At 63.7% G+C, this 110,453-nt stretch carries 127 protein-coding genes, 1 tRNA gene and 1 pseudogene (2 of these 129 only partly in view); 53 read left to right on the top strand and 76 right to left on the bottom strand.

The genetic code is table 11. The features are described from left to right. Positions 1–388, bottom strand: the 5' portion of a protein-coding gene (locus tag BJP62_RS14920) for a DUF4188 domain-containing protein (RefSeq protein ID WP_070530852.1). The gene continues 89 nt to the left of window position 1, outside the view; 388 of the gene's 477 nt are visible here — the first part of the coding sequence; the start codon lies at positions 386–388; the stop codon falls past the left edge of the window. A gap of 178 nt (positions 389–566) precedes the next feature. Continuing rightward, on the bottom strand, positions 567–2,288 hold the full coding sequence (argS, locus tag BJP62_RS14915; protein ID WP_070530850.1) for an arginine--tRNA ligase: 1,722 nt from the start codon (positions 2,286–2,288) through the stop codon (positions 567–569). A gap of 166 nt (positions 2,289–2,454) precedes the next feature. On the opposite strand from argS, the gene recQ reads away from it, so the two are divergent. The 5 genes from recQ to BJP62_RS14890 all read left to right on the top strand — a co-directional run bounded on the left by recQ (position 2,455) and on the right by BJP62_RS14890 (position 9,037). Beyond that, entirely contained in the window at positions 2,455–4,239 is a 1,785-nt protein-coding gene (recQ, locus tag BJP62_RS14910) for a DNA helicase RecQ (RefSeq protein WP_070530848.1), read from the top strand. A gap of 269 nt (positions 4,240–4,508) precedes the next feature. Continuing rightward, positions 4,509–5,702, top strand: a complete 1,194-nt coding sequence (locus BJP62_RS14905) for a DUF3300 domain-containing protein (protein ID WP_070530847.1) — start codon at positions 4,509–4,511, stop codon at positions 5,700–5,702. Positions 5,703–5,718: 16 nt separating this feature from the next. Further along, positions 5,719–6,645 carry a DUF2950 domain-containing protein gene (locus BJP62_RS14900; RefSeq protein ID WP_070530845.1) on the top strand — a complete coding sequence of 309 codons (927 nt, stop codon included), beginning with the start codon at positions 5,719–5,721 and terminating at the stop codon, positions 6,643–6,645. 331 nt (positions 6,646–6,976) lie between these two features. Beyond that, positions 6,977–7,933, top strand: a complete 957-nt coding sequence (locus BJP62_RS14895; RefSeq protein WP_070530843.1) for a GMP reductase — start codon at positions 6,977–6,979, stop codon at positions 7,931–7,933. Positions 7,934–8,182: 249 nt separating this feature from the next. Beyond that, positions 8,183–9,037, top strand: a complete 855-nt coding sequence (locus BJP62_RS14890) for an endonuclease (RefSeq protein WP_083300948.1) — start codon at positions 8,183–8,185, stop codon at positions 9,035–9,037. An 8-nt stretch (positions 9,038–9,045) separates the two neighbouring features. On the opposite strand, the gene BJP62_RS14885 is transcribed toward BJP62_RS14890, so the two are convergent. Beyond that, a complete protein-coding gene (locus BJP62_RS14885) occupies positions 9,046–10,041 on the bottom strand; it encodes an integron integrase (protein WP_205701030.1) in 996 nt (331 codons plus the stop codon). Positions 10,042–10,212: 171 nt separating this feature from the next. Between BJP62_RS14885 and BJP62_RS18525 the strand changes: the two genes are divergently transcribed. The 3 genes from BJP62_RS18525 (at position 10,213) to BJP62_RS14880 (ending at position 11,559) form a co-directional block, all read left to right on the top strand. Next, entirely contained in the window at positions 10,213–10,713 is a 501-nt protein-coding gene (locus BJP62_RS18525; RefSeq protein ID WP_145927220.1) for a hypothetical protein, read from the top strand. Positions 10,714–10,791: 78 nt separating this feature from the next. Then, complete coding sequence (locus BJP62_RS18520; protein WP_145927219.1) at positions 10,792–11,166, top strand: hypothetical protein; 375 nt, start codon at positions 10,792–10,794, stop codon at positions 11,164–11,166. 69 nt (positions 11,167–11,235) lie between these two features. Then, positions 11,236–11,559, top strand: a complete 324-nt coding sequence (locus BJP62_RS14880) for a hypothetical protein (RefSeq protein WP_070530839.1) — start codon at positions 11,236–11,238, stop codon at positions 11,557–11,559. 3 nt (positions 11,560–11,562) lie between these two features. On the opposite strand, the gene BJP62_RS18150 is transcribed toward BJP62_RS14880, so the two are convergent. After that, positions 11,563–12,725 (bottom strand): IS3 family transposase gene (locus tag BJP62_RS18150; RefSeq protein WP_145927081.1). Its coding sequence is split into 2 segments (ribosomal slippage): positions 11,563–12,470 and positions 12,470–12,725, totalling 1,164 coding nucleotides; the frame shifts between segments, so codons are not numbered across the junction. 13 nt (positions 12,726–12,738) lie between these two features. Here BJP62_RS18150 and BJP62_RS14865 point away from each other — a divergent pair. From BJP62_RS14865 to BJP62_RS14855, 3 genes are all read left to right on the top strand, one after another. Beyond that, a complete protein-coding gene (locus tag BJP62_RS14865; protein WP_070530837.1) occupies positions 12,739–12,987 on the top strand; it encodes a hypothetical protein in 249 nt (82 codons plus the stop codon). A 123-nt stretch (positions 12,988–13,110) separates the two neighbouring features. Continuing rightward, positions 13,111–13,506, top strand: a complete 396-nt coding sequence (locus BJP62_RS14860; protein ID WP_070530836.1) for a VOC family protein — start codon at positions 13,111–13,113, stop codon at positions 13,504–13,506. 3 nt (positions 13,507–13,509) lie between these two features. Beyond that, on the top strand, positions 13,510–13,977 hold the full coding sequence (locus BJP62_RS14855; protein WP_070530834.1) for a GNAT family N-acetyltransferase: 468 nt from the start codon (positions 13,510–13,512) through the stop codon (positions 13,975–13,977). 46 nt (positions 13,978–14,023) lie between these two features. Here the strand turns inward: BJP62_RS14855 and BJP62_RS14850 are convergent, their stop codons facing one another. Together BJP62_RS14850 and BJP62_RS14845 are read right to left on the bottom strand one after the other, a co-directional pair. After that, the gene (locus BJP62_RS14850) at positions 14,024–16,474 is read right to left on the bottom strand and encodes an ABC transporter permease (protein WP_070530832.1); all 2,451 of its coding nucleotides are present in this window, start codon (positions 16,472–16,474) and stop codon (positions 14,024–14,026) included. Further along, the gene (locus BJP62_RS14845; protein ID WP_070530830.1) at positions 16,471–17,166 is read right to left on the bottom strand and encodes an ABC transporter ATP-binding protein; all 696 of its coding nucleotides are present in this window, start codon (positions 17,164–17,166) and stop codon (positions 16,471–16,473) included. Before BJP62_RS14845 ends, BJP62_RS14850 begins: the two co-directional genes overlap by 4 nt. Between BJP62_RS14845 and BJP62_RS14840 the strand changes: the two genes are divergently transcribed. Further along, positions 17,165–17,794, top strand: a complete 630-nt coding sequence (locus BJP62_RS14840; RefSeq protein ID WP_083300947.1) for an arylesterase — start codon at positions 17,165–17,167, stop codon at positions 17,792–17,794. The genes BJP62_RS14845 and BJP62_RS14840 overlap by 2 nt on opposite strands. Positions 17,795–17,859: 65 nt before the next feature. Here the strand turns inward: BJP62_RS14840 and BJP62_RS14835 are convergent, their stop codons facing one another. Genes BJP62_RS14835 through BJP62_RS14815 form a run of 5 tightly spaced genes read right to left on the bottom strand, consistent with a single transcriptional unit; the run spans position 17,860 to position 21,499 of the window. Then, positions 17,860–18,624, bottom strand: coding sequence for a BON domain-containing protein (locus tag BJP62_RS14835; protein ID WP_070530825.1), 765 nt, complete (start codon positions 18,622–18,624; stop codon positions 17,860–17,862). Positions 18,625–18,669: 45 nt separating this feature from the next. Then, positions 18,670–19,275, bottom strand: coding sequence for a BON domain-containing protein (locus tag BJP62_RS14830; RefSeq protein ID WP_070530823.1), 606 nt, complete (start codon positions 19,273–19,275; stop codon positions 18,670–18,672). Further along, complete coding sequence (locus tag BJP62_RS14825) at positions 19,276–19,866, bottom strand: phosphoheptose isomerase (RefSeq protein WP_070530817.1); 591 nt, start codon at positions 19,864–19,866, stop codon at positions 19,276–19,278. 33 nt (positions 19,867–19,899) lie between these two features. Next, on the bottom strand, positions 19,900–20,256 hold the full coding sequence (locus tag BJP62_RS14820) for a YraN family protein (protein ID WP_070530816.1): 357 nt from the start codon (positions 20,254–20,256) through the stop codon (positions 19,900–19,902). After that, positions 20,240–21,499 carry a penicillin-binding protein activator gene (locus tag BJP62_RS14815; RefSeq protein ID WP_083300946.1) on the bottom strand — a complete coding sequence of 420 codons (1,260 nt, stop codon included), beginning with the start codon at positions 21,497–21,499 and terminating at the stop codon, positions 20,240–20,242. Before BJP62_RS14815 ends, BJP62_RS14820 begins: the two co-directional genes overlap by 17 nt. Positions 21,500–21,535: 36 nt before the next feature. On the opposite strand from BJP62_RS14815, the gene rsmI reads away from it, so the two are divergent. From rsmI to BJP62_RS18145, 3 genes are all read left to right on the top strand, one after another. Further along, complete coding sequence (gene rsmI, locus BJP62_RS14810) at positions 21,536–22,360, top strand: 16S rRNA (cytidine(1402)-2'-O)-methyltransferase (protein WP_070530812.1); 825 nt, start codon at positions 21,536–21,538, stop codon at positions 22,358–22,360. A 44-nt stretch (positions 22,361–22,404) separates the two neighbouring features. Beyond that, positions 22,405–22,488: transfer RNA gene (locus tag BJP62_RS14805), tRNA-Leu, on the top strand. A 162-nt stretch (positions 22,489–22,650) separates the two neighbouring features. Continuing rightward, positions 22,651–23,085 (top strand): integrase arm-type DNA-binding domain-containing protein, encoded by a 435-nt coding sequence (locus BJP62_RS18145; protein ID WP_083300945.1) that lies wholly within the window; start codon positions 22,651–22,653, stop codon positions 23,083–23,085. On the opposite strand, the gene BJP62_RS14800 is transcribed toward BJP62_RS18145, so the two are convergent. Further along, the gene (locus BJP62_RS14800; RefSeq protein ID WP_070529791.1) at positions 23,047–23,997 is read right to left on the bottom strand and encodes an IS481 family transposase; all 951 of its coding nucleotides are present in this window, start codon (positions 23,995–23,997) and stop codon (positions 23,047–23,049) included. The two genes, BJP62_RS18145 and BJP62_RS14800, sit on opposite strands and share 39 nt — an antisense overlap. On the opposite strand from BJP62_RS14800, the gene BJP62_RS14795 reads away from it, so the two are divergent. Continuing rightward, on the top strand, positions 23,988–25,010 hold the full coding sequence (locus BJP62_RS14795) for a tyrosine-type recombinase/integrase (RefSeq protein WP_083300944.1): 1,023 nt from the start codon (positions 23,988–23,990) through the stop codon (positions 25,008–25,010). The genes BJP62_RS14800 and BJP62_RS14795 overlap by 10 nt on opposite strands. Positions 25,011–25,566: 556 nt before the next feature. Here BJP62_RS14795 and BJP62_RS18515 read toward each other — a convergent pair. The 4 genes from BJP62_RS18515 to BJP62_RS18510 all read right to left on the bottom strand — a co-directional run bounded on the left by BJP62_RS18515 (position 25,567) and on the right by BJP62_RS18510 (position 28,981). Beyond that, positions 25,567–26,337 (bottom strand): hypothetical protein, encoded by a 771-nt coding sequence (locus BJP62_RS18515; RefSeq protein WP_145927218.1) that lies wholly within the window; start codon positions 26,335–26,337, stop codon positions 25,567–25,569. Between the two features lie 2 nt (positions 26,338–26,339). Further along, the gene (locus BJP62_RS14785; protein ID WP_070530809.1) at positions 26,340–27,443 is read right to left on the bottom strand and encodes an AAA family ATPase; all 1,104 of its coding nucleotides are present in this window, start codon (positions 27,441–27,443) and stop codon (positions 26,340–26,342) included. A gap of 146 nt (positions 27,444–27,589) precedes the next feature. Beyond that, complete coding sequence (locus tag BJP62_RS18140; protein ID WP_083300943.1) at positions 27,590–28,159, bottom strand: hypothetical protein; 570 nt, start codon at positions 28,157–28,159, stop codon at positions 27,590–27,592. Further along, positions 28,160–28,981 (bottom strand): hypothetical protein, encoded by an 822-nt coding sequence (locus tag BJP62_RS18510; protein WP_145927217.1) that lies wholly within the window; start codon positions 28,979–28,981, stop codon positions 28,160–28,162. An 878-nt stretch (positions 28,982–29,859) separates the two neighbouring features. Here BJP62_RS18510 and BJP62_RS14775 point away from each other — a divergent pair. From BJP62_RS14775 to BJP62_RS14740, 10 genes are all read left to right on the top strand, one after another. Further along, positions 29,860–30,678, top strand: coding sequence for a hypothetical protein (locus BJP62_RS14775; RefSeq protein ID WP_070530805.1), 819 nt, complete (start codon positions 29,860–29,862; stop codon positions 30,676–30,678). A 155-nt stretch (positions 30,679–30,833) separates the two neighbouring features. Then, positions 30,834–31,037 (top strand): helix-turn-helix domain-containing protein, encoded by a 204-nt coding sequence (locus BJP62_RS18135; RefSeq protein ID WP_083300942.1) that lies wholly within the window; start codon positions 30,834–30,836, stop codon positions 31,035–31,037. Further along, positions 31,034–31,303, top strand: coding sequence for an AlpA family transcriptional regulator (locus BJP62_RS14770; protein WP_070530804.1), 270 nt, complete (start codon positions 31,034–31,036; stop codon positions 31,301–31,303). Before BJP62_RS18135 ends, BJP62_RS14770 begins: the two co-directional genes overlap by 4 nt. Next, positions 31,290–31,502, top strand: coding sequence for a hypothetical protein (locus BJP62_RS14765; protein ID WP_070530802.1), 213 nt, complete (start codon positions 31,290–31,292; stop codon positions 31,500–31,502). Before BJP62_RS14770 ends, BJP62_RS14765 begins: the two co-directional genes overlap by 14 nt. Before the next feature lie 459 nt (positions 31,503–31,961). Continuing rightward, positions 31,962–32,672 carry a hypothetical protein gene (locus tag BJP62_RS18505; RefSeq protein WP_070530800.1) on the top strand — a complete coding sequence of 237 codons (711 nt, stop codon included), beginning with the start codon at positions 31,962–31,964 and terminating at the stop codon, positions 32,670–32,672. Beyond that, positions 32,665–32,808 (top strand): hypothetical protein, encoded by a 144-nt coding sequence (locus tag BJP62_RS18735; RefSeq protein ID WP_168163842.1) that lies wholly within the window; start codon positions 32,665–32,667, stop codon positions 32,806–32,808. Before BJP62_RS18505 ends, BJP62_RS18735 begins: the two co-directional genes overlap by 8 nt. Before the next feature lie 74 nt (positions 32,809–32,882). After that, positions 32,883–33,881: a toprim domain-containing protein gene (locus tag BJP62_RS14755; protein WP_070532790.1), complete on the top strand. Its 999-nt coding sequence runs from the start codon at positions 32,883–32,885 to the stop codon at positions 33,879–33,881. Next, on the top strand, positions 33,878–35,716 hold the full coding sequence (locus BJP62_RS14750; RefSeq protein ID WP_070530798.1) for a DUF927 domain-containing protein: 1,839 nt from the start codon (positions 33,878–33,880) through the stop codon (positions 35,714–35,716). Before BJP62_RS14755 ends, BJP62_RS14750 begins: the two co-directional genes overlap by 4 nt. Then, positions 35,706–36,269: a hypothetical protein gene (locus BJP62_RS14745; protein ID WP_145927111.1), complete on the top strand. Its 564-nt coding sequence runs from the start codon at positions 35,706–35,708 to the stop codon at positions 36,267–36,269. The genes BJP62_RS14750 and BJP62_RS14745 overlap by 11 nt, the downstream gene beginning before the upstream one ends. Before the next feature lie 1,108 nt (positions 36,270–37,377). Then, positions 37,378–38,832 carry a hypothetical protein gene (locus BJP62_RS14740; RefSeq protein WP_070530796.1) on the top strand — a complete coding sequence of 485 codons (1,455 nt, stop codon included), beginning with the start codon at positions 37,378–37,380 and terminating at the stop codon, positions 38,830–38,832. Positions 38,833–38,907: 75 nt separating this feature from the next. On the opposite strand, the gene speG is transcribed toward BJP62_RS14740, so the two are convergent. The 3 genes and pseudogenes from speG to BJP62_RS14725 form a co-directional block, all read right to left on the bottom strand. Beyond that, the gene (gene speG / locus BJP62_RS14735; protein ID WP_205700910.1) at positions 38,908–39,438 is read right to left on the bottom strand and encodes a spermidine N1-acetyltransferase; all 531 of its coding nucleotides are present in this window, start codon (positions 39,436–39,438) and stop codon (positions 38,908–38,910) included. Positions 39,439–39,449: 11 nt separating this feature from the next. Next, the gene (locus BJP62_RS14730) at positions 39,450–39,890 is read right to left on the bottom strand and encodes a PACE efflux transporter (RefSeq protein WP_070530793.1); all 441 of its coding nucleotides are present in this window, start codon (positions 39,888–39,890) and stop codon (positions 39,450–39,452) included. Between the two features lie 205 nt (positions 39,891–40,095). Further along, positions 40,096–41,229, bottom strand: a pseudogene (locus BJP62_RS14725) (DUF3999 family protein); the annotation flags it as partial. A gap of 106 nt (positions 41,230–41,335) precedes the next feature. Between BJP62_RS14725 and BJP62_RS14720 the strand changes: the two are divergent. Further along, a complete protein-coding gene (locus tag BJP62_RS14720) occupies positions 41,336–42,286 on the top strand; it encodes an IS481 family transposase (protein WP_070530788.1) in 951 nt (316 codons plus the stop codon). A gap of 167 nt (positions 42,287–42,453) precedes the next feature. On the opposite strand, the gene BJP62_RS14715 is transcribed toward BJP62_RS14720, so the two are convergent. Continuing rightward, entirely contained in the window at positions 42,454–46,131 is a 3,678-nt protein-coding gene (locus tag BJP62_RS14715) for a DUF2339 domain-containing protein (RefSeq protein ID WP_168163841.1), read from the bottom strand. A 247-nt stretch (positions 46,132–46,378) separates the two neighbouring features. After that, positions 46,379–46,765, bottom strand: a complete 387-nt coding sequence (locus BJP62_RS14710; RefSeq protein WP_070530783.1) for a hypothetical protein — start codon at positions 46,763–46,765, stop codon at positions 46,379–46,381. Between the two features lie 117 nt (positions 46,766–46,882). Here BJP62_RS14710 and mutL point away from each other — a divergent pair, with 117 nt between their 5' ends. From mutL to BJP62_RS14670, 8 genes are all read left to right on the top strand, one after another. Beyond that, the gene (mutL, locus tag BJP62_RS14705) at positions 46,883–48,802 is read left to right on the top strand and encodes a DNA mismatch repair endonuclease MutL (protein WP_070530781.1); all 1,920 of its coding nucleotides are present in this window, start codon (positions 46,883–46,885) and stop codon (positions 48,800–48,802) included. Further along, positions 48,802–49,575: a hypothetical protein gene (locus tag BJP62_RS14700; protein WP_070530779.1), complete on the top strand. Its 774-nt coding sequence runs from the start codon at positions 48,802–48,804 to the stop codon at positions 49,573–49,575. The genes mutL and BJP62_RS14700 overlap by 1 nt, the downstream gene beginning before the upstream one ends. Further along, entirely contained in the window at positions 49,572–50,504 is a 933-nt protein-coding gene (gene miaA, locus BJP62_RS14695; RefSeq protein ID WP_070530777.1) for a tRNA (adenosine(37)-N6)-dimethylallyltransferase MiaA, read from the top strand. Before BJP62_RS14700 ends, miaA begins: the two co-directional genes overlap by 4 nt. Positions 50,505–50,547: 43 nt before the next feature. Next, positions 50,548–51,978 (top strand): sigma-54-dependent Fis family transcriptional regulator, encoded by a 1,431-nt coding sequence (locus BJP62_RS14690; protein WP_083300936.1) that lies wholly within the window; start codon positions 50,548–50,550, stop codon positions 51,976–51,978. A gap of 354 nt (positions 51,979–52,332) precedes the next feature. Continuing rightward, positions 52,333–53,724 carry a GntP family permease gene (locus BJP62_RS14685; protein WP_070530776.1) on the top strand — a complete coding sequence of 464 codons (1,392 nt, stop codon included), beginning with the start codon at positions 52,333–52,335 and terminating at the stop codon, positions 53,722–53,724. Between the two features lie 187 nt (positions 53,725–53,911). Continuing rightward, positions 53,912–54,688 (top strand): 3-hydroxybutyrate dehydrogenase, encoded by a 777-nt coding sequence (locus BJP62_RS14680; protein ID WP_070530774.1) that lies wholly within the window; start codon positions 53,912–53,914, stop codon positions 54,686–54,688. A 233-nt stretch (positions 54,689–54,921) separates the two neighbouring features. After that, on the top strand, positions 54,922–55,623 hold the full coding sequence (locus tag BJP62_RS14675) for a CoA transferase subunit A (RefSeq protein WP_070530772.1): 702 nt from the start codon (positions 54,922–54,924) through the stop codon (positions 55,621–55,623). A gap of 1 nt (position 55,624) precedes the next feature. Then, complete coding sequence (locus BJP62_RS14670; protein WP_070530770.1) at positions 55,625–56,281, top strand: 3-oxoacid CoA-transferase subunit B; 657 nt, start codon at positions 55,625–55,627, stop codon at positions 56,279–56,281. A 42-nt stretch (positions 56,282–56,323) separates the two neighbouring features. Here BJP62_RS14670 and BJP62_RS14665 read toward each other — a convergent pair whose 3' ends face one another. The 10 genes from BJP62_RS14665 to BJP62_RS14620 all read right to left on the bottom strand — a co-directional run bounded on the left by BJP62_RS14665 (position 56,324) and on the right by BJP62_RS14620 (position 64,269). Then, positions 56,324–57,001: a MarC family NAAT transporter gene (locus tag BJP62_RS14665; protein WP_070530769.1), complete on the bottom strand. Its 678-nt coding sequence runs from the start codon at positions 56,999–57,001 to the stop codon at positions 56,324–56,326. Positions 57,002–57,016: 15 nt separating this feature from the next. After that, positions 57,017–58,264: a 6-phosphofructokinase gene (locus tag BJP62_RS14660; protein ID WP_070530767.1), complete on the bottom strand. Its 1,248-nt coding sequence runs from the start codon at positions 58,262–58,264 to the stop codon at positions 57,017–57,019. A 298-nt stretch (positions 58,265–58,562) separates the two neighbouring features. After that, positions 58,563–58,946: a hypothetical protein gene (locus BJP62_RS14655; RefSeq protein ID WP_145927216.1), complete on the bottom strand. Its 384-nt coding sequence runs from the start codon at positions 58,944–58,946 to the stop codon at positions 58,563–58,565. Between the two features lie 89 nt (positions 58,947–59,035). After that, positions 59,036–60,013 carry a glycosyltransferase family A protein gene (locus BJP62_RS14650; RefSeq protein ID WP_070530763.1) on the bottom strand — a complete coding sequence of 326 codons (978 nt, stop codon included), beginning with the start codon at positions 60,011–60,013 and terminating at the stop codon, positions 59,036–59,038. Between the two features lie 336 nt (positions 60,014–60,349). Next, positions 60,350–61,003 carry an adenylate kinase gene (gene adk / locus BJP62_RS14645; protein WP_070530762.1) on the bottom strand — a complete coding sequence of 218 codons (654 nt, stop codon included), beginning with the start codon at positions 61,001–61,003 and terminating at the stop codon, positions 60,350–60,352. Positions 61,004–61,023: 20 nt separating this feature from the next. Then, positions 61,024–61,791, bottom strand: coding sequence for a 3-deoxy-manno-octulosonate cytidylyltransferase (gene kdsB, locus BJP62_RS14640; RefSeq protein WP_070530760.1), 768 nt, complete (start codon positions 61,789–61,791; stop codon positions 61,024–61,026). Positions 61,792–61,798: 7 nt separating this feature from the next. Continuing rightward, a complete protein-coding gene (locus BJP62_RS14635) occupies positions 61,799–61,984 on the bottom strand; it encodes a Trm112 family protein (protein WP_070530757.1) in 186 nt (61 codons plus the stop codon). Next, positions 61,965–62,981 (bottom strand): tetraacyldisaccharide 4'-kinase, encoded by a 1,017-nt coding sequence (lpxK, locus tag BJP62_RS14630; RefSeq protein ID WP_070530755.1) that lies wholly within the window; start codon positions 62,979–62,981, stop codon positions 61,965–61,967. Before lpxK ends, BJP62_RS14635 begins: the two co-directional genes overlap by 20 nt. A gap of 252 nt (positions 62,982–63,233) precedes the next feature. Then, complete coding sequence (locus tag BJP62_RS14625) at positions 63,234–63,650, bottom strand: biopolymer transporter ExbD (protein ID WP_070530753.1); 417 nt, start codon at positions 63,648–63,650, stop codon at positions 63,234–63,236. 10 nt (positions 63,651–63,660) lie between these two features. Beyond that, the gene (locus BJP62_RS14620; RefSeq protein WP_070530750.1) at positions 63,661–64,269 is read right to left on the bottom strand and encodes a MotA/TolQ/ExbB proton channel family protein; all 609 of its coding nucleotides are present in this window, start codon (positions 64,267–64,269) and stop codon (positions 63,661–63,663) included. 378 nt (positions 64,270–64,647) lie between these two features. On the opposite strand from BJP62_RS14620, the gene xseA reads away from it, so the two are divergent. Both xseA and BJP62_RS14610 read left to right on the top strand, forming a co-directional pair. Beyond that, a complete protein-coding gene (gene xseA, locus BJP62_RS14615; protein ID WP_070530748.1) occupies positions 64,648–66,000 on the top strand; it encodes an exodeoxyribonuclease VII large subunit in 1,353 nt (450 codons plus the stop codon). A 53-nt stretch (positions 66,001–66,053) separates the two neighbouring features. Then, positions 66,054–66,473, top strand: coding sequence for a VOC family protein (locus BJP62_RS14610; protein WP_070530746.1), 420 nt, complete (start codon positions 66,054–66,056; stop codon positions 66,471–66,473). 190 nt (positions 66,474–66,663) lie between these two features. Here the strand turns inward: BJP62_RS14610 and BJP62_RS14605 are convergent, their stop codons facing one another. After that, a complete protein-coding gene (locus BJP62_RS14605) occupies positions 66,664–67,527 on the bottom strand; it encodes a 2OG-Fe(II) oxygenase (protein ID WP_145927215.1) in 864 nt (287 codons plus the stop codon). A 264-nt stretch (positions 67,528–67,791) separates the two neighbouring features. Here BJP62_RS14605 and purB point away from each other — a divergent pair, with 264 nt between their 5' ends. From purB to BJP62_RS14590, 3 genes are all read left to right on the top strand, one after another. Beyond that, positions 67,792–69,162, top strand: a complete 1,371-nt coding sequence (gene purB / locus BJP62_RS14600; RefSeq protein ID WP_070530740.1) for an adenylosuccinate lyase — start codon at positions 67,792–67,794, stop codon at positions 69,160–69,162. An 83-nt stretch (positions 69,163–69,245) separates the two neighbouring features. Further along, on the top strand, positions 69,246–70,700 hold the full coding sequence (locus BJP62_RS14595; protein WP_070530738.1) for a YdgA family protein: 1,455 nt from the start codon (positions 69,246–69,248) through the stop codon (positions 70,698–70,700). Between the two features lie 163 nt (positions 70,701–70,863). Next, on the top strand, positions 70,864–71,805 hold the full coding sequence (locus BJP62_RS14590; RefSeq protein WP_070530737.1) for a DegV family protein: 942 nt from the start codon (positions 70,864–70,866) through the stop codon (positions 71,803–71,805). Positions 71,806–71,936: 131 nt separating this feature from the next. Here BJP62_RS14590 and mnmA read toward each other — a convergent pair whose 3' ends face one another. Genes mnmA through BJP62_RS14575 form a run of 3 tightly spaced genes read right to left on the bottom strand, consistent with a single transcriptional unit; the run spans position 71,937 to position 74,156 of the window. Further along, positions 71,937–73,007: a tRNA 2-thiouridine(34) synthase MnmA gene (mnmA, locus tag BJP62_RS14585; RefSeq protein WP_070530735.1), complete on the bottom strand. Its 1,071-nt coding sequence runs from the start codon at positions 73,005–73,007 to the stop codon at positions 71,937–71,939. Next, complete coding sequence (locus tag BJP62_RS14580; RefSeq protein WP_070530733.1) at positions 73,004–73,483, bottom strand: NUDIX hydrolase; 480 nt, start codon at positions 73,481–73,483, stop codon at positions 73,004–73,006. The genes mnmA and BJP62_RS14580 overlap by 4 nt, the downstream gene beginning before the upstream one ends. 49 nt (positions 73,484–73,532) lie before the next feature. Continuing rightward, on the bottom strand, positions 73,533–74,156 hold the full coding sequence (locus BJP62_RS14575) for a pseudouridine synthase (RefSeq protein ID WP_070530731.1): 624 nt from the start codon (positions 74,154–74,156) through the stop codon (positions 73,533–73,535). Between the two features lie 122 nt (positions 74,157–74,278). Here BJP62_RS14575 and icd point away from each other — a divergent pair, with 122 nt between their 5' ends. Further along, positions 74,279–75,502: an NADP-dependent isocitrate dehydrogenase gene (icd, locus tag BJP62_RS14570; protein WP_070530730.1), complete on the top strand. Its 1,224-nt coding sequence runs from the start codon at positions 74,279–74,281 to the stop codon at positions 75,500–75,502. Between the two features lie 109 nt (positions 75,503–75,611). Here the strand turns inward: icd and BJP62_RS14565 are convergent, their stop codons facing one another. Further along, complete coding sequence (locus BJP62_RS14565) at positions 75,612–75,815, bottom strand: cold-shock protein (RefSeq protein ID WP_070530728.1); 204 nt, start codon at positions 75,813–75,815, stop codon at positions 75,612–75,614. A 254-nt stretch (positions 75,816–76,069) separates the two neighbouring features. Between BJP62_RS14565 and clpS the strand changes: the two genes are divergently transcribed. Beyond that, positions 76,070–76,381 (top strand): ATP-dependent Clp protease adapter ClpS, encoded by a 312-nt coding sequence (gene clpS, locus BJP62_RS14560; protein WP_070530726.1) that lies wholly within the window; start codon positions 76,070–76,072, stop codon positions 76,379–76,381. After that, the gene (clpA, locus tag BJP62_RS14555) at positions 76,378–78,645 is read left to right on the top strand and encodes an ATP-dependent Clp protease ATP-binding subunit ClpA (RefSeq protein ID WP_070530724.1); all 2,268 of its coding nucleotides are present in this window, start codon (positions 76,378–76,380) and stop codon (positions 78,643–78,645) included. The genes clpS and clpA overlap by 4 nt, the downstream gene beginning before the upstream one ends. Before the next feature lie 60 nt (positions 78,646–78,705). Here the strand turns inward: clpA and BJP62_RS14550 are convergent, their stop codons facing one another. The 8 genes from BJP62_RS14550 to ffh all read right to left on the bottom strand — a co-directional run bounded on the left by BJP62_RS14550 (position 78,706) and on the right by ffh (position 84,531). Then, positions 78,706–79,548: a mechanosensitive ion channel family protein gene (locus tag BJP62_RS14550; RefSeq protein ID WP_070530722.1), complete on the bottom strand. Its 843-nt coding sequence runs from the start codon at positions 79,546–79,548 to the stop codon at positions 78,706–78,708. A gap of 67 nt (positions 79,549–79,615) precedes the next feature. Further along, on the bottom strand, positions 79,616–80,521 hold the full coding sequence (xerD, locus tag BJP62_RS14545) for a site-specific tyrosine recombinase XerD (RefSeq protein WP_070530720.1): 906 nt from the start codon (positions 80,519–80,521) through the stop codon (positions 79,616–79,618). Beyond that, entirely contained in the window at positions 80,518–81,009 is a 492-nt protein-coding gene (locus BJP62_RS14540; protein ID WP_070530718.1) for a methylated-DNA--[protein]-cysteine S-methyltransferase, read from the bottom strand. Before BJP62_RS14540 ends, xerD begins: the two co-directional genes overlap by 4 nt. A gap of 94 nt (positions 81,010–81,103) precedes the next feature. After that, positions 81,104–81,484 carry a 50S ribosomal protein L19 gene (gene rplS, locus BJP62_RS14535; RefSeq protein WP_070530717.1) on the bottom strand — a complete coding sequence of 127 codons (381 nt, stop codon included), beginning with the start codon at positions 81,482–81,484 and terminating at the stop codon, positions 81,104–81,106. A gap of 29 nt (positions 81,485–81,513) precedes the next feature. Then, positions 81,514–82,284 (bottom strand): tRNA (guanosine(37)-N1)-methyltransferase TrmD, encoded by a 771-nt coding sequence (trmD, locus tag BJP62_RS14530; RefSeq protein WP_070530715.1) that lies wholly within the window; start codon positions 82,282–82,284, stop codon positions 81,514–81,516. A 5-nt stretch (positions 82,285–82,289) separates the two neighbouring features. Beyond that, positions 82,290–82,772 (bottom strand): ribosome maturation factor RimM, encoded by a 483-nt coding sequence (gene rimM, locus BJP62_RS14525; RefSeq protein WP_070530713.1) that lies wholly within the window; start codon positions 82,770–82,772, stop codon positions 82,290–82,292. A 58-nt stretch (positions 82,773–82,830) separates the two neighbouring features. Then, a complete protein-coding gene (gene rpsP, locus BJP62_RS14520; RefSeq protein ID WP_070530711.1) occupies positions 82,831–83,082 on the bottom strand; it encodes a 30S ribosomal protein S16 in 252 nt (83 codons plus the stop codon). A gap of 99 nt (positions 83,083–83,181) precedes the next feature. Then, entirely contained in the window at positions 83,182–84,531 is a 1,350-nt protein-coding gene (gene ffh, locus BJP62_RS14515; RefSeq protein ID WP_070530709.1) for a signal recognition particle protein, read from the bottom strand. A gap of 81 nt (positions 84,532–84,612) precedes the next feature. On the opposite strand from ffh, the gene BJP62_RS14510 reads away from it, so the two are divergent. The 10 genes from BJP62_RS14510 to BJP62_RS14465 all read left to right on the top strand — a co-directional run bounded on the left by BJP62_RS14510 (position 84,613) and on the right by BJP62_RS14465 (position 94,007). Beyond that, entirely contained in the window at positions 84,613–85,419 is an 807-nt protein-coding gene (locus tag BJP62_RS14510) for an inner membrane protein YpjD (RefSeq protein ID WP_070530707.1), read from the top strand. Between the two features lie 41 nt (positions 85,420–85,460). After that, the gene (locus tag BJP62_RS14505; protein WP_070530706.1) at positions 85,461–86,717 is read left to right on the top strand and encodes an HlyC/CorC family transporter; all 1,257 of its coding nucleotides are present in this window, start codon (positions 85,461–85,463) and stop codon (positions 86,715–86,717) included. Between the two features lie 115 nt (positions 86,718–86,832). Beyond that, the gene (gene pilB, locus BJP62_RS14500) at positions 86,833–88,539 is read left to right on the top strand and encodes a type IV-A pilus assembly ATPase PilB (RefSeq protein WP_070530704.1); all 1,707 of its coding nucleotides are present in this window, start codon (positions 86,833–86,835) and stop codon (positions 88,537–88,539) included. A gap of 28 nt (positions 88,540–88,567) precedes the next feature. Next, positions 88,568–89,791: a type II secretion system F family protein gene (locus BJP62_RS14495; protein ID WP_070530702.1), complete on the top strand. Its 1,224-nt coding sequence runs from the start codon at positions 88,568–88,570 to the stop codon at positions 89,789–89,791. Between the two features lie 5 nt (positions 89,792–89,796). After that, positions 89,797–90,663 (top strand): A24 family peptidase, encoded by an 867-nt coding sequence (locus BJP62_RS14490; RefSeq protein ID WP_070532784.1) that lies wholly within the window; start codon positions 89,797–89,799, stop codon positions 90,661–90,663. A 2-nt stretch (positions 90,664–90,665) separates the two neighbouring features. Further along, a complete protein-coding gene (gene coaE, locus BJP62_RS14485; protein ID WP_070530700.1) occupies positions 90,666–91,280 on the top strand; it encodes a dephospho-CoA kinase in 615 nt (204 codons plus the stop codon). A 66-nt stretch (positions 91,281–91,346) separates the two neighbouring features. After that, on the top strand, positions 91,347–92,105 hold the full coding sequence (gene zapD / locus BJP62_RS14480) for a cell division protein ZapD (protein WP_070530698.1): 759 nt from the start codon (positions 91,347–91,349) through the stop codon (positions 92,103–92,105). Continuing rightward, positions 92,102–92,287, top strand: a complete 186-nt coding sequence (locus BJP62_RS14475) for a DNA gyrase inhibitor YacG (RefSeq protein ID WP_145927214.1) — start codon at positions 92,102–92,104, stop codon at positions 92,285–92,287. The genes zapD and BJP62_RS14475 overlap by 4 nt, the downstream gene beginning before the upstream one ends. Positions 92,288–92,371: 84 nt before the next feature. Next, positions 92,372–93,124 (top strand): GNAT family N-acetyltransferase, encoded by a 753-nt coding sequence (locus tag BJP62_RS14470; RefSeq protein ID WP_070530697.1) that lies wholly within the window; start codon positions 92,372–92,374, stop codon positions 93,122–93,124. Positions 93,125–93,284: 160 nt separating this feature from the next. Next, positions 93,285–94,007: a 1-acyl-sn-glycerol-3-phosphate acyltransferase gene (locus tag BJP62_RS14465; protein WP_168163840.1), complete on the top strand. Its 723-nt coding sequence runs from the start codon at positions 93,285–93,287 to the stop codon at positions 94,005–94,007. On the opposite strand, the gene BJP62_RS14460 is transcribed toward BJP62_RS14465, so the two are convergent. From BJP62_RS14460 to fusA, 32 genes are all read right to left on the bottom strand, one after another. After that, complete coding sequence (locus tag BJP62_RS14460; protein ID WP_070530693.1) at positions 94,004–94,828, bottom strand: symmetrical bis(5'-nucleosyl)-tetraphosphatase; 825 nt, start codon at positions 94,826–94,828, stop codon at positions 94,004–94,006. The two genes, BJP62_RS14465 and BJP62_RS14460, sit on opposite strands and share 4 nt — an antisense overlap. 125 nt (positions 94,829–94,953) lie before the next feature. Then, positions 94,954–95,343 carry a 50S ribosomal protein L17 gene (gene rplQ / locus BJP62_RS14455; protein ID WP_070530691.1) on the bottom strand — a complete coding sequence of 130 codons (390 nt, stop codon included), beginning with the start codon at positions 95,341–95,343 and terminating at the stop codon, positions 94,954–94,956. 24 nt (positions 95,344–95,367) lie between these two features. Next, positions 95,368–96,351: a DNA-directed RNA polymerase subunit alpha gene (locus BJP62_RS14450; protein ID WP_070530689.1), complete on the bottom strand. Its 984-nt coding sequence runs from the start codon at positions 96,349–96,351 to the stop codon at positions 95,368–95,370. Between the two features lie 36 nt (positions 96,352–96,387). After that, complete coding sequence (gene rpsD / locus BJP62_RS14445) at positions 96,388–97,014, bottom strand: 30S ribosomal protein S4 (protein WP_070530688.1); 627 nt, start codon at positions 97,012–97,014, stop codon at positions 96,388–96,390. A gap of 14 nt (positions 97,015–97,028) precedes the next feature. Then, complete coding sequence (gene rpsK, locus BJP62_RS14440) at positions 97,029–97,421, bottom strand: 30S ribosomal protein S11 (protein WP_018748522.1); 393 nt, start codon at positions 97,419–97,421, stop codon at positions 97,029–97,031. A 17-nt stretch (positions 97,422–97,438) separates the two neighbouring features. Next, positions 97,439–97,801, bottom strand: a complete 363-nt coding sequence (gene rpsM / locus BJP62_RS14435; protein WP_070530686.1) for a 30S ribosomal protein S13 — start codon at positions 97,799–97,801, stop codon at positions 97,439–97,441. 62 nt (positions 97,802–97,863) lie between these two features. Further along, positions 97,864–97,977, bottom strand: a complete 114-nt coding sequence (rpmJ, locus tag BJP62_RS14430; RefSeq protein WP_018748524.1) for a 50S ribosomal protein L36 — start codon at positions 97,975–97,977, stop codon at positions 97,864–97,866. Between the two features lie 37 nt (positions 97,978–98,014). Continuing rightward, on the bottom strand, positions 98,015–98,233 hold the full coding sequence (gene infA, locus BJP62_RS14425; protein WP_070530685.1) for a translation initiation factor IF-1: 219 nt from the start codon (positions 98,231–98,233) through the stop codon (positions 98,015–98,017). A gap of 24 nt (positions 98,234–98,257) precedes the next feature. Beyond that, a complete protein-coding gene (gene secY, locus BJP62_RS14420; RefSeq protein ID WP_070530683.1) occupies positions 98,258–99,562 on the bottom strand; it encodes a preprotein translocase subunit SecY in 1,305 nt (434 codons plus the stop codon). Positions 99,563–99,587: 25 nt separating this feature from the next. Next, the gene (gene rplO, locus BJP62_RS14415; RefSeq protein WP_070530681.1) at positions 99,588–100,022 is read right to left on the bottom strand and encodes a 50S ribosomal protein L15; all 435 of its coding nucleotides are present in this window, start codon (positions 100,020–100,022) and stop codon (positions 99,588–99,590) included. Next, positions 100,023–100,208 (bottom strand): 50S ribosomal protein L30, encoded by a 186-nt coding sequence (rpmD, locus tag BJP62_RS14410; RefSeq protein ID WP_070530679.1) that lies wholly within the window; start codon positions 100,206–100,208, stop codon positions 100,023–100,025. Then, positions 100,208–100,720 (bottom strand): 30S ribosomal protein S5, encoded by a 513-nt coding sequence (gene rpsE / locus BJP62_RS14405; protein ID WP_070530677.1) that lies wholly within the window; start codon positions 100,718–100,720, stop codon positions 100,208–100,210. Before rpsE ends, rpmD begins: the two co-directional genes overlap by 1 nt. A 13-nt stretch (positions 100,721–100,733) precedes the next feature. Further along, positions 100,734–101,087, bottom strand: coding sequence for a 50S ribosomal protein L18 (gene rplR / locus BJP62_RS14400; RefSeq protein ID WP_070530676.1), 354 nt, complete (start codon positions 101,085–101,087; stop codon positions 100,734–100,736). Between the two features lie 13 nt (positions 101,088–101,100). Continuing rightward, complete coding sequence (gene rplF, locus BJP62_RS14395) at positions 101,101–101,634, bottom strand: 50S ribosomal protein L6 (RefSeq protein ID WP_070530674.1); 534 nt, start codon at positions 101,632–101,634, stop codon at positions 101,101–101,103. Positions 101,635–101,646: 12 nt separating this feature from the next. After that, positions 101,647–102,039: a 30S ribosomal protein S8 gene (gene rpsH, locus BJP62_RS14390; protein WP_070530673.1), complete on the bottom strand. Its 393-nt coding sequence runs from the start codon at positions 102,037–102,039 to the stop codon at positions 101,647–101,649. Positions 102,040–102,054: 15 nt separating this feature from the next. After that, the gene (gene rpsN / locus BJP62_RS14385; RefSeq protein WP_070530671.1) at positions 102,055–102,360 is read right to left on the bottom strand and encodes a 30S ribosomal protein S14; all 306 of its coding nucleotides are present in this window, start codon (positions 102,358–102,360) and stop codon (positions 102,055–102,057) included. A 7-nt stretch (positions 102,361–102,367) separates the two neighbouring features. Continuing rightward, the gene (gene rplE, locus BJP62_RS14380; RefSeq protein ID WP_070530669.1) at positions 102,368–102,907 is read right to left on the bottom strand and encodes a 50S ribosomal protein L5; all 540 of its coding nucleotides are present in this window, start codon (positions 102,905–102,907) and stop codon (positions 102,368–102,370) included. 10 nt (positions 102,908–102,917) lie between these two features. Further along, a complete protein-coding gene (rplX, locus tag BJP62_RS14375) occupies positions 102,918–103,238 on the bottom strand; it encodes a 50S ribosomal protein L24 (RefSeq protein ID WP_070530667.1) in 321 nt (106 codons plus the stop codon). 11 nt (positions 103,239–103,249) lie between these two features. Then, positions 103,250–103,618: a 50S ribosomal protein L14 gene (rplN, locus tag BJP62_RS14370; protein WP_070530665.1), complete on the bottom strand. Its 369-nt coding sequence runs from the start codon at positions 103,616–103,618 to the stop codon at positions 103,250–103,252. A 203-nt stretch (positions 103,619–103,821) separates the two neighbouring features. After that, complete coding sequence (gene rpsQ / locus BJP62_RS14365) at positions 103,822–104,085, bottom strand: 30S ribosomal protein S17 (protein WP_070530664.1); 264 nt, start codon at positions 104,083–104,085, stop codon at positions 103,822–103,824. 1 nt (position 104,086) lies between these two features. Beyond that, entirely contained in the window at positions 104,087–104,275 is a 189-nt protein-coding gene (rpmC, locus tag BJP62_RS14360; RefSeq protein WP_070532778.1) for a 50S ribosomal protein L29, read from the bottom strand. After that, positions 104,275–104,691 carry a 50S ribosomal protein L16 gene (rplP, locus tag BJP62_RS14355; RefSeq protein ID WP_070530662.1) on the bottom strand — a complete coding sequence of 139 codons (417 nt, stop codon included), beginning with the start codon at positions 104,689–104,691 and terminating at the stop codon, positions 104,275–104,277. The genes rpmC and rplP overlap by 1 nt, the downstream gene beginning before the upstream one ends. After that, a complete protein-coding gene (gene rpsC / locus BJP62_RS14350) occupies positions 104,675–105,379 on the bottom strand; it encodes a 30S ribosomal protein S3 (protein WP_070530660.1) in 705 nt (234 codons plus the stop codon). Before rpsC ends, rplP begins: the two co-directional genes overlap by 17 nt. A gap of 9 nt (positions 105,380–105,388) precedes the next feature. Beyond that, on the bottom strand, positions 105,389–105,718 hold the full coding sequence (gene rplV / locus BJP62_RS14345) for a 50S ribosomal protein L22 (RefSeq protein ID WP_070530658.1): 330 nt from the start codon (positions 105,716–105,718) through the stop codon (positions 105,389–105,391). Between the two features lie 9 nt (positions 105,719–105,727). Next, entirely contained in the window at positions 105,728–106,003 is a 276-nt protein-coding gene (gene rpsS, locus BJP62_RS14340; protein WP_070532776.1) for a 30S ribosomal protein S19, read from the bottom strand. Positions 106,004–106,009: 6 nt separating this feature from the next. Then, positions 106,010–106,843, bottom strand: a complete 834-nt coding sequence (gene rplB, locus BJP62_RS14335; protein WP_070530656.1) for a 50S ribosomal protein L2 — start codon at positions 106,841–106,843, stop codon at positions 106,010–106,012. Positions 106,844–106,854: 11 nt separating this feature from the next. After that, entirely contained in the window at positions 106,855–107,160 is a 306-nt protein-coding gene (rplW, locus tag BJP62_RS14330) for a 50S ribosomal protein L23 (protein ID WP_070530654.1), read from the bottom strand. Beyond that, positions 107,157–107,777, bottom strand: coding sequence for a 50S ribosomal protein L4 (rplD, locus tag BJP62_RS14325; protein ID WP_070530652.1), 621 nt, complete (start codon positions 107,775–107,777; stop codon positions 107,157–107,159). Before rplD ends, rplW begins: the two co-directional genes overlap by 4 nt. Beyond that, positions 107,777–108,421: a 50S ribosomal protein L3 gene (rplC, locus tag BJP62_RS14320; RefSeq protein ID WP_070530650.1), complete on the bottom strand. Its 645-nt coding sequence runs from the start codon at positions 108,419–108,421 to the stop codon at positions 107,777–107,779. Before rplC ends, rplD begins: the two co-directional genes overlap by 1 nt. 154 nt (positions 108,422–108,575) lie before the next feature. Next, positions 108,576–108,887: a 30S ribosomal protein S10 gene (rpsJ, locus tag BJP62_RS14315; RefSeq protein WP_070530648.1), complete on the bottom strand. Its 312-nt coding sequence runs from the start codon at positions 108,885–108,887 to the stop codon at positions 108,576–108,578. Between the two features lie 11 nt (positions 108,888–108,898). Then, complete coding sequence (gene tuf / locus BJP62_RS14310; protein ID WP_070530623.1) at positions 108,899–110,089, bottom strand: elongation factor Tu; 1,191 nt, start codon at positions 110,087–110,089, stop codon at positions 108,899–108,901. Between the two features lie 59 nt (positions 110,090–110,148). Next, positions 110,149–110,453 carry the 3' end of an elongation factor G gene (fusA, locus tag BJP62_RS14305; RefSeq protein WP_070530646.1) on the bottom strand. The gene runs 1,795 nt beyond the window's last position, so 305 of the gene's 2,100 nt are visible here — the last part of the coding sequence; its start codon lies beyond the right edge, outside the window; its stop codon occupies positions 110,149–110,151.

Below are 110,453 nucleotides of genomic sequence, written 5' to 3'. Positions count from 1 at the left end.
ACGCGGGCATGTTGCCGTAGATGTTCTCGTAGCTTCCCTGCTCGACCTTGTACGTTTCGTGCCAGATGCCGACGTCGCCGGACTGGCCGACTGCCTGATTGAACGCACGCCATGCGGGCAGATGCGCGGCGTCGCGGTTTCTGGCGTAGTGCATCAGTTGCTCGAGCGAGCGCCAGTACTGGACCATGATCGTCGTACGGCCGAACCACGACTCGGCATGCAGGAAGCCAAGATGGGGCTGCCGGTACAGTTCCTTGATCATCCGTGGCATCGCCGTCGCAACCGGCCACCACTTGTGCACTTTCCAGGGAGCGTTGATCCGCATCCCGATCAGAAAGACGACGAACTCGCCATCGAGCGTTGCGGTCATCCGTTGGCGGTGAATCATGTGCAAGGCTCCCGCACGTCCGGCGCCACCGCCTGCGGGACGCCCAACGCAAACAGTCAAAGCAAGAAAACGACAAGCTAACGCAATGAACAGCAAAATTCCATCATCATTAACAGGCGGCTGACTGGCAAACAAAAACCCCGGCATCGGCCGGGGTTTTTGCTGGGAGCAGAACGACTCACATCGCTTCGAGCACGTCGATCCCGAGCAGCCCGAGACCGGTCGACAACGTCTTGCTGGTCGCCGCGCACAGCGCGAGCCGGCTGGCGCGCACGTCGCCTTCGGACTTGAGCACAGGGCAGGCTTCGTAGAAGCGGCTGAACTTCGTTGCCAGCTGGTACAGGTAGGCACAGAGGAAGTGCGGGCAGGTGTCGGCGGCAACCTGTTGCAGCAGCTCGGGGAACTGCGCCAGCTGCAGCGCGAGCTGGTGTTCGGCCGGCTCGGTGATCTGGATTGCCGCATGCGCGTCGAACTCGCCGGCCTGGCGGAAGATGCTGGCGATCCGCGTGTAAGCGTACTGCAGGTACGGTGCGGTGTTGCCCTCGAAACTCAGCATCGTGTTCCAGTCGAACACGTAATCGCTGGTGCGGTGCTTCGAGAGGTCGGCGTACTTGACCGCGCCGATGCCGACGACGCGGGCGATCTGCCTGCGGGTCGCTTCATCGAGGTCGGGGTTCTTGCTGCTCACGAGGTCGAACGCGCGCTGCTCGGCCTCGGCCAGCAGCTCGGCGAGTTTGACGACGCCGCCGGAGCGGGTTTTGAACGGCTTGCCGTCGTCGCCCATCATCGTGCCGAAGGCGACGTGCTCGAGCTGCATGCTCGCCGGCACGAAGCCGGCCTTGCGCGCAACGGTGAACATCTGCTGGAAGTGCAGACCCTGACGTGCGTCGACGACGTAGAGCGCACGGTCGGCCTTGAGCTTGCCGGCGCGGTAGCGCGCTGCGGCGAGGTCCGACGTCGAGTACAGGAAGCCGCCGTCCTGCTTCTGCACGATGTAGGCCTGCGGCTCGCCGTCCTTGTTCTTGAATTCGTCGAGGAAGACGACCTGCGCGCCTTCGGACTCGGTGACGAGGCCAAGCTTTTTCAGGTCGGCGACGACCGGCGCCAGATCGTCGTTGTAGGCCGATTCGCCCATCACATCGTCGCGGGTCAGCTGCACGCCCAGCGTCGCGTAGACGGCTTCGCAGTGCGTCAGCGAGATGTCGAGGAAGCGCTCCCACAGCGCACGCACGCGCACGTCGCCGCTCTGCAGCTTGACCACGTAGTCGCGCGCGCGGGTGGCGAAGGCTTCGTCTTCGTCGAAGCGCACCTTGGCGGCGCGGTAGAAACCCTCGAGGTCGTCGAGCGCCAGCGTGTCGTCGCTGCCGTCTTCCTCGCGTTCGACCAGGTAGGCGGTCAGCATGCCGAACTGCGTGCCCCAGTCGCCGACGTGGTTCTGGCGGATCACCTCGTGGCCCTGGAAAGCCAGCACGCGGGCGAGCGCGTCGCCGATGATGGTCGAGCGCAGGTGGCCGACGTGCATTTCCTTGGCAAGGTTCGGCGACGAGTAGTCGATCACGACCTTTTGCGGCGCGACGGCACCGGTGCCAAGGCGCACGTCGCCGTGCTGGCGCGCGACCTGCGCGGCGAGGAAGCCGTCGTCGAGGGTGATGTTGATGAAGCCCGGGCCGGCGATCTCGATCTTGCTGGCAATACCGGCCAGATCGAGTGCATCGATGACCTTGCCGGCCAGCTCGCGCGGGTTTTGCTTGAGCTTCTTGGCCGCCCCCATCACACCGTTGGCCTGATAGTCGCCGAACTCGGGTCGCGATGCGGGCGCCACGGCGGCGGGTGCATCGGGCACGCCCACGGCGGCCAGCGCGGCGGCAACACGGGTCGAGATCAGTTCATGCAGGGTCATCGGGCTTCTCTGGTTCAATTCGGATCAATCCGCCATTTTACCCGATATCCCCGTGCCGCTCCGCCGTCGCACATCGGGGTGAATATCGGCGCCGCTCGCGCCACCGCAGCCGCGCAATACCCGGGCAGGCGTACAATGGCGCCCTTCCCGCGCACCCAGCTCCCCGATGTCCGCCACCCCGCTCTCCGTCCTCGAACACGTTTTCGGTTATCACGCCTTCCGCGGCCAGCAGGGCGAGATCGTCGAGCACGTCGCCGCCGGTGGCGATGCGCTGGTGCTGATGCCGACCGGTGGCGGCAAGTCGCTGTGCTATCAGGTGCCGGCGCTCTTGCGCGACGGTTGCGCGGTGGTCGTCTCGCCGCTGATCGCGCTGATGCAGGATCAGGTCGATACGCTGAAGGAGCTCGGCGTCGCCGCGGCTTTCCTCAATTCGACCGTCGACCTCGACACCGCACGCGAAATCGAGCGCGATTTCCTCTCCGGCAAGCTCAAGCTGCTCTACGTCGCGCCCGAGCGGCTGATGACGCCGCGCTTCATGGGGCTGATCAAGAGCGGCTCGGTGTCGCTGTTCGCGATTGACGAGGCGCACTGCGTCTCGCAATGGGGCCATGATTTCCGCCCCGAATACCTGCAGTTGTCGGTCCTCGCCGACGACTTCCCCGGCGTGCCGCGCATCGCGCTGACCGCGACGGCCGACCACGCGACGCGCGAGGAAATGGCCGAACGGCTGCGGCTCAAGGACGCGCGCCAGTTCGTCTCGTCGTTCGACCGCCCCAACCTGCGCTACACCATCGTCGAAAAGCAGAACGGCCGCGACCAGCTCTTGAGCTTCATCCGCCGCGAGCACGAAGGCGAATCGGGCATCGTCTATTGTCTGTCGCGCAAGAAGGTCGAAGACACCGCGGCCTGGCTGCGCGAGAAGCAGATCCGTGCCTACCCCTACCACGCCGGGCTCGATGCCAGCACCCGCGCCAATCACCAGAAGATCTTCCTGCGCGACGAAGGCGTGGTGATGGTCGCGACCATCGCCTTCGGCATGGGCATCGACAAGCCCGACGTGCGCTTCGTCGCCCACCTCGACCTGCCCAAGAGCATCGAGAACTACTATCAGGAAACCGGCCGCGCCGGCCGCGACGGCCTGCCGGCGAACGCCTGGCTGACCTACGGCCTGAACGACCTGATGCTGCTGACGCAGATGATCGAGGGCTCGAACGCACCCGACGAACAGAAGATGGTCGAGCGCCGCAAGCTCGACGCGATGCTCGGCTTCGTCGAGGCCACCGACTGCCGCCGCCAGACCTTGCTCGGCTACTTCGGCGAGGCGACGCAAGCGTGCGGCAACTGCGACAACTGCCTGAATCCGCCCAAGCTCGTCGACGTGTCCGAAGCGGCACGCAAGGCGCTGTCTTGCGTGTTCCGCACCGGCAACCGCTTCGGCGTCGGCCATCTGGTCGATGTGCTGCTCGGCAAGGACAACGCCAAGGTGCGCGAGCACTGCCACCAGGTGGTATCGACCTATGGCATCGGCAAGGACACGCCCGAAGCCACCTGGCGGGCGATCTTCCGCCAGTTGGTCGCGCGCGGCGCACTGCAGCTCTCGCCCGAGAGCCGGGGCGGGCTGGCGCTCGGCGACGCGGCGCGGCCGATCCTCAAGGGCGAGGCCGACGTCTTCCTGCGCGCGCGCAGCGAGAAGTTCACCGCCAAGAGCCGCAACGCCGGCTTCGACAGTCCGGCCGACGATGCTTTGTGGCAGGCACTGCGGCGCAAGCGCAAGGCGCTGGCCGACGAGCAGAACGTGCCGGCCTACGTGATCTTCGGCGACGCCACGCTGAAGGAAATGGTCCGTCTGCGCCCGGCCGACCATTACGAACTCGGCCGCGTCACCGGCGTTGGCGACCGCAAGCTCGACAAGTACGGCGACGCGTTCCTCGCGGTCATCGCCGCGCACTAAGAGCGGCTAATGCCCCAAGGGCACTTCCTGCGGGGCGCAAATCCTGCTGGCTGCGTTGTGCTCGCTTGCCGTACTTGTTTGTACTGTCTGCGCTTCGCACGCCTTGCCAGCGCCGTTGCACTGGATTTTACTAGCCGCTCTAAGCCGACCCGCACGCCGGACGCGCGTGTCGGCCGTCGCCCCGGTGCGGCGTTCGCGTTGTAGTGATCACGACCAGCAACTAAGGTAAGGCATCTCCCCCGCGTTTCGTCCGCCTCGAAGGAGGAACGATGCAAGCACTGATGCGTGCATTGCTGTTCGTCGTGCTGCTCGTCTTCGGCGGTCAGGCGAATGCCGCCGACGGCCAGACCGCGCCGGCGCCGTTCAAGCCGGAAGAACTCGAACAGCTCGTTGCCCCGATCGCGCTCTACCCCGATTCGCTGCTGGCCCAGGTATTGATGGCATCGACGTATCCGCTCGAGGTCGTCGAAGCGCAGCGCTGGCGCCAGGCCAACCCGAACCTCAAGGACAAGGCGCTCGAAGATGCGCTGCAGAAGCAGGGCTGGGATGCCAGCGTCAAATCGCTGACCGCGTTCCCGCAGGTGCTGCAGATGATGAACGACAAGCTCGACTGGACGCAGAAGCTCGGCGATGCCTTCCTCGCCCAGCAGAAGGACGTGCTCGACGCTGCGCAGCGGCTGCGCACCAAGGCACAGGCGCAGGGCAACCTGAAGTCGGGCAAGGAACAGACCGTCAGCACCGACTCGAGCGGCAGCACCACGGTGATCAAGATCGAGCCGGCGCAGCCCGAAGTCGTCTACGTCCCGACCTACAACCCGACCGTGGTCTACGGGCCGTGGCCGTATCCGGCCTACACGCCGTATTACTGGTACCCGCCCGGCTACGTCGCCGGCGCGGCATTCTTCTCGTTCACCGCCGGCGTCGTTGTCGGCGCGGCACTGTGGGGCGGCTGCAACTGGGGCCGCGGCGACGTGAACATCAACGTCAACCGCTACAACAACTTCAACCGTACCAACATCAGCAACAGCAACTGGAACCACAACGTCGACCACCGTCGCGGCGTGCAGTACCGCGACAACGCCACCCAGCAGCGCTACCGCGGCAACCGCACCGGCGCCGACAGCCGCGAAGCGTTCCGCGGCCGCGCCGACCAGGAGCGCGGCCAGCTCGGCAACGTCGACAAGGGATCGCTGCGCGAGCGCCCCGGTACCGGGCAGAACCGGCAGCACTCGACCGGGACGCGTGACGCACGGACCTCGTCTCAGGGCGGCTTCGAGCGCGGCGCGGCGGACCGGCGGACGTCGACCGACCGCAGCCCCAGTCGCGATTTCGCCGGCCAGCGCGACCACTCGTTCAACCAGATGGATCGCGGCGGCATGGCACGCCAGGACAGCCTGCGCGGTGCCTCGAGCCGCGGCCAGATCAGCCGCCCGGTCCCAGGCCGTGGCGGCGGACGCCGCTAACCGGAGAGCCGCACCCATGCCTGCCAAACACTTCCTGAAATTGCGGCCGGCGTCCTGGCTGGCAGCCGCGACCCTGCTCGCCGTACCGCTGATCGCCGGTGCAACCGGCCGCTACGCCACGCCCGACGCCGCCGCCGCGGCGCTGCAGGCCGCGGTCCAGTCGGGCAAGCAGGCGGCGATGCTGCAGGTGCTCGGCAGCAAGGCCGGGCCGCTGATCGACTCCGGCGATCCGGTCGCCGACCGGTACAACCGGGAGCAGTTCGCCACCGCCTACCAGGCACATCACGAAATCGAAATCGGCGCCGACAACCGTGCGACGCTGGTGGTCGGCGACAAGCGCTGGCCCTTCCCGATTCCGCTGAGCAAGCTCAAGGGCCAATGGCAGTTCGACGTGGCCGCGGGGCGCGAAGAACTGATCAACCGCCGGATCGGCCGGAACGAGAACGCCACCATCCAGGCCGCACTCGCCTATGTCGATGCGCAGCAGGAATACTTCCGCCGTGACCCGGACCGGGCCGGCCTGCTGCACTACGCCCGGCGCATCGTCAGTACCGAGGGCGAGCGCGACGGCCTGTACTGGCCCGCCGGCGAAACCGGCGAAGCCAGCCCGCTCGGCCCGCTGTTCGCCGATGCGGCACGGCATGGCTACGGCAAGACGGCGAAGCAGGCCGGCGCGCCCTACCACGGTTACTACTACAGGGTCCTGTCGGCCCAGGGGCCGAATGCCAAGGGCGGCGCATACGACTACATGGCCCAGGGCAAAATGCTCGGCGGCTTCGCACTTGTCGCCTGGCCGGCAAAGTACGGCGTTTCCGGCGTGATGACCTTCATCGTCAACCAAGACGGAACCGTCTTCGAGAAAAACCTCGGGTCAAGCACGGCCAGCGTTGCCGAACGGATGGCGCGCTTCGACCCGGACGGCAGCTGGAAGGCGGTGCCCTAGCCGCGACGACCATTCCGGCAGGTATCCGTTCAGCCCGCGCGGCCCGCAGTCCGCAGGCCTTGATCTGGGTCAGCGACGTGCATGGCCCACACCGAACAGGGTTGACTTCGGCGCCGATGCGGCCTAGATTTGAACCGTTGTGCTCAGCCCCTAAGTGGCTGATGGCGCAAGGATTTCTGCAAGTTTTTTATGAAAAACGGGAGCGGCACGCCGCTCCCGTTTTTATTGGGGCCCCCGTTTTTTTCAACACGCAGTCTGCGCGCTCGAACTTCGTTTCGGCGTGCGGGGCCGGCGCACACCCGGCACATGCCAACGGAGAGGAATACACCCGATGTCCATCGTCACCATCACCCCCGAACTGAACTACGGCGACGTCTACCTCGTGCCGCAGAAAACCGTCGTCGACAGCCGCAAGGAGTGCGATACCTCGGTCCAGTTCGGCCCGCGCCGCTTCACGATGCCGGTCTACGCATCGAACATGAAGAGCGTGATCAACGAGGCAACCTGCCGCCATTTCGCCAGCCGCGGCTGGTTCTACACGATGCACCGCTTCAACGTCGACCCGGTGGCGTTCTGCCGCCGCATGCACGACGAAGGGCTGTTCGCGTCGATCTCGATCGGCGTCAACGACGACACCTACGCCCAGCTCGACGAGCTGCGCGCCGCCAGCGTCAAGCCCGAGTACATCACGCTCGACATCGCCAATGCCTGGTGCGTGAAGGCCGAGCGGATGATCGGCCACGTGAAGAAGCTGTTTCCGGACAGCTTCCTGATCGGCGGCAACATCGCCACGCCGGAAGCCGCGCGTGATCTGGAAAGCTGGGGCTGCGACGCGATCAAGGCCGGCATCGCCGGCGGCCGCGTCTGCATCACCAAGAACAAGACCGGCTTCCACCGGCCGATGGTGTCGACGACGCTCGACTGCGCCGCCGCGGTCAAGGTGCCGGTGATTGCCGACGGCGGCATCAGCGAGCACGGCGACATCGCCAAGGCGCTCGCCTGCGGTGCGGCAATGGTGATGGCCGGCTCGCTGTTCGCCGGCTACGACGAATCGGCCGGCGGGCTGATCGAGATCGACGGCAAGCATTACAAGGAATACTTCGGCAGCGCGTCCGAGCACAACAAGGGCGCGTACGTGAACGTCGAAGGCAAGAAGATCCTCGTGCCGTACAAGGGCAGCATCGAAAAGCTGCTGGTCGAGCTGCAGGAAGACCTGCAGTCGTCGATCAGCTACGCCGGCGGCCGCGACGTCTCCGCGCTGAAGGGCACGCCGATGGTCCGCGTCTAATCGCAGCCAGCAAAACCCTGCCGGCTGCGTTGTACTCACTGGCCGTACGACTCGTACTGTTGCGACCGCAGGGAGCCCCCGTGGGACGTTTCATACGCCTTGCCGGCACCGCTGCACAGGATTCGCACCCGGCAGCCCTTGAGGCGTTAACCGCCCCAGGCCCTGCCGTGCCGCGGAGCAAAGGCCCCGCCGGCTGACAAGGGCTTATTCACATGGCAAGCCGGCGCATCGGCGGCAAGAATGCCGCCGATGCGTTACCTGCTCCCAGCCCTGCTCGCCGTCGGCCTTACCGGCTGCGGCGACGACCTTCCCAAAGACATCCAGCAAGAGCTGCAGAAAATCGCCCGCCACGAGGTGACCAAGGCGCTCGCCCAGCTCGGCGACCGGCTGCTGCAATCGCCACCGGCCGATTCGTCCGATACCGGCGCGATGCCGCTGGTCACGCGGCCAAGCGATGTCGGCCACCGAGATTTCGCCAACGCCAAGCGCGTGCTGCCGCGCATCTTCACCGGCGAGCTGCGCGAGGAGTTCTACTGCGGCTGCGATTACGCCGGCAAGCAGGTCGACTGGGCCTCGTGCGGCTTCAAACCGCGCAAGAACCCGGAACGCGCGGCACGGATCGAGTGGGAGCACATCGTTCCGGCGTGGAACCTCGGCCACCAGCGCCAGTGCTGGCAGCAGGGTGGCCGCAAGCAGTGCGCCGGCAGCGATCCGGTGTTCCAGACCGCCGAGGGTGATCTCGTCAACCTGGTGCCCTCGGTCGGCGAGGTCAATGGCGACCGCAGCAACTTCGGCTACGGCGCGTGGACGCGCAATCCGGTAGCGATGTACGGCCAGTGCCAGACCATCGTCGACTTCCAGCAGCGCCGCGCCCAGCCGCGCGAGGAAGTCCGCGGCCGCATCGGACGCACCTACCTGTACATGTACGAGCGCTACGGCCTGACGATGAGCCGGCAAGAGAAACAGCTGATGTGCGCCTGGGCCAGGGCCTATGCCGTCGACGGCTGGGAAACCGCCCGCGACCGGCGCATTGCCGCGATCCAGGGCAACGGCAACCGCTTCGTCACCGATCCGAAAGCCGTCGAAGCGGCCTGCGCCGGCTGAGCGCCGCGTCACCCGTGCTGCGGTAGCCGATCCAGCGGACTGACCGCGCCCACCCCGCCCCGGTCCAGCACATGCGTGTAGATCTGCGTGGTCGAGACATCCTTGTGGCCCAGCAACTCTTGCACGGTGCGGATATCGCCGCCCGACTGCAACAGATGCGTGGCGAACGAATGGCGCAGCGTGTGTGGCGAAACCGGCTTGACCAGCGCAACGGCCTGCGCCGCCTTGCGGATGGCCCGCTGCAATTGCTTCGGATCGAGATGATGCCGACGCACCGCCCCGGACAAGGGGTCGACCGAAAAACCGGCGGCGGGAAACACGTACTGCCACCCCCACTGCCGTTCTGCCGCAGGATACTTGCGCGCCAAGGCATGCGGCAGCGCCACGCCGGCCCGCCCGGTCGCCAGATCGGCCTGAAACTGCGCCTGAACCGCAAGCAGATGGGCCTTCAGCGGCGCCTCCAGACACCGGGGCAGCATGGTCACCCGGTCCTTGTTGCCTTTGCCATCGCGCACCACCACCAGCCCGCGCTCGAAATCCACATCCTTGACACGCAAACGCAAGGCCTCCAGCACCCGCATCCCGGTGCCATAGAGCAGGCGCGCCACCAGCGCCGTCGTGCCCTGCATCTGCGCCAGCAAGCGCTCCACCTCGGCCACGCCCAGTACCGTCGGCAAGTGCGCCGGCCGTTTCGGCCTCTCAAAGCCTTCAAGCCAAGGCAGATCGACTTCCAGAACCGTCTTGTACAGAAACAGCAAAGCCGACAGCGCCTGGTTTTGCGTCGACGCCGACACGTCGCGCTCCACGGCCAAGTGAGTCAGAAAACACACCAGCTCCTGTCGCCCCATTTCCTGCGGATGGCGTAACCCGCTAAACCTGATAAAGTATTTTATCCAGTAGATGTAAGCTTTCTCGGTTCGCAGACTGTAATGACGGTAGCGCAGGCAATCCCTCACCTGCACGAGCAAGCGCGGTCGCGGTGTGTTTGCAGAGTTATCCGACATGTCCAAATACATGGCCAATCTCCCGACAGAGCGTATCCTTGCTGGAAGATATAGAACATTCGTTCTTCAAAAGCACCAGAGATGCCGACTGTCGGCTGTGTTATCCGACAGTTGTCGCGATATTTTTTTATGCACCATGGTGCATACACCACGTTAGGTTTTTTGGAAGCCATGTCGCGCCAAAAGAACGTGCTCCTTACTTACCAGATTCTATATGTCTCACAGCAGGACTTAAGTCAGGCGGCATTCTTTGCACAGCATCTACTAGACAAAGCCTTACATTTTGAGCCATGGGAAGCTCGCTGGCAAAGCTACCTGCATCAAGGCGCGTATATGACAGCTATGGTTGTGGCGTATGGTCGACCATTCACAGAAAGCAGGGGATATCCTAGGTTTCCAGCAAAACTCCTACAAAATCTGACGCCTGAAGAAAAGGATCTTCACTCATCGCTGCTCTCTCTAAGAAACAAAATCTATGCACACACCGACCTCATCGAGAGAAAAGTTAGGCCAATATTTTTTAATGACAAACCCAGCGCAATTGAAGCACTGCCACCTATGCGCATGTCAGCTTCCGAGCTTAAGAGTGTTCGCCTCCCAATTAGCAAAATCAGCCACTCAATTAATGCAAAGCTCCACGAGCTAGTACCTGAGGTCCGGGAGGAAACCTAACAAATGGTTCAAGTCGTTCGCTTCGCTCACTCGGGACCGGCTAAAGCCGGCCCCTTAACCAAACGTTAGGATCAACGCATGCGTTGGCTCATAGCCTTTGCGGTATGTGCAGTAGCTATTTTTATCGCTGTCTGGTTCAGCCCTATGAACCCTTGGCAAGAACCTCCGGGAGAAGGAGAAGCTTCTTTGAAAGCGTTCAAAAATCTCCCCGTCCTGATTCAAGCACTTGAGAAATTTCACGCAGATAATGGCTCATATCCAACCGACTTAGAAGCTCTTATTCCACGATACCTTGCGAAACTACCAGATATTTCGAGCGAAAAACACAACACCTCCCTTAAGTACTTCTCAAAAGGAAAGGTTTATGAACTATCTTTCAAATATTACAGGCCCGGCATTAATTCTTGCACTTATACATTTCCGCAAGGTTGGGGTTGCATGGGCTACTTTTGATCCTAACACTTCATTCAACCGGGACGGGCTAACGCCCGCCCGTTAATTCAAACGTTAGGCATAGCCCGTATGAATGCTGAGCAAGCTCTCGCAAACTTCCAACAAAACGGCGTTACGCTTACCTCTGAGATCAAGGCCGTCCTTGGCATGCCAGAAGGCAGACAAGTCTTCTACAAAATTCTCTTAGAGCAACGTGGTTTGCCGTTTTGCGAAATCATCAGGGAATCTTTTCTGAGGGAAATCGAGTTTCGAAATGCTCTCTGGGACGGAAAGGCGACCGACGACGGCACCTTCTCTGAAGGTATCTTTCAGTGTGCGTTTCTGATCTACCGCATGGGAAGGACCGAAGACTTGCCCCTTCTGTGCCAAGCGGATCATCTAAACATGGTGTAGTGGTCAACTCATTCCGGACACTGCGTTAAGCTTTTCTTCCGCCACGGCCGGCGCCAGTCCGTCATTGAACTGATGCGGCCGCAGCCAGTTGTACCGATGCATCAGGTAATGACTGATGTCCCGGCGCGCTTCCTGCGCCGTCATGTAACCCACATGTGGCACCCACTCCGTCTTCAAGCTGCGGAACAGCCGCTCCATCGGCGCGTTATCCCAACAGTTTCCGCGTCGGCTCATGCTCTGCCCAATCCGGTAGCGCCACAGCCGCTGGCGGAACTTGCGACTGGCGTACTGGCCACCCTGGTCGGAGTGAAACAGCAGACCTTGCGGCCGGCCACGTTGTTCGTAGGCCATCTCGAGCGCTTGCACCACCAACTCTGCGTCCGGCCGAGATGAGAACGCCCAACCGACCACACGGCGCGTAAACAGGTCCAGCACCGCCGCTAGGTAATGCCAGCCACCTTGCACCCAGACATAAGTAATATCGCCGCACCAGACCTGATTCGGCCCGTCCACCACGAAACGCCGGTCCAGGCGGTTCGGAATGTCGATCCGCTCCACCGTGGCCCGCTTGTAGGCATGCGCACCCGGTTGCTTGCAGATCAGTCCCAGCTCCGCCATCAAGCGGCTGATCTTGAACCGTCCCAGCGTCATGCCTTGCTCGCGCAGCATGCCCATGATGCTGCGGCTGCCCGCTGAACTGCGGCTCTCGACAAACAGTTCATGCACCCGGCGACGTTGCGCGTGGCGTTCGGTATCTACGCGTTGGCAGCGTGCTCGATAAGCATACAGGCAGGATCTCGGCAGCTCGAACAGCGTACAGAGCAAGGCTAGCGGTTCATCCCGGCCGATCTGCTCGATCAGCGCGTACGTTCGATCCCTTCCGACATCAAGAGCGCGGTAGCCTTTTTTAAAATGGCCTTCTCGCGCTCAAGGCGATCGATACGTGCCTCCAGCGCCTGGATGTGCTGCTGCTCCGTCGTCATGGCCTTGCTCTGAGGCGTGATGCCCTGACGTTCCTGTTGCAGCTGCTGAACCCAGCGACGCAGCACCGATTCGGCGACGCCGACCGAGCGGCAGGCCTCGACGTGGCTGTACCCTTGGTCGAGCACCAGAGCCGCGGCCTTGCGCTTGAAGTCGGGGGAAAACGAACGGCGTTGTTTGGTCATCAGGCACCTCTTCATGGCGAGCATTCTCGCCTTAAATGGGTGTCCGGGTTTAGTAGACCACTACATGGATATTGGTGAGCTAGAACCCATGTTCTTCGTTGGTCCTGGCGTGGCAGAAGCAATTTCTTTCTTTGAGGCTTCAGATATTGAAGATGGCGAGACATACGCCACCTCAATCAGGGACTTTTTTGCGAACCCCAAAGCTATGGTGTGGCTGAAAGACTGGGAAGACTCAATGCTGTCGAGCATCCGAAATGCCTAACAATTCCGTCAAGAGGGACGTCCCAAAGCTGCGCTTTGGGTTCCCTCCGCCTTCGGCTCCGGCCGCCCCTCACGTCAAACGTTCAGACATTCCCGCGCCCCTTGCCTCCAAGGGAAGCAGAAAATGATCGATCACGTCGGCATTACCGTCAGCAATTTCGAGCAAAGCAAATCGTTCTATGCCAGCGCACTGTCGCCGATCGGCTATGTGCTGTTGATGGACCTCCCCAAGGCGGTGAGCGGCAGCAAGGATTTTGCGGGGTTTGGCGCGCTGCCCAAGCCGGATTTCTGGATTGGTGGCAATGCGGCCGATATCCAGCCGGTGCATGTCGCTTTCAGCGCGCCGGACCGGGCACAGGTGCGGGCGTTTTATGCCGCGGCCATCGCCGCTGGCGGTCGCGACAACGGCGCGCCGGGCATTCGCGCGCACTACCACCCGGATTACTACTCGGCCTTCGTGCTCGATCCCGACGGCCACAATGTCGAAGTGGTCTGCCATGCGCCGGCCGCGTCGGACTGAGCCGTGAGCGTTCCCGCACCGGTGCTGCGCCCCGCCACCCCGGACGATGCCGACGCCGTTGCCGGGGTTTACCTCGCGTCACGCAAGGCCTTTCTGGCCTACGCACCGCTGGCGCATCCGGACGAAGCCGTCCGGGCGTGGCTGCGGCATGTGTTGTTGCCGGCCGGCGGCACCACGGTGGCCGAGGTCGACGGCGAGATTTGCGGCTTCGTCAGTGTCTCCACGGCCGACGGCGTGTTCTGGATCGACCAGCTGTACGTTCGGCCGGCGTCGGTGGGACGGGCGATCGGCTCGGCGCTGCTGAACCGGATTCTGGACGGCGCAAGCGGCCCGGTGCGGCTGCATACCTTCCAGGCCAACCACGGTGCAAGGCGGTTTTACGAGCGCTTCGGCTTTGTGGCGATCGCTGAGTCCGATGGCAGCGGCAACGAGGAGGGCTGCCCGGACGTGCTGTACGAGCGCAATCGCTGATCCGGTGGTTCGATACGCCGTCGAATCACCGGCGCAGCCCGCCATCTCACCCGGGATCGCGCAGCAGCCGCAGCGCCGACGCGCGCGACAGCTGGCGCCGCTCCCACGCGGTGATCAGCGCTGCCAGCAGCAGGCCGGTGCCGAGACTCAGCAGCGGCAGTTGCCAGTTCCACGGCACGTTCAGCTCGAGCACTTCGCGCGCCAGCAGCCAGCCCGAGACGCTGGCGGCGACGCCGGCAACCAGCCCGGCGGTGGCGCCGATCGCCGCACCTTCGATCCATTGCACTTTGGTGATCTGCGCCCGGCTGGCGCCGAGCGCGCGCATCACCGCGGCCTCGCGCCGGCGCTCGGGTGCGGTGGTTTCGAGTGCGGCGAGCAGCACGGTCAGCCCGGCGGCGAGGCAGAAGCCGAACACCAGCCGCAGGGCGCTCGACGCCAGTTCGAGCACGCGCCGGACCTCGCCGAGCACTTCGCCGACGTCGATGAAGGTCACGTTCGGGAACTGTGCCGACCAGCGTGCAACGACGTCGCGCCGCGCCGCGGGCAGGTGGAAGCTGGTGATCAGGCTGGCCGGCTGTTCGGCGAACAGCGCACGGGTGCCGACGACGAAGAAATTGACCCGGAACGAATCCCAGTCGACGGTGCGCAGGTTGACCACCGGCGCGCTCACCCGGGTGCCGGCGACGTCGAAACTCAGCGTGTCGCCGAGCCGGATGCCGAGCGTCTTCGCCAGTCCGGCCTCGACCGAGTAACCCGGCTTCGCGTCGTCGAGCGGCATGCCGGCATCGAGCCGGTTGTCGGCGCGCAGCGTTTCGCCCCACGACAGGTTGAACTCGCGTTCGGCCAGCCGTTGCGCCCGGTCGTCGGCGTAGCGTTTCGGATCGACCGGCTTGCCGTTCTGCGCGCTCCAGCGGCCGCGGATCATCGGCTGCAGTGTCGGCGCGGCAAGGCCAGCGTCGACGAAGGCCTGGTCGAACGATGCCGCCTGATGCGGCTGGATGTTGAACGCGAACTGGTTCGGCGCATTGGCCGGTACCCGCCTCTCCCACGCCGAGAGCAGGTCGCGTTCGACCACGGTCAGCAGCCACAGCCCGAGCAGGCCGACCGCCAGCGCGCCGAGTTGCGCCGCGGCCAGCCAGCGCCGGCGGGTCAACTGGCGCACGGCGATCCGTGCGGCAAAGCCCTGGGCGAAACGGCCGAACAGCCGCAGCAGCAGCCAGCCGAGCATGCCGGCAACGAGCAGCGCACCGGCGATGCCGGCGCCGACGATGGCCGCGAGCGTGGCATTGCCGGCCACGCCGACGAACAGTGCTGCCGTGGCGATGCCGGTCAGCGCCAGCGTCAGCCACAGCCGGTGCGGTGCGGTGGCTTCGCGCCGCAGCACGCGGACCGGCGGTGTTGCCGCCAGCCGCAGCAGCGCCGGCCCGGCGACGCCGACCAGCAGCACGAAGCCGAAGCCGCAGGCTGCAAGCCACGGCCAGACCGAGCCCGGCGGCAACGGTGCCGGCAGCCGGTCGCGCACCGCCCAGCCGAGCACTTCCTGGGCAAACCAGCCGAACAGCCCGCCGGCGAGCGCGCCGAAGACGAACAGCAGCAACAGCTCGCCGAGCAGGATGCCCCGGATCTGCGACCGCGTTGCGCCAAGCGTCACGTACAGCGCAACGGCGTCGGCACGACGCGCGGCAAAGCGCCGTGCCGCCAGCAGCACCGCCGCGCCGGACAGCGTTGCCGCGAGCAGCGTCACCAGCCGCAGGAAGGTTTCGGCGCGTTCGAGCGCGGTCTTGACCTCGGGCCGCGCCTCGCGCACATCCTCGAGCCGTTCGCCGCGCGCCAGTGCACTGCGGGCCTGCTGCTGCCAGGCGGCGACCGCCTGCGGCGGGCCCGCGACCAGCAACCGGTATTTGATCCGGCTGCCGAAACCGACCAGCCCGGTGGCGCCAAGGTCGGCGGCATTCATCATCAGCCGCGGCTGCAGGCTGGCAAAATCGAGCGCACCATCGGGCTCGCGCTCGATCAGCGCGGCAACGCTGAACTGTTTGCTGCCGAGGCGCAGCGTGTCGCCGACGTTCAGCTTGAGCCGGTCGGCCAGGCGCGGATCGAGCCAGATCGACCCTGCCGGCGGTGCGCCGACCGTCGATGCGTCCCGCCCGGCCAGCCACAGCTTGCCGCGCAGCGGGTATGCGCCTTCGATGACCTTGACGCTGGTCAGCACCGCCGCATCGCCCTTGGCCGCCATGCTCGGAAATGCCAGCGTCTGCGCGACGGTCAGCCCGCCCGCCCGCGCCGATTCGGCAAAGCGCGGCGGGATCGGGTGATCGGCGGTCAGCACCGCGTCGGCGGCGAGCAGATTGTTCGCTTCGGTATTGAGCAGCCCGGCCATCCGCCCGGCGAACAGGCCGACAGCGGTCAGCGCGGCGATCGTGACGACCAGCGCGGCGATCAGCGTCCGGTAGTCGCCGGCGGAAAGACCCCGGCGAAACTGGCGCAGCGCGATCATGCGGCAAATCCGGTCTGTTCAACCGCCCGGCCTGCGGCGAGCCTCAGCCTGGCGCCACAGCGCGCCGCCAGCGTTTCGTCGTGCGTGACCAGCACCAGCGTCGCGCCGGTTTCGCGGTTCAGCTCGAACAGCAGCTCGGCAATGCGCTCGCCGGTATGCGTATCGAGGCTGCCGGTCGGCTCGTCGGCGTACAGGATGCGCGGGGAAGTCGCAAACGCCCGCGCCAGCGCAACGCGCTGCTGCTCGCCGCCCGACAAGGTGCGCGGCGTGTGCGCCAGCCGCTTGCCGAGGCCGACACGTTCGAGCCAGGCCGCGGCGATGTCGCGCGCCCCCTTGCGGGATGCCAGTTCGAGCGGCAGCATGACGTTCTCGAGCGCGGTCAGTTCGGGCAGCAGCTGGAACGACTGGAACACGAAGCCGGCCAGCCGGCCGCGCAAGCGGGCCCGGCCGTCCTCGTCGAGCGACGCCAGATCGGTGCCGGCCAGCGCCACGCTGCCGCTCGTGGGCAGGTCGAGGCCGGCGAGCAGCGCGAGCAAGGTCGATTTGCCCGAGCCGGATGCGCCGACGATGGCCAGACTGTCGCCCTCGGGCAGCGCGAACGAAATCTCGCTCAGGAGGTCAAGTGGACCATCGGCCAGCGCCACGCGCTTGCCGAGTTGAATGCATTCAAGAACCGATTGGGGAGCAGGCATGAGGGACCAGATGGGCAAGGTGTGGCGGGCAGTGCTCCAGCTTACGGTGTTCTGCAGCATTGCGCTGCAGGCCAGCGCAGCGGCACCGGTGCTGCTGGTGTTCGGCGACAGTCTGTCGGCCGGCTACGGCATCGCCGCCAGCCAGGCGTGGCCGGTCAGGCTCGAGGCCGATCTGGCACGCCAGGGCAAGCCGTACACCGTCGTCAACGCCAGCGTATCAGGAGAAACGACCGACGGCGGCCTCACCCGGTTCCCGCAGGCGCTGAAAATCCACAAGCCCAAGCTCGTGATCATCGAACTCGGCGCCAACGACGGGCTGCGCGGGCTGCCGGTCGCCAAGTCCAAAAGCAATCTCGGCGCGATGATCGCCGCTGCGCAGAAGGCCGGCGCCCGGGTCCATCTGGTCGGCATGCAGATGCCGCCGAACTACGGCCCCGACTACACGCGTGCTTTCGCCGCAATGTATCCGGCGCTGGCGAAACAGTACCGTGCCGGGCTGACGCCTTTCCTGCTGGCGCCGGTGATCAACCGGCCGGACTGGTTCCAGCCCGACCAGTTGCACCCGGTCGCCGCGGCGCAACCGGCGATTGCGGCGATGATCGCCAGGGATATCGCGCCGCTGCTCTAAAACGCGCCCGACAAAAACCTGCCGGCGCCGTTGTACTCGATGCCGTACGCCTGCCTGCGCTTCATCTACCTTGCCCGCACCGTTGCGCCACTTTGCCTCCGGCAGGAAGTGCCCCCGGGGCACTGGCCGCGCCCAGCAGCCGGGCCATCGTCAGGCACGGCCCCGAACGCCGGTATCGGAAGGTGATGCACAGGCGATAAACCCACCGGCGTATCGGGCGGTTCGGGTGGGTCCGGCGACGCCGGTGCCGCGGGCGCTTCCGGCCGGACGCCGGTATCGACCAGCAGCACGACGCGCTCGACGCCGCCGACGAGTTTCGCGGCAATTTCCGCATGCGCGGCATACGCCGGCCGGGTACGGCCGAGCAGATAGACGACGCGACGCTCGGTCACGACCATCAGGTGCAGCGCATCGAGGCTGTCGCTGGCGTAGGCGATGATGCTGGCCTTGACCTGTGCGGTCAGCCGGACATCGGTGGCGCGTTCGGCCGGGCTCGACGGCGGCGCGATCACGGTTTCGTCGTGGAGCCGGCGCACCCCCGGGTCGGCGGCGGCCAGTGCCAGCAGCCGCTGCCGCGCGGCCGCGTCGGGCACCTCGCCGCTGAGCAGCACCACGCCGCCGAAGGCGTTGACGCTGACATGGGCCGTGTCGGCAAACTCGGCATCGACCGCCCTGCCGAGCCGGCTGCGCAGCTCGAGGTCGGACCCGATCACCGCAAGCGGGCGCGGATCGGTGCCGACGACGACACCGACCTCAAGCAGCTTGACCGCCAGCATCAGCGGCACGCAGCCGATGAGTAAAGCGGCCAGCAGCGCGAGGACACCCTTCATCACCGTTCCTCCTGCGAACGGGATCGGCGGCGCCCCCGGCGGGACTTACTTGCGCAAGGCCTCGTCGGCCGGGCCGACCGGGTTCGATTCGACCAGCTTCACCACCTGCGCGACGCCGTCGACCATGCTCGCGGCACGCGCGGCCTGGTCGGCGATGTCGGCGCGGGAAATCCCCATCAGGTAGACGACCTTGCGCTCGGTCACGACCATCAGGTGCAGCGCACCGCTGTCGCCGGCATTGGTCAGGATCGACGTCTTCACCCGGGCGGTCAGCTGGGTGTCGTTGAGCCGGTCGGTGCTGCCCGACACCGGCGCCACCACGGTTTCATTGTAGAGCTTGCGCAGCCCCGGCTCGGTGCGCGCCAGTTCGGTCAGCTTCTGCTGCGCCGCCGCGTCGGGCACCTCGCCCGACAGCAGCACGATGCCGTTGTAGGTGTTGACGTTGACGTGCGCCCTGTCCTTGTACGCGTCGAGGATCTTGGCGCTGATGCGGGCACCGAGGTCGAAGTCGGTCTTGATCGTCTCGGCGCGGCGCGGGTCCGATCCGACCATCGCGCCGACCGCGACTGCACCGGCCACGACGATCGGCACGCAGGCCGACAACGACAGCGACGCGACCAGCGCCGCGGCTACGATACGGGACTTCTTCATTTACTCGCCTCCCAACAACATGTAATCGATCGTGTCGCACAGTGCGTGCACGAGGGTGATGTGCGCTTCGAGAATCCGCGCGGTGCGTTCGGCCGGCACGCACAGGTGCAAGTCGTCGCCGACCAGCAAGTCTCCGATCTGGCCGCCGTCGTTGCCAGTGAGCGCGATCACACTCATCTGCCGCTCGTGCGCGGCGTTGATCGCCGCGACGACGTTGGCCGAATTGCCCGAGGCCGAGATCGCCAGCAGCACGTCGCCGGCGCGGCCGATCGCGTGCACCTGCTTCGAAAACACCAGATCGTAGTCGTAGTCGTTGGCGATCGCCGACAGCACCGACGAATCGGTCGTCAGCGCCACCGCCGACAGCCCCGGGCGTTCGCGCTCGAAGCGCCCGACCATCGCCGAGGCGAAATGCTGCGCCACCGCAGCCGAGCCGCCATTGCCGCACGCCAGCACCTTGCCGTCCGAAATCAGCGTCTGCACGACCTTTTCGGCCGCGAGCCCGACGCTGGGGCCCAGAATCTCCATCACCATCTGCTGCGTGGTGACGCTTTCCTCGAAGTGCTTGCGCACCCTTTGCAGTAAATCCATTTGCTTGCCTTTGTTACAGCGGGCCCGACTGCGTCAGGCCTCGATACAGTGCTTGAGCCAGGAAATGGCGTTGCCGTCGATGCACACCGCGTCGAAGCGGCACGGCGGAACGGGCGAAACGCCGAGAAGATAGGACTGCGCCGCGGCGACCAGTTTCGCCTGCTTGGCCGGGGTGATGCTGGCCGCGGCGCCGCCGAAGCGGCCGGAAACACGCTGTCTGACCTCGACGAACACCAGCGTGTTCCCGTCATGGCAGATCAGGTCTATTTCGCCGCGACGGCAACGCCAGTTGCGCGCCACGACGGCGAGCCCGCGCTCGCGCAGGTAGTCGGCGGCCCGTGCTTCGGCCGCGGCCCCGCGCTCGCCGGGCGGGCTAGAGGATCGGGGCACCGTCGTCCGGGGTCGTGCCCTCGCTCGCCGACGGAACGGCGTCGCCTTCACCGAAGCGTTCGGGCAGCAGGCGGCGCTCGATCACGCCGTCGGTCCGCTGCTTCAGCCGGCCGGTGATGCCGTCGAACGACACCGGCTGCCCCGGCGCGTGGATCAGCGTGGCGGCGATCCGCCATGCGTCGACGCCGAGCGCGAACATGCGCTCGTAGTCGTTCGAATTGCTCCGCGCCCGTGCGAACAGCGCGTAATACGGATCGTCGGCGTTGACCAGCCACGGCATGTCGAGGAAGCGCACGCCGTTCAGATCGGCGATCGCGGTCGCCGGCAGCGGCCCCGGGTTGATCTGCGACGTTGCATACACCGGCAGATCGTTGCCGATGAAGGGCCTCACCTTGCGGCCCAGCTTGAAGCCGGTGGCGAGGAACACCGCGTCGGCGCCCTTGGCATTGATCTGCGCGCGCAGCCCGGCCAGCCCCTGCGTGGCATTGCCGGCATCGACCACCTGCGGCGCCGGGTTGCCGAGCGCCTGCCAGGCCGCGGCGAAGCCCTGGCTCATCCGCTGGCTCAGGGGGTTGGCGGCGATCAGGATCAGCGGATTGCGCACGCCGTTCTCGTTCATCAGCCGCGCGACCTCGCTGGCCTCCTGCTCGACCGACAGGCTGAAGCTGTACAGGTTGGGGCGGCGCAGCGTGCGGCCGTCGAAGCTGTTGAGCGCGATCACCGGCACCGGGAAACGGCCGTTGTCGGCCAGATAGTTGACGGCGCTGCGTGTCAGCGGGCCGATCACCGCGGCGGCACCGCCGTCGATCGCCTTGTTGTACTGCGCCAGCACGTCATCGTCCTGGTCGGTGGTCTCGAACACGCGCAGCGGCGGCTCGTTGCCGTGGCCGAACACGCGCGCGCCCTTGATCACGCCGTCCATGATCTGGTCGACCGCGGGCTTGAGCGCCTTGCTCGACGTTGCCGCCGGCAGCAGCACCGCGATGTAGGCATCGTGGCTCGCGGGCGCCTCGGCCACCGGCTCCTGCGGCAGCGGCGTGATTTCTACCGGCGCCGGCTGCGGCGGCGCCGGACGCGCCACCACGGCGGGCGCGGGCGTCGGTTGCGAGGCGACCGGCGCGGGTCTGGTCGCGCAGCCGGTACTGACACCGGCCAGCAGCGCGCCGTATAGTAGCGCCCGCAATCCACGGCCGCCGCCGTGCCCAATCCGGCGCAAAACGCGCCATGGAGCCTGAATGTGCATCACGATCCTTACCAGGTAGCCCGGGCTACATTATATGTGGTGGCCACGCCCATCGGAAATCTGCGGGACATCAGCCAGCGCGCGCTCGACGTGCTCGCCGGCGTCGACGTGGTCGCCGCCGAGGATACCCGGGTCTCGGGCCAGTTGCTGCGGCATTTCGGCATCCAGAAATCGCTGGTCAGCCTGCGCGAACACAACGAACGCGCCATGGCCGAACGCATCATCGCCCGGCTGGCCGCCGGCGAATCGGTCGCACAGATCTCCGACGCCGGCACCCCCGGCATCTCCGACCCCGGCGCGGTGCTCGCCGCCGCGGTGCACAAGGCCGGCTACCCGGTGGTGCCGGTGCCCGGCGCCAGCGCGCTGACCGCCGCCGTGTCGGCCGCCGGTTTCGATTGCCCGCATGCGCTGTTCTACGGCTTCCTGCCGCCCAAACCGAAACAGCGCCGCGACGCGCTCGCGCCGCTGGCCGGCCTGCCCTACCTGACCGTGTATTACGAAGCGCCGCACCGTATCGTCGACTGCCTGGATGACCTGGTCGCCGTGTTCGGTGACGATCGCCAGGTGGTGATGGCGCGCGAGCTGACCAAGACCTTCGAGACCATCCGCCGCAGCACGCTCGGCGAACTGGCCGAATGGGTCAAGCAGGACACCAACCAGCAACGCGGCGAATTCGTCCTCGTCGTCGATGCCGCCGTGCCGGTCGAAAACACCGACGACACCGCGCATGACACGGTGCTCGCCCCGCTGGTCGCCGAGCTGCCGCTCAAGCAGGCCGTCGCGCTGGCGCAGGCGATCACCGGCGCCCCGCGCAACCGGCTGTACGAGCGCGCGCTGGCGCTGAAGAACGCCGCGGATTGAACTTGCCGTCGGTCGACGCTTCGGCGATAATCCCGCCCTTGCCTGCCCGGGTGGCGAAATGGTAGACGCAGGGGACTCAAAATCCCCCGCAGCAATGCGTGTCGGTTCGAGTCCGACCCCGGGCACCAGTCATCCTTCCTAGGGCGTCCTAGGAAGTCCAGAGAACCCCCGAAAAGCCTAGCTTTCGGGGGTTTTTTGCGTCCAAGGGAATCCAACTAAGTCCGTTCACATCCAGCATCTTTAGGTATACGTTTAGGGATACGCTGATTCGATTTGAAAATCGTATACCTATGGCACGCACAACCAAGCCCCTGACCGATGCCGATTGCCGCAACGCCAAGCCACGCGACAAGGATTTTTCCCTATTCGATGGAGGTGGCTTGTTTCTGCTCATGAAGGCCAACGGCACCAAATCATGGCGCTTCAAGTTCAGCAAGCCCAGTGGCAAACCGGGCCTGACCGCTTTCGGCGACTACCCGGCATTGTCACTATCAGAGGCTCGCGCCAAACGCGACGAGGCCCGCTCCCTCCTCGCAACAGGTATTGACCCGGTTGAACACAAGCGCCAAGCCAAACAGGCTGAGGCGAACTCGACCTTAAACAACTTTGAATCCATCGCCCGTGACTGGCACACCAAGAACGCCGGCAAGTGGACGCCTGACCACGCACGCAGAATCTTGGGCCGACTAGATGTGAAGAGTCAAGACGTTGTTTTTCGTTGCTGAGAGACGGGACATGGGCACGTGGCAGCCGATGCCGTGATGCGGACGGTGCCAGTTGTAATAATGATTCCAATACCTCAGGACTGCGCCGCGCTCATCCGAGTGTTGATAGGTTTGGCCGTAGGCCCATTCGCGCAGCGCGGACTGGATGAAGCGCTCGGCCTTGCCGTTGGTTTGCGGTCGGTAGGCGCGGGTGAACCTCTGCTTAATGCCCAGTTCAACGCAAACGCGGCCGAAGTCATGGGAGCGGAAGGCGGGCCCGTTATCGGTGATCAGGCGCTGGAGCGGTACGCCCAGCGTTTTGAAGTAGTCGTTGGCCGCACGCAGGAAGTCGATGGCGCTGGCGCGGCGCTCGTCGGGGTAGAGTCGGGTGAAGGCGATGCGACTATGGTCGTCGATCGCCACGAACAGATATTCCCAGCCGCTGTTTCGGCTGTTCTGGCGACGATCGCCGGTGATGCGATGGCCGACCTGCTCGAAGCGGGCGAGCTTCTTGATGTCGACGTGCAGCAGTTCGCCGGGCGTTTCGCGCTCGTAGCGCTGCACAGGCTCTGCGGGCTGCAGGTCGCTTAACCGCGATAGCCCTGCGTGTCGCAGCACGCGACTGACGGTTGCTTTGGACACGCCGATATAGCTTGCGATGCGAGCCTGCAGGAACAGCTTGCGACGCAATTCGATGATCGTCAGGGCAACGCTGGGCGCAATGGCACGTGGCGAGCGCTCGGGACGCGAGGATTTGTCGAGCAAGGCAGCCGCGCCGCCGACCAGATAGCGGCCCAGCCACTTGCGGGTGGTGACCGCGCTTACGCCATGGCGTGCCGCCGCCGCCGCGGTCGACAAACCATGCTCGGTGATGTCCTGAACCATTTCCAGGCGACGCAGATACGTCAGTCGGGCATTCTTATGTGTGTTCATCCGGTGTCTTGTTCTGTGACTGGGGGGTTGGCGATTTCCAGTCTCGCAGAACTTCTCCGGGTGAACACCCGAAACAACCTATTGAACCTTCACAACTAGAAGCGGATATTTTTCCTACCATCGGCAACCGGGCCATTGCCGACCTGAACACTCGCGACTTGCTTGCCCCCCTGCGCAAGGTGGAAGAACGCGGTGCGCTCGATCTGGCCAGCCGGCTACGCCAGCACATCGACGGCATCATGCGCTATGCAGTCCAGACCTGCCTGATCGATACCAACCCGGCCCGTGATATGACCGGCGCACTCGCGGTCCGCAAAGCCACTCACCGCCCTGCCCTTGCTCTGGAGCGCATCCCCGAGCTGTTGCAGCGCGTCGAGAACGATGGCGGGCGCATCCTCACTAAGCACGCACTACGCTTTACCCTGCTGACTTTCGTCCGCTCCAGTGAGCTGCGCTTCATGCGCTGGGACGAGATCGACACCAACCGGGCCATCTGGACAATACCGGCCAGCCGCACCGAAATCGAAGGAGTAAAACACTCACACCGCGGCGCCAAGATGCGCGAGCCGCACATGGTGCCGCTATCGCACCAGGCATTGGCCGTACTAGAGGCCATTCGCCCTTTGACCGGTCGCTTCGATCTGGTCTTTGCCGGCGACCACGACGCATCCAAACCGATGAGCGAGAACACGGTGAACCAGGCGCTGCGCCGTATGGGCTTCGACACCAAGACCGAAGTCTGCGGCCACGGCTTCCGGGCGATGGCGTGCAGCGCCTTGCTGGAGTCCGGCCTGTGGAGTGAAGACGCCATCGAACGACAGATGAGTCACAAAGAGCGCAATGGTGTGCGTGCCGCCTACACCCACAAGGCCGAGTTTCTGGCACAACGTCGATTGATGGTTCAGTGGTGGGCCGACTGGCTCGACGCCAACCGAACGCAGTTCATTCCCCCGCATGACTTCGCCGGACAGGGTGGCAAAGTCATCCTGCTGCGCAAGGACAAGGCAGCCTGATCAGCGTGCCGGGTGACACGTGCGACACCTCTACGGGACATAGGCGTATCCGAAAACGAAATACGCAATACCAGTCCCTAACTCGGTTAGCAGCACCGCCGAGGAAAACCGAAGGACTTTAATACCACTTGGTCCCTGCGTGCCCTCCTCCCACTCGCCCACCTGTTTTTCGCGGTGTCACACGTGTCACAGGTGTCACACCATTGATTTGAAACAGGTTTATCCGTGACACGCGCAACGCCTTGCGTGTCACAGGTGTCACGCGCTCGAAGCGATACAGCCGCAGCAACCCGCTGAATTGCTCATTTCATGCCCCAAGCATCACCCGTCGGATAGCCAAAAAATGCACGCGAGGCGTAATTCCCCTGCCCAAACGAACGGAGTACCTTGTCAGGGCTTTAATACCAATAATGCGAAAGGGAAACATGCACCGGCTCCACCAATTCGCGTATGCCCCCGAAACAGGTGGCGCACAATCACGACAGCTATTACTTGTTGCGAGATGCGGTGGCCGGCTTGCTAAGGCCCCCTCTCGATGGAAAGGTTAGGCATTGTGTCATTCGGGTTGGTGCAAAAGTGGTGCGAGAGCGGCCACAACTTCATCACTCAACCTAGTCAATAGCTCCCCCGGGCGAGCAGCAACGATCTCCAACAACGCCTTGTCCGTGTGTTTCGGTTGGCCGATGCGAGTATTAGTGTTGCGAACCAGAAGCGACAACAACGATTTCCCCCGAACAAGCATGCCGTACTCAGAAGACAGGGAGGCTCTAAGGGGGGCTGGGTACGTTTCCCCGGCACGAAGCTCCATAAGGGAAGGCCTCTCTGCGAGGCTCAGCACGCGCTCGGGATGTAGTGCGATGGGATTAGATTGATCCGCCAAATGGCGATCAAGTGCTAGCGCATACCAGTCGAGAAAGTCGTTAAGCTCCGCTTTGTATCTTGCCACCTCAGGGCCAACTAAAAGCCCTTCAAGCGCCCCGTCAGCAATGACGTCATTCTCGATAGAATACCCCGAGGTGAGACAGAGCACTGGGGTCTTATATGCATCAGGAACCGCAGTATTAATCCATGTATCCCGATCAGCAATGAATGCAAGCCGTACAGAGGACGGAATTTCACTGCGCCTGTCGAATATTTGAAGCACATTCTTTCTACCCCCCGCAGGCAGGACCGAGACACCAATGTGACTCAGGCGCTCTTCGAGGCGTCGGTAGACAATGAGATCATCAGAGCCTTCACATACGACAGTAGGTAGGTCAGTCTTCTTCAAAAGAGCGACCATCTCATCTACTGTTGGCTGTGCTTTTGAAATTTGTCGAATGGCCACGATTATAAATCCTCATCGCCACGCGAGGCATCTATCAGAAGCTCCTTATCGGGATACTTGCTGTAGATAAAGGGAGAATGAGTGGCTATTACAAATTGATTGCTGGTCTGCTGGCTCATTAAGATCGAAAACAGCTGGCGCTGCCAATCGACATGAAGACTGAGCTCTGGTTCGTCAATAAGGAAAACCGCATCGCGATAGAAGGCGTTGTACGCAATAAAACTAAGCATCTGCTTTTCGCCGGCCGACAGCGCATCAGAATTAACTGCGCTTGCTGCATCACCAAAACTTAGACGGCCAAGCTTGATGCCGGAATGGCGAAACAGGCGCATCGCCAACCCTCGGACCGCTTCCAGAGGGCGCATGATCTCCTCGCGGGAGCCTTCCATGCCTTCAATCTCGGTGCGAATGTCATCCAAGAGCTGGTTCGCACTATCTAGCTTGTCGGTATCTCCTGCTTCACGCTTGTATGCCTTTATCTTGTTAATCACATCTTGAGAGGTTGTTTGCTGAAGCTTGTTGTACTCCTCCGAAAGATCGGTGTATTGCCGAACTAAGAGATTGACGACATCAACAGTGCTCAATGCAGCCACGAAAACATGACTATCGTTCGTTAGTCGCTTGGACAATGCGATTAGAGATTCCTCAATGTCATTCTTGGCTCGTGATAGTGCATTGCTTCGATCGCTCAGCGTAAACCCACCCTCGATTCGGCGGAAGGTTGGAAGAAATACAGATGAGCCGATCGACATAAGCCGATGGATTGCTTGGTCTTCCGCGTTGGAAACTATGTCGCCGACTTCATCTACGACATCTTCAAATGTTCTTACCCCCTCCGAGTCTCGCCAATCGATACGGCATGTCATTCTAGATAAGCGATAGACCGTACAACTGTAGTCAGACGTCTCAAGCGTAGCCTTTTTGAAGTCAACCTCTTTAAGTGCCTGTAAAATATTGCCACTCATTATGTACCAAGCTAGCTTGAGAACACTCGTTTTCCCAGCTCCATTCCTACCCGTGACAATGTTTAGGTCTCGATTGAAATCGAGTCGGACTGGCTCTTCGCGCCCAAAAAGGCCGATTACTTCGAAGCTTTTTATATACATATTGTCTTTCCTTATTTGACTGGCACTCAAAATGCTAAGTATATACAAGCATCCACTTTAAACCCTTAACACTCCTGCGCCTTATAAGCAGCGAGCAGCAAAACCATCAAGCCAGCCATGTAACACATAGCCATACACGCCGCAAATCACAGAAACATATCATCCGAAGGGCCATCTACATTTTCATTTAGAAAAATCTGCGCACCATCTGAAAACTCATAAAACAACGCCCAATGCTCTCTTGAAGGATTAATCCCCCTTGAGAAATTACTTCCGTATCTAGCACATAGAGAGTAGTAGCCAAACATATAGAAGGCCACATTCTTTTCGATTTGATTACTCCTAACAAGAAGAGCTATTTCCTCAAAAAAAACAAGCAACTTTCTTTTCTTGTCCCACATTTTTTTATTGGCTAGACGTGCATTATCACCATCAATGAGACACAAGACTTCAAATAAATCTTTGTCGTCAAATAATCGACGATGTTGCGACAGAAAGAACTCGGTTCGCTTGAGGCGTGCGGCTGTTTCCTTGTCACTGGCATCTTTTTCTCGTTGTTCGTTAAGTCGGCGAAGCTCATGATAGATCTTGTAAAGACCAAACGAACCAAAAACAATTGCAGCAACAACCCCAACCGCTTGCCAGTAAACAGCCCATTCCTGCATGGTGCGGCACACGCGTAATACAGGAGTGCAATACTGTTCGGGAAGCGACATTTAGTTGTTTTCTAAAATATCGTGAACGATGTAGCGCTTAACCACCCCCTGAGCGCTAACTATCTTCGTTACCTTGAGGTGCATTTTTCCGGTCTCACCCTCGTTGTGCTCTTGCATAGACTTGAGGGCCAGTCCTCTCACACGCTTGTCGTCAGGATTGGCTAGCTCAAACGAAATTACGCGTCCCTCTTCGTCAGAAAAAAGCCGACCAAATTGACTAAGAACATTTACTCTGGTGATGTTGCCGAGCATGTACTCATGCTGCGTTTGCTCTTCTCGAATACTCACATAATCCAATGTACCAGAGGTCAGCTCCAGAGCATCACCAACTCGCGGACGGTAAAGAAAAGCCTTGATTGTATTGTCGTATGAAATAGCCCTGTGAATTAATTGCATCGGCCCCTCTAGCGCATCTGCTATTTCATAAATAAACAGATCATTACTTTCCGCAATCCTTATTACTTGTGCCGTTTTTGGCTCATAAGAAAACCCAACCGACGCATGCCATGTCCAATTCAGATAATCCCAAAAAGTATTAGCCAGCACTGAATGGCCAATTTTCTGAACTACTTTCTTATCAAACCTAATATCAACTTGCTCTTCAAAACATCCCTTTTTTGACGAGTGAATGAACGCTTTTGCCCCCTGAGCACTTTGGTTCTTCTTTCTAACTTCTTCGTCGTTCGCAAATGAATGGGACACGAGATTTACTGCTCGAGCCAACCCGTAAATAGTATTTGCTGCATCATATACATCAAGTAGTCCATCGTCGGCAATTCCGCCTTCGAGCCGAAGAACTAGACTAACTTCCTTATCGCTCATCCTGGGCAACCCTCAAGTACTAGAGATGTAAAACGTCATAATCATGCCGGACCACGAAGCGGTTTCGACTTAAATAAATCGTTAGATCACCTTGGAAATCAATTCAAACCCAAAGAATTGTGCTGCACAAGAAAAGAAAATGGAGTGCCACGATAAATATATCTTCGCCTTTTGCTTGCCACAGGATAATCGTAATAAACCAGAGAGCCTTTGCAGCCCTTAAGCTTGCTCTCAATTTTTCGCATAAGCCCCCCAATCTCCTCCGAATGGCCAAAGACTCTGCTACCAAGGTGAAAGCCAAACCCAATCAGATCCAAGGCGCGCCACATCCTACCGTCAAATATGGTTGCGTCTATATACGGCGACCTGCCAGAGCCCGGGTGAATTGCTACATCACCAACGACTGCGAATGGGGTCTTATTCGGATGAACAGCACCAGACAGCGTAAGTTGCAAAGGAGGCGACATCGGTAGAGCGTCCTTATTTAGTTGGGGGCTAACATTTACTAGGTTGTCCCACGAACCAATACATAAAATAATGGCGCGAACATCCAGAATGCATTTTAGGTAACTGATCGTATGAACCTTCCTCTCAATCCTTTCCGTCCATTCGCACCAATAATACTGACGCGAGAAACCTTACGCAGCATTCACAAACTGTCAGCTTTTTCATGTTGCGAAGGGGTTACGTTTTGGATGCTTCCGGGCCACGCCATGCCCCTTCTGCTGCACGCTAGGTCGTAGTACATTGGTTTCGCCAAGCCACTTAATCCCCTTTTTCATCAGGCTGCTTTTGCAAACAATCGGCATCCTCCGGCCTTTTCAAACCTGTGCGCCCCTGCGCTTGGCCGGGTGCGTTCGGGGTCAAGGAATCACTGGATGTGGTGCAGCTATGCCGAGGCCATTGCGGCGATGCGACTCCGTTTCTCCCCGGCTCATTACAGTCGGTGGATAGACCAAGGGTTCGAGTGCGGTCTGGCCCCGCTCGGTGCCAAGCTCAAGCGGGCATTGGTCGAGTCCACCGGTGTGCCGCTGGACGCGCATCGGCAGCCGGTGGATCCGCTGGCGTTCGAGCCCGTCTGGGCGGCGAGCTGGGATTCGTTGCAGCAGTTGGCTGCGGAAGTCGACGCCGCTTGGGCTGCGCACAGGGCGGCGTGCGAGCGGGAAGACCGGGAGGACCTGCTCGATTTTGATGAACAGGATCCCGACGGCCGGATGATGCTAGTGGACTACCTGCATATGCGGGCGGCATCAGGGAGCCGCTTGGCACAGTTGACCGCAGCCGAGTTTTATCTGCTCGTACTGGCCTGCCTGTTGCACGATACCGAGCATTGGCGGGCCTGCGTTGAAATCGATGCGGCACTGGCCCACATTGCGCTGGCTGCACGGATGGTCGAATCCAGCGGGGCTGTGACGCTGGTCGAGGAGGCCCGTCTCAGTGCCGCCCGTGCCGGCGGTGCAAAACGGCATGATGCGGCCCGTCCGCTGACCGACTGGTTGCGCGAGACCGTCCACAGCCGGCATGCCCAGACGCCCTATGTCACGCAGGTGGAAGCGGCCAAGGATCTGGAACCGGATGCCGTCGCCAAAGCCCGGGAACTCGGTCTGGGGCCCGGCCATTTCAGTTACCACGACAGCCTCGGCTGGGTAACGCGGGCACTGGCCCGTCTCGGTTTCAGCCCCCGGCGCAGGGCGTAGATCCTTCGCCGGCGCAAGCCGGTTTGCTCATCCAGCCGGCTGCCTTACCAATCCAGCCGGCTGCCTTCCTCATCCAGCCGGCTGGCTGCTTTTGGGCCTTGTAGCCAACTTCTATCATCCGCTCCCCACTTAGCCGAGTCCGGAGTGTGCCCCTGATGTCCATCCCCTTCCAACCAGTTGAAGTACCGCCGGCTCACGCAGCACCGCTGCTGCGTGTGACCGAAACCACGCTGGCCACGTGGCGTTGCCGTGGCGGCGGTCCGGCCTACATCAAGCGCGGTGGCCGGGTGTTGTACCGCCTTGCCGATCTGCAGGCCTTCATGGCGACGCGCAGCAACCAACCGGGAGGTCAAGCATGACGACTTGTGCATCCTTTCCGGCCGTGGCGACCGTCACGCCGGCCAAGACGGCTACGCCCGTCGATTACCTGCTGCGGCTGCAGGCGCTGCGTCAACAGGTCGGGCTGTCGCGCAGTTCGATCTACGCCGCCATTGCTGCCGGCACCTTCCCGAAGCCGGTCCGGCTCGGTGGCAACAGTGTTGCCTGGCTGCAGAGTGAAGTGTCGGCATGGGTCTCCGAACGCATTGCGGAACGCGATCAGGAGGTGACCCGTGAACGTGCATGAACTGAAGTCGCGACTGTCACCCGCGGCGTGTCCGGACATTGCTACGCTCGAAACACTGGTCCGGACGGAATACGCCTTCCGGGCGGCGCGGCTGTTGACCAAGGGCGATGACATGCGGGCGATGTGGATGGTGTCGCTCTGTTCGATTCTCCGTCAGCGCGACTCGGCCGGATCGGCCGGCCGTGGGGGGCAGTCATGAACCATGTTCGACGAATTACCGATCGCGCCACCCTTGCCGGCGGCGCAGTGCCGGCGCACAATGACTGGGTCGTGTTCAATAGCGCGGCCGGGATTGGCGTCCCGAATGCACAGGCGGATATCCGCCGGAATCTAGGCGGCTTTTTTACGTCCGTACACCGCTACCGGTGCGTCCAGTTTATGGCGGGCCGTAGTGGGGGAGCCGCAAGGCTCACCGGTTCCCTGTGCACCGGCACGCCAACCCCGCTACTGGCCTGCCACCCTCAATTGGCGTTGAGCGGCAGGCTTCAATTAGCACAGGAGTCTTGCCCGATGGCCTCATCCGCCCTTCGTGCGTTCACCACGCACGCCTTTACCGCGCTCACCGCTGTTCTTGTTTACGCCCGTTGCCCCGTGTTGGCCTCACTTGCCTGCATTGCCGGCCTGCTTTGTTACGGCATTGCTCATCGTGGAGGTGTCCATGACTGAACGGCACAATCCCGCATCGCTGGCACAGCTGCGTGCCTTCACCGACGTGTCCGAGCTGGCGAGGGAGACGATGGATCAACTGGTCGAGTTGTTACTCGCCCTCGAAGCACTGCCTGACCAAGCGGGCCGGCAGATGCGCAGCATTGCGCGTTCGGCTCGCTGCGAACTGCAGCTGATGCACGCTGAGGTGGATGGAGTGCTGGGGACGCAGGGCACAAACTCAGCCGGGCCAAGTGGTATCGCCTTGGCCCTGCGAACCGAGCAGGATGTATTGCAGCGGTTGCCGATGGTCACATTGGGTGAGCTGCACAACCCGCTGTACCGCCACTTTGCCGAATGGCAGGCGCAGCAGTGGGAGGTGACTGGCGAGCATGCGTCAGTCCGGCTGCTGGCGTCGGTGCTGCAGGCACTGGAGCGCTTCCGTTCGGGTCAGGGGCTGCATTCGAGCGCCATTCCGCTGGCCGCGCTGACCGATCTGTCGTCACAGGCCGGCGAGGCGCTGGACGAGTTGCAGGGCGTGCTCAATGTGTTTGAGCTGTTGCCAGATACGGCCGGTGAACAGATGCAGGTACTGGCCCGGCTGGCGAGCCGGCAGACCGGAAGCCGGATCGATCAGCTCGATTGCGAGTACCACGCCGTGGTCGATCTGGCGCAACTGGCCGAGCGTCGTATTCCGCACGCGCAGGCGGTGCTCCATGCGTAAACCGACCCGCAACACCGCACTGCTGAGCCGCGCCACCCGTGACCGGATTGCCGCCGCGCTGGCCGGCCTGAAACAGGCCCGCCCGGCCCGACCGCAACGCGCCGGTGCGCGTTCGTCCCGCCCTTCCCGCTTCTAAGTCCTTCAGGAATCCTTCTCATGACAACGACCTCGATCGAGGCCGGCAGGCCCGGCTACGCCCAAAATACCCGTTTGGACCTTCAACACCTCAAATCACTGGCCCGGGATCGCTGGCCGGCGCTGCTGCAGGCGGCCGGGATCGATGCGGCCTTTCTGCGCAAGAAACATGGGCCCTGCCCGGTTTGCGGCGGCAAGGACCGCTTCCGGTTTACCGACCGCGACGGGCGCGGCTGCTTCGTCTGCAACCACCACCGTCCCGATGGTGGCGACGGTTTCCAGCTGCTGGCCGACTGGCTGCGTTGCGACTTCCTTGGTGCGGCGCGCTGGGTGGCCGATCATTTCGGCGGTAATACGGTGGCCGCAGCAGTCGATCCGGCCGAGCTGGCCCGGCGTGCTGAGCGGGAACAGGCCGAACAACAACGGCTGTGGGCCAAGGCCCGGGCCCGCAATGCCGCCTTGTGGCAGGAGGCGCAGCCGGTCGATGCCGATTCGCCGGCCGGCTTGTATCTGGCAGGACGGGGACTGGTGCTTGATCACTATCCCAAGGCACTGCGGTTTCACCCGGCCTTGCCGTACTGGCATCAGGAAAATGGCGAGCCGGTACTGTTGGGTTACTTCCCAGCGCTGCTCGCGGCGGTGCAGGCCGCCGACGGCACACCGGTCGCCTTGCACAAGACCTATCTCGATGCCGACGGCCACAAGGCAGACGTGCCGAGCGTGAAGAAGTGGAGCAGTCCGAGCGGGACTACCCGGGGTGCGACGGTGCGGCTGTATCCGGCCGGGCCGCAACTGGCGATCACCGAAGGGATCGAGACGGCACTGGCCGTGCATTGCGCCAACGGCCTGCCGGTGTGGGCCGGGCTGTCAGCGTACGGCATGGCGCAGGCGGTGCTGCCGGCCGACGCGGTCGAGGTGTTCGTCTTCGCCGACCATGACGACAACGGCACCGGTCAGCAGGCGGCCGATACCCTCGCCGGCAGGCTGTTGGCCGAGGGCCGTACGGTGCGGGTGCTGCTGCCATCGTCACCCGGGCGGGACTGGCTCGACGTGCTGGAGGGAGGTCGGGCATGAGTGACGATCTGGCAGTACTGATGGATCCGGCTGCAATCGTCCCGCTGGGAAGCACAGCAAACGACAAACCCAAGGCCAAGACGAAATCCAAATCCGCCGCCGGTTTCGAACGCTTCCGCAGCAAGACCGATGGCGTCTGGTACCGGCCCGATGAAGATACCGAGCCGCGCAAGCTGTGCGGGCCGTTGCAGATCGTCGCGCAGGTGCGGCATCTGGACGGCAGTGGCTGGGCGGTGCTGGTGCAGCTGGCCGATCTGGACGGCACATCCAAGGCGCACCTGATCCCCCGAGCGAAGCTGTTGTCGGACCAGTCAACCAAGGTGCTGGAAGAACTGGCCGAGAAGGGACTGTGGTTCTCGTATGCGGCCGATCTGAAGAAACTGATGTTGCAGTACCTGCAGACCGGCATCGATGCGCCCCGGGCACGACTGGTGCCGCGCACCGGCTGGCAGGGTCCGGCCTTCGTGTTGCCGGAGCGGGTGATCGGTGACGGCGGCGAGCTGCTGGTCTATCACGGCGGCGCCTGTGCCGAGCTGGTCTCTGCCGGGACGCTGGAAGGTTGGCAGGACGGGGTTGGTCGTTTCGCGGTCGGCAATCCCTTACTGGCGTTGACGTTATCGGCTGCACTGGCCGGACCGTTGATGGCCTTCTTCGGCATGGACTCGGGCGGTTTCCATCTGGCCGGGCCGTCGAAGAACGGCAAGAGCGTGGCCTGCCGCGCGGCGGCGTCGGTGTTCGGTGCGCCACCGCGTTACGAGAAGTCGTGGCAGACCACGGCGTCGGGGGCCGAAGCGCAGCTCGAAGCCCACAACGATCTGCCGCTGATCCTCGACGAGATCGGCCGGGCCAAGGCGTCGGATGTGGCGGCGGTGGTGTACATGCTGAGCCAGGGTCAGGGCAAAAGCCGCAGTCGCGCCGATGGCGGTTTACGGGCGATGACACGCTGGCGCTGTTTCGTGCTCTCGAACGGTGAACACTCGGTCGCCGACTACCTGAAGATGCACGGGGTACCGGTGAATGCCGGCCAGTTGGCGCGCTTGCTGCACGTGAGTGCCGAACGCTCACACGGGGCCTTTGATGATCTGCACGGCTTTGCCGATCACCCGGCACTGTGCTCGGCGATCGCCAAGGCCGCCGACCAGCATCATGGCGTGGTCGGGCTGGCGTGGCTGGAACAACTGGCCGGTCTCGATCACGACCTGTTGCGGCAGCAGCTGGCCAAGGCCCAGAGTGCGTTTGCTGCTTCGTTCGTGCCTTCCGGAGCCTCGGGTCAGGCGAGGCATGCAGCGAACTACTTCGCCCTCGCCGCCTTTGCCGGTGAAACCGCGACGGCAGCCGGGCTGACCGGCTGGCCGGCGCAGACCGCGTGGCAAGCGGCCGGGCTGTTGTATACGGCTTGGCTAAAGCAGCGCGGTGGTGCCGGCAACGAGGAAGACCGGCAGATCCTGCGGCAGGTGCGGCTGTTCTTCGAACAGCACGGCGAAGCACGCTTCACCCGCTGGGACCGGGAGGACGCGGTCATCGACGAGCACGGTCCGAAGACACTGGCGCGTTGCGGCTTCCGCAAGACCGAACTGATCTGTGAATCCGGCAAGGCCAGTGGCAGCCAGCACAGCGAGACCACCTACTACGTGCTGCCCAATTCCTGGGCCAGCGAAGTGCTCAAGGGGCTGGATCTGAAACGCGCGAACCGGCTGTTGCTCGCACTGGGCGTGCTGTTGCCGGGCAACGGCAACAAGGCCTCGAAGACCGAACGACTGCCCGGCATGGGCTCGCCAAGGGTCTACGTCGTGCTGCCGACACTGTGGCAGACCGGGGGCGATGATGACATCTGAACAAGGTAGTTTCTTCAACTGGATCAAAGGGTTGGATTCGATTACACCCTTGCCCGGCCCTGGTGAAGGCGTGACACCTGTGACACGTGCCGACACCCCCGGTGTCACGACAAAAACCCTTATGAATCAACGTTGTGACACCTGTGACACGTGTGACACCACGAAATCGACGGAGTCGGGGGAAGGCCTGCTGAGGACAGGCTCGCAGAACACCCTTCGCGCCGCCGATTTGACGAAAGAGGACTGGGGTTTGTGGCGGGAGATCACCGGACAGGTCGCCGACCATTACGATGCCACCGACACCGAAACAGCGGGCCTGATGCAGCAACTGGCAGGACAGGATCCGGACTTCCTGACCCTGTTGCTGGACGAAGCCCGACGTCATGCCCTGCCGGTGACCGCGCGCTTCGAGTTCTGGCAACTGGCCTGCCCCGGCCACGCTCTCCTGCGCGTCGTCACGCCGACGCACAGCGGCTTCATCGCCCTCCCCGCCGACTGCCCCGGCGCCCTCCTCTACCATCAGGCCACCGCCACCCTGTCCCCGATGCCTTGAGGGACGTGGGTCCTTCCGGATGGGGTGGCCCTCACGGGTAACGTGGCCTCGCAGGTCTGCGGCCTTCCGGTTGCCGGACATTGCTTAACAGTTAACAGACTTAACAGGGTTAACCGATAGGTTCGGGCAATGGTCTGACCATCACCGGATCAGGGGGGCCATAAAAGGTTGGACCGCTTCCCCCTAGACCGAGTAGTCAGTCGTTTCTGCGGCACACCTGAAAAAACATAGGGGGGGGTCTGAACAGGACCGGAGACCGAAAAAACGGCAGGTGGATGACGTTCGAGTCCTGCAATCCATCGGTCGCAGCCTGTCGGTCCTGCCTGCCGCCGGCGTGCGGTGACTCGACCAGTAAGCCGGAACACTGGCCTAAGCGGTTTCGCAATACCCCCACTTCCGGACACGCAAGCCACCATTCATACACCATATGAATATTGGATACGCCTTAGTCCCGTAGAGGTGTAACGGGTGTCACCTCCTCCCCTTTCGGCTACCCCTGTTCAGCCTCAACAGGAGGGGTACTGAATACTTTTAGGTATACGTTTAGGGATACGGATGAAAATCTAGAAACAACAAATACAGCATTTATGCGGGCTAAGCGTCCCATAGTCGAGTCCGACCCCGGCACCAAGCACAAAAGCTGAAACGCGATCCAAGGATCGCGTTTTTTGCGTTCTGGCCCTCGTGGATCAAGGTACGTTGCCGGCGCAAGCCAACCTCGTGGTTGGCCGAAACAATCGCAAACCCGTTTTGCCGGCAACGCACAGGCAAGAGTGCAAGATGCTTACGCAGTTCACGCTCGACGAAGCGTGCGCTGCATATGGTGAAGACACTGCAGACTCACCACCGAAAAGCATGGTGGCAAAGAGCACGGACTGGCGATCTGCCTGATTTGTCGGCCCAGCCGTGGCTGCGGAAAATTGGCCGTCGGCTTCGACAGGGATGGCCTCTCGAGACCGATGCCGGCTCGTTCAACAAAGCCCCTTCTGATCAAGCCTCGTGTTGTACGGCTGAGACCGGTCATCTCACACCGGCTTAGAGGCCAGACTTGCGGCTTCCCTGACGTCACACGGGCTTTTATCAAATGAAAGTTTGATAAAATCTCCCAATGAAAAATCAGATCAATATCTTTACTTTTTTCCTTGCCTCGGCTTTTTCGGCCGCTGCATTGGCCGATGCCCCGTCGCTTGCCAGCCACGATGCGGTATTCCGTCTCGGTTACGAAACGGTCACGCTGCCGGGCGATGAGCACATGGGGATGGTCGGCGGCACGTATCTGATCGAAACCATCCCCGGCCTGTATGTCGGCCCGGCCGCCTACGGTGCGGTATCGGGGCAGCGTGGCGGTTTTTTCACCGGTGGCTGGGAAACAGCTTGGCGCCAGCCCATTTACGGCCGCTGGCTACTGGAGGCCGGCGTCTATGTCGGCGGTGGTGGCGGCGCAGCGGCGCCGGTGGGTGGCGGGCTGATGCTCCGGCCGCACCTTGACCTGACCTGGGCGTGGGGACGGCAGCGCGCCGGCTTGTCGCTCTCGCAGGTGTATTTTCCGAACGGCGACATCCGCAGCAATCAGCTCGGCGTGGTCTGGTCGCTCGATGATCCGTTCAATTTCACCGCTGCCGCCAATGTCGGCAAATCGTTGATGACCGATCGGCGTGGCGGCGTCGGGTTCGACCGGATCGGCGTGCGGGTGGGCGGGTACCGGCCCAGCGATGGCGACAGGAATATCGGCTTTGCTGGCGTCGATATGCAGCAAGTGCTCGGCCACGGCTGGTTGTGGGGCATCGAGGCCGCCGGCGCAGCCTCGGGCGGCGCGGACGGCTATGCCGAAGTGCTCGGCTATCTCGGCTGGGAAACCCCGGTCGTTGGCAACGCGGTACATCTGGGCGGCAAGCTGGCGCTGGGTGCCGGCGGCGGCGGCGCCATCGACACCGATGGCGGTGTGCTGGCCAAGGCCGCGCTGTTCGGCCGCGTGGCGCTTAGCCGCGACGTCAGCCTGCTGCTGGAAACCGGGCTGGCCGATGCCCCGCAAGGCAGCTTCCGGGCCTACTACGGCAGCGCACAACTGCAACTGGCACTGGACCACCCGGAAACCGGCCGTGCGACGGCCAACCTCGATGGTTGGCGCTGGGGTGCCAGCTTCCAGCGCTATCACGCGGCGCAGCGCCGCACCGGCGAGGCCGAAGCGCTGGATACCATCGGCTTGAGAATCGAGCGCGACCTGGCGCAAGGCCTCTACCTCACCGGCCAGGCGCATAGCGCATTTGCCGGCGATGCCGGAGCCTATTCGGTCGGCCTGTTTGGCGCCGGCTGGCAGCACACATTTGCGTCGAACAAGCTCGTGGCCGGCGCCGAGCTCACCGTCGGCGCTGCCGGCGGCGGCGGGGTCGCCAGCGAGGGCGGCGGCATCACCCAGCCCATGGCATTTCTGGGCTACAACCTCACCCCGGGCTGGCAACTGCGCGCCAGTGCCGGGCGCATCGTCTCGTTCAAGGGCGAGCTGAACTCAACGGTGTACGACCTCAGCCTGATATACCAGTTCGGTTTGCCCAAACGGCCATGACACCTTTGGCCACGCCATGACGCGCCAGTCGGAGGACGCCGCGGCCAAATGCACCGCTGTCGGTATTCAACGGCGTCACGCCTGACAGGCCTTCATGGCGAGGAACTGCGACTGCATCAGGTACATCCGGTACACGTTGTGATAGCGGCCGTTGCTGAAGAACTCCTCGACCAGCTCGGCCTCCTTGATGAAGCCGCACTTTTCATAGATGTGGATCGCCGCCCGGTTCGACACGTCGACGACCAGATACAGCTTGCGCAGGTTGAGCACCGAGAACGCGTAGTTGACCGCCAGCCGGGTCGCGCCGGTCGCGTAACCGCGGCCCTGCGCGCCCGGCGCGATGATGATCAGGAACTCGCCGCGGCGGTGGATGTAGTCGAGCTCGATCAGCTCGACCAGACCGACCGATTCCCCGCTGTCATCGACGGCCACAAAGCGCCGCTCGCGCTGGTCGTGGACGTGCCGGTCATAAAGCTGCGAGAGTTCAGCAAAGGTTTCGTACGGTTCCTCGAACCAGTAACGCATGATCTTGGCGTCGTTGTTCAGCGCATGAACGAAACGCAGGTCGTCGCGTTCGAGCGGGCGCAATCGCAATGTATTCGGCATGGTCATCTCCGTCAGGCCGCCTCGACAGCAGGCGGTGCCGGCTCGGCGACCGGGAACGCCCAGTCGTAAGCCCAGTTGAACACGAAGGCGTAGACGAGATAGAACACGACAATGGCCAGATCCATCACCAGCGCCTGCCACAGGCTGATCTGCAGGTAGAGCGCCATCGCCGGCAGCAGGATCAGCAGCAGGCCGCCTTCGAACAGCAGCGCATGCACGATGCGCAGCCGCAGCGTTTTCCGCGTTGTGCCGGCGTGGCGCAGCATCAGGCGGTCGAAACCGAGGTTGTAGATGTAGTTCCACACCGTGGCGACCAGCGCACTGGCCACGCCGATCACGCCCATCTTGGCGGGCGGCAGATCGAACAGCAGAAAGCCGTAGGGAATCACCAGCAGCACACCAAACACCTCGAACATCAGGGCATGGCGGATGCGGTCGGCGACGTTGCGCACAGTGGTCTCCTTCGTGAAAGAAGGCTCCAGTCTATCCGCTGAAAAATATTGATCCAGTCAGAAACCATCGATTATTCAGATTGGCTCCGGGCACGGTCCGCCTCCGGGCAGAATCGTCCGTCGCCGTGCGGCACCATCGGCAGGCGCAGCAAATGGGCATCACCGATGTGGTCGCCCCCTGCGATGCGCTAACGATGCACTCGGCTCAGTTGCGGACATCGCCATCGGGCAGCGGCGGCTCGCGCAGCAGTTTCCACGCCATGGCGCCAAGCAAAAGCACGGCCAGCAATAGACTGGCCCATAAGCCGACCTTGCGCCAACGATCTGAGTCCGTGACGACACGCGTGACTGAAGCCCGTGCCTGCAGCGGCAAGGCTGCCGCGAGGGTGGCCGAGGCGATCTGCACCGTGCTGCCATCGAGCAGCTCGCCCAACGTCTGCGGCGCAGCACCGGCCTTTTCATAGCCGTAGGCTAGCCAGAAAGGGCCGCCACCACGGGCGACGAAGGTGATCTGTTCGGGTTGCCAGGCTGCGCGCAATTCAGGCATTCCTTTCCCCAGCCCGCCCTGCCGGGTATCGACCACCAGCCGCCAGTAGCGTTTGGGCACACTGCCAAAGCCCTCCACCCGCAAGGACGCTTGCCCGAGCTGACTCAGCTTGCCCTGTGCCAGCGCTTGCCACGGGACCTGTGCCGAATCGCGGCTATACCAGTGTGCAAGTACGACAGTGTTGACTTGGGGAAGGCGGATTTCCAGTCGCTCGAAAGGCGCGCGCTGACCGAGATCGAACAGATATTCGCCGGATTGCCGGCCGGGTGTGGCCCGCTGCCAGTTGCTCCAGCGCAGTGCGGCGTCGGCGTGCCGGAGTTCGCGCCAATGCAGGCTTGCCCGCTGCAGGTGAAAAGGCTTGTCCAGCCAATCCAGTCTCAGATAGCGGGCGCGCTGCCCGGCCAGATTGAGCGTGGTCTGGCCGGGGCCGCTGGCAAGTTTCAGCAGTTCGTGCTGGCCGCCTGCGCGCCAGTCCTGCAGATCGTCGCTCAGCAGCCACTGTACCCGACCGCGATAGCTGTCGTCGCTCAGCTGCAAATGCAGCGCCTGCCACTGCCCGGCCGGCAGCTGGCTGGTGTCGAAGAGCAGTCCAATCGGCTTGTCGGGGACCATTTTCTGCAGTTGCAACCGCCCATCGGCGTCCTGCGTCACCTGCTCCGTCGTCAATGCAGGTACCGCGAAGAACGCCAGCTTCTGCTCGTGTTCCCGGTTGGCAGCCGGTGCAACGCCCGAGACCGCGAACGGCACCGGTTCGCCTGCGGCGTTGAAAACACCGAGATCGCGCAGGCCAGCTTGACGACTAACTGTGAAGGTTCAATAGGTTGTTTCGGGTGTTCACCCGGAGAAGTTCTGCGAGACTGGAAATCGCCAAACCCCCAGTCACAGAACAAGACACCGGATGAACACACATAAGAATGCCCGACTGACGTATCTGCGTCGCCTGGAAATGGTTCAGGACATCACCGAGCATGGTTTGTCGACCGCGGCGGCGGCGGCACGCCATGGCGTAAGCGCGGTCACCACCCGCAAGTGGCTGGGCCGCTATCTGGTCGGCGGCGCGGCTGCCTTGCTCGACAAATCCTCGCGTCCCGAGCGCTCGCCACGTGCCATTGCGCCCAGCGTTGCCCTGACGATCATCGAATTGCGTCGCAAGCTGTTCCTGCAGGCTCGCATCGCAAGCTATATCGGCGTGTCCAAAGCAACCGTCAGTCGCGTGCTGCGACACGCAGGGCTATCGCGGTTAAGCGACCTGCAGCCCGCAGAGCCTGTGCAGCGCTACGAGCGCGAAACGCCCGGCGAACTGCTGCACGTCGACATCAAGAAGCTCGCCCGCTTCGAGCAGGTCGGCCATCGCATCACCGGCGATCGTCGCCAGAACAGCCGAAACAGCGGCTGGGAATATCTGTTCGTGGCGATCGACGACCATAGTCGCATCGCCTTCACCCGACTCTACCCCGACGAGCGCCGCGCCAGCGCCATCGACTTCCTGCGTGCGGCCAACGACTACTTCAAAACGCTGGGCGTACCGCTCCAGCGCCTGATCACCGATAACGGGCCCGCCTTCCGCTCCCATGACTTCGGCCGCGTTTGCGTTGAACTGGGCATTAAGCAGAGGTTCACCCGCGCCTACCGACCGCAAACCAACGGCAAGGCCGAGCGCTTCATCCAGTCCGCGCTGCGCGAATGGGCCTACGGCCAAACCTATCAACACTCGGATGAGCGCGGCGCAGTCCTGAGGTATTGGAATCATTATTACAACTGGCACCGTCCGCATCACGGCATCGGCTGCCACGTGCCCATGTCCCGTCTCTCAGCAACGAAAAACAACGTCTTGACTCTTCACAACTAACTACATAGACACTGGCCGGCACTTCGAAACGGTAGGCCGGCGCATTGCCCTGCAGCACGATGGGCTGGCGCACGGCGTAGCTGTCAGGCGTGGACGCCGGGGCTTGCGGTTGCGCCGCAAGCAGCGTCATTGGCAGCAGCCACCCCAGTCCCGCCCACCCCCATGCCTTATGCACCGGCCTGCTCCGGGGTTTCCTGAGTTTTCATAGCCGGCGGCAGCGGCGCCAGATAGCCGATCAGCAGCAACAACACGCCGACGCCGATAAAGCTGACGATGCGGGCGATGCCGGCAACCTGCGAGAGATCGAGCATGAAGAGTTTGGCCACCACCAGCACCAGCAGCAGGCCACCGGCAATCCAGATCGCACGGTCCTTACGCCGCGTCGCCAGCACCATCAACAGGAGCGCCAGCAGCGTCCAGAACAGCGACAGTGCTGTCTGAACGACCATCGATTGCATCAGTTCGTGCCAGACATAGGGAAGCCCCGTCCAGTGATGGATGGTGCGCAGCAGCACGGCGTTCAGCCAGACAAAGCCGGTCAGGCCAAAGAAGACGCGCAGGGCGTTCTCCGGTAACAGCGGCTCGCCGTTCCGCCGGGCCATCAGCCAGAACCACGCGCCCAACAGCGTGAGAATCAGCGCCTGCAGCAGATCAAGCGGATTCAAGAGCGGTACAACCGCCATGCGCCCGCCCGCATCGGCCACGTTGGCGTGGAAGGTCCACAGCCAAAGAGCCAGCAGCAATCCACCCGCCACCGGCAGCAGGCGCAGTTCGCGTCCGCGCCAGGCGAGCCACATGCCGAAACCGGCCGCCAGCGCCCACAGAAGAGCAAAGAGCTGCTGCAATCCCAGCGAGTTAGCAATGCCAAACAGCGAATAATCCGCCTGCCAGCCGCCGTGCGCCGCGCGCAGCAGCGCGGCATTCAGCAACAGGAAGATCGCCGCGCTGCCACCGTAGAGCAGCCAGCCCGGCTTGTTGGGCAGCGACTCGTCCTGCCTGCGGCGCTGCTGCCACCAGACATACACCGCGCCGATGGCGGCCAGTTGCGCCAGTTCCAGCAAATTGAGGAAAGGAATATAGGTGAAAGACAGCAGTTGCCCGTCGCTGAGGTTGGCCAGCAGTGTCCAAGCCCCCATCAACGTCAGCATGCCGAACGAGAGCCGCTGCACCACCTGCCGTGCGGGGTCACTACGCAGTTTTCTGGCGAGCAGCACCACCAGCACCGACCAGAACAGCACCAGCACAGACTGCACTTTCAGCGAGGTCAGCAGCGTGGTCATTCCGTAGCCCATGTCGTTCCAGTGATGGAAGAGGCGCAGGATGTCGGCAGTCAGCCAAGGCAGCAAGCTGCCGCACACCAGCCAGGCCGGCAATGGCGCCGGCGGTGTCCACAGCGCTTCGCGCGTCAGCATGCGCAGCCAGGCCAGCACCGACAGCAAGGTCAGGCCGACGACGACATCCAGCGGGTTCAGCAGCGGCAAATAGGCGAGTGGCGCAGGATCGCCATTGCTGGCCAGCGCAACGACAAACCACACGGCCTGTGCGAACAGCAGCGGGAGCGGCGCGACCAGCAGATAGCTGCGGCGATGCAGCTGCACCGGCCACTCCCACTTCGGTGCAAACGAAGAGACCAGCAGCAGTATCGCGCTGCAGCCTAGCGGAATCGCCGTATGGAACCAGATACCCTCGGAAATCAATTCGAGAAGCTGCCAGCCGGCCTCCCGCACCAGCAAGGCGCTCAGGCTCCAGACCAGCAACAGGTGCAGAACCGCCCCGCCCTGCAGACCATTTTCATGGTGTTTCAGCACCAGCCAGCCAGCCGAAAAAGCCAGCGGCAACACCAGCCAACCCAGGTTTTCCGACGGATGCTGCGAAACACCCAGCAGATAAAGCGACCAGCAGGCCAGCACTGCCGGCAGAGCCAGCGCCGGCCAGCGCATCTGCGACCAGCAGAGCCGCCGTGACAGCACGCCTGCCAGCACCAGGCTCAACGTCGTGAAGAGCAGCGAGGACAGGTTTGCCTCTGGGACAAGGCGGTGAATTTCGCGCATCCCGCCCAGGAACCACCACACACCGCCCAGTGCGGCGTACACCGCAGCCAGCGGGCGGCACAATGACAGCCACTCGCACGCGGCGTCGCGTTGCAACAGGTAGCCGGTGATGAGCGCCGACAGGGCCAGCAACAGCAAGGCCATGAACGCGCTATTGAAGATCACAACGGCATCGCCGGCTGCCGGCACCCAGTGCGTGAGCACGGCACCGGTGGCGAGCAGTTGCAGCAGCAGCGCAAAACCGAGCGCAATACGACGCCGCTGACGCAGGCTGATCCAGACAATCGCCGCACCTTCCACCGCCCACATCGCCGCCGTGGCCTGACCATCAAAGGCCAGCGGAATCGCCAGCGTGGCGAAGATCACCCCCAACGCGAGGAAGGATTCGGCGAGCAGATGCATGCGCTTGGGATAGGCCCGTTTAAGCCAGTACGTTAGCGCGAGGTACAGCGCCGCCAGTACGACCGCCCCCCAGGCCAGGCCAAACGGCACGCCCTGCATCAGCTTTGCCAGCAGGCCGAAGCCCACCAGTGGCGTGCCGAACACCAGCGTGCCGTCGACGTAATCGCGCACCTTCAGCTCGCGGTGCAGCGCATACAGGATCGCGATCACCAGATAGAAGGCAAAGAACAGCACCAGGAAGGGCAAGGTCGATGCGCGCAACGCCGGCTCGTAGCGCAAAACACCCCACAGCGTCGCCACGCCAAAGGTGAACGCAAAACCCAGCACATTCAGCGGCCGCCAGGACTTGAACCACGCCATGCCGAAAATGCCGGCATTCAGCAGCGCGTAGTAGCTGAACAGCATGATGTGACTGCCACCGCCGGTACTGGTCAGCAGCGGTGCCAGAAAGCCCCCGGTGATGCCCATCACGGCAAGCGAACGTGCGTCCTGGCGAATGGCCAGCAGTGCGGAAAGAATGGCGAGGACAACAAGGAAAGCCAGCACCACGCCGGCCGGCAGCAGGTTGAAGAGCTTCAGCGTCACAAAGGCGGTGATGTACAGCATCCCCACCCCGCCGCCCTGCAGGATCAGCCCGTAAGCACGCCGTTTCTCGCGCAGGCGCCAGCCGGTGAAGAGCAACCCGCAAGCACCGAGCGCTACACCGGCCAGACGCAATTCGATCGGCAGCAGGTTGCTGTCGGCAGCGTACTTCAGTAGGAACGCCACGCCGAAGAAGAGAATCAGCACACCGACGCGCACCACGGTATTGCCGCCCAGCAGCCAGTCGCGAGCGTATTGCCAGGCCTTCTGGAACAGATTAGGCCCGGTCGGCGTCTGCGCGATGAGTGCTGCCGCCCGCTCCGATGGCTCCGCTGTCGGCTCACTGACGAGTGGCGCAATGGCAGCCGGCTCGGCAAGCGGAACCTCGACCGATACCTCGGGAACGGGTTCGCGGAGAACATCCTTCGAAGCGTACCCAGATTCAACTACAGGCAAAATCTGCTGTACGACTGGCGTTGCAGGAGCGGCAGATTCGGCAGCCGTACGGACGGAAGCCACGGCCTCGGGCAGCGAATCCGGCAGCGGAGGCAAATCCAGCCGCTGGCGCAACAAAGCAACTTCGCTTTCCAGCAACGCGACCCGGGCAGCCAGCACATCAAACTCGGTCGTCCCGGTTGTCACTGGCGCTGTTTGGCCTTGCATTCCGAAGGCAATCGGCGCAGGGCGTACCAGTGCGGCTGGCTTGTCCGAACTGGAAGAACCTGCGGACTGCGCGTCGTTCGTGCCGGAGAACGACAGGAGCAGATTGGCGCCGTAAGCACAGAACGCCAAGACCAGTCCAGCCTCCATGCCAGAGCCGAGGGCTCCAACCACGAATGCGATTACGGCAAACAACAAACCACGCATACCACTCACCGGCGACAACAATCGGCATAGTGTAACGTCACCGCCCAAAACAAAACAAAAAAAGAAATTATTTTGTAAGAAATTTCTTATATTAATAAGCTTAACTAGAAAGAAAATTCTGTTTGCGCACAAGGATTGATTGGCCGCCGGACGAAGCCCGAAATCCGATCAACGGATGGCTATTTCCCGATCAGGCCGTATCGCCCCCTACCGGCAGTTGTAACAGCCGTGGATCGCCGACGCGCATCGTCGTCTGGTTCATCAGCCAGCGCGTCAGCGCTTCGCGCTTGTAGTTCAGCTCGTCGACGCCGAAGCCGGCAAGGTCGACGACCCTTGCGGCCGCGCCGGTCACGACCTCGCCGTCGTGCGTCGGCGCGCACGCCAGATGGCAAAAGCCATCCTGCTCGGTCAGCCAGTACACCTCGTCGCCGTCGTCGACCAGCGCCAGCGTGCCGGGGCGCTGCACCGCCAGTTCGGTTGCGACCAGTTGGCAGACGGCGTGGAACCACTGCCACGCCTGTTCGGTGTCGTCGTCGGCGCCGTAGCGGGGGATGTCGGTGGAGAGCGGCAAGGTCATGGATGAATGGCTCGATGGCTTAGGGTATGAATTGTGCCAGACCGCAGGTCTGCGGCAGCCGCCGAGAATCGAATCGGCAACTGTTATCATGTCGATTTGCCCGCTGCCGTCCCCGCCATGCCCCGCATCCAGGTCCTGTCCGATACCCTCGTCAACCAGATCGCCGCCGGCGAGGTAGTCGAGCGGCCGGCGAATGCACTGAAGGAGCTGCTCGAGAACAGCATCGACGCCGGCGCCGACAACCTGAACGTCGAACTGATGGCGGGCGGGACCAAGCTGATCAAGGTGATCGACGACGGCATCGGCATCGGCCGCGACGATCTCGGGCTGGCGCTGCACCGGCACGCGACGAGCAAGATCCGCGATTTCGACGACCTGCAGCGCGTGGCAACGCTGGGTTTCCGCGGTGAAGGGCTGGCGTCGATCGCGTCGGTATCGCGGCTGGTGCTGACCAGCCGGGAGCGGGACGGCTCGCACGCGTGGCGGGTCGAGGCCGACCACGGCCGGCTCACCGAGCCCGAGCCGGCGGCACTGTCGGTCGGCACGACGATCGAGGTCCATGACCTGTATTACCAGTTGCCCGCACGGCGCAAGTTCCTCAAGTCCGACTCGACCGAATACGCGCACTGCGCCGACATGGTGCAGCGCCTCGCGCTGGCCAACCCGGACAAGCAGTTCACGCTGAGCCACAACGGCCGTGCCCAGCAGCGCTATCTGGCCGGCGATCTGGCCAAGCGCGCCGCGGCGATCCTCGGCGACGAGTTCGCCGCCAGCGCGATCGCGATCGACGAGGCTGCCGGACCGTTGCGCATCCACGGCCTGACCGGCAGCCCGACGCTCGGCAAGGCCAGTCGCGACGCGCAGTATTTCTTCGTCAACGGCCGCTTCGTGCGCGACAAGGTGATCCAGCACGCGCTGCGCGAGGCGTACCGCGACGTGCTGCACCACGACCGCCACGCCGCCTACTGCCTGTTTCTCGACCTCGAGCCCGAGGGCGTCGACGTCAACGTCCATCCGACCAAGATCGAGGTGCGCTTCCGCGAATCGCAGGCGGTCTACCGCTTCCTGCTGCACTCGCTGAAAAAGGCGCTGGCCGATACCAAGGCCGGCATGGCGCCCGGCGAATCGGCACCGGCGCACATTGATCCGGAAACCGGCGAGGTGCTGGCACCCGCATCCGGCCACGCGCAGCAGCCGGTGCTGCGGCCGCAGACCTACGCCGACTTCGCCGCACGCGGCGCCTACAGCCAGCAGCCGATGCCCTTGCCGGTAGCCAACGAGCCGCTGGCGCTGTACGAGAAGATGTTCGGCGACCTGCGCGCAAGCAATACGCCTCAATCCGCCCTCGGAATCGGCCGCGATCACGAAGGCCAGCCGCAGGACAGGTACATCGTGGCACAACAGCCAACGGCCAGCGCACAAGCGCCCTTCCCCGCCCACAACGACGCCGGCATTCCGCCGCTTGGTTTTGCCTTGGCGCAATTGCACGGCGTCTACGTGCTGTCGCAGACCTTTGATGGGCTGATCGTCGTCGACATGCACGCGGCGCACGAACGCGTCGTCTACGAGAAGCTCAAGAACGCACTCGACCTTGAACGGCTGCCGACCCAGCCGCTGCTGATCCCGCACGTGTTCCCGGCCGACCGGCTCGACGTCGCGACGGTCGAGGACCACGGCGACGCGCTGGCGCAGCTCGGCTTCGATCTGTCGGTGCAGTCGCCGACGCATCTGGCGATCCGCGGCGTGCCGCTGCTGCTCAAGGATGCCGACGCGGTCGAGCTGGCCAAGTCGGTGCTGGCCGACATCCGCGACGTCGGCGCCAGCCAGGTGCTGACCGGCCGGCGCAACGAGATCCTCGCAACGATGGCCTGCCACGGCTCGGTGCGCGCCAACCGCGCGCTGACGATTCCCGAGATGAACGCGCTGCTGCGCGAGATGGAAGTCACCGAGCGCAGCGGCCAGTGCAACCACGGCCGGCCGACGTGGTTCCGGCTGACGATGAACGACCTCGACAAACTGTTCATGCGCGGCCAGTGATGGACAGCGTGATCGCGGTCAAGCTGTTTGCCGGCCCACTGGTGATCGGGCTGGCCAGCCTTGCCGGCAAGCGCTGGGGGCCGGCCGCCGCCGGCCTGCTCGGCGGCATGCCGCTGATCGCGGCCTGCGTCGTCACCGCCTTGTGGCTCGAACACGGCCGCGACTACGCGCTCGCCGCCGCCAGCGCCGCACCGGCCGGGCTGTGGGCCAATATCGTCTACATGCTCGCGCTCGGCTTTGCCAGCCGGCGCTTTGGCTGGTTCGGCATGCTGGTCTGCGGCTGGATCGCGTATCTGCTGGTCGCCATCGGTTTGGCGTACGGCGGACTCGCGCACAGCGTGCCGCTCGGCATCGCCGCGCTGGCCGGGCTGCTGATCGCCGCCGGCCTGCTGCTGCCCAAACCATCGGCGCCACCGCGCATCGTGCCGCTGCCGAAGATCGAACTCGCCACCCGGATGCTTGCCGCTTTCGTGCTGGTCGCCGGCCTGACCGCAGTGACGCTGCCGCTCGGCCCGGCGCTGACCGGCGTGCTGTCGGCCGGGCCGGTTGCGGCCACGGTGATCCCGGCGTTCACGCTCGCCAACGCCGGCCGCGACGCCGTACTGGTGCAGCTGCGCGGCTTTCTCACCGGCCTGGTCGGCACCGGCGCGAGCTTCCTGTGCCTCGCACCGCTCGCCGCCCACCTTGGCGCCTGGGCCGCGCTGCCGGCTGCGGCCATCGCGCTCGGTGCCGGCTATGGCGCCAACCTGCTGATGCAAAGACTGCAACGATGAAGCCTGCGATTTTCCTGATGGGCCCGACCGCGTCGGGCAAGACCGCCAGCGCGATCGCGCTGGTCGAAGCCGGCCTGCCGGTCGAGCTGATCTCGGTCGATTCGGCGCTGGTGTTCCGCGACATGGATGTCGGCACAGCCAAGCCGGACGCCGCCGAACTGGCGCGCGCGCCGCACCATCTGATCGACATCATCAGCCCCGAGCAGTCGTACTCGGCCGCACAGTTCCGCAGCGACGCGCTGGCACTGATGGCCGACATCACCGCGCGCGGCAAGGTGCCGGTGCTGGTCGGCGGCACGATGATGTATTACAACGCGCTGCAATACGGGCTGCACGATCTGCCGCAGGCCGACGCCGCGTTGCGCTTGCAGATCGAGGCCGACGCACAGGAGATCGGCTGGCCCGGCATGCATGCGCGCCTCGCCGGCCTCGATCCGGTCACCGCCGCAAGGCTGGCGCCGAACGACTCGCAGCGGGTCGGCCGCGCGCTGGAAATCTGCATCCTCGCCGGCAAGCCGATGGCCGAACTGCTCGCCGCGCCGACCGCCGAGCCGCTGCCGTACGCGCTGCACAAGCTCGCGCTGGTGCCGAACGACCGCGCCTGGCTGCACGCGCGGATCGCACTGCGCTTCGACCTGATGCTGCAAGGCGGGCTGCTAGCCGAAGTGGCGATGCTGCGGCAGAAGTACGCGCTGTCGCTCGAGCTGCCGAGCATGCGCTGCGTCGGCTACCGCCAGGCGTGGGAGCACCTCGATGGCGACTACGGCGCACAGGCGCTGCGCGACAAGGGCATCGCCGCAACGCGCCAGCTCGCCAAGCGCCAGCTGACGTGGCTGCGCGGCATGGACGATGTGACGACGGTCGACAGCCAGAAGCCCGGCCTCGCCGATGCCGTCACCGCGCAGATCGCCGCCTGGATCACCCCTTAGGGATCACCCCCGAGGGATCAAGCCCTAGTCAACGGAGCCGCCGATGAGCGACCTGCCCCCCGCCACCCCGCTCGGCGCGCACCTCGCCGATTACGAACAGACGCGCGACTGGGCGATCGCCTCGCTGTTCCGCTCGTTCGAGACCTTCTGCGAAGGCACGGTCATCGTCGACGCCGACAGCCGAATCGTCTGGATCAACACGCGCTACGCCGACCGCTTCGGCTTCAAGGACCCGGCCGATGCGCTCGGCCGCGACGTCGAGGCCGTGATTCCGTCGAGCCTGCTGCGCGAGGTCGTCCGCACCGGCAAGCCGATGCTGCTCGACCTGATGCCGACGCGCAGCGGCTCGCTCGTCGTCACCCGGCTGCCGCTGCGCGACGAGGCCGGCCGCATCGTCGGCGCGATCGGCTTTGCGCTGTACGACGAGGTCCGCTCGCTATCACCGCTGATCGCCAAGGTCGGCAAGCTCAACGACGAACTCGCCGCCGCGCGCGAATCGCTGGCGCAGACGCGCCGGGCCAAGTATTCGTTCGACAGCTTTGTCGGCAGCGCGCCGGCCAGCGAAGAGGTCAAGCGCCAGGCGCAGCGCGCCGCAACGATGGATTCGCCGGTGCTGCTGCTCGGCGAAACCGGCACCGGCAAGGAAGTGCTCGCGCACGCGATCCACAGCGCATCGCGCCGCGCGCACAAGCCGCTGGTGACGCTGAACATGGCGGCGATCCCCGAAGCGCTGCTCGAGGCCGAGCTGTTCGGCGCCGCCGCCGGCGCCTACACCGGTGCCAAGGGGCGGACCGGCAAGTTCCAGCTTGCCGACGGCGGCACGCTGTTCCTCGACGAGATCGGCGACCTGCCGCTGGCCTTGCAGGCCAAGCTGCTGCGCGTGCTGCAGGACAAGGAATTCGAGGCGCTCGGCTCGAACCTGGTCGTCCGCTCGGACGTGCGCATCATCGCGGCGACGTCGGCCCGGCTGTTGCAGCAGGTCGAAACCGGCGCCTTCCGTGCCGACCTCTTCTACCGGCTCAACGTGCTGTCGATCAGCCTGCCGCCGCTGCGCGAACGCAGCTCGGACATCGCCGCGCTGTGCGCAACGATCTTCGCCGAACTCGCGGCCACCGAAGGCGGTGCGGTACGGCGGATCGACGCCGGCGGCATCGCCCTGCTGCAGGGCTACGACTGGCCCGGCAACGTGCGCGAGCTGCGCAACGTGCTCGAACGCGCAACGATGCTCAGCGACCACCCGCTGCTCGGTGCCGCCGAGCTGCTGCCGCTGCTGCGCCCCGGCCTGCCTTCCCCCCAAAGGGCGACCGCGCCGAATTACGCCGACGCGATGGCCGGCTTCGAGAAACAGCTGCTCGAAGACGCGCTCGCCGCATGCGGCGGCCGCGTCATCGACGCCGCCGCGCGGCTCGGCATCGGCCGCGCCACCTTCTACAAGAAGATGGCGCTGCACGGGCTTCGCGCCGACCAGCCGTAGGCCCAAGCGCCGCGCTACGCACCTCCCACGGTGACCGCATCCTGTCTCTATTCGGAGACTCTCGTCTCCGTTTCGAGACATATGCAAATACCCCACCCAAGCTACTGATCCGTCGTCTCTTTTTCGTGCAACAAAGCCGTCGCCATCGTCCACGTTTGGAGACAAACGCAGCAAGGCCGGAATGGCGGAACCGAGCAATGGTGCGGTTTTCGTAGTCGAAAACAAACTGGTACGAAATTTGCTCCCATACTGGCAGCGCACCAAGGCGGGGCTCATCCCGCCGGGTGCCGGCGCGACGCGTGGTGGCAGGGGCATGATCACCGCCGTTAGCACTCATCCACTGGAGGAGCATTCATGGCTTTCGTCATTGCACTTGCCGCACTCGTCTTCCTGATGTTCGTCGCCTACCGCGGCTACAGCGTCATCCTGATGGCGCCGATCGCCGCGCTCGGCGCGGTACTGCTGACCGATCCGTCGCTGGTCGCGCCGGTGTTTTCCGGCGTGTTCATGGACAAGATGGTCGGCTTCATCAAGCTCTACTTTCCGGTCTTCCTGCTCGGGTCGGTCTTCGGCAAGCTCGTCGAGCTGTCGGGCTTCTCCAAGGCCATCGTCGCCGCGGTGATCCGCTGGATCGGCGCCAGCCGCGCCATCACCGTCATCGTGGCCGTCTGTGCGCTGCTGACCTACGGCGGCGTATCGCTGTTCGTCGTCGTCTTCGCCGTCTACCCGTTCGCGGCCGAGCTGTTCCGCCAGAGCCAGATCCCGAAGCGGCTGATTCCCGGCGTGATCGCGCTCGGCGCGTTCTCGTTCACGATGGATGCACTGCCGGGCACGCCGCAGATCCAGAACATCATCCCGACGACGTTCTTCAAGACCACGACGTGGGCGGCGCCGGTGCTCGGCGTCGTCGGCGCGATCTTCATCACCGTGGTCGGCATCGCCTACCTCGACTGGCGCCGCCGCTCGCTGCAGGCCAAGGGCGAAGGCTACGGCAGCAGCCTTGTCAACGAGCCCGAACCGGTCGACACCAGCCGTCTGCCGTCGCCGTGGCTCGCCGTCGCGCCGCTGTTCCTGATCGGCGTCGCCAACTACGCGTTCACTAAGGCGATCCCGCTCTGGTACGGCAAGGAGCACGTGCTGGCGCTGCCGGGCATGGCCAAGCCGGTGACGACGGCGATCCCGACGATCACCGCGATCTGGGCGGTCGAGGCCGCGCTGCTGCTCGGCATCGTCTTCGTGCTGGTCACCGCCTTCGGCACGGTGAAGCAAAGGATCGCCGAGGGGACCAAGACCGCGATCGGCGGCGCCATGCTCGCGGCGATGAACACCGCGTCCGAATACGGCTTCGGCGCGGTGATCGCGGCGCTGCCGGGCTTCATCGTCATCCGCGAGGCGCTGCAGAGCATCCCGAACCCGCTGGTCAACGCCGCGGTCACCGTCAGCTCGCTCGCCGGCATCACCGGCTCGGCGTCGGGCGGGATGAGCATCGCGCTCGCGGCGATGTCCGAGCATTTCATCGCGGCCTGCCAGGCCGCCGGGATTCCGCTCGAGGTGCTGCACCGCGTGGTCGCGATGGCCAGCGGCGGCATGGACACGCTTCCGCACAACGGCGCGGTGATCACCGTGCTCGCGGTCACCGGCCTCACCCACCGCGAGTCCTACCGCGACATCTTCGCCGTCACCGTGATCAAGACGCTCGCCGTCTTCGTCGTCATTGCCACCTACTACCTGACCGGCCTGGTCTAACAACCAATCCCCATTAGGCGGCTGCGCCTGCGCATTTTGCCGTCGTCCGATGCTCGGAACCCCGCAAGGGGGCTACCTTCGGGTCGTCCTCATGGACCACATGTCCATTCCGGTTCCTGCGCTTCGGGCGACACCAAACTGCCTTGGCTCGCTCCCCTACTGGCGATCGCTTACTAGGAAGCCCTGCATGACCACACTGAAAGGCAAGACCGCCCTCGTCACCGGCTCGACCAGCGGCATCGGTCTGGGCATCGCCCGCACGCTGGCGCAAAACGGCGCCGACATCGTGCTCAACGGTTTCGGCGACGTCGAGGCGGCGATCGGCCAGATCGAGCGTCTGGGCGTCAAGGTCCGCCACCACGGCGCCGACATGAGCCGGCCCGAGGAGATCGAAGCGCTGATGCGCTTTGCCGACGCCGAGTTCGGCGGCGCCGACATCGTCGTCAACAACGCCGGCATCCAGCACGTGGCGCCGGTCGACGATTTCGCGCCCGAGAAGTGGGACGCGGTCCTCGCGATCAACCTGTCGTCGGCATTCCACACGACGCGGCTGGCGATTCCGGGCATGAAGGCGCGCGGCTGGGGCCGCATCGTCAACATCGCCTCGGTGCACGGCCTGGTCGCATCGGCCAACAAGTCGGCCTACGTCGCCGCCAAGCATGGCCTCGTCGGGCTGACCAAGGCGGTCGCGCTCGAAACGGCCGGCACCGCGATCACCTGCAACGCGCTGTGCCCGGGCTGGGTGCTGACGCCGCTGGTGCGCCAGCAGATCGACGCCCGCGCCGGCCAGAGCGGTCGCGACTTCGCCGCCGAACAGAAAGCGCTGCTGCTCGAGAAGCAGCCTTCGGCCGAGTTCGTCACGCCCGAGCAGCTCGGCGCGCTGGCCTTGTTCCTGTGCAGCGACGCGGCGGCACAGGTGCGCGGGGCGGCGTGGAACATCGACGGCGGCTGGGCCGCCCAATGAAGCCAACCTCATCGGGCGGCTGCGCCTGCGCATTTCGTCCCCGTCCGGTGCTCGGAACCCCGCAAGGGGACTACCTTCGGGTCGTCCTCATGGACATCGAGTCCATTGCGGTTCCTGTGCTCCGGGCGGAAACGAACTGCTTTGGCTCGCTCGCCCGCTGAGGCTGGCTTGCGCTGACCACCGGTCACCGAACATCGAAGAAACGCCAGCCCCCGCTTTTAAGGAGGAACACCATGAACAAGCTCTACCCCGATGCCGCCAGCGCGCTGGCCGACATCGTCCGTGACGGCCAGACCGTCGCCGTCGGCGGCTTCGGCCTCTGCGGCATTCCCGAGGCGCTGATCGCGGCGCTGCGCGACAGCGGCGTACGCAATCTGACGGCGATCTCGAACAACGCCGGCGTCGACGGCTTCGGCCTCGGCCAGCTGCTCGAATCGCGGCAGATCAGCAAGATGATTTCGTCCTACGTCGGCGAGAACAAGGAGTTCGAGCGCCAGTACCTCGCCGGCGAGCTCGAGCTCGAATTCACGCCGCAGGGCACGCTGGCCGAGAAGCTGCGCGCCGGCGGCGCCGGCATCCCGGCGTTCTTCACCCGCACCGGCTACGGCACGCTGGTGGCCGAGGGCAAGGAGGTGCGCGAGTTCGACGGCGTGCCGCACATCCTCGAGCACGCGCTCGTCGCCGACGTATCGCTGGTCAAGGCGTGGAAGGCCGATACCGCCGGCAATCTCGTCTACCGGCGCACCGCGCGCAACTTCAACCCGAACGTCGCCACCGCCGGGCGGATCACCGTCGCCGAGGCCGAGATCATCGTCGCGGCCGGCGAACTCGATCCGGACGAGATCCACACGCCGGGCATCTTCGTCCACCGGCTGGTGCACAACGCCCGCCCGGAAAAACGCATCGAACAGCGCACCACGCGCCAAGGAGACTGACATGGCCTGGACCCGTGAACAGATGGCCGCGCGCGCGGCGCAGGAGCTGCAGGACGGCTATTACGTGAACCTCGGCATCGGCCTGCCGACCTTGGTCGCCAACCACATCCCCGCCGGGGTCGAAGTGTGGCTGCAGTCGGAGAACGGCCTGCTCGGCATCGGCCCCTTCCCGACCGAGACGCAGATCGACGCCGACCTGATCAACGCCGGCAAGCAGACGATCACCGCCCTGCCCGGCTCGGCGACGTTCAGCTCGGCCGACTCGTTCGGGATGATCCGCGGCGGCAAGATCAACCTCGCCATCCTCGGCGCGATGCAGGTCAGCGAATCGGGCGACCTGGCCAACTGGATGATCCCGGGCAAGATGGTCAAGGGCATGGGCGGCGCGATGGACCTCGTCGCCGGCGTCAAACGGGTGATCGTGCTGATGGAACACGTCGCGAAGAAAAAGGACGGCAGCGAGGACATCAAGATCCTGCCGCAGTGCACGCTGCCGCTGACCGGCGTGGGCGTGGTCGACCTGATCATCACCGATCTGGGCGTGCTGCAGCTCGGGCCGGGCGGCATCGAGGTGATCGAACTCGCCCCCGGCGTCAGCCGCCACGACATCGCCGAGCGCACCGGCGTGCCGTTGGGCTTTGCCAGGCTGCCGCAATGAAAGAACCGGCCTCGGGGCCGGTTTTTTCATTGCACGCGCCGGTCAGCCTGCGGCCGCCCCCGGCCAGAACGACGGATCGCGCAGCAGGCCGGCAATGCCGTCGATGAAGAACTGGATACCGATGCAGATCAGGAAGAAGCCCATCAGCCGGGCGATGGCGTTGAGGCCGGTTTCGCCGAGCTTCCAGTACAGCTTGAACGCGACGCGCAGCAGCAGCCAGTTGATCAGCGCGGTCAGCATGATGCCGATGCAGACCGACGCGTAGCCGAGCCACAAGGGCAGCACCGTGCTGTTGTGGATCGTCGACGACAGCGAGATCACCGCGGCGATCGACCCCGGCCCGGCCAGCGACGGCATCGCCAGCGGCGTGAACGAGACGTCCTGCTTGCGCTTGGCCTCCTGCTTGGCGGCGTTCGGCAGCGGGCCGTTCTCGGGCGGGAACAGCATCCGGAAGCCGAGGTAGCTGATGATCAGCCCGCCGGCGATCCGCAGCCCCGGAATCGAGATGCTGAAGAAGTCCATGATCAGCGCCCCGACCAGCAGGAACACGATCAGGATCTCGGCCATGTAGATGCAGGCGCGCTTGAGCTGCCGCTGCCGCTCCTCGTCGGAGAGGTCGGCGGTGATCGACAGCACCAGCGGCGCCGCCGACAGCGGATTGGTGATCGGCAGCAGCGCCAGCAAGGCAGCGAGGATGTAGGAGAGGATCGCGGCGGTCATCCCTCCACCCTAAATTCAGCCGCGTTCGAACGGAATCAGTTTTTTCGGCAGGTGGGAAAATTGCCAGCGCGGATAAGCCGGCAGCCCGTCGACGAACGGCGGCGGCGCCTCGCCGACGATCAGCGGGGCAAAGTACGCGCGGCCCTCGGCCGAGAGGCGCCAGCCGTCGGCATCGAGGTATTCGCGCGGCAGCGGCTTCTCGCGGTTGGCGACGTCGGCCAGCGGCACGGCGTCGATGCGCCAGCGGTATGGTTCGCTGTCCTCGCGGATGATCGCCGGCATCACACTGCGCTGGCCCTTGACCGCGAATTCGACCGCGGCTTCGCCGACGGCGATCGCCTGCGCGAGGTCGGTCGCCGAGGCGATGTGCCGCGCGGCGCGCTGCAGGTAGTCGGCAACGGCCCAGTGGCACTTGTGGCCGAGCTCGTCCTTGATCAGCTTGGCGAGAATCGGTGCGACGCCGCCGAGCTGGATGTGGCCGAACGCATCGGCACCGCCGGCTTCGGACAGGAAGGTGCCCTTGGCGTCGCGCGTGCCTTCGGCGGCGACAATGGTGCAGTAGCCGACGCGGGCGATCGTTTCCTTCACCGCCTTGAGGAATCGGCCCGGCTCGAAGGCGACTTCCGGCGTCAGGATCAGGTGCGGTGCCGCGTCGTTGTCCTGCGCGGCAAGGCCGGCCGATGCGGCAATCCAGCCGGTATGGCGGCCCATCACCTCGAGGATGAAGACCTTGGTCGAGCTGGCCGCCATCGACGCGACATCGAGGCCGGCCTCGCGGATCGCGGTGCCGACGTACTTGGCGACCGAGCCGAAGCCCGGCGAGCAGTCGCTGTGCGGCAGGTCGTTGTCGATGGTCTTGGGTACGTGCACCGCGGTCAGGTCGTAGCCGTGGTACTGGGCGAATTCGGCGACCTTGAGGCAGGTGTCGGCCGAATCGCCGCCGCCGTTGTAGAACAGGTAGCCGATGTCGTGCGCGGCGAACAGTTCGAACAGCCGGGTCAGCTCGGCGCCGTGGCGCAGCTTGTGGCGGCACGAGCCGAAGGCGCCGCCGGGCGTCGTCTTCAGCGCGGCGAGTTGGGATTCGCTCAACTGGGCGGTATCGATCAGCACCTCGTCAAGCGCGCCGAGAATGCCGTTCTGCGCGGCGTAAACGGTGCCGATGACGTCGGGGTGGCGCCGCGCGGCGCTGATGACGCCGTAGGCAGAGGCATTGATGACCGGGGTGACACCGCCCGATTGGGCGTAAAGCGCATTCTTCGGCATGGCCGGCTCCGAGCTGGGTTTCTTTTACTAATTTGGCGCAGTGCAGCAGGGCCGGCCATCGGGAGTTTCCGACATGGGGCAATCCCGGTGCGGGGTATTGGCGATTGCGCCGCGGCGGCGCGACGCCCCGGCACGGATCACCGCCAGGCCCCGGCAACCGGTGTCGAACCCGTGCCGTGCGGGGCGCCGCAGCGTGCTCGCCGGCAGCCCGGCGACGCATGACGGGCTTGGACGATCGGCCGCGGCCGACCGCGCCGGCCGTCGTCCGGTCGAGCGTCTGCACGGCCACGGCGCCGGCTTACGCCACCGAGCGGTAGAGCCAGTTCAGCAGCTCGCCCGGATCGCCGCGCATCACCTTGCGCAGCTCGAGCCGCACGTCCTCGTGCGGCATGCCCTGCGCGGTCAGCGCTTCGAGCACATGATCGAACTCGCCGCGCAGATCGCCATGGCTGCGCCGCTCGACCTGACAGGTCTGCATCACCTCGCCGCAGCCGCAGCGCCGCCAGCGGCTGACCGAGCCGGCCTGGCTTTCGACCGATGGCGGCGCCTCGGCCTCGGTGGTCTGCCCGGTAAAGGCGTCGTAGCTGTCGTAGGCCCGACGGCAGCCCGGACACGCATGCGGATAGGCGAGGATCTGCTGCGGCAGCGCCATCTCGCCCGAATACCCACTCGGCTTGCTCATATCTCACCCCGTCTATTAGCTGACGTAGTTCTTTTATAAGCTGCGCAGCAACATGCAAGCCGGACTCGGTGGAAACCGGCCGATGATCGTCATCCGCAGCCGAACAAGCGCTCGGGCGGCACGCCGTACGATGCACCGCGGCCCGCCAGCCCCCTGGCGCGCAGCGGCGCCAGACACGCCGCCAGCCAGTCGGGATCATAGCGGCCGCTGGCGGCGTTGGCCGCCAGCAGCGCCGCATGCCAGTGGTGGACATCGTCCGCAGGCAGACGGACCGCCGGATCGCCATACGGCCACAGCCAGTACGGCGACAGCGCGGCGTGCACCGCCAGCAGGCCGTCATCGACGTCGACCCCCATCGCGGCCAGCTGGCGCCGCCACAGCGCCAGCACCGCCGGGTGCGGCGTTGCGGCCGACAGCGTCGCGGTCATCTGCGCCGGGTGCAGCCGGTAGTCGACCAGCGGCTGGCCGCAACTGCCAAGCCTGCCGTGCCCGGCAAGCCGGACGAAGAAATCCCAGTCCTCGGCCATGCCCGTACCGGGCGTTCGCCAGACGTCGAGCGCCGCCCACGCGGCGCGGCGCAGCATCAGCGCCGGCTGCGCCATCGCGCAGTAGAACAGCAGCTCGACCCGGATCGCCGCATCGTCGACCGGAAAACGCCGGCAACGGCCTCGCGTCCCGTCCGGCGCCAGTTCGACCATGTCGGCGCCGGCAGCGACAAGATCGGGATGCGCCGACAGATACGCCGCCTGCACGGCGAAACGCCGCGGATGCGTCAGGTCGTCGCCGTCGGCAAACGCCAGCCAGTCACCGGTGGCCTGCGCCATCGCGGTATTCAGCGCATTCGCCAGACCGCGGTTGCCGTCGTGGCGCAGGTGGCGCACGGCGAACGGCGCCCTGCCCGCCCACGCATCGACCGCGTCGGCCAGCGTCGATGCCGAGCCGTCGTCGACCAGCACGAGTTCGACGCCGGCAAAGCCGCGCAGATCGGCGGCCGAGATCGAATCGAGCTGCGCCCGCAGCAGCGGCCACGGCGTGTTGAAGTAAGGCAGGAGGACGGAAAGGCGCATCTAGGGCCTGTCGTCATGAGTTTCACGACTGCGTTCGGGGCAGTTCGGGATGGCGTGCACGAAGCCAGTCACGCCGCGGTACGCGTACCGCAAGTGGCTGACGACACCGCGCGGCGCCCGAAATGCCCCGAGCCCGAAGGGCTGAGCCGAAAAAAGACCATCCACTACGTTGCGCTCCTTGGAAACAACTCGTTATTACCGGTGTCGCGCGCCTTGTGGCTGGCCCTTTTTCGGTACAGCGCAGCCGCGAAACTCATGACGACAGGCCCTGGATTCCGGCGGCGGATACAACAACGCCCCGCTGGGCGGGGCGCTGTCGTTGTACGGCTCAGGCGATCAGGCCAGCGCCTTGAAGATGTCGTCACGGATCGTTTCGACCGCGCCGACACCGTCGACCTTGACGTACTTCGGCGCCTTCACGTCGCCGGACGCAGCCAACTGGCCGTAGAAGCCGACCAGCACCGCGGTCTGTTCGTGGTACACGGCCAGACGCTTCTTGACGGTTTCTTCGACGTCGTCGGCACGCTGGATCAGGTCCTCGCCGGTCACGTCGTCCTTGCCTTCAACCTTGGGCGGGTTGAACTTGACGTGGTAGCTGCGGCCCGACGCCGGGTGCACGCGACGGCCAGCCATCCGTTCGACGATGGCTTCGTCCGGCACGGCGATCTCGACCACGTAGTCGATGTCGACGCCGGCTTCGCGCATCGCTTCGGCTTGCGGGATCGTGCGCGGAAAGCCGTCGAACAGGAAGCCGTTGGCGCAGTCGGCCTCGGCAATGCGTTCCTTCACGAGACCGATGATGATGTCGTCACGCACCAGACCGCCCGCATCCATGATCGCCTTGGCTTCGAGGCCCAGCGGCGTGCCGGCCTTGACCGCCGCGCGCAGCATGTCGCCGGTGGAGATTTGCGGGATGCCGAACTTTTCCTTGATGTAGTTCGCCTGCGTGCCCTTGCCTGCGCCGGGCGCGCCGAGGAGGATCAGTTTCATCGTGGTCTCTGTTTTAGTGGTTAGTAATTCTGTTGTGCCAGCAGCCGGCGCACGCGTTCGAGGTCTTCCGGCGTATCGACGCCGGCGGCCGGTGCGTGCGCTGCAACATGAACACCGATGCCGTAACCATGCCACAGCACCCTCAGCTGTTCCAGCGCTTCGATCCCTTCGAGCGGCGAAGGCGACAGATCGCGGTAAGTACGCAGGAATCCGGCCCGATAGGCGTAGATGCCGATGTGCCGCTGCGGCACGACACCGTCGGGCAGCGCGCCGCGATCAAGCGCGAACGCGTCCCGCGGCCACGGAATCGGCGCGCGGCTGAAGTACAGCGCCCGGCCCGCCGCGTCGGTGACGACCTTGACGACGTTCGGGTTGAGGAAGTCCTCGGCCGAGTCGATCGCGTGGCAGGCGGTCGCCATCGGCAGGGCCGGATCGGCAGCCAGCGTCGCCGCGACCGCGTCGATCAGCGCCGGGTCGATCAGCGGCTCGTCGCCCTGGACGTTGACGATGATTTCATCGTCGGCCAGCCCCATCCTGTCGACCGCTTCGGCAAGCCGGTCGGTGCCCGACGGATGGTCTGCGCGCGTCAGGAGGCTGACATACCCGGACAGCGCCACGGCGTCCTGGATGCGCATGTCGTCGGTCGCGACGCAGACCGTGTAGGCATCCGATTTCAGCGCCTGTTCGACGACGCGGACGATCATCGGCTTGCCGCCGATGTCGGCCAGCGGTTTGTCGGGCAGGCGGGTCGACTTGAGCCGCGCCGGAATGATCACCGTGAACTTCATCGCGCGCTCAGCCGCCGACTTCTTCGGTCGGATCGAGCTCGCGCGCCTCGCCCTCGAGCATCACCGGAATGCCGTCGCGGATCGGATAAGCGAGTCGGTCGCCCTTGCAGATCAGCTCCTGCTTCGCCTTATCGAAGACGAGCGGGCCCTTGCAGACCGGGCAGACGAGGATTTCAAGCAGCTTTGCGTCCATTTTGCAGCCTTGTTGCGAGCCATTGCCCCAGGTCCGGGGACAGCATGGCGTTGACCGGTAAAACCCAGATTCTAGCACCGTCGCCCCTGATCTCCGGCTGCGCGGCCAGTTTGACCGCGTCCTTCTCGGTAGTGACCAGCGTACCGGGCGGCAATTCGCCCGCCACATAGGCGTGGTGGTCGGCGAAGGCATGGCGGCCAAACGCCAACCCGAGCGCTTCGAGCGTGGCGAAAAAGCGTGCGGGGTTGCCGATGCCGCAGACCGCAGCGAGCGTGTCGCCCGCCAGATCGGCGGCATCACAAGTGATCGTCGCGTCGTCGAGCCGGTACAGCCGCCCCGGCCGCAACGTCATATCGAATTGCTGCGCGAACTGCTGCGGATGCAGCGCACGGGCGGCGGCGCCGTTGACAACCACGGCATCGACGCCCGCCAGCCGCGACAGCGGCTCGCGCAGCGGCCCGGCCGGCAGCAGCCAGCCATTGCCGAAACCGCGCGCGCCGTCGACGACGCACAGCTCGACATCGCGGCCCAGCCGGTAGTGCTGCAGGCCGTCGTCGCACAGCAGCACGTCGACCTGCGGATGTACCGCCAGCAGCGCCCTGCCGGCCGCGGCGCGATCGCGGCAGACGAACACCGGCACGCCGGCCGCACGCGCCAGCAGCACCGGCTCGTCGCCGGTCAGCGCCGGATCGCTGTCCGGTTCGACCGGCGTCGGGCCTTCGGCCTGGCCGCCGTAGCCGCGCGAAATGATGCCGGGCGTGAAGCCGCGCCCGGCCAGCGCGCGGGCCAGATACGCCGTCAATGGCGTCTTGCCGGTGCCGCCGGCGGTCAGGTTGCCGACGACGACGACCGGCACCGGCAGGTGCTCGACCCGCTTGAGTCCATGCCGGAACAGCATGCGCCGCAGTGCGCCGATCGCGGCAAACAGCAGTGACAGCGGCGCCAGCGCCCACTTCAGCGGGTGGGTGCCGTACCAGATGCGTTCGGGCAAGCTCATGCGTGGTCCCCGTTGTGCCCGTACGGGCGGCGAAAAAGCAAAACGGGGCATCGGCCCCGTTTTGGTACTGTGATCAAACCGCAAACCTGCCTGAGTCGGCGAGCGAGCCGCAGCAGTTTGTTCACGCCCGAAGCGCAGAAACCGGAAGGACATGAAGTCCATGAGGACGACCCGAAGGTAGCCCCCATGCGGGGTTCCGAGCATCGGACGAGGGCAAAATGCAAAGGCGCAGCCGCCGAACGAGGCGGGTTTCTACTTGCCGGTCTGCGTCGCGAAGGTCAGCTTGCCATAACCGGCGAGCCTTGCCGCTTCCATCACGTTGACGACGTTCTGGTGCGTCGCCTGCGAATCGGCGTTGATGACGATCATCGGGTCGTTGTTGCCACCGGCGGCGCGGCGCAGCTCGGCGGCAAACGCCTCCTGGCTGCCGAAAGTGGTGGTCTGGTTGTTGATGCTGTACTGGCCGGCGGCCGAGATCGCGACCTGGACCGATTGCGGCATCTCGACGGTCTTTTCGGCGTCGGCGGTCGGCAGGTTGATCTTCAGCTCGGCGAAGCGCGAATACGTCGTCGTCGCCATCAGGAAGATCAGGATCACCAGCATCACGTCGATCAGCGGGATGAAGTTGATCTCCGGCTCGTCGCGATGGCGCCCCTTGCGGAATTTCATCGTCGTCGCCTCAGTTGCGGTCGCCGTGGACGACTTCGACCAGCTTCACGGCCTGCTGCTCCATTTCGACGAGGAAGTCGTCGATCTTGCCGCGGAAATAGCGGTAGAACATCAGTGCCGGCACGGCGACCATGATGCCCGACGCGGTGTTGTACAGCGCGACCGAAATCCCGTGCGCCAGCGTCGCCGGGTCGGTGCCGCCGGTCGGCGATTGCGCGCCGAAAATCTCGATCATGCCGATCACCGTGCCCAAGAGGCCGAGCAGCGGCGTCACCGCGGCGATCGTGCCGAGGGTGTTCAGGTAGCGTTCGAGCTGGTGCGCGACCGCCGAACCGGTTTCCTCGATCGACTCCTTCATGATGTCGCGCGAGCTCTTGACGTTCTTCAGGCCGGCGGCGAGCACCCGGCCGAGCGGGCTCGAGGCGGCAAGCTTGCCCAGCATCTCCGGCGATACGCCGCTGCTGCGGTATTCCTGCACCGCCCGGGCGAGAAGCCCCTCGGGCAGCACCTGCGATTTGCGCAGCGACAGCAGGCGCTCGATGATGATCGTCACCGCGGTGACGGAACAGACGATAATGGTCCAGATCGGCCAGCCGGCGGCCTCGATGATGGCGAGCATTCGGATCAATCCAGTAAAGGCATGCGGAAAACCGCGTAACTGTATCGGGATTGGCGGCAGCGGAAAAGCCGCAAGCTGCCAATCGGCGCGATCCGTGGCGGGCCGCCATGATCGCGGGGCCGCGCGGCGGACGGCAGCGGCGCAAGCTGACAGCACAATGCTTACGAACAGGCTGTGGATAACAATGTGCACAAAACGGTGCAGCGCTGTGCAGGAAAGGAACAACTACCAGACGCCGCGGTGCAATCCGAAGGCGGAAAACATAATAAAAACGATAAAAATCAACAAACTACAATAACAACCTCAACTACAACCACCCCATCCAGCGCAAAGCCAGCCGTAGTGCGGCCTCTGTGGATTACAGGACCCTGAGCCGAGATGTTTTCCCAAAAGTCAAGCGTCAATGTCATTACAGTGTCCGAGCTGAACCGTCAGGTTCGTGACTTACTGGAAGGCTCATTTCCGATACGCTGGATCGCCGGCGAGCTCTCCAACTTCAAACGCTACGACTCCGGCCACTGCTATTTCAGCCTCAAGGACGCCGGCGCGCAGGTCCGCTGCGTGATGTTCCGCAACCGCGCCGCGCTGCTCGATTTCCAGCCCAGGGAAGGCCTGCAGGTCGAGGTCCGCGCGGTGGTGTCGCTGTACGAGGCGCGCGGCGACTATCAGCTCACGATCGAGGCGATGCGCCCGGCCGGTGTCGGCAACCTGTTCGAGGCGTTCGAGGCCCTGAAGAAGAAGCTCGCCGCCGAGGGCCTGTTCGACGCCGCGGCCAAGCGCGCCCTACCCACCTTCCCGCGCGCAATCGGCATCGTCACGTCGCCGAAGGCCGCCGCGCTGCGCGACGTGCTGACGACGCTCCGGCGCCGCCACCCCGGCCTGCCGGTGATCATCTATCCGACCGCCGTGCAGGGCGCGACCGCCGCCAACGACATCGCCGCCGCGATCCGCAACGCGGCCAAGCGCAACGAGGTCGACACGCTGATCGTCTGCCGCGGCGGCGGCAGTCTCGAAGACCTGTGGTCGTTCAACGAAGAAGTCGTCGCCCGCGCCATCGCCGCCAGCCCGATGCCGGTGGTGTCGGGCGTCGGTCACGAAACCGACTTCACCATTGCCGACTTCGTCGCCGACGTGCGCGCACCGACGCCGACCGCCGCCGCCGAGCTCGCCAGCCCGAACCGCGACGAATGGCTGATGCGGCTGGGCCAGCAGTCGGCGCGGCTTCGCCGTGCGCTCGAACGCGGCCTGCACAGCCGGATGCAGCTCGTCGACCAGCTCGGCCGGCGGCTGCGCCATCCGGGCGAAGCGCTGGCACAGCGGCGCGACCGGCTCGCCGGGCTCGCGCTGCGGCTCGGCCAGGCCGGCAACCGCCAGCTTGCCGACCGGCGCGCCGGGCTGGAGCGGCTGGCGCTGCGACTGGCCCACCGGCAACCGCAGACGGCGGCGCAGGCCCAGAGGCTGGCCGAGCTGCAGCGGCGCCTGTCGTCGGCTGCCGCACGCAGCGGCGAATCCGGCCGGCGCCGGCTCGATACGCTTGCCGCCCGTCTGGCGGCGCTGAACCCGCACGCGGTACTGGCACGCGGCTATGCGCTGGTCGAACGCCCCGATGGCCGCGTCGTCCAGCACGCCAGCGAGCTTGCCCGCGGCGATCAGGTGGCGCTGCGCTTTGCCGACGACAGTGTCGACGCGCAGATCACCGGCCGTCCGGTACAGCAGCAGGACCTGTTTTGAACGGCATGACGGTGGCACACTCGAAGACTGACCCACCCCGCAAGGAGACACCGATGAGCCACCTGCCGCTGCTGTCCCACGTTTCGCTCGGCACCAACGATTTCGAACGCGCGGTCGCGTTCTACGACACGGTCATGCCGGCGCTCGGCTGCAAGCGCCTCGAGCAGTTCCCCGGTGCGGCCGCCTACGGCCGCGACTACCCGGAGTTCTGGATCCAGATACCGATCGACGGCCAGACCGCCAACGTCGGCAACGGCACCCACATCGGCTTTACCGCGCCCGACAAGGCCGCGGTCCGGGCGTTCTACGACGCGGCGCTGGCCGCCGGCGCGACGGCCGACGGCGAACCCGGTCCGCGGCCCGACTACGGCGAACCGTATTTCGGCTGCTTCGTCCGTGATCCGGACGGCCACAAGATCGAAGCCGCCTACTGGGATTTTTCGCTCGATACGGCCCCGCCGCACCAGTGCTGACCGGCGCCCGAACTGGCACCGCCCAAGAAAAACGCCCCGCATCGCAGGGCGTTTTCAGTTGGATCGGCGTCGCGTAGCGCCGCTGGAAAAACTGACGAAATGGTGCCGGCAAGGCGCGCGAAACGTCCCGCAGGGGCTCCCTTCCGCCGCAGCAGTCGGCCAGCGAGCGCGGTCGGCAGGGTAGCGGCGCTCAGCCGAAGCGGCGCTGGCGCATCCACTTGGTGGCGATCCACTTCTCGCCATCCCGCACCGGCGCGCCGCCGTGCAGGGTCAGCGGATCGACTTCGCCGTGGCTGTTGGTGTACTCGAAATACACCGCGCTGCCCTTCTTCGGCGCGACCGATACGCCGAGCTCGGGGAAAATCGTCTCGCCGCCGGTATCGACGTCGTTCAGGTACATCACCATCGTCGACACGCGCTGGCCGCCGTTGGCCAGATGCGCCGCGCTGCCCGGATCGGCGGTCGGGAAGTAGTCGTAGTGCGGCTTGTACTCGCCGGCGGTCTTGTAGTTGAGGATCTGGATGCCCTCGCCGTTCTCGATCGGCCAGTTCATCACCGCGGCGATGCGCGCGTCGAGCCGGGCGATGAAGTCGTTCTCGTTCAGCGTGAAGAAGGTGCCGAAGCTGGTGCGGTCGGCGATGACCTCGTGCTTGCCGGTCTGCGGATCGACGATGGTCGAGCGCTGCAGCTTGCGCTCGGACTGGCGAATCAGCTCGTCGCACTCCTCGTGCGAGAGCAGCCCGTCGAGCACCGCGATCACCGGCTGGCCGATGCGGCTGACGATGCGTACGTCGCGGTCGGCCGTGCGGATCACGTTGCCTTCATGGTTGAAGCGCGGCGCTTCGTAGCGGTAGCCGTTCGTGGCGGGCTGCGACGGCTGGGCGGGCTGCGGCGTGCCGCTGCTCGACAGCTGGAACACCACGGCGTTGGCGAACATCGGGTCGAAGTTCTTTTCGACCATCACCTCGACCAGCGACATCGGCGTACACCCGCGCTGCAGGTTCTCGGTGATCCAGCCCTGCCAGTCGGGCGAGAGGTGCGTAATCCGGTCCATGATCTCCATCCTCGGTTTTTTGTTGTCCATGTTTTTCGGCCATTCTCGACGGCCGATTTCCGCTTGTCACCTGCCGGAGATATTGCAATGCAACATCCGAGACACCGTTATCTGCGGTCGCAATATGCTGCAACGCAATACAGCCCGACGAACGGCCGGACTACCGGCGCGGGCGGTCGGGCGCGCGGCGCCGGCATGCCACGGAGCGGTCACGCGGTCTGTGATAGAATTTCCCGTTCGATTCAACCGCTTGTGTGCTCCGCCATGGAATTGTCCGCACTGACCGCCCTTTCCCCGCTCGACGGCCGTTACGAAAAGCAGCTCGCCGACCTGCGCCCGCATTTCTCCGAGTACGCGCTGGTCAAGAGCCGCGTCACCGTCGAAATCGCCTGGCTCAAGGCGCTCGCCGCCGAGCCGGCGATCACCGAAATCAAGCCGTTTTCGGCCGCGACCATCGCCGAGCTCGACTCGCTCGTCGCCCGCTTCAGCCCGGAGCACGCGCTCGAGGTGAAGACGATCGAACGCACGACCAACCATGACGTCAAGGCGGTCGAGTACTGGATGAAGGAACGCCTGTCGGGCAATGCCGAAGTGTCGGCCGCCAGCGAGTTCATCCACTTCGCCTGTACCTCGGAAGACATCAACAACCTCAGCCATGCGCTGATGCTCAGGGCCGCGCGCGAAACCGTGCTGCTGCCGCGCATCGAAGAGATCGTCACCAAGTTCAAGGAACTGGCGCACGCGCTCGCCGACGCGCCGATGATGAGCCGCACCCACGGCCAGCCGGCGACGCCGACGACGATGGGCAAGGAAATGGCCAACATCGCCTACCGGCTCGAACGCCAGCTGGTCCGGCTCGAGAAGATCGAGCTGCTGGGCAAGATCAACGGCGCGGTCGGCAACTACAACGCCCACCTGTCGGCGTACCCGGGTTTCGACTGGGAAGGCTTCTGCCACCGCTTTGTCGAAAGCCTCGGCATCACCTTCAACCCGTACACGATCCAGATCGAGCCGCACGACTACATGAGCGAGCTGTACGACACGTTCGCGCGCGTCAACACCATCCTGATCGACGCCAACCGCGACATCTGGGGCTACATCTCGCTGGGCTTCTTCAAGCAGAAGGTCAACAAGAACGAAGTCGGCAGCTCGACGATGCCGCACAAGGTCAACCCGATCGACTTCGAGAACTCCGAAGGCAACCTCGGCCTCGCCAACGCCTTGCTGACGCATCTGTCGCAGAAGCTGCCGGTGTCGCGCTGGCAGCGCGACCTGACCGACTCGACCGTGCTGCGCAATATGGGCGTCGGCCTCGGCTACGCGCTGCTCGGCTATGTCTCGGCACTCAAGGGCCTGAACAAGCTCGAGGTGAACCGCCAGGCGATGCTCGACGACCTCGACGCCAACTGGGAAGTGCTGGCCGAGCCGATCCAGACCGTGATGCGCCGCTACGCGGTGCCGAACCCGTACGAGCAGCTGAAGGCGCTGACCCGCGGCCAGCGCGGCATGACGCGCGAAACGCTGGCGGTGTTCATCGACGGCCTGGCGATCCCGGACGACGAGAAGGCCCGCCTCAAGGCGATGACCCCGGCGAGCTATCTGGGCTGCGCCGAGGAACTTGCGCGCCGGATCTGATTCACACAGACCTTTGACACGGCCCGGCACTACGCCGAACGCTGATGCGAAAAGAGATTGAACTGGCTCTAGGGAGTGGGACGTTGAAACGCAAAGTCATCATCGCCAGCATCAGCACGGTTGCTGCGCTCGCGGTGGCCTATGTCGGTGGCACCTGGTACGCCGGCCGGGCCGTGCAGGACACCATGCAGAAACAGCACGAGTGGCTGGCGAGCCTGCCTTACTTCATCGTCAAGGACCGCAGCTACCACCGCGGCTGGTTCAGCTCGACCGAGACGGCGACGCTGCAGGTCAACCCGGACTACTACCGCTTCTTCCTCGAACGCGAGGGCGAGCCGCTGCCGGTGTTCGAGCTCAAGTACACGCAGAACGTCACCCACGGTCCGCTGCCGCTGCTCGGCCACTTCAACCTGCATCCGTACAAGGCCGTCGTCGACACCGAGTTCAAGTTCTCGCCCGAGACGCAGAAGTTCCTGTCGCGCTTCTTTGGCGAACAGAAGCCGATCCAGATCGAGAACCGCATCGGCTTCACCGACGACGGCGTGATGAGCATCAAGGTGCCGAGCTTCGACTACGAGGAAGCGATCTCGGGCGTCAAGGCCAAGTGGCAGGGACTGGACGCCACGCTCGACTACGGCGGCGATTTCAACAGCATCAAGCTGGCCGCGCTTGCGCCGGGGCTGTCCGGCGAAGCCAAGGACAAGGGCAGCTTCGCGCTCAGGAACCTCAGCGCCACGCTCGACCACAAGCGCGGCAACGCCGGGATCATGATCGGCACCTCGAGCATCAAGCTCGAGCAACTGAATCTGAACCTTGCAGAGGGCCAGCCGCTGAAGCTGCAGCTCGACCAGCTTGCCTACAACGGCCAGATCAGCGAGAAGGGCGAATTCATCGACGGCCTGGCGCGCTTCACGCTCGACAAGCTGCAACTCGACGGCAAGCCCTACGGCCCGGCCGAAATGGTCGCGACCGCCAGCCACCTGCACGGCCCGACGCTGGCCAAGCTCTCGGACGGGCTGACCCGGCTGCAGAAGCAGAAGCTGACGCGCGAACAGTTCACCGACGCGGTGGTCAAGCTAGCCAAGACCGAAGGCATGCCGCTGCTGACCAACGACCCGAAGCTGGCGATCCAGTCGTTCAACGTCAAGCTGCCCGACGGCGCGATCCGCTTCTCGGCCGAAGTCGGCCTCAAGGGCTTCGTCGCCGCCGACCTCGACAAGCCGGTCGACCTCGTCAAGAAACTCGACGCGCGCGCCGATTTCAACGTGCCGCGCAAGGTGATCGAGACCGTCGCCAGCTGGCAGGCGCGCAATATGTTCGGCGGCAGCGAATCGGGCATCTCGAACGACGACCTCGACTATCTGGTCGGCCAGTTCGTCGAGGGCCAGATCAACCGGCTGGCCGAGCAGAAGCTGATCCGCGTCGACGGCGACCTGCTGTCGGCCGACGCCAAGCTCAGCGAAGGCGCGTTCACGCTCAACGGCAACAAGGTGCCGCTGCCGTGGGACCAGCAGCCCGCGACCGAAGCCGAGCAGTAGTCGCGACGATGCAACACCGACAAGGCCGCCTCCGGGCGGCCTTGTCGCATTCCGCCGTCGCTTCGGCGGGCAAACGCCGCCCTAGGGTCCGGCCCCTAGTTGACGCTGGCATCGCCGGCTCGCAACCATCGGGACCACTACAAAAGCAACCACTGGACCCATCATGCGTATCGGCATCGTCACCGATTCCTGCTGCGACCTGCCGCGCGACTTCATCGATGCCCACGGCATCGAGATCATGCCGATCGCGATCCACGGCGACGGCTCGAGCTTCGTCGACCACCGCGATCCGGCGGCAACGCGTGCGTTCTACCGCGACGAGCTGAAGCTGGCGACCGACTACACGTCGGCACCGCTGACGCCCGAGCAGATTCGCGCGCTGTTTCTCGACCGGCTCGTCGTCGATTTCGACTACGTGTTCTGCATCACGGTGATGCAGTCGCGCAGCCGGATTTTCGACAACGCCAGCACCGCCGCGCGCGGCGTGCTGACCGATTACCGGCCGGTGCGCGAGGCCGCCGGCCACGCCAGGCCGTTCTCGCTGCGCGTGTTCGACAGCCAGAACCTCTTCCCGGGCCAGGGACTGATCGTCGCCGAGGTCGCCCGCCTCGCCGCCGAAGGGGCGACGACGAGCAGGATCATCGCCCAGATCGAGCGGCTGACGCAGACGACGCAGGCCTTCCTGATGCCGTCCGACCTCGGCCAGTTGCGCCACCAGGCGCGGCGCAAGGGCGACAAGAGCGTCGGCCTCGCCGCCTACCTGCTCGGCAGCGCGCTCGACATCAAGCCGGTGATCCGCGGTTTCCGCGGCGACACCCACCCGGTCGCCAAGGTGCGCGGTTTCGATGCCGGCGTCGACAAGCTGTTCGCGACCGCGATCGAACACATCGAGGCCGGGCTCGACGCGCCGGTCGTCTGCGTCAGCTACGGCGGCGATACCCGCGTGGTGAACACCATGAACGCGTACCAGACGATGTGCAAGGTCGCCGCCCGCCACGGCGTGACGGTGCACTTGAGCGAAATGAGCACGACCGCCGGCGTCAACATCGGCGCGGGCGGGCTAGCGGTTGCCTTCGCTTCACTGCGTGAAGCGACCATCGATTAGCCCTTCGCCACGTGAGGCGATCATCGGCCAGCTCTTCACCGCACGAAGCACTGCCGGCCCGGACCGCCGCCGAAACACGGCAAAGAAAAACGGACGCGAAAGCGTCCGTTTTTCATCGACCGTCGACGGGCCTACTGGATGATGCCGCCACCGAGGCAGACGTCGCCCTGATACAGCACCATCGACTGCCCCGGCGTCATCGCCCACTGCGGCTCGTCGAACACCAGCTCGACGCCGCCGTCGACATGGCGCAGCGTGCACGCGGCGTCCTGCTGCCGGTAGCGCGTCTTGGCGGTATAGCGGCCCTCGGCCGGCTGCTCGCCAAGAATCCACGAGCAGTCCAGCGCCAGCAGCGTCGACTTCAGCAGCAAGGGGTGGTCATGCCCCTGGACGACGATCAGCTCGTTGCTCGCCATGTCCTTGCCGCCGACGAACCACGGCTCGCCACTGCCCGACTTGTCGCCACCGATGCCCAGCCCAGAGCGCTGGCCGAGCGTGTAGTACATCAGCCCCATGTGCTCGCCCATCACCTTGCCGTCGGGCGTGACCATCCTGCCAGGCACCTTGGGCAGATAGCGGTTGAGGAAGTCGCGGAACGGCCGTTCGCCGATGAAACAGATGCCGGTGCTGTCCTTCTTCTTCGCGTTCGGCAGGCCGATCTCCTCGGCAATGCGCCGCACCTCGGACTTCTGCAGGCCGCCGAGCGGGAACACCGCCTGGCTCACCTGCGCCTGGCTCAGCCGGTAGAGGAAGTAGGTCTGGTCCTTGCCCTGGTCCGCCGCGCGGATCAGCTCGGTGCGGCCGTCGGCACGGACGCGGTTGCCGCAGTAGTGGCCGGTCGCCATCCTGGCGCCGCCGAGCGAGATCGCGTAGTCGAGGAAGCACTTGAACTTGATTTCGCTGTTGCAGAGGATGTCCGGGTTCGGCGTACGGCCGGCCGAGTACTCGGCGAGGAAGTACGAGAACACCCGGTCCTTGTACTCCCTGGCGAAGTTGACGAGTTCGATATCGATCCCCAAGAGGTCCGCGACGGCGATCGCGTCCATCGAGTCTTCCTTGATCGAGCAGTACTCGTCGTTGTTATCGTCTTCCCAGTTCTGCATGAACACGCCGTGCACGTCAAAACCCTGCTGTTTGAGCAGGTGCGCGGTCACGCTCGAATCGACCCCGCCCGAGAGCCCGACGACGATCTTGTCGCTCATGCCGTTTCTCCGGCCAGTTCATCCTCGATACGATCGAAATCGCGCAGCAGCCCGAGCGGATAGCGCCTGCCGGCCAGATAGTCGTCGATGCAGGCCAGGATCAGCGGGCTGCGGTGCTCGTCGGCACGGGCGACGATCTCGTCGCGGCTCAACCACACCGCCGCCTCGATACCGTCGTCGAGCGCGCGCGCGGGCTCGTGGCCGGTCAGCCTGCCGGTAAAGGCAAAGCGCAGATAGGTCAGTTCGGGGCGTTCCGGCGGACTCCACTGGTAGACACCGACCAGCGCCTCGGGCACGAAATGATGGGCAGTCTCCTCCAGCGTCTCGCGCACCGCAGCGGCGACGATGGACTCGCCCTGCTCGACATGGCCGGCAGGCTGGTTCAGTTTGCGCTGGCCGAGGATGCGTTCCTCGACCAGCAGAAAGCGGCCGTCGCGCTCGATCACCGCGGCGACGGTGGCATTGGGCTTCCACATACGCGTTTTTCCAAGCAAAACAGGATTTTACCCGAAGCGCACCACGCTTTCAGCGGGCTTTGTTCGGCCCGCGCCGGCCGCGCTGCTTCGGCCTGCCGGGTATGGCCGCGACGACGGGCGGATTCGGCGCGGCGACGCGCAGCTCGCGCCACTGCCCCGGCGCCAGCCCGGCCAGCGTGTAATCGCCGATGGCCGCGCGGACCAGCCGCAGGGTCGGAAAGCCGACCTTGGCCGTCATCCGCCGCACCTGGCGGTTCTTGCCCTCGGCGATGATCACCTCGAGCCAGGTCGTCGGGATCCTGGCGCGAAAGCGCACCGGCGGCACCCGCGGCCACAGCCCTTCCGGTTCGCCGATGATGCGCACCTGCGCCGGCTTGGCGGTAAAGTCGCCCAGATCGACGCCACGGCGCAGCGGTTCGAGATCGGCCTCCGTCGGCGCGCCGTCGACCTGCACCCAGTAGGTCTTGGGCAGCTTGTGTTTCGGATCGGCAATGCGCGCCTGCAGCGGCCCCGAGTCGGTCAGCAGCAGCAGCCCTTCCGAATCGGTATCGAGCCGGCCGGCCGGATAGACATCGGACACGCGCACGTAGTCGGCCAGCGACTGGTGCGGCGGGCTGGGCGAGAACTGGCAGATCACGCCAAACGGTTTATTGAGCAGAATCAAACGGGCCATGCCGCGATTTTACCGGTTGATCCGCAAGCTTGGCTTTGCACGACGTGAATCTTCACGCCATAATCGTAGTTTGTCTGCTGCCGTTACAGCATTGTCATAACCCCATCTGCAGGAAGAGCGCGATGAGCTACATCAAAGTCCCCGCCGAAGGCGCCAAGATCGTCCCGAACCTGGCAACGCCCGATAACCCGATCATTCCGTTCATCGAAGGCGATGGCATTGGTGTCGACATCACCCCGGTGATGAAGGACGTCGTCGATGCAGCCGTGGCCAAATGCTACGGCGGCAGCCGGAAGATCCACTGGATGGAAATCTACTGCGGCGAGAAGGCTGCCAAGGTCTACGGCAACGACAACTACCTGCCGGAAGAAACCCTCGCCGCGCTGAAGGACTACGTCGTGTCGATCAAGGGCCCGCTGGCGACCCCGGTCGGCGGCGGCATCCGTTCGCTCAACGTCGCGCTGCGCCAGCAGCTCGACCTCTACGTCTGCCTGCGCCCGGTGCGCTACTTCTCCGGCGTACCGTCGCCGCTGAAGCGCCCGGACCTGACCGACATGGTGATCTTCCGCGAGAACACCGAAGACATCTACGCCGGCATCGAATGGGAAGCCCAGACCGAAGGCGCCAAGAAGGTCATCGACTTCCTGCAAGGCGAAATGGGCGTCAAGAAGATCCGCTTCCCAGAGTCGTCGTCGATCGGCATCAAGCCCGTCAGCAAGGAAGGCACCGAGCGCTTGGTGCGCAAGGCGATCCAGTACGCGATCGACAACAATCGCAAGTCGGTGACCCTGGTCCACAAGGGCAACATCATGAAGTTCACCGAAGGCATGTTCCGCCAGTGGGGCTACGAGCTTGCCAAGCGTGAATTCGGCGGCGTCGAGATCGACGGCGGCCCGTGGCTGCAACTGCCGAACGGCATCGTGATCAAGGACGTGATCGCCGACGCCTTCCTGCAGCAGATCCTGCTGCGCCCGGCCGAATACGACGTGATCGCCACGCTGAACCTCAATGGCGACTACGTGTCGGACGCGCTCGCAGCACAAGTCGGCGGCATCGGCATCGCCCCGGGCGCCAACCTGTCGGACAACATCGCCTGCTTCGAAGCGACCCACGGCACGGCACCGAAGTACGCCGGCCAGGACAAGGTCAACCCGGGCTCGCTGCTGCTGTCGGCCGAAATGATGCTGCGCCATCTGGGCTGGAAGGAAGCCGCCGACCTGATCATCAGCGCAACCGAAAAGACCATCCAGGACAAGGTCGTGACCTACGACTTCGCCCGCCTGATGGACGGCGCCGAGGAAGTGTCGTGCTCGGCCTTCGGCAAGGCGATCATCGCCCGGATGTAAAATCCCCGCGATGACGAAAACCCCGCCTCGGCGGGGTTTTTTGTTGCGGCGCCGGCGCGCACAATGAAAAAGCCCCGCTCGCGCGGGGCCTTTTCGACATCGCGGACGCTTAGGCGCCCTGGATGTTGGCGGCTTGCTTGCCCTTCGGGCCTTGCGCCACTTCGAACGACACGCGCTGGCCTTCCTTCAGGGTCTTGAAGCCCGGCATGTTGATCGCCGAGAAATGAGCGAAGATGTCCTCGCCGCCTTCGTCCGGAGTGATGAAGCCGAAGCCCTTGGAATCATTGAACCACTTAACGGTACCCGTTGCCATTTGGCGTATTTCTCCAAAAAAACTGTGAACGCATTGCACCCTTGCGGGCGTTGAGGTTTGACATCAAGGCCTGCACAACGGGAATACCGGTACGGCATGATGCTTGGCTATCAAACGCGGTTCATTTTTACGCGATATTGACGAAACAGGTCAAGGGAATCGGTTGGCACAATTCGTTGAGTGTTGTTTGGCTGGCACGCTTGAAAAGCCCCCCCTACAGACCAAAATAAAAGAGCGGAGACAGACGGAAAATCATGGCGACACAGCATCAGCTTGACCCCTCACTCGCAGAAAAGGAGCGCCGTGCCGCAGCACCGCCGATGTACCGGGTGGTCCTGCTCAACGACGACTACACGCCGATGGAGTTCGTCGTCGAGGTGCTCCAGCAATTTTTCGGTCTGGGGCTTGAACAAGCGACAATCGTGATGCTCAAAGTCCATAAAGAGGGCCGCGGCATCTGTGGGGTTTACCCCAGGGACATCGCGGCGACCAAGGTCAGCCAAGTGAGTCAGCATGCCCGTCAGCACCAACACCCGCTTCAATGCATCATGGAGGTGAACGAATGATCGCCCAGGAACTGGAAGTGAGCCTCCACATGGCCTTCATGGAGGCTAGGCAAAAGCGCCACGAATACATCACCGTCGAGCACCTGCTGCTCGCGCTGCTCGACAACCCGTCGGCCGCCGAGGTGCTGCGCGCATGCAGCGCCAATATCGACGAGCTGCGGCGGCAGTTGTCCGACTTCGTCACCGAGCACACGCCGGTGGTGTCGGGCAGTGGCGAAGTCGAAACCCAGCCGACGATCGGCTTCCAGCGCGTCATCCAGCGCGCGATCCTGCACGTGCAGAGCTCGGGCAAGAAGGAAGTCACCGGCGCCAACGTGCTGGTCGCGATCTTCGGCGAGAAGGACAGCCACGCGGTGTACTTCCTGCACCAGCAGGGCATCACCCGGCTCGACGTCGTCAACTTCATCTCGCACGGCATTGCCAAGGCCGGCGGCGGCGCGCAACCGGCGCCGAAGCCCGAGTCGCCCGGAGAGGAACACGAGGGCGAGGCCGCGACCGGCGGTGCGCTGGAGAACTTCACCCAGAACCTCAACCAGCAGGCCCTCGCCGGCAAGATCGACCCGCTGATCGGCCGTGACAGCGAGCTCGAGCGTGTCGTGCAGATCCTCTGCCGCCGCCGCAAGAACAACCCGCTGCTGGTCGGCGAAGCCGGCGTCGGCAAGACCGCGATCGCCGAAGGGCTCGCGCGCAGCATCGTCGAGGGCGACGTCCCCGACATTCTCGCCGACGCAACCGTCTACGCACTCGACATGGGCGCGCTGCTCGCCGGCACCAAGTACCGCGGCGACTTCGAGCAGCGCCTCAAGGCGGTGATCAAGCAACTGACCGAGGAACGCAACGCGATCCTGTTCATCGACGAGATCCACACCCTCGTCGGCGCCGGCGCGGCGTCCGGTGGTACGCTGGATGCGTCCAACCTGCTCAAGCCTGCGCTATCGAACGGCACGCTCAAGTGCATCGGCGCGACGACCTACACCGAGTATCGCGGCATCTTCGAGAAGGACAACGCGCTGTCGCGTCGCTTCCAGAAGATCGACGTGGTCGAGCCGACCGTCCAGCAGACGATCGAGATCCTCAAGGGGCTGAAGGAGAAGTTCGAGTCGCACCATGGCGTCAAGTACACGCTGGCGGCGCTGACCTCGGCCGCCGAGCTGTCGGCCAAGTACATCAACGACCGCCACCTGCCCGACAAGGCGATCGACGTGATCGACGAAGCCGGCGCGGCGCAGAAGATTCTGCCGCGCTCGAAGCAGAAGAAGACGATCAACAAGCACGAGATCGAGGACATCGTCTCGAAGATCGCACGGATTCCGCCGAAGAACGTCTCGAACGACGACAAGAGCGCGCTGAAGACGCTGGACCGCGATTTGAAGAACGTCGTGTTCGGTCAGGACAAGGCGATCGAAGCCTTGTCGACCGCGATCAAGATGGCGCGTGCCGGCCTTGGCAACCCGCAGAAGCCGATCGGTGCCTTCCTGTTCAGCGGCCCGACCGGCGTCGGCAAGACCGAGGTCGCCCGGCAGCTTGCGTACACGCTCGGGATCGAGCTGATCCGCTTCGACATGTCCGAATACATGGAGCGCCATGCGGTCAGCCGGCTGATCGGCGCGCCACCGGGCTACGTCGGCTTCGAGCAGGGCGGGCTGATGACCGAGGCGGTCAACAAGCATCCGTACGCGGTGCTGCTGCTCGACGAGATCGAGAAGGCGCATCCGGACATCTTCAACGTGCTGCTGCAGGTGATGGACCACGGTACGCTGACCGACAACAACGGCCGCAAGGCGGACTTCCGCAACGTGATCGTGGTGATGACGACCAACGCCGGCGCCGAGGCGCTGAACAAGCCGGTGATGGGCTTCACCGCCAGGAAGGAGGCCGGCGACGAGATGCAGGAGATCAAGCGCCTGTTCACGCCGGAGTTCCGCAACCGGCTCGACGCGGTGATTCCGTTCGCGCCGCTGTCGCACGAGATCATCCTGCAGGTGGTCGACAAGTTCCTGCTGCAGCTGGAAATGCAGCTGCAGGAGAAGAAGGTCGACGCGCACTTCACCGGCGCGCTGAAGGACATGCTTGCAAGCAAGGGCTTCGATCCGCTGATGGGCGCGCGGCCGATGGCCAGGCTGATCCAGGACACGATCCGCAAGGCATTGGCCGACGAGTTGCTGTTCGGCCGGCTGACCCACGGCGGCGACGTGACGATCGATGTCGACGACGACGGCAAGGTCGTGCTCGACTTCCCGGTCACCGAGCCGGTTCCCGCCTGATCCGTCCCTCCAAAAACAAACCCCGCACAGGCGGGGTTTGTTTTTGGCTGCGTTATCCGTTTACGACTGCTGGACGATGACCGTCTGCGCCGGCATCGGCGCCGGGAAGTCGGTGCCGAGCACGTCCTTGATCGTCTTGTTGGTGTCGAAGTACACCTGCCAGTAGTTGTCGTTGTGGCAGTACGGCCGCACCGCCAGCACCGGCCCCACCAGGTTGAACTCGAGGATTTCGACGTCGACGGCCGGCTCGGCGACCACGTTCGGGATCGCGGCGATCCGCCCCTTCAGCGCGGCAATCGCCGCCTGGTAGTCGGCGGCTCCCGACAGTTGCGCCTTGAGATCGACGCGGCGGAACGGGTTGTGGGTGAAGTTCTGGATCGTGTCGCTGAAGATCTTGTTGTTGCCGACCAGCGTCAGCACGTTGTCCGGCGTATTGATCGCCGTGGCGAACAGGCCGATCTCCTTGATCGTGCCGGTCACGCCGCCGGCGGAGACGAAATCGCCGACCTTGAACGGCCGCAACACGATGATGAACGCGCCGCCGGCGAAGTTCGCCAGCAAGCCCGACCACGCCATGCCGACCGCCAGGCCGAGCGCGGCGATCAGCGCGGCGAACGTCGTCGTCTGCACGCCAAAGTAACCGAGGATGCCGACGACCAGCAGGATGTTCAGCGTGACCGTGATGACCGAGCCGAGGTAACGCAGCACGGTCGGATCGACCTTCTGGTTCTCGAGCGAGCGCTGCACCAGACGGACCGCGAAGCCGATCAGCCAGCGGCCGATCACCCAGAACGCGATCGCGACCAGAATCTTCACGCCGAACGCGGCAGCGTAGTCGGTGACCAGTGTTTGCAACTGGCCTGCTTTCTGCAGCCCTTCATTAACCAGGCTAGGTTCTGCCATATTTACCCCCTTTAGTTTGGCTAGGTCTTACACCACGCCAGAATATGCGATTGGCACCATTTGCGCCTCAGCTTTTTTGCCTCGGGTGGTGGCGATGCAGCGCCTGCAGCCGCGCCCGGGCGATATGGGTATAGATCTGCGTGGTGCTGATGTCGGCATGACCGAGCAGACTCTGCACGATGCGCAAATCGGCACCATGATCGAGCAGGTGCGTGGCAAACGCATGACGCAGCACATGCGGGCTGAGCTTGTCGGCGTCGATCGCGGCTGCAGCCGCGTACTGCTTGAGGATGTACCAGGCGCCCTGGCGGGTCAGCGGCTCGCCCCGCTGATTGACGAACACGGTCGGCGCAAACCGGCCGGCGACGAGCAGCGGGCGCGCTTCCTTCAGATAGCGGACCAGCCAGTCCTGCGCGATTTCGCCGACCGGCACCAGGCGGTCCTTGTCTCCCTTGCCGTGCGCCACCGTCAGATACGCCGAGCCCAGATGCAGCGCATCGCTGCGCAGCGCGACGACTTCGGACACCCGCATCCCGGTCGCGTACATCAGTTCGAGCATCGCCCGGTCACGCAGGCCGGCCGGCTCGCCGACCTGCGGCGCCGCCAGCAAGGCCTCGACCTGCGCCTCGGTCAGCGCTTTCGGCAACGGCCTCACCCGCTTCGGCGAGCGCAGCGTCTCGGTCGGATCGACCGCGATGCGCTCGTGCTCGAGCCAGTGCCGGTAGAACTTGCGCAGGCTGGCCAGCCGCCGCGCCAGCGTCGCCGCCTTGAGCGTCCGCGCCTGTCGGGCAAGGAAGGCCTGGACGTCGTCACGCCCGGCCGCCAGCAAGGCGGTGTCGCGGTCGGCCAGCCAGTCGGCCCAGATCGCAAGATCGAGCCGGTAGCTGTTGACGGTATTCGCCGCCAGCTGCTCGGCCAGCCAGACCGCATCGACGAATTCGTCGACCAGCACCGCATCGGCGTCGCGCTTCATCCGAGCCAGCCTTCGTGCTGCAGCAAGCGGCGCTTGATCGGCAGCCAGTCGATGCCGAGCCGACTGGCGTTGAAGCCCCCGAGCCCGGCCGCGGCGACGACCCGGTGGCAAGGGACGACGATCGGCAGGGGGTTGTCCCCGCACGCCCCGCCGACCGCGCGCGCGCTCGAGCCCAGCGCGGCGGAAATGTCGCCGTAGCGCAGCACCTGCCCCGCGGGTATCGCCGCGATCGCCTGCCAGACCCGGCGCTGGTGCTCGGTACCCACCAGACGATAAGGCAGGGAGAACCGGAAGCCGGCGTCGCCGAAATAGGCCGCCAGCTGTCTTTCCGTTTCCTGCAGCAAGCTGGTCGCCGGCGGGTGCAGCGGCGCTTCGTCGGGCAGGAAATCCAGCCGCAGCAGCACGTCGCCATCGGCCAGCAGCCCGAGCCGGGATACCGGCGTGGCGATGACGGCCTGATAGCCGGTGTATTCGATCGCGTTCGGCATGACGACGCTCCTTGGCCAGTACATCCGGCATGATATCGCCGGGCATAAAAAAACGCGGAGCCTGAGCTCCGCGTTTTCCGCACAAGGAGTCGCCTTACTTGGCGGCAGCCACGGTCTTGCGGGCCGGCAGCTTTTCCTTGATACGGGCCGACTTGCCCGAACGATCGCGGAGGTAGTACAGCTTGGCGCGACGGACGTCACCGCGACGCTTCACTTCGATCGAAGCGACCAGCGGCGAGAAGGTCTGGAACGTACGCTCGACGCCTTCGCCCGACGAAATCTTGCGGACGATGAACGAGCTGTTCAGGCCGCGGTTGCGCTTGGCAATCACGACGCCTTCGTAAGCCTGCAGACGCTCACGCGTACCTTCCTTCACCTTGACCTGAACGATCACGGTGTCGCCCGGTGCGAATTCCGGAACGGTCTTGCCCAGACGAGCGATTTCTTCTTGTTCGAGTTGCTGAATCAGGTTCATTGCATTACTCCTTGCGAAGCTTGTTCCTTCTACCCTTGATCGGGCGAGTCCGCGGACTCGGACTGGAATTCAGCCAGAAGACGAGCTTCCTCTTTGGAAAGCCGGCGATCCGCGAGCAGATCCGGGCGGCGCAACCAGGTGCGGCCCAGCGCTTGCTTCAAACGCCAGCGACGTATGTTGGCATGATTTCCCGAAAGCAGGACTTCCGGAACCGCCATGCCGCGGTAATCCTCGGGACGGGTGTAATGCGGGCAATCGAGCAACCCGTCCACAAACGAATCTTCTTCGGCGCTGGCCTGGGTATTGAGCACCCCGGGCCAGAGCCTGGCGATCGCGTCGATCAGCACCATCGCCGGCAGCTCGCCCCCCGACAGCACGTAATCGCCGATCGATATTTCCTCGTCGACCTGCCGCTGGATCAGCCGCTCGTCAACGCCTTCATACCGGCCGCACAGCAGCACCAGCCCGTCGAGTCCGGCCAGCTCGACCGCCTTGGCATGCGACAGGCGCTGCCCCTGCGGCGACAGGTAAACCACCCTGCTCCTTGCCCCGAGCTCGCGCTGCCGCGCCTTGGCGGCCTCGATCGAGCGCTCGAGCGGTTCGGGCTGCATCACCATGCCGGGACCGCCGCCGAAGGGGCGATCGTCGACACGCCGATAGTTGTCGGTGGTGAAGTCGCGCGGGTTCCACGTCTGCAACGCGAAAACCCCGAGCTCCACCGCTCGCCGCGTCACCCCGGAGCGGGTGATCGCATCGAACATTTCCGGGAACAGCGTAACGACGTCGATCTGCCGCGTCATGCCGTTCAGTAGTCCAGACCCCAGTCGACGCTGAGGCTGCGCGCCTCGGTATCGACCTTGAGCACGACCTGCTTGACGAAAGGCAGCAGGCGCTCGGTCTCGCCATCCCTGACGACCAGCACATCGTTCGCGCCGGTGGCAAACAGCTTGTCGACGATGCCGAGCGTCTCGCCGGCGGTATTGACCACCGTCATGCCCACCAGGTCGGCCCAGTAATACTCGCCATCACCCGCCTCGGGCATCAGGCTGCGCGGCACGGCGACTTCGCAGCCCTTGAGCGCGAAGGCGTGATCGCGATCGTCGACACCGCTGAATTTGGCAGCGAGCTTCTTGGTATGAACCGCGCCCTCTTCGAGGACATAGCTGCACCACACACCGTCACGCTTGAGCCACCAGGTCTCGTAGTCGAGCAGGCTGTCGGCATGTTCGGTATCGGCAACGACGTTGAGCCAGCCACGAATGCCAAACGCCCCGCTGACGTAGCCCATGACGACCAGATCGTCCGGGACTGCCTGCGGGGCAGAAGGAGTGCGTACCACGGTCAGCTTACGCTGCGACCGGGGTGTAGCCCTTCAGCAGCTTGGCGACCGAGTCGTTCACTTGCGCGCCGACACCGATCCAGTAGTTGACGCGGTCCATGGCCAGACGCAGGCCTTCTTCGCTTTCGGCTGCCAGCGGGTTGTAGAAACCCACGCGCTCGATGAAGCGGCCGTCGCGGCGGTTGCGCGAATCGGAAACAACGACGTTGTAGAACGGGCGGTTCTTGGCGCCGCCGCGGGCAAGACGAATCACAACCATGTCAGATATCCAGTAAATCGGTTTATGCGAAACAGGCGATTGTACGAGAAAAAGTCAAGCCAGTACAAGCCCGTCGAGCGGTGACGCCGCGATAAACGGTTACATGCCGGGCAACATGCCCTTCATGCCGCGCATCATTTTCGCCATGCCGCCCTTGCTGAACTGCTTCATCATCTTCTGCGTCTGCTCGAACTGGTTGAGCAGCTTGTTGACTTCCTGCACCGTGACGCCGGCACCGGTGGCGATGCGGCGCTTGCGGCTGGCCTTGATCAGCTCGGGTTTCTTGCGCTCGGCGGGCGTCATCGAATTGATGATGCCCTCGATCCGCGCAACGGCCTTGTCGGTGACCTGCTGGTTGGCCATCTCGCCGATCTGGCCCATGCCCGGCAGCTTGTCGAGCAGCGCCGACATGCCGCCCATTTTCTTCATCTGGCCGATCTGTGCCTTGAAGTCCTCGAGGTCGAAGCCCTTGCCGGACTTGACCTTCTTCATCATTTTCAGCGCTTCGGCTTCGTCGACGGTCTTCTGCACGTCTTCGATCAGGCTGAGCACGTCGCCCATGCCGAGGATCCGGCTGGCCATCCGGTCCGGGTGGAACGGCTCGATCCCGGTGAGTTTTTCGCCGACGCCGATGAACTTGATCGGCTTGCCGGTGATGTGCCGGACCGACAGCGCCGCGCCACCGCGCGAGTCGCCGTCCATCTTGGTCAGCACGACACCGGTCAGTGGCAGCGCCTCGTTGAACGCCTGGGCGGTATTGACCGCGTCCTGGCCCTGCATCGCGTCGACGACGAACAGGGTTTCGACCGGCTTGATCGCGGCGTGGACCGCCTTGATTTCGACCATCATCGCCTCGTCGATCGCCAGACGGCCGGCGGTGTCGACGATCAGCACGTCGAAAAAGTGCCTCTTGGCGTAGTCGAGCGCCGCCAGCGCGATGTCGACCGGCTTCTGGCTGACGTCCGACGGGAAGCACTCGACGTCGAGCTGGCCGGCGATGGTCTTGAGCTGTTCGATCGCCGCCGGGCGGTAGACGTCGGCCGAGACGACCAGCACCTTCTTCTTCTGCTCTTCCTTGAGGCGCTTGGCGAGCTTGCCGCTCGTCGTGGTCTTGCCGGCGCCCTGCAGGCCGGCCATCAGCACCACGGCGGGCGGCACCGCGGCCAGGTTGAGGCCGTCGTTCTGCGCGCCCATCAGCTTGGTCAGCTCTTCGTAGACGACGCCGACCAGCGCCTGCCCCGGCGTCAGGCTGCCGATCACTTCCTGGCCGAGCGCGCGTACCTTGATGTCGGCAATAAAGCCCTTGACCACCGGCAGCGCCACGTCGGCCTCGAGCAGCGCCATGCGTACTTCGCGCAGCGCGTCCTGAATATTGTCCTCGGTCAGCCGGGCATTGCCGCGCAGCGTCTTGACGACCCCGGAGAGACGAGTGGACAGATTCTCAAGCATGGATACGACCCTTTCCCGGCCCGCGCTGGCGCAGCCGCTCTGTTAGACTGTGAATCTCCGCATTCTACCCGATTTGGCTTCGTGACCTGGCTCGCCGCTTCCGCGCTCGTCGTCTACCTTGGCCTGGGCTGGCATTTCTGCCGCTCCCGGCTTTCGGCCGCCTCGGCGCCGCGCCCCGGCCTCGAGCAGGGCCTGCTGCTGCTCGCACTGGCGCTGCACGGGCTGTCGCTGTGGCCGCATCTGGCGCAAAGTCCGCTGCGCTTCGGCGCCGCCGAGGCGCTGTCGCTGACGGCATGGCTGGCACTGCTGCTGTACCTGGTCGGCCACCTCGCCTACCGGCTCGAAGGGCTGCAACCCATCCTGCTGGTCATCGTCTCGGCGATGCTCGGCCTCAGCCTGCTGCTGCCGCCGGGACACGCACTCACCTACCCGCAAAGCGCCGTGTCGCGGCTGCACTTCCTGACCGCGATGCTCGCCTACGGCCTGTTCGCCAACGCCGCCGGCACGGCGATCCTGATGCGGCTGGCCGACCGCCGCCTGCACCACGCCGATGCGCACGTGCTGATCCGCCAGCTGCCGCCGCTGCTGGCGCTCGAGCGACTGCTGTTCGCCAGCGTCGGTTTCGGCTTTGCGATGCTGACCGTTGCGCTGGCCACCGGTGCGGTCTTTGCCGAACACATCTACGGCCATGCGCCGGGGCTTGGCCACAAGATCGTGTTCTCGCTCACCGCGTGGCTGTGCTTCGCCGTGCTGCTCGTCGGCCGCTACCGGCTCGGCTGGCGCGGCCGGATCGCCGCACGCTTCACGCTCGGCGGCTGCGTGCTGCTGCTGCTCGGCTATGCCGGCACGCGTTTCGTCGCCGAGGCCGTCCTGCGCCACGCCGGCTAGGCCCATACTGACCGGGCCGCCCGCCCCAACGGACCCATCGCGTGGAAGACGTCCCCCTCTCCGTCCTGTTCGCCGCACTGATTGCCTGCCTGGCGAGTTCGGCGTTTTTTTCCGCCGCAGAGACGGCGATGATGGCGATCAACCGCTACCGGCTCGCCAGCAAGGTCAAGCAGGGCGAGCGCGCCGCGCTGCGGACGCAGAAGCTGCTGAACCAGACCGAAAAGCTGCTCGGCGTGATCCTGCTCGGCAACACGATCATCAATACCGCGTCGGCCACGCTGGCGGCGATCATCACCGCCAGGCTGTTCGCCGGCAACGAATTCGCGCTCGGCATTGCGACGCTGCTGGCCGCCTTCGCGATCCTGGTGTTCTCGGAAGCGACGCCGAAGGTCATCGCCGCGACCCACCCGGAGCCGGTCGCGCTGCTCGCCAGCGGCCCGCTCGCCCTGCTGCTGCGCGTGTTCTATCCGGCGGTCTGGCTGGTCAATCTGTGCGTGGCCGCACTGCTGCGGCTGCTGCGGCTGCGCAAGCCCGAGGGCAACCAGACCGCGCTGTCGCCGGACGAGCTGCGGCTGCTGGTGCTCGAATCCGGCCGCTTCATGGCCAAGAAGCACCACACCATCCTGCTCAACCTGTTCGAGCTTGCCCAGGTCACCGTCGACGACGTGATGACGCCGCGCCACCAGATGGAGATGGTCGACCTAGAGATGCGGGCCGACCAGTTACGGCAGGAGCTGTTCACCAGCCACCATTCGCGCCTGCCGGTTTATGCCGGCAACCCGGACAACGTCCAGGGCATCCTGCCGGTCCGCAAGCTGATTTCGCTGAGCGAGGACGAGACCGACGCGACGGCGGTCCGCGCGCTGATGCGCCAGCCCTACTTCATCCCGTCCGGCACGCCGCTGTTCACGCAGCTGCAGAACTTCCAGGAAAACCACCGCCGCATGGGGCTGGTCGTCGACGAATACGGCGAGCTGCTCGGCCTCGTCACGCTCGAGGACATCCTCGAGCAGATGGTCGGCGAATTCACCACCCATTCGCCGGCCAGCGGCGGCCAGTTCGCCCGCCAGGCCGACGGCAGCCTGCTGCTCGACGGCACGATGAGCCTGCGCGACCTCAACCGCAAGCTCAAGCTCGGCCTGCCCACCGACGGCCCGAAAACGCTGAACGGGCTGATTCTCGAATACTTCGAGGACATTCCCGAATCGGGCACCTGCATGGTCATCGCCGGACAACGGCTCGAGGTCGTCCAGACCCAGGACCGCAGCATCCGGATGGTCCGTTTGTATCCTCGATGAGACCGTGACCGCCGTCGATGCCCCCGTGCAGACGCACAGTGCTAGACTCTTCGCGAGGAGACGTCGGCAGCTGTCGCACGTCCGAGACTAGAACCGAAGAGTCCTCGCAATACTCATGTCCACTACGCCTTCGATTTCCGGCCTGGCCCGCCTGCTGGTCCAGCATGGCCGACTCAGCGACACCGACGCCGAAGCGCTGCAAGGCGCCGCGGCGACCAACAAGACGCCGTTCATCGCCCAGCTGCTGCAAAGCAACAAGATCAGCGCCAAGGAAGTCGCCGAATTCAGCTCGCAGGCCTTCGGCTATCCGCTGCTCGACCTCGACCAGATCGACCCCAGCTACATTCCGCAGGGCATGCTCGACACCAAGGTGATGCAGGCGCAGCGCATCGTCCCGCTGTTCAAGCGCGGCGCGCGGCTCTTCGTCGGCGTCTCCGATATCACCAATTCGCAGGCCGCCGAGGAAGTCCGCTTCCAGACCGGCAGCCAGATCGAGCCGATCGTCGTCGAGGACAACAAGCTCGTCAAACTGCTCGACCAGTTGCTCGAGGCGTCCGGCGCCACGCTGAAGAATCTCGAGATGGACGAGTCCGAGCTCGAGATCAGCGGCGGCGACCCCGAACCGCAGAACGATTCGGCGAACATCGACGTCGACGACGCGCCGGTCGTCAAATACCTGCAGAAAATCCTGCTCGACGCGATCAACGCCGGCGCGTCGGACATCCATTTCGAGCCGTACGAGAAGTACTACCGGATCCGCTACCGCCAGGACGGCATCCTGCGCGAAATCGCCCAGCCGCCGCTGGCAATCAAGGAAAAGATCGCCTCGCGGATCAAGGTGATCTCCAAGCTCGACATCTCCGAAAAACGCGTCCCGCAGGACGGCCGGATGAAGCTGGTGCTGTCGAAAAGCCGCGCGATCGACTTCCGTGTCTCGACGCTGCCGACGCTGCACGGCGAAAAGATCGTCATGCGGATTCTCGACCCGACATCGGCGACGCTCGGCATCGATGCGCTCGGTTACGAGCCGGACCAGAAGGCCGCACTGCTCGACGCCGTCAGCCGCCCCTACGGCATGGTACTGGTCACCGGCCCGACCGGCTCGGGCAAGACCGTCTCGCTGTACACCTGCCTGAACATCCTCAACGAGCCCGGCACCAATATCTCGACCGCCGAGGACCCGGCCGAAATCAACCTGCCCGGCGTCAACCAGGTCAACGTCAACGACAAGGCCGGACTGACCTTCTCGGCGGCGCTCAAGGCCTTCCTGCGCCAGGATCCGGACATCATCATGGTCGGCGAAATCCGCGACCTCGAGACCGCCGACATCGCGATCAAGGCCGCGCAGACCGGCCACATGGTGTTCTCGACGCTGCACACCAACGATGCCCCCGGCACGCTGACCCGTCTGCTGAACATGGGCGTCGCGCCGTTCAACGTCGCCAGCTCGGTGATCCTGATCACCGCCCAGCGGCTGGCACGTAAGCTGTGCACGCAGTGCAAGACGCCGGCCGACATTCCCGACGAAGCGCTGCTGCGCGCCGGCTTCACCGAAGCCCAGCTCGACGGCAGCTGGCGCCCGTACAAGGCCGTGGGCTGCGATCATTGCAAGGGGACCGGCTACAAGGGCCGGGTCGGCATTTATCAGGTGATGCCCATTTCGGACGAAATGAACCGCCTGATCATGAAAAACGGCACGTCGATCGACCTCGCCGACCAGGCCAGGCGCGAGGGCGTACGCGACCTGCGACAATCCGGACTCTTGAAAGTCAAACAAGGCATGACCTCGCTCGAGGAAATCATGGCCGTCACCAACGAATAAAACGTACAAGCAGTCGGGGGAGAGTGCGATGGGAGTTCAGGCGAAAGGCGCCGCGGTCAAGGAGCTGACCTTTGTCTGGGAAGGCAAGGACCGCAGCGGCAAGCTGATCAAGGGCGAGATGCGCGCCGCCGGCGAGGCGATCCTGAAGAATCACCTGCGCCGCCAGGGCATCAATGTCGTGAAAATCAAGCGGCAGCGTCACAAGGGCGGCCGGCGGATCAGCGACCAGGACATCACGATGTTCACCCGCCAGCTGGCTACGATGCTCAAGTCCGGCGTACCGCTGCTGACGTCGTTCGATATCGTGGCCAAGGGGCACAGCAACCCCTCGGTCACCAAGCTGCTGATGGACATCAAGAACGACATCGAGACCGGGTCGTCGCTGACGCAGGCGTTCCGCAAGCATCCGGCCTATTTCGATGCGCTGTACTGCAACCTGATCCAGGCCGGCGAGCAGGCCGGCATCCTCGACAGCCTGCTGGCACGGCTGGCGACGTACAAGGAAAAGATCCTCGGGGTCAAAAAGAAGATCAAGTCGGCGATGTTCTACCCGACTGCGGTCATCGTCGCCGCCTTCGTCATCACCGCGGTGATCATGATCTTCGTGATCCCGGCATTCAAGGACCTGTTCTCGAGCTTCGGCGCCGACCTGCCGGGCCCGACGCTGATGGTGATCGCGCTGTCTGACCTGTTCGTCAGTTACTGGTGGCTGATCTTCGGCGGCATCTTCGGCGGCATCTGGCTGTTCATGAAAACCTGGCGCCGTTCGGTCGCGATGCAGATATTCATGGACCGGCTCTTGCTCAAGCTGCCCGTGCTCGGCGAAATCGTCAAAAACGCGACGATTGCCCGCTGGTCACGAACGCTGTCGACCATGTTCGCCGCCGGCGTCCCGCTGGTCGACTCGCTCGAATCGGTCGGCGGCGCCGCCGGCAATCACCTGTACAAGATCGCCACGGCGCAGATCCAGACCGAGGTCAGCACCGGCACCAGCCTGACCTTGTCGATGCAGAACACCAACGTTTTCCCGAACATGGTCCTGCAGATGGTCTCGATCGGCGAGGAGTCCGGCGCGCTCGATGCGATGCTCGGCAAGGTCGCCGACTACTACGAGGAAGAGGTCGACAACGCCGTCGAAGCGCTGTCGAGCCTGATGGAGCCGATCATCATGGTCGTGCTCGGTACGCTGATCGGCGGACTCGTGATTGCGATGTACCTGCCGATCTTCAAGATGGGCGAGGCGGTCGGCTGATGGACATGCTTGCGCTTTTGCAAACCAGCCCGCCCTTGTTCGGCGGGTTTTTGTTCGTACTCGGCCTGCTGGTCGGCAGTTTTCTCAACGTGGTGATCCACCGGCTGCCGAAGATGATCGAGGCCGATTTCCGCCACGAGTGCAGCTGTGTCGACCTGCCGCTCGACGCCGAACGCCCCCCCAAGCCGCGCTACAACCTGCTGGTGCCGCGTTCGCGCTGCCCGCATTGCGGCCACCAGATCGGCGCACTCGAGAACATCCCGGTGCTCAGCTGGCTGGCGCTGCGCGGCCGCTGCAGCGCCTGTTCGGCGCCGATCGGCGTGCGCTATCCGCTGGTCGAGCTGGCAACCGCCGTGCTGACCGCCTGGGTCGGCCTGCATTTCGGCCCGACCCCGGCGGCACTGGCCGGCATCGCACTGACCTGGGCGCTGATCGCGCTGATCGCCATCGACGCGGACACCTACCTGCTCCCGGACAGCATCACATTGCCGCTCGTCTGGCTCGGGCTGCTGGTCAACCTCGGCGGCACCTTCGTACCGCTCTCGCAAGCCGTTATCGGCGCTGTGGCTGGCTATCTGCTGCTCTGGAGCATCTTCTGGCTGTTCAAGCTGCTCACCGGCAAGGAAGGCATGGGCTACGGCGACTTCAAGCTGCTAGCCGCACTCGGAGCGTGGTTCGGCTGGACGGCCCTGCCGGTCATCGTCCTGCTGTCGTCGGTCGCCGGCGCCGCGATCGGCATCGGCCAGGTCGTCGCGGCCAGACGCGGCTGGAGCAAGCCGATACCGTTCGGCCCCTACCTGGGCATCGCCGGCTGGCTCACGCTGATGTGGGGCGGTACGATCGGCGGCTTGCTCTTCGGCGGACTGGGGTAGACATGCGCGTAGTAGGCCTGACCGGCGGCATTGCCAGCGGCAAATCGACCGTCGGTGCGCTGTTCGAGCAGTACGGCGTGCCGCTGATCGACACCGACGCGATTGCCCACCGGCTGTCACAAGCGCCGTCCCCGCTGCTCGACGAGGTGCGGGCGCAGTTCGGCCCCAGCTCGATCGACGCCAACGGCGCGCTGGCCCGCGACTGGATGCGCCAGCATGTGTTCGAGGACACCGGGGCCAGACGGCGGCTCGAGGCGATCATGCACCCCCGCATCCTCGCCGAGCTCGAACGCGAACTGGCCGCGCTGCCCGTCGACACACCGTATGCGCTGGTCGCCGTACCGCTGCTGTTCGAAGCCCGGGGCTTTCGCGAGCGCGTCGACCGGGCACTGGTCGTCGACTGCGACACCGCCATGCAGCGCCAGCGGCTGCTCGGCCGCCCTGGCATGACCGAGGCACTGGCCGACGCCATCATCGCCAGCCAGCTCGACCGCACCCGCCGCCGTGCGCAAGCCGACGACGTGATCGACAACGTAGGCTCGCTCGAACAGCTGGCCGAAACCGTCGCGCACCAGCACCAGCAATATCTGCGCTGGTCCACTACGACGAAGAAATGAGATTCCACTGGTTTCCAAAATGGCCCCCTTGCTGCAGAATTACCTATCTTTGCTGCTGAGCGCATCGTGATCAGCTACGAATTCCCCATCAATGAGCGCATCCGCACGCTGCTGCGTCTGGAAAACCTCTACAACCGTACCGCGCACTTCGTTTCCGGTACGCATGCGCTCGACCACCACAGTGCGCTGCTGGGGATCTTCGAAATCATGGAAGTGGCCAGTCGCGCCGACCTGAAGTCCGATCTGCTGCAGGAACTCGAACGCCAGCGCCAGACCCTGCTCGGCTTACGGCACAACCCGCAGATTTCGGAAGCCGCGCTGGAAAAGATTCTCGACGACATCGACGGGACGCACGGCCGGCTGCTGCAGATGACCGGCAAGTTCGGCCAGTTCCTCCGCGACAACGAATGGCTGATGGCGATCAAGCAGCGCGCCAACATTCCCGGCGGCGTGTGCGAGTTCGACCTGCCGTCGTACCACTACTGGCTGCAGCAGGCCGCACCGCGGCGCCAGGGCGACCTCGACCGCTGGTTCACCCCGCTGCTGCCGATCAAGCATGCGCTCGACATCGTGTTGCGGCTGCTGCGCGACTCGGCCAAGGTCTGCCACTACACCGCCAAGAACGGCAATTTCCAGCAGATGTCCGGCGGCAAGTCGGTCCAGCTGCTGAAGGTCAGCCTGATCTCGGACCTGCCCGCGGTGCCCGAACTGTCGGCCAACCGCTACGCCATCAATATCCGTTTCATGTTGCCGTCGACCTCGGGCGAGCGCGCCCGCTCGGTCGATGCCGACGTCGATTTCTCGCTGAGTTACTGCAATCTGTGAATCAACGCATCGTTCCCTGCCCGCAATGCGGCGAACCGGCCGTCTATAGCCCCGACAACGCCTTCCGGCCGTTCTGCAGCCGCCGCTGCCGGCTGATCGACCTTGGCCAGTGGGCCGACGAAAGCTACCGGATCCCGGCCGCCGATCCGGCCAAGCCCGACGTGCCGACGCTCGACGCCTGATCTGTCACGGCATTTTCAACTCCCGGTCATTTCTCCGTCATCTGCAGCGCTTAATTTTTCCTCCACCAACCAGGAGGAAAACCCATGCTGCAGCAGTTGCACACCGCAACCAGCAAGCCCCGCAAACGCCAGTTGTCGGTGACGATCGCGACCGACAGCGAAACCGTCCGCGCCGCCCAGGCGCTACGCCACCGGGTGTTTGCCGGTGAAATGGGCGCCCGCCTCAACTGCCGCGAACCCGGCATCGATCACGACCTGTTCGATCCGTATTGCGACCATCTGGTCGTCCAGGACGACGAAACCGGCGAGGTCGTCGGCACCTACCGCATCCTGCCGCCCCACCAGGCCCGGACGATCGGCAGCTATTACTCCGATACCGAATTCGACCTGACCCGTCTGGCGCACCTGCGCAACCAGCTCGTCGAGGTCGGCCGCTCCTGCGTCCACCCCGACTACCGCACCGGCGCGACGATCTCGCTGCTCTGGGCCGGCCTCGCCGACTACATGAACCAGCGCGGCCACCATTACCTCGCCGGCTGTGCCAGCGTGTCGCTCGTCGACGGCGGCCACCTTGCCGCAAGCCTCTACGCCAAGCTGGCGCAGACCGCGCTCGCGCCGGTCGAATGGCGCGTGTTCCCGCGCTGCCCGCTGCCGCTGGCCGCGCTGAACCAGAAGCTCGATGCCCCGGTTCCGCCGCTACTGCGCGGCTACCTGCGTGCCGGCGCCTTCATCTGCGGCGAACCGGCCTGGGATCCGGACTTCAACACTGCCGACCTCTTCCTGCTGCTACCGGTGCAGCACATCGAGCAGCGCTATGCCAGGCACTTCCTCCGTTAATGGCATGATGGACACACAATTTTCCGCAGCGGCAATAGCGACATGGCCCGAGCCCGGTGAAGCGGCTAAACTGCCGAAGCCTTCCCGCCAGCGGCTTCGGCCATTCCTGTTGTCCATGTTGCTTTTCTGCACTCGCCTTCGCCGCCTGTTCCGACTTGCCGTGCACCTAGCACGGGCAACCTATGCCGTCTCCTGGCGCCTGCCGCGTCTCGACGACGAGGCACGCGTCAGCTACATCCACGCGTGGTCGAAGAAACTGCTGGCGCTACTGCAGATCGACGTGCAGATCCACGGCATTTCGCCCGGGCTGTACCCGGCCAACCATCTGCTGCTGGCCAACCACATCTCCTGGCTCGACATCTTCGTCCTCAACGCCGTCACGGTCTCGCAGTTCGTCGCCAAGTCTGAAATCCGCCAGTGGCCGGTGATCGGCCGGCTTTGTTGCGGTGCGCGCACGCTGTTCATCGAGCGCGAACGGCGCCGCGATACCGCGCGCGTGAACGGGGCGATCGTCCGCTCGCTACTGCGCGGCGACTGCGTGGCCATCTTCCCGGAAGGCACGACCAGCGACGGCGCGAGCATCCTGCCGTTCCGTTCGTCGCTGCTGCAATCGGCCATCGATGCCGAGGCAACGGTCCAGCCGGTCTACCTGCGCTACACCAACGCCCAGGGCCAGCGCTGCTGCGCCGCGGCCTACGTCGACCAGGTTTCGTTCGGCGAGTCGCTGTGGCGCATCCTCGGCCACCAGGGCCTCACGGTCGAACTGAGCTTTCTCGCGCCGTTCCCCGCAGCGGAAAGCGATCGCCGCAGCCTGACGCAGCACGTGCAGACCCGCATCCAGGCCGCGCACCAGGCATTCGAGGCCGGCGTCGCCGGCCGCTAGGGGCTGCCCACCTGCTGATATTCGCGCTGCGCCGCCACCTGGAACAGCGCGCCGCCGTCCAGGTCGATGCCGGTCAACGCGCCGCCCCAGACGCAGCCCGTATCGAGCGCCGCCAGTTCCGGCCTCAGCCGCAGACCCAGTGCCGACCAGTGGCCGCAGACGACCCGCGGCATCGGCTCGCGTCCGGGCCAGTCGAACCACGGATGCAGGCCCGCTGGCGCATCGGCCAGCTCGCCCTTGTACTTCAGCTGCAGCGCGCCCGCATCGTCGACAAAGCGCATGCGGGTCAGCGCGTTGACGACGAAGCGCCATCTCGACCAGCCTTGCAGCGCATCGTCCCAGCGCGTCGGCTGATTGCCGTACATCTCCGCCAATCCGCGCTGCCAGTCCGGCAGCCTCAATTGCTGCTGCACTTCGTCCGCCAGCGCCAGCGCTTGCGCGACGTTCCAGCCCGGCCAGATACCGGCGTGCACGATCAGCGCGTCGTCGAGCGCAATCAGTAGCGGCTGCTGCCGCAGCCAGTCGAGCAGACCGGGCGCGTCGGCCGCACCAAGTACGTCGGCGAACGTATCTCCCTGCTTGGCTCTGCCAATGCCTGCCGACATGGCCAGCAGACTCAGATCGTGATTGCCGAGCACGACCCGGACCGCACTATCGTGGGTCTTGGCCCAGCGCAGCACCGCCGCCGACTCGGGGCCGCGGTTGACGAGATCGCCGACCAGGTAGAGCGTATCCCGGCCCGCCTCGAATCCCATCCGGTCCAACAACAGCTGCAGCTCGTTGAAACAGCCTTGAACGTCGCCGATCGCAAATCGGGCCATGCTTCACCTGCATCTCATGTCGCAATGCGACGAGTCTACGGTTACTGCGCCGCAAGACCAAGTTCGCGGAACAGCAACAAACAAAAAGGCCAGCTTGCGCTGGCCTCTCTGCAGAGCCGGACCGATTACTCGGCGGCTTCAACCACTTCGGCTTCTTCCGGGCGGTCGACGAGTTCGACGAATGCCATCGGGGCATTGTCGCCATCGCGGAAACCGCACTTCAGGATACGCAGGTAGCCACCATTACGGTTGGCGTAGCGCGGGCCGAGCACGTCGAACAGCTTGACGACCATCTCGCGATCGCGGGTGCGATTGAACGCGAGACGACGGTTTGCCAGCGACGGCTTCTTGCCGAGGGTGATCAGCGGTTCTGCGACGCGACGCAGTTCCTTGGCCTTCGGCAGCGTGGTTTTGATGACTTCGTGACGCAGCAGCGCATTCGCCAGGTTGCGCAGCAGCGCTTGGCGGTGAGCCGAGGTACGATTCAGTTTGCGGTTGCCATTACCATGACGCATTTGTCAGTTCCTTCCGTTGACCGCTCAGGGCTTTTCCAAGCCAGCCGGCGGCCAGTTTTCGAGGCGCATACCCAGCGACAGGCCCTTCGAGGCAAGCACTTCCTTGATTTCATTCAAGGACTTGCGGCCCAGATTCGGCGCCTTCAAGAGCTCGGTTTCGGTGCGCTGGATCAGATCCCCGATGTAGTAGATGTTCTCGGCCTTCAGGCAGTTTGCCGAACGCACGGTCAGTTCGAGGTCGTCCACCGGACGCAGCAGGATCGGATCGATCTGCGGCGCAGCCGGCTTTTCTTCCTCAACCGGCGTCCCTTCGAGGTCGGCGAACACCGACAGCTGATCCATCAGAATGCGGGCCGCCTGGCGAACCGCATCTTCCGGCGTCAGCACGCCGTTGGTCTCGATATCGAGGATCAGGCGATCCAGATCGGTGCGCTGCTCGACGCGAGCGCTTTCGACCTGGTAGCTGACCCGACGGATCGGGCTGAACGACGCGTCGAGCTGGATGGTACCGATGCTCCGGTTCTCGTCCTTGTTCAGACGAGCCGGTGCAGGCTGGTAACCACGGCCCTTCTCGACCTTGATTTCGACGTTCAGCTTGCCACCTGCGGACAGGTGGGCAACCACGTGATCGGGGTTGACGACTTCGACATCGTGCGGCAGCTGGATATCGCCGGCCTTGACCACGCCCTCGCCGTCCTTGACGAGCGTGAGCGTGACCGAGTCACGGCCATGCAGCTTGAGCACGACCCCTTTGAGGTTCAAGAGGATATCGACGACATCTTCCTGCACGCCATCCAGAGCGGAATATTCGTGCACGATGCCTTCGATCTTGACCTCGGTCGGGGCGTAGCCCGGCATCGACGACAACAGGATCCGGCGCAGGGCGTTACCGAGCGTATGGCCGTAACCGCGCTCGAACGGCTCCATCACCACCCGAGCCTGGGCGGAAGATTGAGCCTGCACGTCGATGATGCGCGGCTTGAGCAACTCGTTAGCGAGGTTTTGCATGTATCAGTATCCCTTGGCCTGAAAACGGTTCAGTGTTTACTTGGAGTAGAATTCCACCACCAGCGACTCATTGAGATCGCTGGAGAGATCGGAACGCTCCGGCGTGCTCTTGAACACGCCTTCCATTTTCTTGGAATCAACCTGAACCCAGCCCGGGAAGCCAATGCCTTCAGCCAGCGCAAGCGCTTCCTGAATACGAACCTGCTTCTTGGCCTTCTCGCGGATAGCGACAACGTCGCCAGCCTTGACCTGGAAGGACGGGATGTTGACGACGTTACCGTTCACGGTCAGCGCGCAGTGGGAAACCAGCTGGCGAGCTTCGGCGCGAGTCGAGCCGAAGCCCATACGGTAAGCGACGTTGTCCAGACGCGACTCAAGCAGCTTCAGCAGGTTTTCACCCGTGGAGCCCTTGCGAGCGCTGGCCTGTTCGAAATAACGGCGGAACTGACGTTCCAGCACGCCGTAAATGCGGCGGATCTTCTGCTTTTCACGCAGGTGAACGCCATAGTCCGACAGACGCGGCTGCTTGCCGTTAGCGCCATGCTGGCCTGGGGCTTGTTCCAGCTTGCACTTGCTGTCGAGCGAGCGGCGTGCGCTCTTGAGGAAAAGATCCGTACCCTCACGGCGTGCGAGTTTGCACTTGGGTCCAATATAACGAGCCATGTCTTACTCCGGGATTAGATACGACGCTTTTTCGGCGGACGGCAGCCGTTGTGCGGCACCGGCGTCACGTCCGAAATGCTGGTGATCTTGAAGCCGAGTGCGTTCAGTGCACGCACGGCGGATTCGCGACCCGGACCAGGGCCCTTGATACGAACTTCAAGGTTCTTCACACCATATTCTTGGGCAACTTTACCAGCGTGCTCCGCGGCCACCTGGGCTGCGAAGGGTGTACTTTTCCGAGAGCCCTTGAAACCAGCACCGCCCGAGGTAGCCCAAGAAAGTGCATTGCCTTGGCGATCGGTGATGGTAATGATCGTGTTGTTGAAGGAGGCGTGCACATGCACGATGCCTTCCGACACGCTCTTTTTGACTTTCTTCCGTACACGCACTGTGTTTGCTTTAGCCATTCTCTGTATTCCTTAGATTACTTCTTGCCAGCAATCGCCTTGCGCGGACCCTTGCGAGTACGAGCATTGGTGCGAGTGCGCTGGCCGCGAACAGGCAAGCCCTTGCGATGACGGAAACCGCGATAGCAGCCAAGGTCCATGAGACGCTTGATCGCCATCGTGTTTTCACGGCGAAGATCACCTTCTACGATGTACTTGCCGATTTCTTCACGCAGCTTGTCGAGTTCAGCTTCGCTGAGATCCTTGACCTTCTTGGCAGTATCGATGGCGGTAGCCGCGCAGATCGCGTAGGCGCGAGTGCGGCCGATGCCGAAGATTGCCTGAAGGCCGATCACAGTATGCTGATGATTAGGGATGTTAACCCCAGCAATACGGGCCATAACTTCCTTACCCCAGGTTAAAAAAGTTGCAGATTATAACGCCTGCGGCCGATTGACTCAAATCAACCTTGGCGTTGCTTGTGCCGCGGGTCGGTGCAGATCACGCGCACAACCCGGTTGCGGCGGATGATCTTGCAGTTGCGGCAGATTTTCTTGACCGATGCTTGAACTCTCATCGTCTTTCCTTTCAGTCAAAAATGAAATTCCGGGCGCTCACTTGGCCCGGAATACGATGCGGGCCTTGGTCAGGTCGTAGGGCGTGAGCTCTACGGTAACCTTATCGCCGGGCAGAATGCGAATGTAATGCTTACGCATCTTGCCGGAAATATGACCAAGGACCACATGTCCGTTTTCGAGCTTGACCCGGAACGTTGCATTGGGCAACGTTTCCAGGACTTCGCCCTGCATCTGAATGACGTCTTCTTTCGACATTGTTTTTAGCTCGGGGCTTGCGCCTCAACCCTTGAAGTTGGCTTTCTTCAACAGGCCTTCATACTGATGCGACAGCACGTACGACTGCATCTGCGACATGAAGTCCATGGTCACCACCACCAGGATCAGCAGCGAGGTTCCACCGAAATAGAACGGCACGTTCCACTTCAGGATCAGGAACTCCGGAATCAGGCAGATCACGGTGATGTACACGGCACCGATCAGCGTCAGCTTGAGGATCAGCTTCTCGATGTAGCGTGCGGTATGCTCGCCTGGGCGGTAGCCCGGAATCATCGCCCCGCTCTTCTTCAGGTTGTCCGCGGTTTCCTTCGGATTGAAGACCAGCGCGGTGTAGAAGTAGCAGAAGAAGATGATCGCAGCAGCATAGAGCAGCACGTACAGCGGCTGGCCCGGATGCAGCATGTCGCCGATCGACTTCAACCACCCCAGCTTCTCGCTGTTGCCAGTCCACGACAGCACGGTCGCCGGAAACAGGATGATCGACGAGGCGAAGATCGGCGGAATCACGCCGGCCATGTTCAGCTTCAGCGGCAGGTGCGTGCTTTGCGCCTGCATGATGCGGTTGCCGACCTGGCGCTTGGCATAGTGCACCGGCACCTTGCGCTGGCCGCGCTCGACGAACACCACCGCCGCGGTCAGCAGTACCACGCCGACGAACAGGAACAGCACCAGGATGATCGGCAGCGCCCCCTGATTGGCGAGGGTCAGCGTCTTGCCGATCGCACCCGGCACACCTGCGGCGATACCGGCGCAGATGAGGATCGAAATCCCGTTGCCGATGCCGCGCTCGGTGATCTGCTCACCCAGCCACATCAGAAACATCGTGCCGGTCACCAGGGTGATGACCGTCATGACGATGAACTGCAGCTGTGGCAGCACAACCAGGTTGGGCTGCTTGAACAGCATCATGGCAATCCCGAAGCTCTGCGCGGTCGCCAGCAGTACGGTCGCATAACGCGTGTACTGGGTGATCTTGCGACGACCGGCTTCGCCCTCTTTCTTCAACTGCTTGAGCGTCGGAAAGACTTCCGCCGCCAGTTGCAGAATGATCGAAGCCGAGATGTAAGGCATGATCCCGATCGCAAACACGGTGAAGCGCGACAGCGCGCCACCCGAGAACATGTTGAACATGTTCAGGAGACCGGTTTGCGAACTTTCGAAGAGACGCGCCAGTTCGACCGGGTTGATACCCGGCACGGGGATGTGCGCACCGATGCGATAAACGATCAGTGCACCCACCAAGAACCAGATGCGTTTCTTCAGATCCGCGAACTTACTACCAGCAGAAGCCAGAGCGGGATTTGCCACGTTACTGCCCTATTCAATAGCCGAGTTACTCGACGATGGAGCCGCCAGCGGCTTCGATCGCTGCACGTGCACCCTTGGTGGCGCCAACGCCCTTCAGAGTGATCGCACGTTCGATCTTGCCAGCCAGGATGACCTTGGCCTGGTTCGCGCGCTGCGAAACCAGACCTGCCTGCAGCAGCGTCAGGAAGTCGATGTCGTTCACCGGCAGACGGTTCAGGTCCGCCAGGCTCACTTCAACCGACTTGCCGGCCGACAGCGACTTGAAGCCGCGCTTCGGCAGACGACGTTGCAGCGGCATTTGACCGCCTTCAAAGCCGACCTTGTGGAAACCACCGGTACGCGACTTCTGACCCTTGTGGCCGCGACCCGAGGTCTTGCCCAGGCCCGAGCCGATACCGCGGCCAACACGGCGCTTGGCGTGCTTGGCGCCAACACCCGGTTTCAGGTTATTCAGTTCCATTTAGCCCTCCACCTTCAAGAGGTAGCTAATCTTGTTGATCATGCCGCGGTTTTCCGGGGTATCGATCACTTCCGACGAGCTGTTCAGCTTGCGCAGACCCAGACCACGGGCGCAGGCCTTGTGGCTTTCCAGGCGACCGATCAGGCTCTTGACGAGCGTGACCTTGATTTTCTTCGCGTCAGTCATTATTCACCCCCGAAGATTTCTTCGACGGTCTTGCCGCGCTTCGCCGCGATGTCGCCGGCGGTGTGCAGCTTGGCAAGGCCGTCCAGCGTGGCGCGAACCACGTTGTACGGGTTGGTCGAACCGTGGATCTTGGCGGTGATGTTGTGCACACCAGCCACTTCGAACACAGCGCGCATCGGGCCGCCGGCGATGATGCCGGTACCTTCCGGCGCCGGCTGCATGAACACGGTGGTTGCACCGTGCTTGCCGATCACCGAGTGCGGCACGGTGCCGTTCTTCAGCGAGGCCTTGAACAGCTTGCGGCGTGCTTCGTCCAGTGCTTTTTGCACTGCAACCGGCACTTCCTTCGCCTTGCCCTTGCCCATGCCAACGCCGCCATCGCCGTCGCCAACGACGGTCAGTGCGGCAAAGCCCATGATCCGGCCACCCTTCACGACCTTGGTGACGCGATTCACGCCAACCATTTTCTCGCGAAGGCCGTCCTGACGATCTTCTGCTTCGTTTCTAGCCATTTGATAACTCCAATTAGAAGACGAGGCCGCCTTCACGAGCCGCGTCGGCCAGAGCCTTCACGCGACCGTGATAGTGGAAACCGGAACGATCGAACGCAACGTTCTCGATGCCGGCAGCCTTGGCTTTCTCGGCAATACGCTTGCCGACAGCCGCTGCAGCTTCGACCGAAGCGCCGTTCTTGATCTGACCGCGCACATCGGCTTCAAGCGTCGAAGCAACGGCCAGCACCTTGCTGCCGGTTGCGTCGATGACCTGCGCATAGATATGGCTGTTGGTCCGATGCACCGACAGGCGCACCGCCTTGAGCTCCGCAATCTTTGCACGGGTTTTGCGTGCGCGGCGGAGTCGAGTTTCTTTCTTGTCCATGATTCAGCCTCGATTACTTCTTCTTGGTTTCTTTACGGACAACAACTTCATCCGAATAACGAACGCCCTTACCCTTATACGGTTCCGGCGCGCGGTATGCGCGGATGTCAGCTGCGACCTGACCAATAACCTGCTTGTCGGCACCCTTGAGCACGATCTCGGTCTGCGACGGCGTTTCCACCTTCACGCCGGCCGGCATCTTGTGCGCAACCGGGTGGGAGAAGCCGAGCGTCAGATTGAGCACGTCGCCCTGAGCCTGGGCACGATAACCCACGCCAACCAGGGTCAGCTTGCGCTCGAAGCCCTTGGAGACGCCGGTCACCATGTTGCTGACCAGTGCGCGGAGGGTACCCGACATCGAACGGGATTGCTTGTCGCCATTGCGGGCAGCAAACACCAGTGCATTGTCTTCGACCTTGACGTCGACATTGCCGGTCAGCGACTGAGCCAGCGAGCCGTTCGGGCCCTTGATGACGATTTCCTGAGCGTCGATCTTCACTTCGACGCCAGCCGGAATGGCTACCGGATTTTTAGCTACGCGAGACATCGATTACTCTCCTTATGCCACGACGCAGAGCAGCTCGCCGCCAACACCCTGGGCGCGCGCCTTGCGGTCGGTCATCACACCCTTGGAGGTGGACAGGATCGCCACGCCGAGGCCGTTCATCACTTGCGGGATCTCGGTCGCACCCTTGTAGATGCGCAGACCCGGCTTCGAGATGCGCTCGATGCGTTCGATCACCGGACGACCGGCGTAGTATTTGAGTTCGATGGTCAGCGTCGGCTTCACATCACCAGCCACTGCGAAGGATTCAACGTAACCCTCGTCCTGCAGCACTTTAGCAATCGCCACCTTCAGCTTGGAAGACGGCATCGCCACCGAAACCTTGTCCGCACGCTGCGCGTTACGGATACGGGTCAGCATATCGGCGATAGGATCATGCATTGCCATGTTTCTGTTCTCCTATTACCAGCTGGCCTTGACCATGCCCGGGATTTCACCCTTCATGGCCAGTTCGCGCAGTTTGTTACGGCCAAGGCCAAATTTGCTGTACACGCCGCGCGGACGACCGGTCAGCGCGCAACGGTTATGCAAACGGACCTTGCTGGAGTTGCGCGGCAGCTGCTGCAGCTTCAGGCGGGCCTGGAAGCGGTCTTCGTCGCTGGCGTTGGCATCGTTGGCGATTGCAACCAGCGCATTGCGCTTGGCAGCAAACTTCTCAACGACGGCGCGACGCTTTTCTTCACGTTTAATCAGTGCAAGTTTTGCCATGATCGCCTCAGTTCTTGAACGGAAACTTGAAGGCCGACAGCAGCGCGCGCGCTTCTTCGTCAGTCTTCGCCGTCGTGGTGATGGTGATGTTCATACCGCGGAGCGCGTCGATCTTGTCGTACTCGATTTCCGGGAAAATGATCTGTTCACGCACACCCATGTTGAAGTTGCCGCGACCGTCGAACGACTTGGCCGGCACACCACGGAAGTCGCGGACGCGCGGCAGCGCAACCGAAACCAGGCGATCAAAGAACTCGAACATGCGTTCGCGACGCAGGGTTACCTTGCAGCCAACCGGGTAACCGTCACGAATCTTGAAGCCAGCGATGGATTTCTTGGCCTTGGTGACCACAGCCTTCTGGCCAGTGATCTTTTCCATGTCGCCAACAGCGTGTTCCATCACTTTCTTGTCAGCCACCGCCTCACCGACACCCATGTTGACGGTGATCTTTTCGATGCGCGGCACTTCCATCACAGACTTGTAACCGAACTGCTCGATCAGCGCCGGCACAACCTGCTCTTTGTAAAAATCTTGCAAACGAGCCATGTCTTACCCCTTAAGCGCCAATCACTTCGCCGCTGGACTTGAACACGCGAACCTTCTTGCCGTCATCCAGCAGCTTGAAGCCCACGCGATCAGCCTTGCCGGTCGCAGCATTGAAAATCGCAACGTTCGAAACGTGCAGCGGCATGGTCTTCTCGACGATGCCACCTTGCTGGCCGCGCATCGGGTTCGGCTTCACGTGCTTCTTAGCAACATTGATGCCTTCAACGATGACTTGGTCAGCAGTCGGGATCACGCGCAGCACGGTACCGCGCTTGCCCTTGTCCTTGCCGGTGATGACGATGATTTCGTCACCTTTGCGAATCTTGTTCATGCCATCTCTCCTTACAGCACTTCCGGCGCAAGCGAGACGATCTTCATGAACTTCTCGGTGCGCAGCTCACGCGTCACCGGCCCGAAGATACGGGTGCCGATCGGCTCAAGCTTGTTGTTAAGGAGAACGGCGGCATTGCCGTCGAACTTGATCAGCGAACCATCGGCGCGACGCACGCCCTTGGCGGTGCGAACCACCACGGCGCTGTACACGTCACCCTTCTTGACTCGACCACGCGGGGCCGCATCTTTGATGGTCACCTTGATGATGTCGCCCACCGAGGCGTAGCGACGCTTGGAGCCGCCCAATACCTTGATGCACATAACGTGACGCGCACCGGTATTGTCTGCAACCTCCAACATGGATTGCATTTGGATCATGGAAAAACAACCTCCAACTTGTACCGCAAACCTCGACAAAGCCGAGACGCCCGGCAAAACCGAGCAATGCAGTCAGTTTTGGACCCCGCAAGGGGGAGAAACACGCGACAGCAAAACACACCGCCGCAGATGGGAAAACGGGCATTGTACAAGACGTACAATGCCCGCGCAAGCACAAGACCGGTAAACCGGCCTGCCGTCGATCAGACGACGCGTGCCTTTTCAACCAGCGTGGTCACCACCCAGGACTTGGTCTTGGACAGCGGACGACCTTCGACGATGGTCACCAGATCACCTTCGTGATACTGGTTGGTTTCGTCGTGCGCATGGTACTTCTTGGAGCGACGAACGACCTTGCCGTACAGCGGGTGCTTGACCAGATGCTCGACCAGGACGGTAACCGTCTTGTCCATTTTGTCGCTGACGATACGGCCGGTCAGCGTACGCTTGAGTTTCGCTTCGCTCATATTAAGCAGCCTTCTCAGCCAGGATGGTGTGAACGCGCGCAATGTTCTTGCGCACCCGGTTGATTTCGCTGTTTTTAGCCAGTTGGCCGGTCGCATTTTGCATGCGCAGGCTGAATTGGGCTTTGAGCAGCGCCGTCAGCTCGACCTTGAGCTCTTCGACGGATTTTTGACGCAGTTCAGCAGCTTTCATCATTGCCCCACTTGGCGAGCGACGAAGGTGGTCGCGAACGGCAGCTTGGCCGAAGCCAAGCGGAACGCTTCGCGAGCGACTTCTTCAGCGACGCCGTCGAGTTCATACAGGACCTTGCCCGGCTGGATTTCAGCAACCCAGTACTCCGGGCTACCCTTACCGTTACCCATCCGCACTTCGGCCGGCTTGGTCGAAATCGGCTTGTCCGGGAACGCACGGATCCACACGCGGCCGCCACGCTTGATGTAGCGGGTGATGGCACGACGGGCGGCTTCGATCTGACGTGCAGTCAGACGACCGCGGCTGACGGCCTTGAGACCAAAGGTACCGAAAGCAACGCTGTTACCGCGGGTAGCGATACCGGTGTTGCGACCCTTTTGGACTTTACGGAACTTGAGTCTAGTTGGCTGCAGCATTACGAGGCCCCTTTCGTGCTTTACGCTGGGTTTCCGGCGCCGGCTCTGCAGCCTTCTCGCCCGGCTTCACTTCGCCTTTGTAAACCCAAACCTTGATACCGATGATGCCGTACGTGGTCTTCGCTTCGCTGGTCGCGTAGTCGATGTCCGCGCGCAGGGTGTGCAGCGGCACACGGCCTTCGCGGTACCACTCGGTACGGGCGATTTCGATACCGTTCAGACGGCCCGACGACATGATCTTGATGCCCTGGGCACCCAGACGCATGGCGTTTTGCATCGCACGCTTCATGGCACGACGGAACATCACGCGCTTTTCCAGCTGCGACGCGATGCTGTCGGCGATGATCTGCGCATCGATTTCCGGCTTGCGGACTTCTTCGATGTTGACGTGTACCGGCACCTTGAGGATGTTCTGCAGCTGCTTCTTCAGCGACTCGATATCCTCGCCCTTCTTGCCGATCACCACGCCCGGACGGGCGGTGTGAATGGTAATGCGGGCATTCTTGGCCGGGCGCTCGATCACGACACGGCTAACCGAGGCATTTGCCAGCTTCTTCTTCAGAAACTCGCGAACTTCGATGTCGGCGGTAAGCATGCCGGCGAAGTTCTTGCTGTTGGCGTACCAACGCGATGCCCAGTTCTTGGTGACGGCGAGACGAAAACCCGTCGGATGAATTTTCTGACCCATATTCGCTCCTTAGTCGCCGACAGTCAGCGTGATGTGGCAGGTCTGCTTCTCGATGCGGTTACCGCGGCCCTTGGCACGTGCGGTAAAGCGCTTGAGGGACGGGCCCTTGTCCACAAAAATCGTCGCGACCTTGAGGCTGTCGATGTCGGCACCCTCGTTGTGCTCTGCGTTGGCGATTGCCGACTCGAGCACTTTCTTGATCAGAACGGCACTTTTCTTCGGGCTGAAAGCCAGAATGTTCAGCGCTTGCTCCACCGATTTGCCACGAACCAGGTCTGCGACCAGACGCGCCTTTTGGGCGGAAACACGAGCACTGCTCAGTACAGCGGATACTTGCATGTCTTCACCTTAGCGCTTGGCTTTTTTATCGGCGGCATGGCCTTTGAAAGTCCGGGTGAGCGCGAACTCGCCGAGCTTGTGGCCAACCATGTTTTCGTTCACGTAGACCGGAACGTGCTGCTTGCCGTTGTGCACGGCAATCGTCAGACCGACGAAGTCCGGCAGCACCGTGGAACGACGCGACCAGGTCTTGATCGGGCGCTTGTCGTTCGAGTTGCGGGCACCTTCGATCTTCTTGATCAGGTGCAGGTCAACGAACGGGCCCTTCTTGACAGAACGTGACATGTTCAATTACCCCTTGTTCGCAGGACGACGACGGACGATCATGCCGTCGGTGCGCTTGTTGTTGCGAGTACGGTAGCCCTTGGTCGGCTGGCCCCACGGGCTAACCGGCACACGGCCTTCACCAGTACGACCCTCACCACCACCGTGCGGGTGATCGATCGGGTTCATCGCGGTACCACGCACCGTCGGACGGATACCCAGCCAGCGCTTGGCGCCAGCCTTGCCGTACGAACGCAGGCTGTGCTCTTCGTTGCCGACTTCGCCGAGCGTAGCGCGGCAATCGATATGCACCTTGCGGATTTCGCCCGAACGCAGACGCAGCTGAGCGTAAGCACCTTCGCGCGCCAGCAGCTGGACCGAAGCACCGGCCGAACGCGCGATCTGCGCCCCCTTGCCCGGCTGCATTTCGATGCAGTGGATGGTCGAACCGACCGGAATGTTGCGGATCGGCAGGGCGTTACCGGCCTTGATCGGCGCTTCCGAGCCCGAAACCACGGTCATGCCAGCCTTCAGGCCCTTCGGGGCGATGATGTAGCGGCGTTCGCCGTCGGCATAGCACAGCAGCGCGATGTTCGCGGTGCGGTTCGGGTCATACTCCAGGCGCTCAACCTTGGCAACGATGCCATCCTTGTTGCGCTTGAAGTCGATCATGCGGTAATGCTGCTTGTGGCCACCGCCCTTGTGACGGGTCGTGATCACACCGCGGTTGTTACGACCGGCGGTCTTGCTTTGCGACTCGAGCAGCGGCGCGTACGGCGCACCCTTGTGCAGATCCGGATTGACAACCTTGACGACAGCGCGGCGACCGGCGGACGTCGGTTTTACTTTAACCAATGCCATTTTCAGTCTCCTTATTGCGCAGCCGCGAGGTCAAGTTCCTGACCGGCCGCGAGGCTAACGTAAGCTTTTTTCCAGTCCTTGCGGCGACCCACGAAACGGCCAAAGCGCTTGCCCTTGCCCTTCACGTTGATCACGGACACGCCTTCAACCTTGACCTTGAACAGCAGCTCGACAGCCGCCTTGATCTCGGCCTTGGTCGCATCGGTCGATACGCGGAACACGACCTGCTCGTTCTTTTCAGCAACGAGAGTGGTCTTTTCCGACACGACCGGCGCCAGCAGCACTTGCAGCAGACGATTTTCGGTGAATTGCGTCATGCGAACATCTCCTCAAAAGCGGCCAGCGCATCACGGGTCAGCACGACTTTCTTGAAGCGCACCAGGCTCACCGGGTCAGCCTGGCTCGGCTCGACGACGAGCACGTGCGGCAGGTTGCGCGAAGCAAGGTACAGGTTCTCGTCCAGTTCCTTGGTGATGAACAGCACGGAATCGAGATTCAGCGCGTTCAGCTTTTGCACCAGGGCCTTGGTCTTCGGGGCTTCCAGCGACAGCGAGTCAACCACGATCAGACGGTCTTCGCGAACCAGTTGCGACAGAATGGTCGCAATACCGGCGCGGTACATCTTGCGGTTAACCTTCTGGCTGAAGTTCTCATCCGGGCTGTTCGGGAACGCCCGGCCACCACCACGCCACAACGGCGACGAAGTCATACCCGCACGGGCACGACCGGTACCTTTTTGCTTGAACGGCTTCTTGGTGGAGTGATGCACTGCATCGCGACCCAGCTGGGCGCGGTTGCCGCTACGTGCATTCGCGAAGTACGCGGTCACAACCTGGTGAACCAGCGCTTCGTTGAAATCACGGGCAAACAGCACATCCGATGCGGCGACAGCGGCTTGCGCTTCGCCGTTAGCATTGATGACTTTAAGTTCCATTACGCACCCGCCTTCACACTCGGACGAACGACCACGTCATTGCCCTTGGAGCCAGGGACAGCGCCCTTGACCAGCAGCAGTTGACGCTCGGCATCGATACGCACGACTTCCAGATTCTGGACCGTCGACTTGACGTTACCCAGCTGACCCGCCATGCGCTTACCCGGGAAAATACGACCCGGATCCTGTGCCTGACCAATCGAACCCGGCGTGTTGTGCGAACGCGAGTTACCGTGCGATGCGCGGTTGGAACTGAAGTTGTGACGCTTGATGACGCCCGAGAAACCCTTACCTTGCGAGGTACCGGTGACATCAACCAGTTGACCAGCGGCAAACAGCTCGACCGACAGCGAATCACCAGCCTTCAGCTCGGACAGCTTCTCGGCAGCGACGCGGAACTCGACGAGCCCCAGACCTGCTTCGACACCCGCCTTGGCAAAGTGACCGGCTTCCGCCTTGTTGACGCGACTGGCCTTCTTGGCACCAAAGGTCACCTGAACGGCTGCGTAGCCGTCGGCTTCCACGGACTTGATTTGCGTGACGCGATTTGCGGACATGTCCAGCACCGTCACCGGAATGGATGCACCATCCTCGGCAAAGACGCGGGTCATGCCGACTTTGCGACCGACAAGACCTAAGCTCATAGTTATTTCCTTTTCAGGGCCGATTGCGATTGATCGGCAAATAACCAACTAAAAAATAAAAGGGCTTACCACCCTAAAGTGGTAAGCCCGCGATACTAGCACGACTTTTTCTTATGCCGCAAGCACTTAGCGCACTTGCGGCATATTGCCGCGATTACTGCAGCTTGATTTCGACGTCGACGCCAGCCGGCAGATCCAGCTTCATCAGCGCGTCAACGGTCTTGTCGGTCGGATCGACGATGTCCATCAGGCGCAGGTGGGTGCGGATTTCGAACTGATCGCGCGAGGTCTTGTTCACGTGCGGCGAACGCAGCACGTCGAAACGCTCGATCTTGGTCGGCAGCGGAACCGGGCCCTTGACCACGGCGCCGGTACGCTTGGCGGTGTCAACGATTTCCTGGGCCGAGCGGTCGATCAACGCGTAGTCGAAAGCCTTCAGGCGGATACGGATTTTTTGGCTTTGCATGAATCCAGTCCTTACTCGATGATCTTGGCAACAACACCGGCGCCGACGGTACGACCGCCTTCACGGATGGCGAAACGCAGACCTTGTTCCATGGCGATCGGCGCGATCAGCGACACGACGACTTCAACGTTGTCGCCCGGCATCACCATTTCGATACCTGCCGGCAGCTCGACCGCACCGGTCACGTCGGTGGTACGGAAGTAGAACTGCGGACGGTAGCCGTTGAAGAACGGGGTGTGACGACCGCCCTCTTCCTTGCTCAGCACGTAGACCGAACCTTCGAACTTGGTGTGCGGGGTGATCGAACCCGGCTTGGCCAGCACCTGGCCACGCTCGACGTCTTCACGCTTAGTGCCGCGCAGCAGCGCACCGATGTTGTCGCCGGCTTGACCCTGGTCCAGCAGCTTGCGGAACATTTCCACGCCGGTGCAGGTGGTCTTGACGGTCGGACGGATACCGACGATTTCGATTTCTTCGCCAACCTTGACGATGCCGCGCTCGACACGACCGGTCACGACGGTACCGCGACCCGAGATCGAGAACACGTCTTCAACCGGCATCAGGAAGGCACCGTCGACGGCACGTTCCGGCGTCGGGATGTACGAATCCAGTGCGTCGGCCAGACGGAAGATGGCCGGCTCGCCGTATTCCGATTGGTCACCTTCCAGCGCCAGACGGGCCGAACCGGTGATGATCGGGCAGTCGTCGCCCGGGAAGTCGTACTTCGACAGCAGTTCGCGAACTTCCATCTCCACCAGCTCGAGCAGCTCGGCGTCGTCCACCAGGTCGGCCTTGTTCAGGAAGACGATGATGTACGGCACGCCAACCTGGCGCGACAGCAGGATGTGTTCACGGGTTTGCGGCATCGGGCCGTCAGCGGCCGAGCAGACCAGGATCGCGCCGTCCATCTGCGCAGCACCGGTGATCATGTTCTTGACGTAGTCGGCGTGACCCGGGCAGTCGACGTGTGCGTAGTGACGTGCTTCGGTTTCGTATTCGACGTGCGCGGTGTTGATCGTGATACCGCGGGCCTTTTCTTCCGGCGCGCTGTCGATCTGCGAGTAGTCTTTGGCTTCGCCGCCAAACTTCTTCGACAGGATGGTGGTGATCGCTGCGGTCAGCGTGGTCTTGCCATGGTCAACGTGACCGATGGTGCCGACGTTGACGTGCGGCTTCGTACGTTCAAACTTACCCTTAGCCATTTCGCTAATTCCTTAAATAGAGATTCGGGGTTGCCCGGCACGGGGCCGGGCAAAACCAATTACTTCTTGTTAGCCTGGATCGCGTCGGCCACGTGCTTCGGCGCTTGCGAGTAGTGCTTGAACTCCATCGAGTACGTAGCACGACCCTGCGACATCGAGCGCAGCGTGGTCGAGTAACCGAACATTTCCGACAACGGCACTTCGACCTTGATCATCTTGCCGCCGGCCGGGTTGTCATCCATACCCTGGATGATACCGCGACGGGACGACAGGTCGCCCATGATGTCGCCCATGTACTCTTCCGGCGTTTCGATTTCGACGGCCATCATCGGCTCGAGAATCACCGCACCTGCACGGCGCATCG

It is taken from the genome of Jeongeupia sp. USM3, assembly GCF_001808185.1.
GTDB lineage: Bacteria > Pseudomonadota > Gammaproteobacteria > Burkholderiales > Chitinibacteraceae > Jeongeupia.
This window is presented reverse-complemented; position numbering and strand designations above follow the sequence as displayed.

Coding starts and splice junctions, on each gene's coding strand:
- argS (WP_070530850.1), bottom strand. CDS start 2,288: ATGACCCTGCATGAACTGATCTCGACCCGTGTTGCCGCCGCGCTGGCC.
- recQ (WP_070530848.1), top strand. CDS start 2,455: ATGTCCGCCACCCCGCTCTCCGTCCTCGAACACGTTTTCGGTTATCAC.
- BJP62_RS14905 (WP_070530847.1), top strand. CDS start 4,509: ATGCAAGCACTGATGCGTGCATTGCTGTTCGTCGTGCTGCTCGTCTTC.
- BJP62_RS14900 (WP_070530845.1), top strand. CDS start 5,719: ATGCCTGCCAAACACTTCCTGAAATTGCGGCCGGCGTCCTGGCTGGCA.
- BJP62_RS14895 (WP_070530843.1), top strand. CDS start 6,977: ATGTCCATCGTCACCATCACCCCCGAACTGAACTACGGCGACGTCTAC.
- BJP62_RS14890 (WP_083300948.1), top strand. CDS start 8,183: ATGCGTTACCTGCTCCCAGCCCTGCTCGCCGTCGGCCTTACCGGCTGC.
- BJP62_RS14885 (WP_205701030.1), bottom strand. CDS start 10,041: ATGTCGGATAACTCTGCAAACACACCGCGACCGCGCTTGCTCGTGCAG.
- BJP62_RS18525 (WP_145927220.1), top strand. CDS start 10,213: ATGTCGCGCCAAAAGAACGTGCTCCTTACTTACCAGATTCTATATGTC.
- BJP62_RS18520 (WP_145927219.1), top strand. CDS start 10,792: ATGCGTTGGCTCATAGCCTTTGCGGTATGTGCAGTAGCTATTTTTATC.
- BJP62_RS14880 (WP_070530839.1), top strand. CDS start 11,236: ATGAATGCTGAGCAAGCTCTCGCAAACTTCCAACAAAACGGCGTTACG.
- BJP62_RS14865 (WP_070530837.1), top strand. CDS start 12,739: ATGGCGAGCATTCTCGCCTTAAATGGGTGTCCGGGTTTAGTAGACCAC.
- BJP62_RS14860 (WP_070530836.1), top strand. CDS start 13,111: ATGATCGATCACGTCGGCATTACCGTCAGCAATTTCGAGCAAAGCAAA.
- BJP62_RS14850 (WP_070530832.1), bottom strand. CDS start 16,474: ATGATCGCGCTGCGCCAGTTTCGCCGGGGTCTTTCCGCCGGCGACTAC.
- BJP62_RS14840 (WP_083300947.1), top strand. CDS start 17,165: ATGAGGGACCAGATGGGCAAGGTGTGGCGGGCAGTGCTCCAGCTTACG.
- BJP62_RS14845 (WP_070530830.1), bottom strand. CDS start 17,166: ATGCCTGCTCCCCAATCGGTTCTTGAATGCATTCAACTCGGCAAGCGC.
- BJP62_RS14835 (WP_070530825.1), bottom strand. CDS start 18,624: ATGAAGGGTGTCCTCGCGCTGCTGGCCGCTTTACTCATCGGCTGCGTG.
- BJP62_RS14830 (WP_070530823.1), bottom strand. CDS start 19,275: ATGAAGAAGTCCCGTATCGTAGCCGCGGCGCTGGTCGCGTCGCTGTCG.
- BJP62_RS14825 (WP_070530817.1), bottom strand. CDS start 19,866: ATGGATTTACTGCAAAGGGTGCGCAAGCACTTCGAGGAAAGCGTCACC.
- BJP62_RS14815 (WP_083300946.1), bottom strand. CDS start 21,499: ATGCACATTCAGGCTCCATGGCGCGTTTTGCGCCGGATTGGGCACGGC.
- BJP62_RS18145 (WP_083300945.1), top strand. CDS start 22,651: ATGGCACGCACAACCAAGCCCCTGACCGATGCCGATTGCCGCAACGCC.
- BJP62_RS14800 (WP_070529791.1), bottom strand. CDS start 23,997: ATGAACACACATAAGAATGCCCGACTGACGTATCTGCGTCGCCTGGAA.
- BJP62_RS14785 (WP_070530809.1), bottom strand. CDS start 27,443: ATGTATATAAAAAGCTTCGAAGTAATCGGCCTTTTTGGGCGCGAAGAG.
- BJP62_RS18140 (WP_083300943.1), bottom strand. CDS start 28,159: ATGTCGCTTCCCGAACAGTATTGCACTCCTGTATTACGCGTGTGCCGC.
- BJP62_RS18510 (WP_145927217.1), bottom strand. CDS start 28,981: ATGAGCGATAAGGAAGTTAGTCTAGTTCTTCGGCTCGAAGGCGGAATT.
- BJP62_RS14775 (WP_070530805.1), top strand. CDS start 29,860: ATGTGGTGCAGCTATGCCGAGGCCATTGCGGCGATGCGACTCCGTTTC.
- BJP62_RS18135 (WP_083300942.1), top strand. CDS start 30,834: ATGTCCATCCCCTTCCAACCAGTTGAAGTACCGCCGGCTCACGCAGCA.
- BJP62_RS14770 (WP_070530804.1), top strand. CDS start 31,034: ATGACGACTTGTGCATCCTTTCCGGCCGTGGCGACCGTCACGCCGGCC.
- BJP62_RS18505 (WP_070530800.1), top strand. CDS start 31,962: ATGACTGAACGGCACAATCCCGCATCGCTGGCACAGCTGCGTGCCTTC.
- BJP62_RS18735 (WP_168163842.1), top strand. CDS start 32,665: ATGCGTAAACCGACCCGCAACACCGCACTGCTGAGCCGCGCCACCCGT.
- BJP62_RS14750 (WP_070530798.1), top strand. CDS start 33,878: ATGAGTGACGATCTGGCAGTACTGATGGATCCGGCTGCAATCGTCCCG.
- BJP62_RS14745 (WP_145927111.1), top strand. CDS start 35,706: ATGACATCTGAACAAGGTAGTTTCTTCAACTGGATCAAAGGGTTGGAT.
- BJP62_RS14740 (WP_070530796.1), top strand. CDS start 37,378: ATGAAAAATCAGATCAATATCTTTACTTTTTTCCTTGCCTCGGCTTTT.
- speG (WP_205700910.1), bottom strand. CDS start 39,438: ATGCCGAATACATTGCGATTGCGCCCGCTCGAACGCGACGACCTGCGT.
- BJP62_RS14720 (WP_070530788.1), top strand. CDS start 41,336: ATGAACACACATAAGAATGCCCGACTGACGTATCTGCGTCGCCTGGAA.
- BJP62_RS14715 (WP_168163841.1), bottom strand. CDS start 46,131: ATGGAGGCTGGACTGGTCTTGGCGTTCTGTGCTTACGGCGCCAATCTG.
- BJP62_RS14710 (WP_070530783.1), bottom strand. CDS start 46,765: ATGACCTTGCCGCTCTCCACCGACATCCCCCGCTACGGCGCCGACGAC.
- mutL (WP_070530781.1), top strand. CDS start 46,883: ATGCCCCGCATCCAGGTCCTGTCCGATACCCTCGTCAACCAGATCGCC.
- BJP62_RS14700 (WP_070530779.1), top strand. CDS start 48,802: ATGGACAGCGTGATCGCGGTCAAGCTGTTTGCCGGCCCACTGGTGATC.
- miaA (WP_070530777.1), top strand. CDS start 49,572: ATGAAGCCTGCGATTTTCCTGATGGGCCCGACCGCGTCGGGCAAGACC.
- BJP62_RS14690 (WP_083300936.1), top strand. CDS start 50,548: ATGAGCGACCTGCCCCCCGCCACCCCGCTCGGCGCGCACCTCGCCGAT.
- BJP62_RS14685 (WP_070530776.1), top strand. CDS start 52,333: ATGGCTTTCGTCATTGCACTTGCCGCACTCGTCTTCCTGATGTTCGTC.
- BJP62_RS14680 (WP_070530774.1), top strand. CDS start 53,912: ATGACCACACTGAAAGGCAAGACCGCCCTCGTCACCGGCTCGACCAGC.
- BJP62_RS14675 (WP_070530772.1), top strand. CDS start 54,922: ATGAACAAGCTCTACCCCGATGCCGCCAGCGCGCTGGCCGACATCGTC.
- BJP62_RS14670 (WP_070530770.1), top strand. CDS start 55,625: ATGGCCTGGACCCGTGAACAGATGGCCGCGCGCGCGGCGCAGGAGCTG.
- BJP62_RS14665 (WP_070530769.1), bottom strand. CDS start 57,001: ATGACCGCCGCGATCCTCTCCTACATCCTCGCTGCCTTGCTGGCGCTG.
- BJP62_RS14660 (WP_070530767.1), bottom strand. CDS start 58,264: ATGCCGAAGAATGCGCTTTACGCCCAATCGGGCGGTGTCACCCCGGTC.
- BJP62_RS14655 (WP_145927216.1), bottom strand. CDS start 58,946: ATGAGCAAGCCGAGTGGGTATTCGGGCGAGATGGCGCTGCCGCAGCAG.
- BJP62_RS14650 (WP_070530763.1), bottom strand. CDS start 60,013: ATGCGCCTTTCCGTCCTCCTGCCTTACTTCAACACGCCGTGGCCGCTG.
- adk (WP_070530762.1), bottom strand. CDS start 61,003: ATGAAACTGATCCTCCTCGGCGCGCCCGGCGCAGGCAAGGGCACGCAG.
- kdsB (WP_070530760.1), bottom strand. CDS start 61,791: ATGAAGTTCACGGTGATCATTCCGGCGCGGCTCAAGTCGACCCGCCTG.
- BJP62_RS14635 (WP_070530757.1), bottom strand. CDS start 61,984: ATGGACGCAAAGCTGCTTGAAATCCTCGTCTGCCCGGTCTGCAAGGGC.
- lpxK (WP_070530755.1), bottom strand. CDS start 62,981: ATGAGCTTGCCCGAACGCATCTGGTACGGCACCCACCCGCTGAAGTGG.
- BJP62_RS14625 (WP_070530753.1), bottom strand. CDS start 63,650: ATGAAATTCCGCAAGGGGCGCCATCGCGACGAGCCGGAGATCAACTTC.
- BJP62_RS14620 (WP_070530750.1), bottom strand. CDS start 64,269: ATGCTCGCCATCATCGAGGCCGCCGGCTGGCCGATCTGGACCATTATC.
- xseA (WP_070530748.1), top strand. CDS start 64,648: ATGTTTTCCCAAAAGTCAAGCGTCAATGTCATTACAGTGTCCGAGCTG.
- BJP62_RS14610 (WP_070530746.1), top strand. CDS start 66,054: ATGAGCCACCTGCCGCTGCTGTCCCACGTTTCGCTCGGCACCAACGAT.
- BJP62_RS14605 (WP_145927215.1), bottom strand. CDS start 67,527: ATGGACCGGATTACGCACCTCTCGCCCGACTGGCAGGGCTGGATCACC.
- purB (WP_070530740.1), top strand. CDS start 67,792: ATGGAATTGTCCGCACTGACCGCCCTTTCCCCGCTCGACGGCCGTTAC.
- BJP62_RS14590 (WP_070530737.1), top strand. CDS start 70,864: ATGCGTATCGGCATCGTCACCGATTCCTGCTGCGACCTGCCGCGCGAC.
- mnmA (WP_070530735.1), bottom strand. CDS start 73,007: ATGAGCGACAAGATCGTCGTCGGGCTCTCGGGCGGGGTCGATTCGAGC.
- BJP62_RS14580 (WP_070530733.1), bottom strand. CDS start 73,483: ATGTGGAAGCCCAATGCCACCGTCGCCGCGGTGATCGAGCGCGACGGC.
- BJP62_RS14575 (WP_070530731.1), bottom strand. CDS start 74,156: ATGGCCCGTTTGATTCTGCTCAATAAACCGTTTGGCGTGATCTGCCAG.
- icd (WP_070530730.1), top strand. CDS start 74,279: ATGAGCTACATCAAAGTCCCCGCCGAAGGCGCCAAGATCGTCCCGAAC.
- BJP62_RS14565 (WP_070530728.1), bottom strand. CDS start 75,815: ATGGCAACGGGTACCGTTAAGTGGTTCAATGATTCCAAGGGCTTCGGC.
- clpS (WP_070530726.1), top strand. CDS start 76,070: ATGGCGACACAGCATCAGCTTGACCCCTCACTCGCAGAAAAGGAGCGC.
- clpA (WP_070530724.1), top strand. CDS start 76,378: ATGATCGCCCAGGAACTGGAAGTGAGCCTCCACATGGCCTTCATGGAG.
- BJP62_RS14550 (WP_070530722.1), bottom strand. CDS start 79,548: ATGGCAGAACCTAGCCTGGTTAATGAAGGGCTGCAGAAAGCAGGCCAG.
- xerD (WP_070530720.1), bottom strand. CDS start 80,521: ATGAAGCGCGACGCCGATGCGGTGCTGGTCGACGAATTCGTCGATGCG.
- BJP62_RS14540 (WP_070530718.1), bottom strand. CDS start 81,009: ATGCCGAACGCGATCGAATACACCGGCTATCAGGCCGTCATCGCCACG.
- rplS (WP_070530717.1), bottom strand. CDS start 81,484: ATGAACCTGATTCAGCAACTCGAACAAGAAGAAATCGCTCGTCTGGGC.
- trmD (WP_070530715.1), bottom strand. CDS start 82,284: ATGACGCGGCAGATCGACGTCGTTACGCTGTTCCCGGAAATGTTCGAT.
- rimM (WP_070530713.1), bottom strand. CDS start 82,772: ATGGGCTACGTCAGCGGGGCGTTTGGCATTCGTGGCTGGCTCAACGTC.
- rpsP (WP_070530711.1), bottom strand. CDS start 83,082: ATGGTTGTGATTCGTCTTGCCCGCGGCGGCGCCAAGAACCGCCCGTTC.
- ffh (WP_070530709.1), bottom strand. CDS start 84,531: ATGCTTGAGAATCTGTCCACTCGTCTCTCCGGGGTCGTCAAGACGCTG.
- pilB (WP_070530704.1), top strand. CDS start 86,833: ATGTCCACTACGCCTTCGATTTCCGGCCTGGCCCGCCTGCTGGTCCAG.
- BJP62_RS14495 (WP_070530702.1), top strand. CDS start 88,568: ATGGGAGTTCAGGCGAAAGGCGCCGCGGTCAAGGAGCTGACCTTTGTC.
- BJP62_RS14490 (WP_070532784.1), top strand. CDS start 89,797: ATGCTTGCGCTTTTGCAAACCAGCCCGCCCTTGTTCGGCGGGTTTTTG.
- coaE (WP_070530700.1), top strand. CDS start 90,666: ATGCGCGTAGTAGGCCTGACCGGCGGCATTGCCAGCGGCAAATCGACC.
- BJP62_RS14470 (WP_070530697.1), top strand. CDS start 92,372: ATGCTGCAGCAGTTGCACACCGCAACCAGCAAGCCCCGCAAACGCCAG.
- BJP62_RS14460 (WP_070530693.1), bottom strand. CDS start 94,828: ATGGCCCGATTTGCGATCGGCGACGTTCAAGGCTGTTTCAACGAGCTG.
- rplQ (WP_070530691.1), bottom strand. CDS start 95,343: ATGCGTCATGGTAATGGCAACCGCAAACTGAATCGTACCTCGGCTCAC.
- BJP62_RS14450 (WP_070530689.1), bottom strand. CDS start 96,351: ATGCAAAACCTCGCTAACGAGTTGCTCAAGCCGCGCATCATCGACGTG.
- rpsD (WP_070530688.1), bottom strand. CDS start 97,014: ATGGCTCGTTATATTGGACCCAAGTGCAAACTCGCACGCCGTGAGGGT.
- rpsK (WP_018748522.1), bottom strand. CDS start 97,421: ATGGCTAAAGCAAACACAGTGCGTGTACGGAAGAAAGTCAAAAAGAGC.
- rpsM (WP_070530686.1), bottom strand. CDS start 97,801: ATGGCCCGTATTGCTGGGGTTAACATCCCTAATCATCAGCATACTGTG.
- rpmJ (WP_018748524.1), bottom strand. CDS start 97,977: ATGAGAGTTCAAGCATCGGTCAAGAAAATCTGCCGCAACTGCAAGATC.
- infA (WP_070530685.1), bottom strand. CDS start 98,233: ATGTCGAAAGAAGACGTCATTCAGATGCAGGGCGAAGTCCTGGAAACG.
- rplO (WP_070530681.1), bottom strand. CDS start 100,022: ATGGAACTGAATAACCTGAAACCGGGTGTTGGCGCCAAGCACGCCAAG.
- rpmD (WP_070530679.1), bottom strand. CDS start 100,208: ATGACTGACGCGAAGAAAATCAAGGTCACGCTCGTCAAGAGCCTGATC.
- rpsE (WP_070530677.1), bottom strand. CDS start 100,720: ATGGCTAGAAACGAAGCAGAAGATCGTCAGGACGGCCTTCGCGAGAAA.
- rplR (WP_070530676.1), bottom strand. CDS start 101,087: ATGGACAAGAAAGAAACTCGACTCCGCCGCGCACGCAAAACCCGTGCA.
- rplF (WP_070530674.1), bottom strand. CDS start 101,634: ATGTCTCGCGTAGCTAAAAATCCGGTAGCCATTCCGGCTGGCGTCGAA.
- rpsH (WP_070530673.1), bottom strand. CDS start 102,039: ATGGCAATGCATGATCCTATCGCCGATATGCTGACCCGTATCCGTAAC.
- rpsN (WP_070530671.1), bottom strand. CDS start 102,360: ATGGCAAAACTTGCACTGATTAAACGTGAAGAAAAGCGTCGCGCCGTC.
- rplE (WP_070530669.1), bottom strand. CDS start 102,907: ATGGCTCGTTTGCAAGATTTTTACAAAGAGCAGGTTGTGCCGGCGCTG.
- rplX (WP_070530667.1), bottom strand. CDS start 103,238: ATGAACAAGATTCGCAAAGGTGACGAAATCATCGTCATCACCGGCAAG.
- rplN (WP_070530665.1), bottom strand. CDS start 103,618: ATGATCCAAATGCAATCCATGTTGGAGGTTGCAGACAATACCGGTGCG.
- rpsQ (WP_070530664.1), bottom strand. CDS start 104,085: ATGAGCGAAGCGAAACTCAAGCGTACGCTGACCGGCCGTATCGTCAGC.
- rpmC (WP_070532778.1), bottom strand. CDS start 104,275: ATGAAAGCTGCTGAACTGCGTCAAAAATCCGTCGAAGAGCTCAAGGTC.
- rplP (WP_070530662.1), bottom strand. CDS start 104,691: ATGCTGCAGCCAACTAGACTCAAGTTCCGTAAAGTCCAAAAGGGTCGC.
- rpsC (WP_070530660.1), bottom strand. CDS start 105,379: ATGGGTCAGAAAATTCATCCGACGGGTTTTCGTCTCGCCGTCACCAAG.
- rplV (WP_070530658.1), bottom strand. CDS start 105,718: ATGCAAGTATCCGCTGTACTGAGCAGTGCTCGTGTTTCCGCCCAAAAG.
- rpsS (WP_070532776.1), bottom strand. CDS start 106,003: ATGTCACGTTCTGTCAAGAAGGGCCCGTTCGTTGACCTGCACCTGATC.
- rplB (WP_070530656.1), bottom strand. CDS start 106,843: ATGGCATTGGTTAAAGTAAAACCGACGTCCGCCGGTCGCCGCGCTGTC.
- rplW (WP_070530654.1), bottom strand. CDS start 107,160: ATGACGCAATTCACCGAAAATCGTCTGCTGCAAGTGCTGCTGGCGCCG.
- rplD (WP_070530652.1), bottom strand. CDS start 107,777: ATGGAACTTAAAGTCATCAATGCTAACGGCGAAGCGCAAGCCGCTGTC.
- rplC (WP_070530650.1), bottom strand. CDS start 108,421: ATGAGCTTAGGTCTTGTCGGTCGCAAAGTCGGCATGACCCGCGTCTTT.
- rpsJ (WP_070530648.1), bottom strand. CDS start 108,887: ATGCAAAGCCAAAAAATCCGTATCCGCCTGAAGGCTTTCGACTACGCG.
- tuf (WP_070530623.1), bottom strand. CDS start 110,089: ATGGCTAAGGGTAAGTTTGAACGTACGAAGCCGCACGTCAACGTCGGC.